Origin of the sequence: Nonomuraea rubra (assembly GCF_014207985.1) — a bacterium.
Taxonomy (GTDB): domain Bacteria; phylum Actinomycetota; class Actinomycetes; order Streptosporangiales; family Streptosporangiaceae; genus Nonomuraea; species Nonomuraea rubra.
Genome location: NZ_JACHMI010000001.1, coordinates 6429127 through 6540964, shown reverse-complemented (window position 1 = coordinate 6540964; position 111838 = coordinate 6429127). Strand labels below are relative to the sequence as shown.

The 111838-nt window shown below is 72.9% G+C and carries 108 protein-coding genes and 2 pseudogenes (2 of these 110 running past the window's edge); 51 read left to right on the top strand and 59 right to left on the bottom strand.

What is annotated here, in order from left to right; all coding sequences use genetic code 11:
- The 3 genes from HD593_RS29820 to HD593_RS29810 form a co-directional block, all read right to left on the bottom strand.
- A protein-coding gene (locus tag HD593_RS29820) for an IS30 family transposase (RefSeq protein ID WP_185105339.1) crosses the window boundary here: on the bottom strand, positions 1 to 886 show its 5' portion. Its footprint begins 515 nt before the window's first position; the window shows 886 of its 1401 coding nt (coding positions 1-886); the start codon lies at positions 884 to 886; its stop codon lies beyond the left edge, outside the window.
- Positions 887 to 1319: 433 nt separating this feature from the next.
- A complete protein-coding gene (locus tag HD593_RS29815) occupies positions 1320 to 1781 on the bottom strand; it encodes a hypothetical protein (RefSeq protein ID WP_185105338.1) in 462 nt (153 codons plus the stop codon).
- A 157-nt stretch (positions 1782 to 1938) separates the two neighbouring features.
- The gene (locus HD593_RS29810) at positions 1939 to 2946 is read right to left on the bottom strand and encodes a helix-turn-helix transcriptional regulator (protein ID WP_185105337.1); all 1008 of its coding nucleotides are present in this window, start codon (positions 2944 to 2946) and stop codon (positions 1939 to 1941) included.
- 62 nt (positions 2947 to 3008) lie between these two features.
- Between HD593_RS29810 and HD593_RS29805 the strand changes: the two genes are divergently transcribed.
- Together HD593_RS29805 and HD593_RS29800 are read left to right on the top strand one after the other, a co-directional pair.
- Positions 3009 to 3995, top strand: a complete 987-nt coding sequence (locus tag HD593_RS29805; RefSeq protein WP_185105336.1) for an MDR family NADP-dependent oxidoreductase — start codon at positions 3009 to 3011, stop codon at positions 3993 to 3995.
- Positions 3992 to 5044 carry a winged helix DNA-binding domain-containing protein gene (locus tag HD593_RS29800; RefSeq protein WP_185105335.1) on the top strand — a complete coding sequence of 351 codons (1053 nt, stop codon included), beginning with the start codon at positions 3992 to 3994 and terminating at the stop codon, positions 5042 to 5044. Before HD593_RS29805 ends, HD593_RS29800 begins: the two co-directional genes overlap by 4 nt.
- A 198-nt stretch (positions 5045 to 5242) precedes the next feature.
- Here HD593_RS29800 and HD593_RS29795 read toward each other — a convergent pair whose 3' ends face one another.
- From HD593_RS29795 to HD593_RS60470, 3 genes are all read right to left on the bottom strand, one after another.
- Positions 5243 to 6244 (bottom strand): hypothetical protein, encoded by a 1002-nt coding sequence (locus HD593_RS29795; protein ID WP_185105334.1) that lies wholly within the window; start codon positions 6242 to 6244, stop codon positions 5243 to 5245.
- A gap of 302 nt (positions 6245 to 6546) precedes the next feature.
- Entirely contained in the window at positions 6547 to 7215 is a 669-nt protein-coding gene (locus HD593_RS29790) for a GNAT family N-acetyltransferase (RefSeq protein ID WP_185105333.1), read from the bottom strand.
- 11 nt (positions 7216 to 7226) lie between these two features.
- Positions 7227 to 8756 (bottom strand): NsdA family TPR-like regulatory protein, encoded by a 1530-nt coding sequence (locus HD593_RS60470; protein ID WP_221525044.1) that lies wholly within the window; start codon positions 8754 to 8756, stop codon positions 7227 to 7229.
- Between HD593_RS60470 and HD593_RS64540 the strand changes: the two are divergent.
- A pseudogene (locus tag HD593_RS64540) lies at positions 8637 to 9362 on the top strand (ISAzo13 family transposase); the annotation flags it as partial. The gene HD593_RS60470 and the pseudogene HD593_RS64540 sit on opposite strands and share 120 nt — an antisense overlap.
- Before the next feature lie 195 nt (positions 9363 to 9557).
- On the opposite strand, the gene HD593_RS29775 reads toward HD593_RS64540, so the two are convergent.
- A complete protein-coding gene (locus tag HD593_RS29775) occupies positions 9558 to 9980 on the bottom strand; it encodes a hypothetical protein (protein ID WP_185105332.1) in 423 nt (140 codons plus the stop codon).
- 358 nt (positions 9981 to 10338) lie between these two features.
- On the opposite strand from HD593_RS29775, the gene aztB reads away from it, so the two are divergent.
- From aztB to aztD, 4 genes are all read left to right on the top strand, one after another.
- Complete coding sequence (gene aztB, locus HD593_RS29770) at positions 10339 to 11181, top strand: zinc ABC transporter permease AztB (RefSeq protein WP_185105331.1); 843 nt, start codon at positions 10339 to 10341, stop codon at positions 11179 to 11181.
- A 140-nt stretch (positions 11182 to 11321) separates the two neighbouring features.
- Entirely contained in the window at positions 11322 to 12461 is a 1140-nt protein-coding gene (locus tag HD593_RS29765; protein ID WP_185105330.1) for a WD40 repeat domain-containing protein, read from the top strand.
- Positions 12458 to 13372 (top strand): zinc ABC transporter substrate-binding protein AztC, encoded by a 915-nt coding sequence (aztC, locus tag HD593_RS29760; RefSeq protein ID WP_185105329.1) that lies wholly within the window; start codon positions 12458 to 12460, stop codon positions 13370 to 13372. Before HD593_RS29765 ends, aztC begins: the two co-directional genes overlap by 4 nt.
- Positions 13373 to 13402: 30 nt before the next feature.
- On the top strand, positions 13403 to 14581 hold the full coding sequence (aztD, locus tag HD593_RS29755; protein WP_185105328.1) for a zinc metallochaperone AztD: 1179 nt from the start codon (positions 13403 to 13405) through the stop codon (positions 14579 to 14581).
- Between the two features lie 15 nt (positions 14582 to 14596).
- Here the strand turns inward: aztD and HD593_RS29750 are convergent, their stop codons facing one another.
- Positions 14597 to 17164 carry an AfsR/SARP family transcriptional regulator gene (locus tag HD593_RS29750; protein ID WP_185105327.1) on the bottom strand — a complete coding sequence of 856 codons (2568 nt, stop codon included), beginning with the start codon at positions 17162 to 17164 and terminating at the stop codon, positions 14597 to 14599.
- Positions 17165 to 17662: 498 nt separating this feature from the next.
- Here HD593_RS29750 and HD593_RS29745 point away from each other — a divergent pair, with 498 nt between their 5' ends.
- From HD593_RS29745 to HD593_RS29730, 4 genes are all read left to right on the top strand, one after another.
- Entirely contained in the window at positions 17663 to 19789 is a 2127-nt protein-coding gene (locus HD593_RS29745; RefSeq protein WP_185105326.1) for a prolyl oligopeptidase family serine peptidase, read from the top strand.
- Between the two features lie 109 nt (positions 19790 to 19898).
- On the top strand, positions 19899 to 21056 hold the full coding sequence (locus HD593_RS29740) for a HesA/MoeB/ThiF family protein (protein WP_185105325.1): 1158 nt from the start codon (positions 19899 to 19901) through the stop codon (positions 21054 to 21056).
- 181 nt (positions 21057 to 21237) lie between these two features.
- On the top strand, positions 21238 to 22512 hold the full coding sequence (locus tag HD593_RS29735) for an MFS transporter (protein ID WP_185105324.1): 1275 nt from the start codon (positions 21238 to 21240) through the stop codon (positions 22510 to 22512).
- Positions 22509 to 23597: a nitric oxide synthase oxygenase gene (locus HD593_RS29730; RefSeq protein WP_185105323.1), complete on the top strand. Its 1089-nt coding sequence runs from the start codon at positions 22509 to 22511 to the stop codon at positions 23595 to 23597. Before HD593_RS29735 ends, HD593_RS29730 begins: the two co-directional genes overlap by 4 nt.
- A gap of 20 nt (positions 23598 to 23617) precedes the next feature.
- Here HD593_RS29730 and HD593_RS29725 read toward each other — a convergent pair whose 3' ends face one another.
- Positions 23618 to 24913 carry an FAD-binding oxidoreductase gene (locus tag HD593_RS29725; protein ID WP_185105322.1) on the bottom strand — a complete coding sequence of 432 codons (1296 nt, stop codon included), beginning with the start codon at positions 24911 to 24913 and terminating at the stop codon, positions 23618 to 23620.
- A 282-nt stretch (positions 24914 to 25195) separates the two neighbouring features.
- Between HD593_RS29725 and HD593_RS29720 the strand changes: the two genes are divergently transcribed.
- On the top strand, positions 25196 to 26236 hold the full coding sequence (locus HD593_RS29720) for an ABC transporter substrate-binding protein (protein WP_185105321.1): 1041 nt from the start codon (positions 25196 to 25198) through the stop codon (positions 26234 to 26236).
- Here the strand turns inward: HD593_RS29720 and HD593_RS29715 are convergent.
- Genes HD593_RS29715 through HD593_RS29695 form a run of 5 tightly spaced genes read right to left on the bottom strand, consistent with a single transcriptional unit; the run spans position 26226 to position 29757 of the window.
- The gene (locus tag HD593_RS29715) at positions 26226 to 26723 is read right to left on the bottom strand and encodes a metallophosphoesterase family protein (protein ID WP_221525041.1); all 498 of its coding nucleotides are present in this window, start codon (positions 26721 to 26723) and stop codon (positions 26226 to 26228) included. The genes HD593_RS29720 and HD593_RS29715 overlap by 11 nt on opposite strands.
- 5 nt (positions 26724 to 26728) lie before the next feature.
- Positions 26729 to 27157 (bottom strand): methyltransferase domain-containing protein, encoded by a 429-nt coding sequence (locus HD593_RS29710; RefSeq protein ID WP_185105320.1) that lies wholly within the window; start codon positions 27155 to 27157, stop codon positions 26729 to 26731.
- A gap of 24 nt (positions 27158 to 27181) precedes the next feature.
- Positions 27182 to 27895 carry an SRPBCC family protein gene (locus HD593_RS29705; protein WP_185105319.1) on the bottom strand — a complete coding sequence of 238 codons (714 nt, stop codon included), beginning with the start codon at positions 27893 to 27895 and terminating at the stop codon, positions 27182 to 27184.
- 1 nt (position 27896) lies between these two features.
- Positions 27897 to 28490, bottom strand: a complete 594-nt coding sequence (locus HD593_RS29700; RefSeq protein WP_185105318.1) for an ArsR/SmtB family transcription factor — start codon at positions 28488 to 28490, stop codon at positions 27897 to 27899.
- A 31-nt stretch (positions 28491 to 28521) separates the two neighbouring features.
- Entirely contained in the window at positions 28522 to 29757 is a 1236-nt protein-coding gene (locus HD593_RS29695) for an RNA polymerase sigma factor (RefSeq protein ID WP_185105317.1), read from the bottom strand.
- A 143-nt stretch (positions 29758 to 29900) separates the two neighbouring features.
- Here HD593_RS29695 and HD593_RS29690 point away from each other — a divergent pair, with 143 nt between their 5' ends.
- A complete protein-coding gene (locus tag HD593_RS29690) occupies positions 29901 to 30719 on the top strand; it encodes a nucleotidyltransferase domain-containing protein (protein WP_312903800.1) in 819 nt (272 codons plus the stop codon).
- Between the two features lie 60 nt (positions 30720 to 30779).
- On the top strand, positions 30780 to 31613 hold the full coding sequence (locus HD593_RS29685; protein WP_185105316.1) for an ABC transporter ATP-binding protein: 834 nt from the start codon (positions 30780 to 30782) through the stop codon (positions 31611 to 31613).
- Between the two features lie 18 nt (positions 31614 to 31631).
- On the opposite strand, the gene HD593_RS29680 is transcribed toward HD593_RS29685, so the two are convergent.
- Genes HD593_RS29680 through HD593_RS29665 form a run of 4 tightly spaced genes read right to left on the bottom strand, consistent with a single transcriptional unit; the run spans position 31632 to position 35594 of the window.
- Positions 31632 to 32552, bottom strand: coding sequence for a nitroreductase family protein (locus HD593_RS29680; protein ID WP_185105315.1), 921 nt, complete (start codon positions 32550 to 32552; stop codon positions 31632 to 31634).
- Complete coding sequence (locus HD593_RS29675; protein WP_185105314.1) at positions 32549 to 33616, bottom strand: hypothetical protein; 1068 nt, start codon at positions 33614 to 33616, stop codon at positions 32549 to 32551. Before HD593_RS29675 ends, HD593_RS29680 begins: the two co-directional genes overlap by 4 nt.
- Complete coding sequence (locus HD593_RS29670; protein ID WP_185105313.1) at positions 33613 to 34059, bottom strand: DUF4188 domain-containing protein; 447 nt, start codon at positions 34057 to 34059, stop codon at positions 33613 to 33615. The genes HD593_RS29675 and HD593_RS29670 overlap by 4 nt, the downstream gene beginning before the upstream one ends.
- On the bottom strand, positions 34056 to 35594 hold the full coding sequence (locus HD593_RS29665) for a phenylacetate--CoA ligase family protein (RefSeq protein ID WP_185105312.1): 1539 nt from the start codon (positions 35592 to 35594) through the stop codon (positions 34056 to 34058). The genes HD593_RS29670 and HD593_RS29665 overlap by 4 nt, the downstream gene beginning before the upstream one ends.
- 134 nt (positions 35595 to 35728) lie before the next feature.
- Here HD593_RS29665 and HD593_RS29660 point away from each other — a divergent pair, with 134 nt between their 5' ends.
- Genes HD593_RS29660 through HD593_RS29650 form a run of 3 tightly spaced genes read left to right on the top strand, consistent with a single transcriptional unit; the run spans position 35729 to position 37686 of the window.
- Positions 35729 to 36847 carry a winged helix DNA-binding domain-containing protein gene (locus HD593_RS29660; RefSeq protein ID WP_312903798.1) on the top strand — a complete coding sequence of 373 codons (1119 nt, stop codon included), beginning with the start codon at positions 35729 to 35731 and terminating at the stop codon, positions 36845 to 36847.
- A gap of 44 nt (positions 36848 to 36891) precedes the next feature.
- Positions 36892 to 37293: a helix-turn-helix domain-containing protein gene (locus tag HD593_RS29655; RefSeq protein ID WP_185105310.1), complete on the top strand. Its 402-nt coding sequence runs from the start codon at positions 36892 to 36894 to the stop codon at positions 37291 to 37293.
- 48 nt (positions 37294 to 37341) lie between these two features.
- Positions 37342 to 37686 carry a DUF4180 domain-containing protein gene (locus HD593_RS29650; RefSeq protein ID WP_185105309.1) on the top strand — a complete coding sequence of 115 codons (345 nt, stop codon included), beginning with the start codon at positions 37342 to 37344 and terminating at the stop codon, positions 37684 to 37686.
- A gap of 70 nt (positions 37687 to 37756) precedes the next feature.
- On the opposite strand, the gene HD593_RS29645 is transcribed toward HD593_RS29650, so the two are convergent.
- The 4 genes from HD593_RS29645 to HD593_RS29630 form a co-directional block, all read right to left on the bottom strand.
- On the bottom strand, positions 37757 to 38527 hold the full coding sequence (locus tag HD593_RS29645) for a TetR/AcrR family transcriptional regulator (protein ID WP_185105308.1): 771 nt from the start codon (positions 38525 to 38527) through the stop codon (positions 37757 to 37759).
- Between the two features lie 192 nt (positions 38528 to 38719).
- Positions 38720 to 39040, bottom strand: a complete 321-nt coding sequence (locus HD593_RS29640) for a hypothetical protein (protein WP_185105307.1) — start codon at positions 39038 to 39040, stop codon at positions 38720 to 38722.
- Between the two features lie 119 nt (positions 39041 to 39159).
- Entirely contained in the window at positions 39160 to 39663 is a 504-nt protein-coding gene (locus tag HD593_RS29635) for an alpha/beta fold hydrolase domain-containing protein (RefSeq protein WP_185105306.1), read from the bottom strand.
- Between the two features lie 101 nt (positions 39664 to 39764).
- Positions 39765 to 40619: an alpha/beta fold hydrolase gene (locus HD593_RS29630; RefSeq protein ID WP_312903796.1), complete on the bottom strand. Its 855-nt coding sequence runs from the start codon at positions 40617 to 40619 to the stop codon at positions 39765 to 39767.
- Positions 40620 to 40747: 128 nt separating this feature from the next.
- On the opposite strand from HD593_RS29630, the gene HD593_RS29625 reads away from it, so the two are divergent.
- Entirely contained in the window at positions 40748 to 41182 is a 435-nt protein-coding gene (locus tag HD593_RS29625; protein ID WP_185105305.1) for a hypothetical protein, read from the top strand.
- A gap of 288 nt (positions 41183 to 41470) precedes the next feature.
- On the opposite strand, the gene HD593_RS29620 is transcribed toward HD593_RS29625, so the two are convergent.
- A complete protein-coding gene (locus tag HD593_RS29620) occupies positions 41471 to 42469 on the bottom strand; it encodes a DsbA family protein (protein WP_185105304.1) in 999 nt (332 codons plus the stop codon).
- Positions 42470 to 42543: 74 nt separating this feature from the next.
- On the opposite strand from HD593_RS29620, the gene HD593_RS29615 reads away from it, so the two are divergent.
- From HD593_RS29615 to HD593_RS29590, 6 genes are all read left to right on the top strand, one after another.
- On the top strand, positions 42544 to 43113 hold the full coding sequence (locus tag HD593_RS29615; protein ID WP_185105303.1) for a TetR/AcrR family transcriptional regulator: 570 nt from the start codon (positions 42544 to 42546) through the stop codon (positions 43111 to 43113).
- A 30-nt stretch (positions 43114 to 43143) separates the two neighbouring features.
- Complete coding sequence (locus HD593_RS29610; protein ID WP_185105302.1) at positions 43144 to 43728, top strand: Chromate resistance protein ChrB; 585 nt, start codon at positions 43144 to 43146, stop codon at positions 43726 to 43728.
- Positions 43725 to 44153: a YkvA family protein gene (locus HD593_RS29605; protein ID WP_185105301.1), complete on the top strand. Its 429-nt coding sequence runs from the start codon at positions 43725 to 43727 to the stop codon at positions 44151 to 44153. Before HD593_RS29610 ends, HD593_RS29605 begins: the two co-directional genes overlap by 4 nt.
- A 410-nt stretch (positions 44154 to 44563) precedes the next feature.
- The gene (locus tag HD593_RS29600; RefSeq protein ID WP_185105300.1) at positions 44564 to 45541 is read left to right on the top strand and encodes a small ribosomal subunit Rsm22 family protein; all 978 of its coding nucleotides are present in this window, start codon (positions 44564 to 44566) and stop codon (positions 45539 to 45541) included.
- 114 nt (positions 45542 to 45655) lie between these two features.
- Complete coding sequence (locus tag HD593_RS29595; protein WP_185105299.1) at positions 45656 to 46471, top strand: tRNA(His) guanylyltransferase Thg1 family protein; 816 nt, start codon at positions 45656 to 45658, stop codon at positions 46469 to 46471.
- Between the two features lie 89 nt (positions 46472 to 46560).
- A complete protein-coding gene (locus tag HD593_RS29590; protein WP_185105298.1) occupies positions 46561 to 48384 on the top strand; it encodes an ABC transporter ATP-binding protein in 1824 nt (607 codons plus the stop codon).
- A 22-nt stretch (positions 48385 to 48406) separates the two neighbouring features.
- Here the strand turns inward: HD593_RS29590 and HD593_RS29585 are convergent, their stop codons facing one another.
- A complete protein-coding gene (locus HD593_RS29585; RefSeq protein ID WP_185105297.1) occupies positions 48407 to 48985 on the bottom strand; it encodes a TOPRIM nucleotidyl transferase/hydrolase domain-containing protein in 579 nt (192 codons plus the stop codon).
- A 56-nt stretch (positions 48986 to 49041) separates the two neighbouring features.
- Here HD593_RS29585 and HD593_RS65210 point away from each other — a divergent pair.
- A pseudogene (locus tag HD593_RS65210) lies at positions 49042 to 49200 on the top strand (hypothetical protein); the annotation flags it as partial.
- A gap of 47 nt (positions 49201 to 49247) precedes the next feature.
- On the opposite strand, the gene HD593_RS60455 reads toward HD593_RS65210, so the two are convergent.
- The 5 genes from HD593_RS60455 to HD593_RS29565 form a co-directional block, all read right to left on the bottom strand.
- The gene (locus tag HD593_RS60455) at positions 49248 to 49460 is read right to left on the bottom strand and encodes a hypothetical protein (protein WP_221525039.1); all 213 of its coding nucleotides are present in this window, start codon (positions 49458 to 49460) and stop codon (positions 49248 to 49250) included.
- A gap of 138 nt (positions 49461 to 49598) precedes the next feature.
- Positions 49599 to 50603: a phosphotransferase family protein gene (locus HD593_RS60450; protein WP_221525038.1), complete on the bottom strand. Its 1005-nt coding sequence runs from the start codon at positions 50601 to 50603 to the stop codon at positions 49599 to 49601.
- A 57-nt stretch (positions 50604 to 50660) separates the two neighbouring features.
- A complete protein-coding gene (asnB, locus tag HD593_RS29575; protein WP_185105296.1) occupies positions 50661 to 52499 on the bottom strand; it encodes an asparagine synthase (glutamine-hydrolyzing) in 1839 nt (612 codons plus the stop codon).
- Positions 52500 to 52572: 73 nt separating this feature from the next.
- Positions 52573 to 53211, bottom strand: coding sequence for a hypothetical protein (locus tag HD593_RS29570; protein WP_185105295.1), 639 nt, complete (start codon positions 53209 to 53211; stop codon positions 52573 to 52575).
- The gene (locus HD593_RS29565) at positions 53208 to 53903 is read right to left on the bottom strand and encodes an ABC transporter ATP-binding protein (RefSeq protein WP_185105294.1); all 696 of its coding nucleotides are present in this window, start codon (positions 53901 to 53903) and stop codon (positions 53208 to 53210) included. The genes HD593_RS29570 and HD593_RS29565 overlap by 4 nt, the downstream gene beginning before the upstream one ends.
- A gap of 154 nt (positions 53904 to 54057) precedes the next feature.
- On the opposite strand from HD593_RS29565, the gene HD593_RS29560 reads away from it, so the two are divergent.
- From HD593_RS29560 to HD593_RS29550, 3 genes are all read left to right on the top strand, one after another.
- On the top strand, positions 54058 to 54903 hold the full coding sequence (locus tag HD593_RS29560) for an AraC family transcriptional regulator (RefSeq protein WP_185105293.1): 846 nt from the start codon (positions 54058 to 54060) through the stop codon (positions 54901 to 54903).
- 102 nt (positions 54904 to 55005) lie between these two features.
- The gene (locus tag HD593_RS29555) at positions 55006 to 55974 is read left to right on the top strand and encodes an ATP-binding cassette domain-containing protein (protein WP_185105292.1); all 969 of its coding nucleotides are present in this window, start codon (positions 55006 to 55008) and stop codon (positions 55972 to 55974) included.
- The gene (locus HD593_RS29550; RefSeq protein ID WP_185105291.1) at positions 55971 to 56816 is read left to right on the top strand and encodes an ABC transporter permease; all 846 of its coding nucleotides are present in this window, start codon (positions 55971 to 55973) and stop codon (positions 56814 to 56816) included. Before HD593_RS29555 ends, HD593_RS29550 begins: the two co-directional genes overlap by 4 nt.
- Before the next feature lie 9 nt (positions 56817 to 56825).
- Here the strand turns inward: HD593_RS29550 and ilvA are convergent, their stop codons facing one another.
- Together ilvA and HD593_RS29540 are read right to left on the bottom strand one after the other, a co-directional pair.
- On the bottom strand, positions 56826 to 58076 hold the full coding sequence (gene ilvA / locus HD593_RS29545) for a threonine ammonia-lyase IlvA (RefSeq protein ID WP_185105290.1): 1251 nt from the start codon (positions 58074 to 58076) through the stop codon (positions 56826 to 56828).
- Positions 58077 to 58240: 164 nt separating this feature from the next.
- Positions 58241 to 59434, bottom strand: a complete 1194-nt coding sequence (locus HD593_RS29540) for an acetate/propionate family kinase (RefSeq protein ID WP_185105289.1) — start codon at positions 59432 to 59434, stop codon at positions 58241 to 58243.
- Positions 59435 to 59505: 71 nt separating this feature from the next.
- Here HD593_RS29540 and pta point away from each other — a divergent pair, with 71 nt between their 5' ends.
- Positions 59506 to 61560 (top strand): phosphate acetyltransferase, encoded by a 2055-nt coding sequence (gene pta / locus HD593_RS29535; protein ID WP_185105288.1) that lies wholly within the window; start codon positions 59506 to 59508, stop codon positions 61558 to 61560.
- 229 nt (positions 61561 to 61789) lie between these two features.
- On the opposite strand, the gene HD593_RS29530 is transcribed toward pta, so the two are convergent.
- Positions 61790 to 62431, bottom strand: a complete 642-nt coding sequence (locus tag HD593_RS29530; protein ID WP_185105287.1) for a response regulator transcription factor — start codon at positions 62429 to 62431, stop codon at positions 61790 to 61792.
- A gap of 162 nt (positions 62432 to 62593) precedes the next feature.
- Positions 62594 to 63136 (bottom strand): SRPBCC domain-containing protein, encoded by a 543-nt coding sequence (locus HD593_RS29525; RefSeq protein ID WP_185105286.1) that lies wholly within the window; start codon positions 63134 to 63136, stop codon positions 62594 to 62596.
- 157 nt (positions 63137 to 63293) lie between these two features.
- Here HD593_RS29525 and HD593_RS29520 point away from each other — a divergent pair, with 157 nt between their 5' ends.
- Both HD593_RS29520 and HD593_RS29515 read left to right on the top strand, forming a co-directional pair.
- Positions 63294 to 63575, top strand: coding sequence for a metal-sensitive transcriptional regulator (locus HD593_RS29520; protein ID WP_185112206.1), 282 nt, complete (start codon positions 63294 to 63296; stop codon positions 63573 to 63575).
- A gap of 25 nt (positions 63576 to 63600) precedes the next feature.
- Entirely contained in the window at positions 63601 to 63810 is a 210-nt protein-coding gene (locus tag HD593_RS29515; RefSeq protein WP_185105285.1) for a heavy-metal-associated domain-containing protein, read from the top strand.
- A gap of 151 nt (positions 63811 to 63961) precedes the next feature.
- On the opposite strand, the gene HD593_RS29510 is transcribed toward HD593_RS29515, so the two are convergent.
- Both HD593_RS29510 and HD593_RS29505 read right to left on the bottom strand, forming a co-directional pair.
- The gene (locus HD593_RS29510; RefSeq protein ID WP_312903793.1) at positions 63962 to 65104 is read right to left on the bottom strand and encodes an aromatic ring-hydroxylating oxygenase subunit alpha; all 1143 of its coding nucleotides are present in this window, start codon (positions 65102 to 65104) and stop codon (positions 63962 to 63964) included.
- A 91-nt stretch (positions 65105 to 65195) separates the two neighbouring features.
- The gene (locus tag HD593_RS29505) at positions 65196 to 65615 is read right to left on the bottom strand and encodes a CoA-binding protein (RefSeq protein WP_185105283.1); all 420 of its coding nucleotides are present in this window, start codon (positions 65613 to 65615) and stop codon (positions 65196 to 65198) included.
- A 145-nt stretch (positions 65616 to 65760) separates the two neighbouring features.
- Between HD593_RS29505 and HD593_RS29500 the strand changes: the two genes are divergently transcribed.
- Complete coding sequence (locus HD593_RS29500; RefSeq protein ID WP_185105282.1) at positions 65761 to 65997, top strand: hypothetical protein; 237 nt, start codon at positions 65761 to 65763, stop codon at positions 65995 to 65997.
- Between the two features lie 138 nt (positions 65998 to 66135).
- Here HD593_RS29500 and HD593_RS29495 read toward each other — a convergent pair whose 3' ends face one another.
- Both HD593_RS29495 and HD593_RS29490 read right to left on the bottom strand, forming a co-directional pair.
- Positions 66136 to 67098, bottom strand: coding sequence for an AraC-like ligand-binding domain-containing protein (locus tag HD593_RS29495; RefSeq protein WP_185105281.1), 963 nt, complete (start codon positions 67096 to 67098; stop codon positions 66136 to 66138).
- A gap of 23 nt (positions 67099 to 67121) precedes the next feature.
- The gene (locus HD593_RS29490; protein ID WP_185105280.1) at positions 67122 to 68117 is read right to left on the bottom strand and encodes a methyltransferase; all 996 of its coding nucleotides are present in this window, start codon (positions 68115 to 68117) and stop codon (positions 67122 to 67124) included.
- 174 nt (positions 68118 to 68291) lie between these two features.
- Here HD593_RS29490 and HD593_RS29485 point away from each other — a divergent pair, with 174 nt between their 5' ends.
- Entirely contained in the window at positions 68292 to 69896 is a 1605-nt protein-coding gene (locus HD593_RS29485) for a GMC family oxidoreductase (RefSeq protein ID WP_185105279.1), read from the top strand.
- Here the strand turns inward: HD593_RS29485 and HD593_RS29480 are convergent.
- Positions 69877 to 70719 (bottom strand): alpha/beta fold hydrolase, encoded by an 843-nt coding sequence (locus tag HD593_RS29480; protein ID WP_185105278.1) that lies wholly within the window; start codon positions 70717 to 70719, stop codon positions 69877 to 69879. The genes HD593_RS29485 and HD593_RS29480 overlap by 20 nt on opposite strands.
- A gap of 77 nt (positions 70720 to 70796) precedes the next feature.
- Here HD593_RS29480 and HD593_RS29475 point away from each other — a divergent pair, with 77 nt between their 5' ends.
- Entirely contained in the window at positions 70797 to 71639 is an 843-nt protein-coding gene (locus HD593_RS29475; protein ID WP_185105277.1) for a helix-turn-helix domain-containing protein, read from the top strand.
- A 7-nt stretch (positions 71640 to 71646) separates the two neighbouring features.
- Here HD593_RS29475 and ilvD read toward each other — a convergent pair whose 3' ends face one another.
- Positions 71647 to 73494 (bottom strand): dihydroxy-acid dehydratase, encoded by a 1848-nt coding sequence (gene ilvD, locus HD593_RS29470; protein WP_185105276.1) that lies wholly within the window; start codon positions 73492 to 73494, stop codon positions 71647 to 71649.
- Positions 73495 to 73577: 83 nt separating this feature from the next.
- On the opposite strand from ilvD, the gene HD593_RS29465 reads away from it, so the two are divergent.
- Positions 73578 to 74369: a helix-turn-helix transcriptional regulator gene (locus HD593_RS29465; protein WP_185105275.1), complete on the top strand. Its 792-nt coding sequence runs from the start codon at positions 73578 to 73580 to the stop codon at positions 74367 to 74369.
- Here the strand turns inward: HD593_RS29465 and HD593_RS29460 are convergent.
- The 4 genes from HD593_RS29460 to sigJ all read right to left on the bottom strand — a co-directional run bounded on the left by HD593_RS29460 (position 74366) and on the right by sigJ (position 79917).
- A complete protein-coding gene (locus HD593_RS29460; protein ID WP_185105274.1) occupies positions 74366 to 76216 on the bottom strand; it encodes a glycoside hydrolase family 15 protein in 1851 nt (616 codons plus the stop codon). The two genes, HD593_RS29465 and HD593_RS29460, sit on opposite strands and share 4 nt — an antisense overlap.
- Positions 76217 to 76282: 66 nt before the next feature.
- A complete protein-coding gene (locus tag HD593_RS29455) occupies positions 76283 to 78469 on the bottom strand; it encodes a SpoIIE family protein phosphatase (RefSeq protein ID WP_185105273.1) in 2187 nt (728 codons plus the stop codon).
- A gap of 247 nt (positions 78470 to 78716) precedes the next feature.
- Entirely contained in the window at positions 78717 to 78950 is a 234-nt protein-coding gene (locus HD593_RS29450; RefSeq protein WP_185105272.1) for a hypothetical protein, read from the bottom strand.
- Between the two features lie 79 nt (positions 78951 to 79029).
- Positions 79030 to 79917 (bottom strand): RNA polymerase sigma factor SigJ, encoded by an 888-nt coding sequence (sigJ, locus tag HD593_RS29445; protein ID WP_312903791.1) that lies wholly within the window; start codon positions 79915 to 79917, stop codon positions 79030 to 79032.
- 144 nt (positions 79918 to 80061) lie between these two features.
- On the opposite strand from sigJ, the gene HD593_RS29440 reads away from it, so the two are divergent.
- The 3 genes from HD593_RS29440 to rph are packed head-to-tail and all read left to right on the top strand — an operon-like array spanning position 80062 to position 85310.
- Positions 80062 to 81216, top strand: coding sequence for a serine hydrolase domain-containing protein (locus HD593_RS29440; protein WP_185105270.1), 1155 nt, complete (start codon positions 80062 to 80064; stop codon positions 81214 to 81216).
- Positions 81213 to 82640, top strand: a complete 1428-nt coding sequence (locus tag HD593_RS29435) for an MFS transporter (RefSeq protein WP_185105269.1) — start codon at positions 81213 to 81215, stop codon at positions 82638 to 82640. Before HD593_RS29440 ends, HD593_RS29435 begins: the two co-directional genes overlap by 4 nt.
- Positions 82641 to 82700: 60 nt before the next feature.
- A complete protein-coding gene (gene rph / locus HD593_RS29430) occupies positions 82701 to 85310 on the top strand; it encodes a rifamycin-inactivating phosphotransferase (protein WP_312903789.1) in 2610 nt (869 codons plus the stop codon).
- Positions 85311 to 85320: 10 nt separating this feature from the next.
- On the opposite strand, the gene HD593_RS29425 is transcribed toward rph, so the two are convergent.
- Genes HD593_RS29425 through HD593_RS29415 form a run of 3 tightly spaced genes read right to left on the bottom strand, consistent with a single transcriptional unit; the run spans position 85321 to position 87371 of the window.
- Positions 85321 to 86397 carry a sigma-70 family RNA polymerase sigma factor gene (locus tag HD593_RS29425; protein WP_281402740.1) on the bottom strand — a complete coding sequence of 359 codons (1077 nt, stop codon included), beginning with the start codon at positions 86395 to 86397 and terminating at the stop codon, positions 85321 to 85323.
- A gap of 36 nt (positions 86398 to 86433) precedes the next feature.
- A complete protein-coding gene (locus HD593_RS29420; RefSeq protein WP_185105266.1) occupies positions 86434 to 86748 on the bottom strand; it encodes a DMT family transporter in 315 nt (104 codons plus the stop codon).
- Complete coding sequence (locus tag HD593_RS29415; RefSeq protein ID WP_185105265.1) at positions 86745 to 87371, bottom strand: FMN-dependent NADH-azoreductase; 627 nt, start codon at positions 87369 to 87371, stop codon at positions 86745 to 86747. The genes HD593_RS29420 and HD593_RS29415 overlap by 4 nt, the downstream gene beginning before the upstream one ends.
- 74 nt (positions 87372 to 87445) lie before the next feature.
- On the opposite strand from HD593_RS29415, the gene HD593_RS29410 reads away from it, so the two are divergent.
- The 3 genes from HD593_RS29410 to HD593_RS29400 all read left to right on the top strand — a co-directional run bounded on the left by HD593_RS29410 (position 87446) and on the right by HD593_RS29400 (position 89763).
- A complete protein-coding gene (locus HD593_RS29410; protein WP_185105264.1) occupies positions 87446 to 87997 on the top strand; it encodes a TetR/AcrR family transcriptional regulator in 552 nt (183 codons plus the stop codon).
- A gap of 67 nt (positions 87998 to 88064) precedes the next feature.
- Positions 88065 to 89252, top strand: coding sequence for an acyltransferase family protein (locus HD593_RS29405; protein ID WP_185105263.1), 1188 nt, complete (start codon positions 88065 to 88067; stop codon positions 89250 to 89252).
- 214 nt (positions 89253 to 89466) lie between these two features.
- A complete protein-coding gene (locus tag HD593_RS29400) occupies positions 89467 to 89763 on the top strand; it encodes a hypothetical protein (protein WP_185105262.1) in 297 nt (98 codons plus the stop codon).
- Positions 89764 to 89787: 24 nt separating this feature from the next.
- On the opposite strand, the gene HD593_RS29395 is transcribed toward HD593_RS29400, so the two are convergent.
- Together HD593_RS29395 and HD593_RS29390 are read right to left on the bottom strand one after the other, a co-directional pair.
- The gene (locus HD593_RS29395; protein WP_185105261.1) at positions 89788 to 90171 is read right to left on the bottom strand and encodes an STAS domain-containing protein; all 384 of its coding nucleotides are present in this window, start codon (positions 90169 to 90171) and stop codon (positions 89788 to 89790) included.
- A gap of 189 nt (positions 90172 to 90360) precedes the next feature.
- Complete coding sequence (locus tag HD593_RS29390) at positions 90361 to 91278, bottom strand: NmrA family NAD(P)-binding protein (protein ID WP_185105260.1); 918 nt, start codon at positions 91276 to 91278, stop codon at positions 90361 to 90363.
- Positions 91279 to 91364: 86 nt separating this feature from the next.
- Between HD593_RS29390 and HD593_RS29385 the strand changes: the two genes are divergently transcribed.
- The 9 genes from HD593_RS29385 (at position 91365) to HD593_RS64535 (ending at position 102625) form a co-directional block, all read left to right on the top strand.
- Positions 91365 to 92117: a TetR/AcrR family transcriptional regulator gene (locus HD593_RS29385; protein WP_185105259.1), complete on the top strand. Its 753-nt coding sequence runs from the start codon at positions 91365 to 91367 to the stop codon at positions 92115 to 92117.
- Positions 92118 to 92641: 524 nt separating this feature from the next.
- Positions 92642 to 94414: a thiamine pyrophosphate-binding protein gene (locus HD593_RS29380; RefSeq protein WP_185105258.1), complete on the top strand. Its 1773-nt coding sequence runs from the start codon at positions 92642 to 92644 to the stop codon at positions 94412 to 94414.
- 2 nt (positions 94415 to 94416) lie between these two features.
- On the top strand, positions 94417 to 95865 hold the full coding sequence (locus tag HD593_RS29375) for an NAD-dependent succinate-semialdehyde dehydrogenase (RefSeq protein WP_221525037.1): 1449 nt from the start codon (positions 94417 to 94419) through the stop codon (positions 95863 to 95865).
- Positions 95865 to 97553 (top strand): dihydroxy-acid dehydratase, encoded by a 1689-nt coding sequence (locus HD593_RS29370; RefSeq protein WP_185105257.1) that lies wholly within the window; start codon positions 95865 to 95867, stop codon positions 97551 to 97553. The genes HD593_RS29375 and HD593_RS29370 overlap by 1 nt, the downstream gene beginning before the upstream one ends.
- A 55-nt stretch (positions 97554 to 97608) precedes the next feature.
- Positions 97609 to 98448 (top strand): IclR family transcriptional regulator, encoded by an 840-nt coding sequence (locus HD593_RS29365; protein ID WP_185105256.1) that lies wholly within the window; start codon positions 97609 to 97611, stop codon positions 98446 to 98448.
- Positions 98445 to 99764: an ABC transporter substrate-binding protein gene (locus HD593_RS29360; protein WP_185105255.1), complete on the top strand. Its 1320-nt coding sequence runs from the start codon at positions 98445 to 98447 to the stop codon at positions 99762 to 99764. The genes HD593_RS29365 and HD593_RS29360 overlap by 4 nt, the downstream gene beginning before the upstream one ends.
- A gap of 35 nt (positions 99765 to 99799) precedes the next feature.
- Entirely contained in the window at positions 99800 to 100675 is an 876-nt protein-coding gene (locus HD593_RS29355) for a carbohydrate ABC transporter permease (RefSeq protein WP_185105254.1), read from the top strand.
- Positions 100668 to 101543, top strand: coding sequence for a carbohydrate ABC transporter permease (locus tag HD593_RS29350; RefSeq protein WP_185105253.1), 876 nt, complete (start codon positions 100668 to 100670; stop codon positions 101541 to 101543). The genes HD593_RS29355 and HD593_RS29350 overlap by 8 nt, the downstream gene beginning before the upstream one ends.
- 20 nt (positions 101544 to 101563) lie before the next feature.
- The gene (locus HD593_RS64535; RefSeq protein ID WP_185105252.1) at positions 101564 to 102625 is read left to right on the top strand and encodes a Gfo/Idh/MocA family protein; all 1062 of its coding nucleotides are present in this window, start codon (positions 101564 to 101566) and stop codon (positions 102623 to 102625) included.
- A gap of 10 nt (positions 102626 to 102635) precedes the next feature.
- Here HD593_RS64535 and HD593_RS29340 read toward each other — a convergent pair whose 3' ends face one another.
- From HD593_RS29340 to HD593_RS29330, 3 genes are read right to left on the bottom strand one after another with little or no spacing between them, the layout of a single operon-like run.
- Entirely contained in the window at positions 102636 to 103049 is a 414-nt protein-coding gene (locus tag HD593_RS29340) for a RidA family protein (RefSeq protein ID WP_312903787.1), read from the bottom strand.
- Entirely contained in the window at positions 103046 to 103804 is a 759-nt protein-coding gene (locus tag HD593_RS29335) for an alpha/beta fold hydrolase (RefSeq protein ID WP_185105251.1), read from the bottom strand. Before HD593_RS29335 ends, HD593_RS29340 begins: the two co-directional genes overlap by 4 nt.
- A complete protein-coding gene (locus HD593_RS29330) occupies positions 103791 to 104576 on the bottom strand; it encodes a class II aldolase/adducin family protein (protein ID WP_185105250.1) in 786 nt (261 codons plus the stop codon). The genes HD593_RS29335 and HD593_RS29330 overlap by 14 nt, the downstream gene beginning before the upstream one ends.
- Before the next feature lie 109 nt (positions 104577 to 104685).
- Here HD593_RS29330 and HD593_RS29325 point away from each other — a divergent pair, with 109 nt between their 5' ends.
- Positions 104686 to 105267, top strand: a complete 582-nt coding sequence (locus tag HD593_RS29325) for a helix-turn-helix domain-containing protein (protein ID WP_185105249.1) — start codon at positions 104686 to 104688, stop codon at positions 105265 to 105267.
- Positions 105268 to 105282: 15 nt separating this feature from the next.
- Here HD593_RS29325 and HD593_RS29320 read toward each other — a convergent pair whose 3' ends face one another.
- The 8 genes from HD593_RS29320 to HD593_RS29285 form a co-directional block, all read right to left on the bottom strand.
- The gene (locus HD593_RS29320) at positions 105283 to 105936 is read right to left on the bottom strand and encodes a hypothetical protein (protein ID WP_185105248.1); all 654 of its coding nucleotides are present in this window, start codon (positions 105934 to 105936) and stop codon (positions 105283 to 105285) included.
- 135 nt (positions 105937 to 106071) lie between these two features.
- Positions 106072 to 107094, bottom strand: a complete 1023-nt coding sequence (locus tag HD593_RS29315; RefSeq protein ID WP_185105247.1) for an LLM class flavin-dependent oxidoreductase — start codon at positions 107092 to 107094, stop codon at positions 106072 to 106074.
- Positions 107095 to 107112: 18 nt separating this feature from the next.
- Positions 107113 to 107829: a polyprenol monophosphomannose synthase gene (locus tag HD593_RS29310; protein WP_185105246.1), complete on the bottom strand. Its 717-nt coding sequence runs from the start codon at positions 107827 to 107829 to the stop codon at positions 107113 to 107115.
- A gap of 9 nt (positions 107830 to 107838) precedes the next feature.
- Positions 107839 to 109320 (bottom strand): ArnT family glycosyltransferase, encoded by a 1482-nt coding sequence (locus HD593_RS29305; RefSeq protein WP_185105245.1) that lies wholly within the window; start codon positions 109318 to 109320, stop codon positions 107839 to 107841.
- A 59-nt stretch (positions 109321 to 109379) separates the two neighbouring features.
- Entirely contained in the window at positions 109380 to 110057 is a 678-nt protein-coding gene (locus HD593_RS29300; RefSeq protein ID WP_185105244.1) for a response regulator, read from the bottom strand.
- Positions 110054 to 111166: a sensor histidine kinase gene (locus HD593_RS29295; protein WP_185105243.1), complete on the bottom strand. Its 1113-nt coding sequence runs from the start codon at positions 111164 to 111166 to the stop codon at positions 110054 to 110056. Before HD593_RS29295 ends, HD593_RS29300 begins: the two co-directional genes overlap by 4 nt.
- A 101-nt stretch (positions 111167 to 111267) precedes the next feature.
- Complete coding sequence (locus HD593_RS29290; protein ID WP_185105242.1) at positions 111268 to 111768, bottom strand: MarR family winged helix-turn-helix transcriptional regulator; 501 nt, start codon at positions 111766 to 111768, stop codon at positions 111268 to 111270.
- A 64-nt stretch (positions 111769 to 111832) separates the two neighbouring features.
- On the bottom strand, positions 111833 to 111838 hold the end of the coding sequence (locus HD593_RS29285; RefSeq protein ID WP_185105241.1) for a glycine betaine ABC transporter substrate-binding protein. It continues 963 nt past the right edge of the window; 6 of the gene's 969 nt are visible here — the last part of the coding sequence; its start codon lies beyond the right edge, outside the window; it ends in the stop codon at positions 111833 to 111835.

Here is a 111838-nt window from a genome sequence, read left to right as displayed (position 1 = left end):
TGAGGTCGCCCTCCCAATGGCCGGGAACCGCGCGGTCCCCGGCCTCGGCGGGCCGCTCGCTGATCAGCACCTCAGAGGTCACGTGGCCGCCGGCCTTCTTCCGGGCGCGGGCCCGCGGCACCCGCAGCGCACGCCCGGTGCGCAGGCACGCGACCAGCTCCCGCTTGAGCGCGCCACGCCCCTGAATGAACAGGGCCTGATAGATCGCCTCGTGTGAGATCCGCATGGTGTCGTCCTCGGGGAAATCGACCTTCAGCCGGTGGGAGATCTGTTCCGGGCTCCACGACGTCGCCCAGCGGCGGTCCTGACGGTGAGGTTTGTTGCGTCCCTTCCAGGGCGCTGTCTGCGGCCCCGCCACCGGCGTGCCGTCCGGCCGGCGAACCTGTCCCGCCAGCCGCTGCTGCACATACTCGCGCAGCTGCTGGTTGTCCGCTAGTTTGGCGGTCTTCGGCCGACGAGCCCGACGTTCGGCGTGCCATTGCGCGACCGTCGCCCGATAATCCACGTCATACGTCCGCGTCGAGGCATTGCGCCGCAGCTCGCGCGAGATCGTCGAGGGTGAGCGCCCCAGGCGCCGCGCGATCTCGCGCACGCCGAGCTTCTGGGCACGGCATAAGGCGATTTCTTCCCGCTCCGCGAACGACAGGTAACGACCCGACACCGTCGGGGCAAGGCACGGTCCCACCCCACCAGCCTGGCGAAACCAGCGCGTCCCCACCGCAGGCGACACGCCGATCCCCACCGCGGCGTCCTCCGAACTCACCCCTCGTGCGATCGCGTGCCAGAACCGCACGCGATCCTGCCTCCAGGCAACAGTCGGCCGTCCCGGCGAGGGGATCTGCCCGCGATACAACCGGACGGCCTGCTGCTTCTTGCCCACGCCCATGCACCAACACCTCCAACGACGAGGTGTTGCGAGCACCGATTGAATCCACCCTCGGTGGTCTCGGTTGTGACCAGGACGCGGCTGCCCTGTAGACGCGCGGTCAGGGCTGCAGAGACGCGATCGGGCCGTTCGGCTACGGGTTGCGGTTCGGCCGCCGAACTTGGCGTGAGGGCTGCGGATAAGGGGATGGCTGCCTCAGCTGCGGGGCTGGTGGACAGGAGTAACGCCGTCAAAAGACCGGTTACCGCGGTTGCCCGGTATCCTGCTGACCCTTTTTGGGCATGCAAAGGCGTCCCTTATGGGGGATTCGCACCCAACCTCCAGGCATAAAGATCAATAAGGCATTTGATCGTAGATCAGTGGCGAATGGGATGGTATCGGCTAAGTTGGTCCGGTTATGTCACAGGAGGGCAACTATGTCCGGGTTGGCGAATCATGAGGTGTCCTGCAGATGCCCAACCCACCGGTCGTACCCTGCTGGGCGCCCTGCGCGAGGCCCGCACCGCTTACAGTTCGGCGCGCTCCGCCTGATTGAACGACGACCTGTGCCTGTGGCGCGAGGACGGCGAGTGGTGCCTGCAAGGCCCGGACGGCGTGATCGAGGTGGACGCGCGTCCCAGGTGACGCCGGCGTCGCGGGCCGCGGCGATCAGGTCGGGCTCGACATCGGCCAGCCAGCCGCGCAGGTCGGCAAGAAGGGTCAAGGCGGCCAGGGCCTCATCGCCGGAAGGCCGGGCGTCGTCGAACCGGCCCGGGTCGGTCAGGTTGTGAACGTTGGTGATCTTCCCGGCGTCGTGCGTGGCGTGCCCCGAGGGCACGAAGCGCGTGTTCGGGCTCTCCTCGATCAGGAAGCGGCGGGCGTCGTATGGGTTGGTCAGGTCGTAGGCGGGCCGCACGTCACGTCCCCTTCAGGCCCTCCGCTCCCGAACATGCCCCCAGCCGCCAGGTAGCGGAGTGAGACATCACGATTGCGATTCTTGATCGTCTCGGAGCGGTGACTGTGGCTGGGGTGTCGCTAAATCTTGTAATTCCGCCACTCCGCGAGGGGCTAGATCAACCTACGCCGGGGCCGGGGGCACGTCCGGGAGTGCAGGACCGGCGGGGATCCGCCGATCTGGCAACGGCGTTGAGAAAGCGGGTGCCCCAATCTCGCAGGTGCTCGACGAAGTCCGCCGGTTCGAGCACCTCGAATTCGGCTCCGACGTTGCCGAGCGCCTGCGTGGGCCAGTCAAGGCTGGTGGAGGTCATAGTGAGCCGGCAGCGATCGCGGTCGATCGCCTCGATCTCGCCCCATTGACCGACCTTCCCGCGCACGTGTTCCGCGGGTGCGTGGACCAGCGCGACCACGGTGCGGGTGGTGGGGACCTGGGCCGCGGTGCGGACGAAGGCGGCGACGTCCCCGCCGGGCAACGGCCGCGGCAGGAAGTGGACGCCGGTGTTGCGCGGCTGCGCGAGCCGGTCGAGACGGAAGCTACGCCAGTCGTGCCTGGTCAGGTCGTAGGCCACCAGATACCAGCGACCCCCGAGCGCGACAAGGCGATGGGGTTCCACCTCGCGTTCCGTCGGCGCGCCGCCGCGCGCGGTGTAGTGGAAGCGCAGCCGTTCCCGGTCCCGGCACGACTGGGCGATCATCGTCAGCGTCTCCGCCGGGATGACCGGCCCGGCGGGCGCCGCCGAGACGGTCATCGCGCGCAGGGCGTTCACTCTGGCCCGCAGGCGGGGTGGCAGGACCTGCACCACCTTGGTCAGCGCGCGCACGGCAGCCTCGTCCAGCCCGACGATCCCGCTCTGCGCCGCGTCTCCCATGCCGACTGCGAGCGCGACGCCTTCCTCGTCATCCAGCAGGAGCGGCGGCAGGACCGCCCCCGGCTCCAGTTGGTAGCCGCCGTCGGTGCCCCGTGAGGCACGTACCGGATAGCCCAGCTCACGCAGTCGATCGACATCGCGGCGCAGCGTGCGATCCGATACGCCGAGGCGATCCGCCAGATCCGCGCCCGGCCAGTGGCGGTGCGTCTGGAGCAACGACAGCAGAGTGAGCGTGCGGGAACTCGTGTTGGCCATATCACTATGATCCCCCAGCTTCCGGTCAAAAACTGACCGGAAGTCTCGTTAGCGTGGTCACCATGAAGAACAACGAGATCCAGTTGACCGCCCAGATCGCCGCCGTCCCCGGTCCCGAGCACTTCACCGTCGTCCAGGCCGATGTCGAGGGCGAGGTCGTGGTCCGCACCGACTACCTGGGGTTGGCCGCCACCTACCTCGAGCTCATGCGCGCCGACTGCCACCTGCCGATCCCGGCCTGGCAGCCCGGCCAGCGGGTGGGCGTCATGGCGATCGGCACCGTGTTGAGCTCAACCAGCCCCGACCTGCGGGAGGGCGACCTGGTCCAGTCGATGAGCGGCTGGAGCACGCACTCGGCGGGACCGGCGGCCTCCTACGTCAAGCTGGACAAGGACGCCTACCCCGACCCGAGCTACTACCTGGGCCAGGGCCCGACCGCCTACTACGGCATGGCGGACGTGGCCAAGGTCGGCCAGGGCGACGTCGTGTTCGTCTCCGGCGCGGCCGGCGGCGTCGGCTCGCTGGCCGGGCAGATCGCCCGCAACCTAGGCGCCAAGAAGGTGATCGGCAGTGCGGGCAGCCAGGCCAAGACCGACTACCTCGTGAACGAACTCGGCTTCGACGCCGCCTTCGACTACCACCACGACCCGATCGCCGCGCTCAAGGAGCTCGCCCCGGAGGGCATCACCGTCTTCTTCGACACCGTGGGCGGCGCCCTGTACGACGCCGCACTCGAAGTCGCCGCGCCAGGTGCCAGGTTCGCGCTGTGCGGGTCGTTGTCCACTCAGCTGGGCGACGCCGCCGACCGCTTCCCCGAGCCCGACCGCGAGGCTGCCCAGGCCAGAGGGGTCGAACTGCTGCCGTTCTCCTGCCATCACACCCCCGACCAGATCGCCGCCTGGCACCAGCACTTCAGCACCGCGCTCGGCCAGGGCCGCTTCGTCTACCCGCGCACCGTGGTCGAGACCGGCATCGACGGCGTGCCCGGCGCGTTCCTGGCCATGCTGCGGGGCGAGTACCGAGGCAACGTCTCGGTACGGCTGGCATGACCGCCCTGTCCCGCCGGGTACTCAACCGGGCACTGCTCCAGCGGCAGTTCCTGCTGGAGCGGGCCGACCTGACGGCCCTGGAGATGATCGGCCACCTGGTCGCCATGCAGGCGCAGGAGCCGAACTGGCCCTACGTCGGCCTGTGGACCCGGATCCGCACCTTCGCGCACGCCGACCTCACCACCCTGCTCGCGCAGGGGCAGGTGGTACGCTCCGGCTTCCTGCGCAGCACGATGCACCTTGCCGCAGCCGACGACTTCCGCCGACTGCGGCCGGTGCTGCAGCCCGTCCTGAATCGCACCGCCGGCTCGGCGTACTTCCGGCGCAACAACGCCGGGCTCGACCCCGAAACGCTGGTGGCCCAGGGAGACGCCCTGCTGCGGACCGGGCCGCTGCCCAGAAAGGATCTCGCCAGGCACCTGGCGAGCCTGCACCCGGACCGCGACGGCCGGATCCTGGCCGGAGAGATCGAACTACGTACCCCGCTCATCCACGATCCGGCCACCGCGTCGTGGGGCGGCTGGGGTACCCGCTCATCGGTCACCGTCAGCGCCGCCCCGATCGACGCCTCTCACCCCGCCGCCCTCCGCGACCTGATTCGCCGCTATCTGGCCGCCTTCGGCCCCGCCACCGTGGCGGACGTCCAGGCGTGGTGCGGGTTGACCCGGCTGGACCAGATCATCTCGGAGATGGGAGCCGGTCTGCGCCATTACACCGGTCCCGACGGCCAACGCCTGCTCGACCTGCCCGACGCCCCGCTCCCCGACCCCGATACCCCCGCCCCGGTGCGGCTACTGCCCGCCTACGACAACGCCCTCCTGGGCCACGCCGACCGCAGCCGCATCATCGCCGACGCCGACCGCAAGCACGTCACCCCCGGCCAGGCCAGAGTGCTGCCCACCGTGCTCATCGACGGCTACGTCCACGGCACCTGGTCTTTCACCGCAGGCAAGGTACGGCTCACCCCGTTCCGGCCGCTGTCGCCAGCCCAACAGGAGGCAGTCGACCACGAGATCAGTCGGCTGCTGCCGTTCGTGACGCACCGCTGAGCATCACGATCAACCTCCAGAACGCCGCCGGACAGACTGCGGCCACGGCCGTGCCGGACCCGCCGACATCCGCGGGTCGTACAGCGCGATCAAGCCCTACCTGGCGGCTGGGGACATGTTCGGGAGTGGAGGGCCGGGATCTCCCAGAGTTCACGCGAACTGAAGGTCCTTCAAGCTGAACCCAAGAATGTTCAGGGGCTATGGGTGGTTCTGACCCTTGGGTTCGTCGGAACTAGGTGGGTCTTGTTCTTCGGCCAGGGTGATCAATAGCTTCCGGGCGCTGTCGGCGTAGCGGATCGCGGTCTTGGGGTCGAGGCCGAAGACCGTCGCGAGGTGCAGGGGGTCTGCGCCGGTGACGAGGGCTTCGTCGAGTTGGCGGTGGACGCGTAGCCGTTCCAGGGTTGCGGCCTGGCCGCGGAAGGACTCGGTCATCCAGACCTTGCTGACCGGGCCGGTCTCCATGGCGGATTGCTTGTTGATCAGCAAGTGCTGGTTGGCGGTGCTGGGCCAGCGGTGATTCCGGTAGCCGAGCCATTGCAGGATGATCTGCCGGGTGAGTTCGTCCAGCGGGCGGGTGCGGCCGGCGATGGTGAGTCCGCGGTTGCCTAGGTCGACGTCGTCGAGTTGAAATTCGCGGATCGCCTTTGGGCGGGCGGCGTGGATGGCGGCCAGGGCGATGATGAGCCGGTCGAGGAGGGTGCGGACGCTCTGGGCGGACTTGCGGCAGGTCGAGAGCTCTTCTCGCCAGCCAGCGAACAACCGGCTGACCTGATCGGCGGTGGGCGGAATCCGCAGCCTGGGCTGCTGGCCGCCACGGGGGCGGTTCATCTCGTCGATCGGGCACTCGACGACCCGTCCGGTGGCCTGGTGGATCTCCACCTTGTGCCGTAGTTCGAGGAACAGGAAATAGGTCTTGAGCGCCTGCGCCAGGGCCAGGCGGGTGCCCTTGGCCGTGGCCCGCAGTACCTTGCCGAAGTACGTATCGGCATCGGCCGGGTCCATGTCCCACAGCGGCCGTCCGAACCAGGCCCGCACCTGCTCCAGATGCATCACATCCGAGCTGATCGTCCCATCCGACAGGCCCGCCGCGGCGCGGGCGAGTACGAACCCGGCCAGCACGTCGGTCTCCAACGCGTCCAGATCGTCCGGAGTCGCTGGGGCTCGCGCCACGCGAAGATCACGCACCACCGCCAGCGCCAACTGGCCTCCTCGTCTTCGCCATCCCTGCAAGACGAACGACGAGGACGATAGACCTTCAGGATTCCTGAAATCACATCAATCTCGAAAGAACCAGGGATCTCAGGAAGTAAGCCCAGGTCCTGCGGCTACGGCCACGCTCAACCCCTCAACGAACACAGGGGTTATTTCACAGGAGGAGAGCACGACGCGGGCCGACCTGGACAGGCAGCTCACAGAGGCCCGCGCCGAGCTAGAGCAGCTGCGAGCCGAGGCAAGCCGCAGGAGCGGCAAGCGACCAGGCGCGTAGAACACGACCTGGGGAGTCACGAGTCGCGTGCTTCAGCCCGTAGCCCGAACAGCGCCAAGCACTCACTCGCGCCGTCGACCGTGATGCCGGGCATCCGGTGGTTCGCCCACGCGACCGCGTCGAGCAGCATGCGATGCTCGACGACCCTTCTCCCGTCCTCGGCGTAGGCGCGGCGCCCATTGGCGGCGTAGCCGAGCTTGCGCGACACCCGCTCGGAGGCCGTGTTGCCGTCCACGTAGGAGGTATGCGCCTCCACCGCGCCCAGGTGCGCGAAGGCCAGTTCCAGGACGGCAGCGCGGGCCTCGGTCCCGTACCCGTGGCCCTGGCGGGTCCGGGTGATCCACGAGCCGGTCTCGACCGTGCGGACAGCCGCGAAGTCGGCCGCCCACATGTTCTGCAAACCGACCGCGAGGCCGTCGACGCGGATGGCGAGCTGGAGGTTCCAGCTTTCCGGCCGCCAGTGGGCCAGGACCCGCCAGTGCCGCTGCAGCAGATGCCGCTCCCGCTGCGGTGACGGCTCGTACAGGTAGGCCTGCTGGTAGCGGGGCTGGCCGGCGGGTTGGAGGTCGCCGGAGGCTTCGGCCAGGTTGAGCAGGTCCGGCGTGTCGGGGATAGCCAGCACAAGGCGCCGGGTGGTGATACGGAGCGCGAGCAGCGGCCACAGGCTGGCCAAGCCGTCACTCATGCGGCGGCTCCCTACGCGAGGCCGTTGGGTTCGTCGCTCGTCTGGCTGATTCCCGTGAGTGCCGGCAGTTCGGCGATCCGGTCGTGCAGGGCGCGGGCTTCAACGCCGGGATCGCCTGCCGCGGTGAGCTCGCGATCGAGGGTGCGCAACCGTACTCGGGCCGTTTCCCGCAGGGACTGCGCCGGGATGGTGTCGAGCACCGCGCCCGCCAGGGCGGCGGCGTCGGCCCAGCGGCGCCGGGCGGCTTCGCCGCGCGCTTCAAGCAGGACAGCCGCCGCCCATCCGGGCCGGCCATGCGGGATGTGGTCCTGCGAAGCGCGGGCGTGCGCGAGGGCCTGGGCGTGGTCGCCGACGAGCAGGGCCGCCTCCCCGAGATGCAGCAGCAGTTCGGCGGTGTCGAACCCGAACCGGCCCGGCATGTCCCCGTGCGGGTCGGCGGCCATTTCGTCCTGCGCACGGCCCGCCAGGGCGGCGGCATCCGAGCGGCGGGACGGGCCGAGCGCGGCGGTCGCGCGGAGCTGGCCCCACGCGATGATCTGGGCGCGGCGCAACGGCGTGGTGGCGTACTCGAACGCTTCGCCGGCCAGGTCCAGCGCGGCCTGGAAACGGTCTTGGGTGTAAGCAGTCATGGCGTGCGCGCCGAGTGTCCAGCAGATCAGGTGATGATCATCAACCGTCGCGCCCAGGCGTGCTGCGGTGGCGAAGTGAATTTGCGCGGCCGCGTAGTCGGCCACGTGGAAGGCCGTGTTGCCGACGAGCGCGGACAGCCAGCCGGCCAGGCGGCGCAGCTCGGCACGGTCAGCGTCGGACTGCGGCCGACGCAGCATCTGGGTGACCAGCGTGCGGGTGCGGTGCACTTCGGCGGCGAGCATCGCGGGAGGGAAGGAAGAGTAGCGCAACGCGTAGTAGTGCACCGCAGCGTCGAACGCGTCGCGGGTGGCCGGGCCGCCCGCTGGCCCATCGGTTTCCATCGCGAGCTGGACGGATTCGCGCACGGCGGTCAGGGCGGCGGACTGGTCATCGGTCATCGCGTGCCTCCAATGCGAGGCACGGTACCCCGATCCGGCGCCGGGTTGCGGGTGCATCACCGAAGTCCGCTTCTTCGGCAGTCCCAGCTTGTCCGCTGTTGTCCCGTACAGGGTGCACAGCAGTGCCGCGTACTCGGGCCCGACCGCGATGGTGCCGTGTTCCCACCGGCACAGCATGGCGGAGTTGAGCGCGGGCGGCGCCAGGTCCTGCTCCACGTACAGGGCGGCGATGCCGTCGATCGCCTGCCGGGTTCGGAAGGCGGTCCGGAGAAACGGACCGGTCGCAAGACCGGCACCGCGCTCCGGGCCGACCTTACAAATGGTGAGGATCCGTAAGACAATTACTGCTAGTTTCAATGCAACTTCGGTGAGTCGCGTGCTAAATGGCCTTCCATGGCGATATCTGAGACGGACCTGGCGCTCCTGGATGTAAAGTTCGCAGCCGTGCTGCCGCATCTGGACGAGCGGCAGCGCCGCTTGTATCTGGCGGCTGAGGCTGATGCGCTCGGGCATGGCGGGATCGTGGTGGTGGCCAGGCTGGCAGGGGTGTCGGAGTCGACCATCACGCGGGGACGCCTCGAACTCGCGAGTGGCGCACCGGTTCTGGCCGGGTGCGCCGTCCCGGTGGCGGACGCAAGCCGGCTGCTGAGCGTGGCCCGGGCTTGGTGCCAGCGCTTGAGGCGTTGATCGAGCCGCGGGAGATCGGCGATCCGGTTTCTCCGCTGCGCTGGACCACGGCCTCGTTGCGGGACCTGGCCCGTAACCGCGGCAGGGCACCCGATCAGTGCTCCGGCAGTGGGCGATCTGCTGCGTGCGGCGGGGTTCAGTCTCCAGGGCATGGCCAAGCGGCGTGCCGGCAGCCAGGTCCCCGACCGTGACGCCCAGTTCCAGCACATCAACACCACGGTCGAACAGTTCCTCGCCGACGGTTCGCCGGTGGTGAGCGTGGACGCCAAGAAGAAGGAACCGATCGGTGACTTCGCCCGAGCTGGCCGCACCTGCCGGCCCAAGAAGCGGCCGATCACGGCCCCCGATCACGACTTCACCTTCGCTGATACCCCGGTCGCGATCCCGTATGGCGTCTATGACCTGGGCCAAGACGTCGGCTGGGTGAATGTGGCAGCGAGGCAAGCCCGGCGGTCGCGGCAACCCCTAACCGATCCAGAGTGGGACACGCCGGGGCATGCCAGCCAGCTTGAGGCCTCAACCGAGATCACGGTCGAGAGGCATGCCGCAACGCGCTGAAGGGCAGTCCGTTGTCTTGGAGAGCTCCCGATCAGGGTGGTTGCGGTGGGAGCGGTGCACAGCTTCCGGTCAGCTGGAGCTTGCCCGGTGACGTCCTCCTGCTGGGTTGTGGTCCGGGAGCACCGCTCGTTGGAGACGTGCTTCGCGATGCCGGCGCAGGCTGCTCACGCCCAGGCGAGCGCGCATATTGGCGAGGAGCATGCGACCCTTGGCCGCCCGTTCGAAGACGGACTCTCGGCGTATGTTGAGGATCTTCGCCAGTTCTCCGAACGAGTAGCCGTGCGGCTTTTCCTGGTTGATCGCGACGGCGATGTTCATGGCGTCTCCCAGGTGCTTGCGCAAGGGCTCTACATGGACCAGGCCAACCGGGTCGTCGGAGAGGCGCTTGGCGAGTGCGTCCACCATGCGGTGCAGCATGGCGACGTACTCCTCGGTTTCCACGACGCGTCGGTGGCGCTTGCCGGAAGTGGAGGGCTCCATCTCGTTGGTCACTTCCTTCTGTGTGCGGTTCGGGACCTGCAGATGAACCAGGATGTTGGGGCTGGTTGGGGCGGTCGGAGAAACCGGCCTATGCAGCGGGGATCGGTCGGACGGGGGAGACCGGAGGGAGACCGGACGACGTGAACATCCCCGGCTTAGCGCGTGCATGGGGACACCATTCGGCATGGTTCGGCGTCGACGTGCTCTGGCCCGTTCGGCTGACGACGGTGGGTGAGGTCCGAGCGGGACCGGATCGATGGCCTGCTCAGGGCAGGTTTGGTGGCCGTGACCTTCCTGGGTGCGGCTGTGGCGTTGCCCATCATGCGGCTCGATTGGAAACGACAACGGTTTTCATTATAGTGTCCTGGATATGGATTGGTTGTTTGATCCCTTTCAGGTGTCGTTTGTCCGGCAAGCGCTATGGGCGGGCGTCCTCGTGTCGATGCTCTGCGCGGTCGCCGGGACGTGGGTGGTGCTGCGCGGCATGGCCTTCCTGGGCGACGCGATGTCGCACGGGATGCTCCTCGGAGTGGCGCTCGCCTCGATGGCCGGGGTGAACGTCCTGATCGGGGCGCTGCTCAGTGCGGGCGGCATGGCGTACGGGGTGAGCGTGCTGAGCCGGTCCGCCCGGTTGTCGCAGGACACCAGCATCGGGCTGCTCTTCGCTGGGATGTTGTCCCTGGGCGTGATCGTGGTCTCGCACTCGCGGTCCTTCGCGGTGGACCTGACCGCGTTCCTGTTCGGGGACGTGCTCGCGGTCACCGGGCAGGACCTGGCGGGGCTGGGGGCGGCGCTGGCGGTCACGGCCGCGGTGGCGGTGCTCGGGCACCGGCTGTTCGTCGCGCTCGCCTTCGATCCGCGCAAGGCCCACACGCTGGGCATGCGGCCCCGGGCGGCGCACGTCCTGCTGCTCGGGCTGGTCACGGTGGCGATCGTGGCGTCGTTCCACATCGTCGGGACGTTGCTGGTGTTCGGGCTGCTGATCGGGCCGCCGGCCGCCGCCGCGCTGTGGGCCCGACGGATCCCGACGATCATGCTCGGGGCGGCGCTGATCGGGATCGTCTCGACCGTGGCGGGGCTGGTCGTGTCCTGGCACGCGGCCACGGCGGCCGGGGCCACCATCGCGGCCGTGGCCGTGGGGCTGTTCTTCGTGGCGGCGCTGGGTGACGTCCTGCGGCGCCGGCCCGCGCGGGCGGTGGGGGCGGCGAGTTGAACAGGGCGATCGTCGCGATTCTCGCGGCAGGCGTTCTGCTCGCGGGCTGCGCTTCGGAAGGAGGCGCACCGACCTCGGGCAGTACGGAACCGGGCGCGTCGGAACAGGTGCCGCACGGGTATGTCGAAGGCGCGGAGGAGATGGCCGAGCCGCAGCTCCGGCTCGTCCTGTCCGACGGGGAGACGGGCAAGGCGCACGTGCTCGACCTGCTCACCGCCCAGACCGCCGAGGTCACGGCCGCAGCAGCAGGCGAGAGCACGGCTACCGCCGCAGCAGCAGGCGAGAGCACGCCGCCGGCCGGCGTGGCGGAAAGCCCGGCGGCGCCGGGTTCGAGTGGCACGGCCGAGAGCGTGCGGGAGATCACGAGTGACGGCCGTTACGCCTACCTCACCACGGGCTCGGGCACGCTGCGGGTGATCGACAGCGGCGGCTGGACCGTCGATCACGGTGACCACGTGCACTACTACCGGGCCGCCACCCGCGACCTCGGCACGATCGCCGGCAGCCCGCCGTACGACGTGACAGGCGATGCGGCGATCACCGCCGTGCGGTCGGGTGACGGCACGGTGAGGCTGTTCGACCGCGCCCGCATGGACCAGGGCGAGCTCGCCGAGACGGGCCGGCTGGCGGCCGACGCCGTCGTGCCGTACGGGGAGCGGCTGCTGGTCGCGCACGACGGTGCCGTACAGGCCAGGACCAGGACCGGCGAGCCCGGCACCACCGTCGGGAGCTGCGCGGACGCCGCGGGAACGGCGGTCACGCGGCGCGGCGCGGTGTTCGGCTGTGCCGACGGCGCGCTCCTGGTCACCGGGAAGGACGGCGAGTTCGAGGGCGTGAAGATCCGCTACCCGCGCGGGACAAGGGAGGGTGAGCGTGCGCGGACGTTCCTGCACCGTCCCGGCAGCTCGACGCTGGCCGCCGAGGCGGGCGAGCGCGGGATCTGGGTGCTGGACGTGACCGCCAGGACGTGGCGGCTGCTGAAGACCGGCCCGGCCGTGGCGGTGAACGCCACCGGCGACGGCACGCCGGTCCTGGCCGTCACCGGGGACGGCGTCCTGCACGCGTACGACCCGGTCACCGGCAAGGAGACCGCGAAGGCCAGGCTGCTGGCCGGCCCGCCGGCCGGGGCGGTGCGCATCCAGGTGGACACCGCCCGCGCCTACGTCAACGACCCGGCGGGCAAGGCCGTCCACGAGATCGACTACAACGACGACCTCCGGCGCGCCAGGACGCTCCGGCCGGGCCTCGCGCCCGCGTACATGACGGAGACCGGACGGTGAGCGCGCTGTTCAGGATCCTGGCGGCGCTCGTGCTCGCGACGGCGGCGGCGGGCTGCTCGGACGCCGGCGGGTCCGTCCCGAGCGTCGTGGTCACCACCGACATCCTCGGCGACGTCACCCGGGCCGTGGCCGGCGGCGAGGCCCAGGTGACCGTGCTGATGAAACCGGACTCCGACCCGCACTCGTTCGGCGTCTCCGCCCAGGAGGCCGCGCGGATCGAGGCCGCCGACCTGATCGTCTACAACGGGCTCGGCCTGGAGGAGGGCGTGCTGCGCAACGTCGAGGCCGCCCGGCGGGCCGGGGTGCCCGCGCTGGCCGTGGCGGAGCGGGCCGAGCCGATCACGTTCACCGCCGACGAGACGGCGGGGCAGCCCGACCCGCACTTCTGGACGGACCCGGCGCGCATGGCCAGGGCCGTGGACCTCATCGCCGAGCAGGTCGTGGCGCACGTGGACGGCGTGGACGCCGCCGCCGTCAGGGCCGCCGCGGCGGCGTACCGGGGGCAGGTCGAGCAGCTGGACACCTGGGTCGGGCAGCAGGTCGCCACCATCCCGGACCAGGCCCGCCGCCTGGTGACCAACCACCACGTCCTCGGCTACTTCGCCCGGCGCTACGGCTTCGAGGTGGTCGGCGCGGTGATCCCCAGCGGCACCACGCTGGCCTCACCGAGCGCCTCGGACCTGAAGTCGCTCAGGGACACGATCCGGCGCACCGGCGTCAAGGCGATCTTCGCCGACTCCTCGCAGCCCGACCGGCTCGCCCAGGTGCTCGCCTCCGAGGCGGGCGTGGACGTCCAGGTCGTCCCCCTGTTCTCGGAGTCGCTGAGCCGCAGGACGCCGGGCGCGGCCACGTACCTCGAAATGGTCCGCAGCAACACGAAAGCCATCGTCGACGGCCTCAACGGCCGCTGACACCCCTCCAACAGAAAGGCGCACCCACCCATGACCCGGACCGCCGCCCCGGCGGCGCTGCTCGCCGGAGCCCTCCTGCTCACCGCCTGCGGGACCGCGCAGGAACCCGCGACGAAGGCCGCCGCCGCCACCCAGCCGCCGGCCTCGGCCGCCGGGCCGGCCGTGACCGACCCCGTCGTGCTGACGTACGACGGCGGCCTGTACGTCCTCGACGGTCGGAGCCTGGAGCTGGTCAAGGACATCCCCCTCGCCGGATACAACCGCGTCAACCCCGCCGGGGACGCCAGGCACGTGCTCGTCTCCACCTCGACCGGCTTCCGGGTGCTCGACGCCGCCTCGGCGACGCTGAAGGACGACGAGTTCAAGGGCGCCAAGCCGGGACACGTGGTACGGCACGCCGGCACGACCGTCCTGTTCGCCGACGGCACCGGCGAGGTCACCCTGTTCGACCCGGCAGAGCTGTCCGCCGGCCTGCCCAAGGGCGAGGTGTACAAGTCCGCGACCGCCCACCACGGCGTCGCGATCGCGCTGGAGAACGGCGAGCTGGTCGTCACCCTCGGCACCGAGGAGAAGCGCACCGGCATCGCCGTCCTGGACGCGCAGCGCAAGGAGATCACCCGCAGCGAGGACTGCCCCGGCGTGCACGGCGAGGCCACCGCCCAGGACGAGGCCGTCGTGCTCGGCTGCGAGGACGGCGTCCTGCTGTACAAGGACGGCAGGATCAGCAAGATCGACAGCCCCGACGAGTACGGCAGGATCGGCAACCAGTCCGGCTCCGACCTGTCCCCGATCGTCCTCGGCGACTACAAGAAGGACCCGGACGCCGAGCTGGAACGGCCCACCCAGGTCTCCCTCATCGACACCACGACCGGCACGCTGAAACTGGTGGACCTCGGCACGAGCTACACCTTCCGGTCACTGGCGCGCGGCCCGGGAGGCGAGGCCCTCGTCCTCGGCACCGACGGCGCCGTCCACGTCATCGACCCGGCGGCGGGCAAGGTCGTCAGGACCATCAAGGTGCTCGGCGAGTGGAAGGAGCCCCTGGAGTGGCAGCGCCCCAGGCCGAACCTCTTCGTCCGTGACCAGGTCGTCTACGTCAGCGACCCGGAGGGCAAGCGGCTGCACGCGGTGGACTTCGCCTCCGGCGAGGTCACCAGGAGCACCTCCCTGCCGCAGCCGCCGAACGAGCTCAGCGGCGTCGTGAGCTGAGGACCGGCCGCGGGCTCAGCGGGAGGTGGGGGCGACCTTCACGCGCCAGGTCCCGCGGTGGCCGAGGAAGGAGGCCAGGGACCAGGACAGGTGCCTGGCATGCGCGGGGAAGCCGGCCTCCGCCGCCCGCCGGGCCGCCGCGAGCAGCACCAGGTGCTCGGCGGTGAACCACGTCCTGGCCTCGCTCCTGCCGGCCGGCGCCTCCGGTGTCACCAGCGGCAGGGCGGGGGCGAGGCCGGCGTCCGGGCTCTGGCCCGGCCTCAGGACGCGGCCGGCCTGGTGGGCGCTGTGCAGGTAGTGGTCGAGCAGGCGGTGCAGGGTCGTCCTTCGCTCGTCGCGGGTGTCCTGCGTGTCGCTCAGCTCGCACGCGTACGCGCGGAGCAGGCCGTGGAAGGCGAACCGGCCGGGGACGCGCTCGCTCAGCATGTTCGTCCTGGCCAGCTCGGCCACCAGCGGCCGGACGTCCTGCAGGGGCAGCCCGGCCAGGCTGGCGGCGGCGGCCGGGCTGAAGTCCGGGCCCGGGTGCAGCCCCAGCAGCCGGAACAGGCGGGCGGCCGGCGGGGTGAGCCGGCCGTAGGACCAGGAGAACGCCGCCCGCACGTTCGTGGCCTGCTCGCCGCCGTCGAACGGGTCCAGGCGCGCCCGCGCGCCGCGCAGCTCCGCGGCCAGGGCGGCGAACGGCAGGCTCGGGTTGGTGACGGCGCGGGCGATGGTGATGGACAGGGCGAGCGGCAGGCGGCCGCAGTACGCGACGATCTCGTCCACGGCCGCGGCCTCGCCGGCTAATCGGTGCTCGTCCCCGTTCGCGGGGTCGTCCAGTGTCGCGGCCGGGCACCGGGCGGCGGGCTGGAGCAGGCCGCTCTGGAACGTTCCGGGCAGGCGGGAACCCGAGCGGCGGGTGAGCAGCAGGCGCGCCTCCTCCTTCGGGAGCAGGTCCACCACGAACGCGTGCGCGCCCTCGGCCGCCACCAGGCCGGTGAGCTGATCCCGGCTGGTCACCACGACGAGACAGCCGGGCGCGCCGGGCAGCAAGGGGCGGACCTGCTCGGCGTCCCTGGCGTTGTCGAGCACGATCAGCATCCGGCGGCCCGCGAGCAGGCTGCGGAAGAGCGCGGCGCGGGCGTGCAGGCCGCTGGGGAGCTGGTCCGGTTTGATCGCGAACGTGTCCAGGAAACCCTGGATCGCCTCCGTCGGCTCCATCGGGGTCCCCGTGGGGTCGAAGCCTCGCAGGTTCACGTAGAGCTGGCCGTCGGGGAACCGGTGCCGGATCCGGTGCGCCCAGTGGATCGCCAGGGCCGTCTTGCCCACGCCCGCCATGCCGGTGAGGACCACGGCCCGGCTCCGGCCCGGGTCGCCGGTCAGTAGCGCGTCGAGCCGCTCCAGCTCCGCCTTCCGGCCGACGAACTGGGGCACCCCGTGGGGGAGTTGCGCGGGCGTCGGCCAGTGGCGCGGGGTGCGCGCCGCCGCCCGCCGCCCCTGTCCGGACGAGGCCGGACCGCCCGCCCGGCCCCGCGTGCCCGAGCCATGCGAGGCCGCCGTGCCGGTCCCCGCGGTGCGGCCTCGCGCTGAGCCGTCTGTCGTCGAGCCGCGCGTGCTGGCGCGGGACGGGGTCATGTCATGCGGGGCCTTGTCGTGCGGTGGCGAGTCGTGCGGTGGCGAGTCGTGCGGTGGCGAGCCGTGCGGTGGCGCGGCGTTCTGCGGCGCGGGGTGCGGTGGCGGGTCGTGCGGGGGAGTGGCGTTCGGTGCTGGGGGCGGGACGGTGGGGAGAGAGGCCGGCGGAGGGCGGTGGGAGGGGAGGGGGATGAGGTCGGGGTCGGCGGCGAGGATGCGCTGGTGGAGGGTCTGCAGCAGGGCCGTCGGCTCGACGCCCAGCTCCTCGCGCAGCCGCCGCCGGGCGTCCCGGAAGGCGGCCAGCGCCTCCGCCTGGCGACCGGACCGGTACAGGGCCAGCATGAGGAGGCCGTGCAGCCGCTCGCGCAGCGGATGGTGCGCCACCAGCCAGCGCAGCTCGGCGACGAGGTCGGCCTGCCCGCCCAGCGCCAGGTCCACCTCCATGCACTCCTCGATCGCGCCGATCCGCCGCTCGGCGACCTGATCCCGCATCATGTCGAGGAACGGGCTGCACAGGCCGTCGCAGACCGGCCCCCGCCACAGCCGCAGCGCCGCGTGGTACGCCCCGGAGGCGCCCGTCAGGTCACCGGCGGCGTGCGCCTCCCTGGCGCGCCTGACCTCCTGCTCGAACACCTCCAGGTCCAGCCCTCCCGGGGGCACGCGCAGCACGTACCCGGCCTCCGTCCAGGCCAGCGCGCCGGAAGGCCCGCGCCCGCGCCGCCCCGGCTCCAGGCCCGCCCGCAGGCTGGACATGTGCTTCTGCAGCAGGTTCACGGCGTACGCGGGCACGTTCCCGCCCCACAGCTCGTCGATGAGCCTGTCGCGGCTCACCGGGCGGTTGGCGTGCAGCAGCAGGACCGCCAGCAGGGTCCGCCGCCGGCCGGAACCCAGGGCCAGGCCGGTCCGCGCACGCCACGCGCGCAGCGGCCCCAGTACCTCGAATCGGACATCCTCTCCATGCCCTTCGGACATCCCGCCTCCTCAGAAGTAACACGAGTGTTGCTGTCCGCGAGGTGTGGCCGGACCGCCCCGGTCTTGATCCGCCGGGGACGCCCCCTCATTCGTCGTCCGGCCGGGTGGGGATGACGCGCACAGGTCCGAGTTCATGACAAATCCGGAAATATCCGTGTGCGGGATCCGTTCCAGGGGTCCCACCAGTACCCCGTCCAGCGGTTCCCCGGTTACCGTCCAGCGGTTCCGCCAGTGCCCCGTCCAACGATGCGCCCAGGGCACCGTCCAGCGCCAGGTCCACAACGCTCTCCAGGGCGACGGCCAGTGCCCTGTCCAGCGGCGGGTCCAGCGGCGGGTCCAGCGGCGGGTCCAGCGGCGGGTCCAGCGGCGGGTCCAGCGGCGGGTCCAGCGCCCCGTCCAGACCCCGGGACGAAGCTTCGGTGGCAGCGGAACGGACCCAGCCAGCACGACGACGGAGGGAGCCGGACAGTGTCCGAGGTCACGAGTTCTCCGGGAGTCATGGACACGCACCTCGCGCCGGCACCGGTGGCACGGCGGGACGACGTACGGGAACTGCTCGGCGGGCGCGAGGTGGCCGACCCGTACCGATGGCTGGAGGACCCGGACTCGCCGGAGACCCGCGACTGGCTGGCGGCGCAGGCCCGCCTGTTCGCCAGGGCGCGGGACGGCTGGCCGGTCGGCGGATGGTTCCGCGAGCTGCGGCACCTGACCTCGTTCGAGCGGCTGTCGGTGCCGCAGTTCCGCGCCGGGCGGGCCTTCTACACCTGCCTGCGGCCCGGGGCGGAGCACCACGCGCTCATGGTCCGCGACTCGCACGGCGACCGCGCCCTGTTCGAGCCGGACGCCGCCGATCCGGAGCGGCGCACGGTGCTGGGCTACTGGTCCGCCTCCACCGACGGCCGCTTGATGGCCTACCAGACGGCCGTGGGCGGATCCGAACGGTTCACGCTGCGCGTGCTCGACGTGGAGACCGGGGGGGACGTGGACGAGCCCATCGCCGGCTGCCGCTACTCGTCGGTCGCCTGGCTGCCTGGGCGGGACGCGTTCTACTACACGCGGCACGACGAGCGCTCCGGCCCGCGGGTCTGCCTGCACCGGGTGGGGGAGCCCGCCGCAGCCGACGCGGTGGTGTCCGGCGCGGGCTCCGACCGTACGGCCGAGCTGGACGCGCTGGTGGGGGCGGACGGGCGGCTGCTGGTCGTCCAGGTGGCCTCCGGGCTGTCGGCGACCAACGAGGTGTGGGTGGCCGACCTGCGCGACGGCTCGATCGAGCGGCCCGCCCTGCGCCGGCTGCCGCTGCCCGAGGACGGCTGGACCTCCGCCTGGCCGGCCCCCGGCGGCCGCCTGTACCTGCTGACCGACGCCGGCGCCCCCCGCGGCCGCCTCCTCGTCACCGACCTGCCACAAAACGACCTGCAGTCACAAAACGACCTGCCACACGACCTGCCGCCGCACGACGACCCGTCGGAGGCCGCGGCCGGCCCGCGCACGCTGATCCCCGAGGACCCGGAAGCGGTGCTGGACGGGTTCGCGGTGCTCGACGGCCTGCTGCTGGCCCACTGGACGGTCGCCGGCCACGGCGCCGTGACCCGCCACGACCCGGCCACCGGCCGCCTCCTGGGCCAGGTCGAGCTGCCCGGCCCCGGCCTCGTCACCGACCTGGTCCCCGGCGTGCCCGGCGGCGAGGCCTGGTACGAGTACTCCGACCGCGTCACCCCGGAGACCGTCTACCGCTACGAGGCCGGCACCGGCTCCAGCACGCCGTGGCGCCGCCACCCGGCCCCGGTCACGCCGCCGGTGCGGGCGTCCGAGACGGTCTGCGTCTCCCCGGACGGCACCCCCGTACGGATCCTCCTGCTCGCCCCGTCCTGGCACCGGGCGGGACCGCTGCCCACGATCCTGGAGGGCTACGGCGCCTTCGGGGAGCCGCGCATCGCCGACTACTACGCGGCGGCCCTGGCCTGGGCAGGGCGGGGCGGCCTGTTCGCGGTCGCCTGCGTGCGCGGCGGCGGCGAGGGCGGCGAGGCGTGGCACCACGCGGGACGCCGCGAGCACAAGCAGCGCGGCATCGACGACTTCATCGCCGCGGCCGGCCACCTGGTCGAGACCGGGCACACCACCCACGACCGCCTGGGCGCGTTCGGCGCCAGCGCGGGCGGCCTGCTCGCGGGCGCCGCGATGACGCAGCGCCCCGAGCTGTTCGCCGCCGTCGCCTGCACGGCGCCGCTCCTCGACATGGCCCGCTACGAGCTGACCGGGCTCGGCGAGCACTGGCGGGAGGAGTTCGGCAGCCGGGAGGACCCGGAGGAGCTCGGCTGGCTGCTCGGCTACTCGCCCTACCACCGGGTGGTGCCCGGCATCCCGTACCCGGCCGTCCTGCTGTCGGCGTTCGGCGAGGACACCCGCGTCGACCCGCTGCACGCGCGGAAGATGGCCGCCGCGCTGCAGTTCGCCTCCGGCTCGTCCCGCCCGGTGCTGCTGCGCCACGAGGCGGGCGCGGGGCACGGCGAGCGGGGACGCACCGGCCGGTTGTCCTACTTCGCAGACGTGCTCGCGTTCTTCGCCCACGAGCTGGGCCTCGCGAGCATCACCCCGACGGAACCGAGAGGAGGTGAACTTCCATGATCAAGAAGTCGACCAAGCGGTACAGCGTCGCCGGTGGTGCCCAGAAGGGCTGATTCCGTTGAAGGTGGGGCGCCCTCAGGGGCGCCCCACCCCCCTTGGAAGGATTGCCATGACACATCCCGTGCTCAAGACGAGCATCCCCTATTTCATCGCCGACGGGTCGGTGCACTTCAGGCTGGGCGGCGAGCTGACCTCGCTGGAGGATGCCGACGGCCGGGTCAGCAGGCTGCTGTCCCTGCTGGACGGCACGCGCACCGTGGAGGAGGTGCACCGCGACCTGCACGCCGTGCACCCCGACGTGACGGCGGACGACGTCCGCGACGCGATCGGCGAGCTCGACGCGCTCCGGCTGATCCAGAGCGCGGACGACGCCGGCGCGGACTTCGACCGCCCGGCCCGCGAGCGCTGGTCGAACAACCTCGGCTTCTTCGAGACCTACGCCTCCATGAGCGCCTCCAAGTACGAGTTCCAGCGCCGCATCCGCGACGCCCGCGTCGCCGTGCTCGGTGTCGGCGGCATCGGCAGCCATGCGCTGATCGACCTGGTCGCCATCGGTTTCGAGGACATCAGGATCGTCGACTTCGACCGGATCGAGCTGTCGAACTTCAACCGGCAGATCCTCTACGGCGAGCCGTACGTGGGCCGGGTGAAGGTCGAGGTGGCCGCCGAGCGGGCGCGCGCGCTCAACAGCGCCGTGCGGATCGACCCGGTGCAGCGCAAGCTGATGTCCGGCGACGACGTGTACGAGGTCGTCCGCGACCGCGACATCGTGATCTCCGTGGTGGACCGCCCCAAGGTGCACATCGCCCATTGGCTGAACGAGGGCTGCGTACGGGCCGGCACGGCACTCATCATGGGCGGCGTGGACACCCAGCGCGCCCTGCACTACACGATCGTGCCCGGGGTGTCCGGCTGTGTCGAGTGCTGGTACGACCAGGTCCGCAGCAACGACCCCACCTCGCTGGCCGTCATGGACGTGCTGGACGAGATCGACAGGGAGGGCGGGACGTTCGGCGAGGACACCGCCGCGTTCAACGGCCTGGTGCTGTTCGGCGCGGGGTTCCTGGTCGCCGAGATGGTGCGCATCGCCAGCCGGGTCTGCCCGCCGCTGTCGGTGGGCCGGATGCTGGAGATGACCTTCCACGACCCCCGCCTGCGCGAGGCCGAGACGTGGAAGCGCGACCCGCGCTGCGCGACGTGCGGCGACGCCCGGCCGAAGCCGAGCCTGGAGTGGCTCGCCGGCGACCTCGGGCCTCTACCACTCTGACTGCACCACTCCGACTGCACCACTCCGACTGCACCACTCCGGCTCCGCCACCAGGTGGGGCGTTCCCGCGGCGCCCCACCCTCTCGCCGGGACGGGCCCGCGCGGTTACCGTCCCTGTGGAACCCCTGTCTGTCCGTTGGGAGGACCCTGCCATGGCACACAGCGTTCCTGACCCGGGCCGATGCGGGTAGCGTCGCGTACGCCCTCCGGCCCGGGAGGCGTCCGGCTGCGGAGCGCGTTCCTCGTCTCGACGGTGGGCGACTGGATCTACCGGTTCGCCGCTCCCACGCTGATCCTGCAGATCACCGGCTCCGCGCTGTCGGCGGCGCTGGCGTACGTGCTGGAGTTCATCCCGTACATCGTGGTCGGGCTGGTCGCGGGCGTGATAGCCGACCGGTGGGACCGCCGCAGGATCCTCATCGCATGCGACTGCCTGTCCTTCGCGATCGCGCTGGTGATCGTGTTCGTGGCCGCGGCCGACCGGCCCTCGGTGGCGCTGCTCTACCTGTGCGCCTTCCTGCTGGCCGCCGTGCGGCCCTTCTACTTCCCCGCCTTCCAGGGTTTCATCGTCGACACCGTGCCGCAGGAGCGGCTGTCCAGGATCAACGCCTGGACGCAGACCGTCGACAGCTCGCTCGCCTTCGTCGGGCCCGTCGTCGGCACCGCGTTCATCGCGGCCCTCGGCGTGCCGCTGGCGACGCTGGTCAACGCGCTGACGTTCGCGATCTCGGCGCTGCTCATCTTCCAGATCGCCCACGTGCACAAGCAGGTGGCGCCCGCGGGCGGCGTGCGCGCCGAGCTGTCCGGCGTGGCCAGGGACTTCGTGCGGGGCCTGCGCATCCTCCGCTCGATCAGGCCGATCTGGTGGGGCACGCTGCTGATGGCCGCCGCGAACTTCGCCGGGTTCGTCGTCGAAGGCAACCTCGTCTACCTCATCCTGGAGGTCGAACGCCTGCCCGCCGTGGCCTTGGGCGTGGTGTTCGGGGCGCAGGGGCTCGGCGCGGTGCTCGGCGCGCTGGCGGCGCCCCGGCTCATCGACCGCCACCCGACGGGCAGGCTGCTCGTCGCCGGGATGGCGCTGTCCGCGCTGGCCATGGCCCTGCCCGTGGCGCTGCCCGCCGTCTGGGTGATCGCGGCCGCCTGGGCCGTGGAGGGGGTGGCCACGTCGGTCATCGTGGTCTCCTGGTTCACCGCCCGCCAGACCGTCGTGCCCGCCGACGCCATCGGGCGTGTCACCTCGGTGAGCAGGGCGGCGGCGTACGCGACCATCCCGGCCGGCGCGCTGGCCGGCGGGGCGGTGGTCGGCGGGGCCCTGGCCGCCTGGGGCGGGCCCGGGCGGATGTTGTTCCTGTGCGCGGCCCTGGTGCAGGCGGCGGTCGCCGTCGGCACCGCCCTGTCACCACTGCGGGACATTCACCAGGCCGCGCCCGCGGCCACCACCTCGGGGGATTCATGAGCGTCAGCATCGCGCCGGCCGCCACTGTCAGCCAGGAGGCGGAGTCGTTCCTGCGCCTGTGCGCCGAGGGGCTGGGCTGGGACCGGGAGCGGCACGAGCGCCGCCGCGCGGCCGTCCTGGACGAGCTGGCCCGGACGGGCACCTACCGGCACACGCCCGCCGAGCTGGTGCTCGGTGCGAAACTCGCCTGGCGCAACCACACCCGGTGCATCGGCAAGCTGTACTGGAAGACGCTGGTGGTGCGCGACTGCCGCAGGCTGCACCACCCGGACACGATCGCCGCCGCCCTCACCACCCACCTGGTACGCGCGCACAACGGCGGCGCCATCCGGCCCATCATCACCGTGTTCCCGCCCGACACGCCCGCCGTCCCCGGCCCGCGGATCGTCAGCCCCCAGCTCGTCCGCTACGCCGGCCACGAGCACCCGGACGGCACCCGCCGCGGCGACCCCGCCAACACCGGGCTCACCCGGCTGGCCCGCGAGCTGGGCTGGCGCGGCGAGGGCGGCGACTTCGACCGCCTGCCGGTGCTGATCCGCGACTCGCGCGGCCGCCTGACCCGGCACGACCTGCCCCGCGACGCCTGCCCGGACGTGCCCATCACCCACCCCGTCCACCCGTGGTTCGCCGAGCTGGGACTGCGCTGGTACTCCTGCCCCACGGTGTCGGACATGCGGCTCGAGATCGGCGGCGTCACCTATCCCGCGGCCCCGTTCACCGGCTGGTACGTCGGCACCGAGGTCGGCACCAGGAACTTCGCCGACCGCGACCGCTACGACCTGCTCCCGGAGATCGCGCGGCGGCTGGGGCTCGACACGGGCGACGACCGCACGCTGTGGAAGGACCGGGCGCTGACGGAGCTGAACGTCGCGGTGCTCACCTCGTACGAGCGGGCCGGGGTGCGGATGCTCGACCACCACACGATCGCCGGCCACTTCCACCGGTACGTGCAGGCGCGGCGCCGGGCGGGGGAGGAGGTGCACGCCGACTGGAGCTGGATCATCCCGCCCACGGCGGCCTCGACCACGCCGGTCTTCCACGACTCCTACGACCCGGCCGTCGTGTCGCCCAACTTCTACCGTTAGCATCCCGGGCCGCCGGGACATCAGATGGTGACGTGGCCGACGCGGAAGAAGCCGTCGGGGTCGTAGGCGCGCTTGACCTCGCGCAGCCGCGCGTAGTCCGCCTCCGTGTACGCCGCCGCCGTCCGCGACGGGTCCGCCAGGAAGTTCAGGAACGTCCCGCCGTTCGCGTACGGCCGCAGCTCCTCCGCCAGCCCCGGCACCACGGTGTCCACGATCACCGAGAGCCTGGTGGCGCGGTGGCTCACCGGCCCCGCGTCCGGGCCCGGCCGGCGGATCGCGCCGCCCCAGTGCCTGATCTCGATCGTCTGCGCCTGCTCCGAGGCGCGCACCAGCGCGTCCACGACCTCGCCGGGCACGGTGTCGAACATGTCCATGTGCCGGTTCGGCGTGCCGCCCATGGCCGCGGCGCCGTACGTGGTGGTCCGCGTCTCGTCCAGCAGCGCCGGCCCGGCCGCCCGGAACAGCGGCGCGAGCAGTTCCCCGGCCTCCTCGGCCGTCCCGGCGTGCAGGACCTTCAGCAGCACCACGTGCCTGCCGCGCACCGCGGCGGGCACCTGCTCGTCATCGGGCATGCGCTTGAGCACGACCGCGGTGCTGATCTCGTCAGGGGCGTCGTCGATCCAGGTCCGGTACGCCTCCAGCGTCCGCGCCGCCGCCTCGATCGGGAAGTACACGAACCCGGCGAACACCTCCGGGACCGGGTAGAGCCGGAACTCCAGCGAGGTCACCACGCCGAACCCGCCACCGCCGCCGCGCAGCGCCCAGAACAGCTCGGGGTGGCTGTCGGGGCTCGCGGTCACGTGCCGGCCGTCCGCCAGCAGCACCTCGGCCCGCAGCACGCTGTCGGCCGCGAATCCGTGCTTGCGGGCCAGCCAGCCGAGCCCGCCGCCGAGCGTGTAGCCGGTGACGCCGACGGACGGCGCCGAGCCCGACAGCGGCGCCAGGCCGAACGGCGCGGCGGCGGCGATCACCTCGCTCCAGCGCGCCCCCGGCCCGACGCGGGCGATCCGGCGCTCGGGATCCACCAGCACCGACGCCATCGAGGTGGTCTTGACGAGGATGCCACCGTCGCACGGGGCGTGCGTGCCGTGCCCGGTGGCCTGGACCGCGAACGGGACCCCGTGGGCGCGGGCCGCCATCAGCGCGACCCGGACGTCGGCGACGCTCTGCGCCTCGGCGATCAGCGCCGGGCGGGAGTCCACGGCCGGGTTCAGCGAGCGGCGGGCCTCGTCGTAGCCGGCCTCGCCCGGCAGGTACACGGTCCCGGTGAAGCCGGGGAGGCGGATCTCGTCCTGGATGCTGTACGGCTGGCTCATCTCTCTGGCCCTTCTCTGCTCTGCTCTGCTCTGCTCTTCGTGATCTGAGATCAGAGTGCTGGAGGGCGCTTACGGTCGCGTTCCCGTCGCCTTACCGCCGCCCTTAAGGTCTCCAGGATCTTGCCGCCGGGCCGCCCGCACATCGGCCGGCCGTCGCCGCCCCGGCTACGCCGCCGGTCGTACGGGGCGAGGGTCGTACTCCACCAAGGGGACTTTTCGGTTAGGTAAGGCTAATCTAATATGCCGACCATAAGCGTAAAGTTTGTCCCACGAGGAGAATCCATGGCCACTGTCCCGCGACGTGCCCTCGCGGCACTCGGCGCCGCCGCCCTGCTCGGCGTCAATGCCTGTGGCGGGACCGCCTCCCCGCCCGCCGCTCAGCCGTCGCAGACGTCCTCGCAGGCGGCCTCGCAGGGCCCGTGGACCTGGACCGACGACCGCGGCAAGAACGTCTCCCTGCCGCAGCGCCCCCAGCGCGTCGTGGCCCAGTCGGCGGCCGCCGCCGCGCTGTGGGACTTCGGCGTGCGGCCGGTCGGCGTGTTCGGCCCGCACAAGCTGAAGGACGGCGGGCGCGACCCGGAGGTGGGCGAGGTGGACATCACCAAGGTGGAGTCCATCGGGAACGTGTGGGGCGAGTTCAACGTCGAGAAGTACGCCTCGCTCCAGCCGGAGCTGCTGGTGGCGGGCATGTACCAGAAGGACGTGCTCTGGTACGTCCCCGAGCAGTCCGTCGCGGCCGTCGACCAGATCGCCCCGACCGTCGGCGTGCAGCTCAGCGGCACGCCCCTGGTGCAGATCATCGAGAAGTACGGCCGGCTCGCCGCCGCCCTCGGCGCCGACCCGAACGCGGCGCCCGTGGCCGAGGCCAAGAAGCGGTTCGAGGACGCCAGTGCCGCGCTGAAGCAGCTCGCCGCCGGCAGGCCGGAACTCAGCGTCATGATCGTCACGGGCACGCCCGAGTCGCTGTACGTGGCGTACCTGCCGGACCACCCCGACCTCAAGTACTGGGGCGAGGACCTCGGACTCAAGATCGTCTACCCCGAGAGGCCGACGGAGAGCGAGGGCGGCTTCTGGGAGGTGCTGAGCTGGGAGAACGCCGACAAGTACCAGGCCGACGTGATCCTCGTGGACGCCCGCTCCCAGTCCATGAAGATCGAGGAGATGGCCAAGAAGCCCACCTGGGCCAAGCTGCCCGCCGTCCAGGCCGGCCAGCTCTACCCCTGGCACGCGGCCGAGCGCTACAGCTACCTCGGCTACGCCAAGGTCATGGAGGAGCTCAAGACCAACCTGGACAAGGCGCGCGACGACGTCGTCAAGGAGTGACGGGCACGATCTCCGCCCTGGTCAGAGCGCCGTCTTCGATCGTGAGCAGCCCCAGCGTGCCGTGCGGCTGGCGGCGGCGGTCGGTGGGGGAGCCCGGGTTGAAGATCCGCAGGCCGCCGCCCGACTCGTCGAGCGGGATGTGCGAGTGACCGAAGACCACCAGGTCCGCGTGCGGGAACCGGCGCCGCATGCGGGCCAGCCGCCCCTTGGCCGGGCCGCTGTCGTGGATCATGCCGATCCGCAGCCCGTCGAGGGTCAGCTCCAGCGTCTCCGGGGCCACCACGTCGGGGCCGTCGTTGTTGCCCTTCACGACGTGGACCGGCGCGTACGCGGCCAGCTCGGCCAGCACCGAGGGCACGCAGACGTCCCCGGCGTGCAGGATGACGTCCGCGCCGCGCAGGTGCTCGGCCACCCGGGGCGGGCACGCGCGCCAGCGCCTGGGCGCGTGCGTGTCGGAGATCGCGACGACCTTCACCCCATCCTCCATGCCCCTCACCTCGGGATCGGCACCTCCCGCAGCGGATCGCCCCCGTCGATGAACAGCCTGGCTCCCGGCCTGGTCGCCAGGGCGAGGCGCCGGAGCAGGAGCCGCCCGGCCTCGGGATGCCGGCCGTCGAGCGCGCCGACGCGGACGGCGAACACCAGGTCGTACGGCTCCTCGCCGGGCAGCAGGACGAAGTCCTCGCCCGCGACCTGCCGGACGCTCATGCGGCCGGCCGCGATCTCACCGGCCGCCGCCGCCCGCGCCTGCTCGATCGCGGCGGCGGACCTGTCGATGGCCAGGACGTGCCCGGTGCCGAGCCGGGCCGCCACCGCCCGGGCGGCGGCCCCCGGACCGCATCCGATCTCCAGGACGCGGAGGTGCGGCTCCAGGGGGAGGGCGTCCACGATCGCGGCGAGGCGCGGCGACAGGCGGGGCATGCCCAGCAGGATAGACCGCGCCGATCACCCGGCGTGCAGCTCCTCCAGCCACGCCCGCCACCGCGGCCCCTGATCCTCCCCGCCCTCGAACAGCAGATGCGAGGCGATCATGGACCCGCCGAACCCCTGCAGGAACCGGTACATGCCATCACCCGTGCGGAGGCCGAGCGTCTGGGAGTTGCGGTAGTACACGACCCCCTCGACCCCTCCCGCCCGGACCCGATCGCCGGCCTCCGGCATCCCGCCGAGCGCGGCGTACAACCGCTTCCACGCGTCCGCCCAGTCCGTGACCGGCGGGCCGAACTCCGTGAGCGGCGTCGCCACCCGCCCGGCGAAGTGGCCGAGGTACTCCGCCAGCGTCGCGAAGTACATCTCCAGGCCCCTGGACATGGCCTCGAACTCGTCCTGCCAGTCGTCGCCCGGCAGGAACCCGCTGGTCACCATCCGGACGACCGTGCTGCTCCGCTCCCGCCCCTCGATCATGAACTCGTAGGCCACGAACCTGCCGTCGCCGGCCTTGTCGCTGGAGTGGGCGAAGCGCTGGAGCGGCTCGGCGGCCGTGACGGCGGACGGCGGCAGCTCGAACCCGCCGAACGCCGTCCGCACGACCCCCTCGGCCACCTCGGTGCGGCCCATGAACCACGAGTCGATGCCCGGCCCCGTCGAGATGGCCTCCCAGACCTGCTCCGGGGTGGCCTCGACCGTGGCCTCCAGCGGCAGCTCGAAGTCGCGGCCCACCTCAGCCCTCCCTCTTGGCGTTCACGGAGGGGTGGACCGCCACGACCAGCCGGTGATCGCGCCCACCCTCGGCGGATTCGTCATGATATTTGCTGACCAGGGAGGTCACGCACTGGGCCAGCTCCTCGGCGAAGGCCGCCCGGTCCGCCGCCGACGCGAAGCGCACCTCGCCGTCGATGGCGAACGTCGCCACCCGCTTCTGCGCCTTCGCCGCCCCGGTGATCAGGGTGCCGACGTCCCGTACGAGCTGCGCCGCCAGCGCCAGCAACCAGCGAGCCGACAGCCGGTCGGGCGACCTGGCGGGGTCGGGCTGCACGGCGGACAGCGCGGTGGGGGAGATCACGAACGAGGCCGCCGCGGCCTGCATCACGCGCTCGGTGACGTTGCCCTTCCTGCGCTCCTCGACCAGCTCCACCAACCCGTGCCGCTCCAGCGTGCGCAGGTGGTAGTTCACCTTCTGCCTGGCCAGGCCCACCTTGGCCGCCAGCGAGGTCGCCGAGCCCGGCTCCACCAGCTCGGCCAGCAGCCTCGACCGCATGGGGTCGAGCGACGCCTCGGCGGCCGCGGCGTCCTCGATCACCGCCACTTCGTCCATGGCTGAACGATGGCACCGACAAAAATCATTGTCAAGACAGGCGGGCCGCCCGGTCCTCCAGGTAGCGCTGCTCGGGCAGGCTCGTGGTCAGCCTCGCCGCCTCCCGGTACGCGGCCACGGCCCCCTCCGCGTCGCCGTCCATCTCCAGCAGGTGAGCCCGCACGGCCGCCAGCCGGTGGTGCCCGGCCATCCGGTCGTCTGCGGCCAGCTCGCCGAGCAGGCCGAGCCCGGCGCGCGGCCCCTTCACCATGGCCGTGGCCACCGCCTGGTTGAGCCTGACCACCGGGTTGTCCTCGATGCCCGCCAGCACGCCGTACAGGGCCAGGATCTGCGGCCAGTCCGTCTCCCCGGCGGTGGCCGCCTCGTCGTGCACGGCCGCGATGGCCGCCTGAACCTGGTACGGCCCGAGCGCCGTCGTGGACAGGGCCTTGGTGACCAGCTCCACGCCCTCCGCGATCAGCCGCCGGTCCCACAGGCTCCTGTCCTGCTCGGCCAGCGGGATCAGCCGGCCGTCCGCGTCCGTACGCGCGGGGCGGCGGGCCTCGGTCAGCAGCATGAGCGCCAGCAGCCCCATGATCTCCCCGTCGCCGGGCAGCAGCCGCAGCACCGCCCTGGTCAGCCGGATCGCCTCACCCGTCAGCTCCGCCCTGTGCAGCTCGGGCCCCGAGGTGGTGGTGTAACCCTCGTTGAAGATCAGGTACAGCACGTGCAGCACCACCCGCAGCCGGTCGTCCCGCTCGTCCTCCGGCGGCATCCTGAACTCCGCCCCGGTGGCCTTGATCCGCTGCTTGGCCCGGCTGATGCGCTGCCCCATCGTTGCCTCGGGCACCAGGAACGCGCCGGCGATCTGCGCCGTCGTCAGCCCGCCCACGGCCCGCAGCGTCAGCGCGAGCTGCGAGGCCTCCGACAACGCCGGATGGCAGCACAGGAACAGCAGCGTCAGCGTGTCGTCCCGGTCCCCCGCCCGCTCCTCGCCCGGCGCCGGAGCCACGAACTCGTCGGCCGCCACGCTGACCGCCACGCTCTCCTCGCGGCGCCGGCGGGCGTGCTCGCTGCGTACCTGGTCGATGACCCGGCGCGCGGCCACGGTCACCAGCCAGCCGCGCGGGTTGTCAGGCACCCCGTCCCTCGGCCACTGCACGGACGCGTCGAGCAGCGCCTCCTGCACGGCGTCCTCGCACAGGTCGAACTGCTCGTAGCGCCGTACGAGCGTGCCGAGCACCTGCGGCGCCAGCTCCCGCAGCAACCCCTCGACGGCGACCGCCATCAGCCCGCCACCCCGTCGGTGTAGACCACCAGCATGTACGTCACCTCCCACATCCTAGAGGGCTCCACCATCCGGACATCAGGGAAATACCAGCTCAGCGGGCCGCCCCGGCGACAGACACCGGGACACCCTAGGCTCGTGCCGTGCGAAACCCTGATCTGCATGCCATCGCCGACCGGCTCATCGCCGTGCCCGGCGTGGTGGCCGTCGCTCTCGGCGGCAGCCGCGCCCGCGGCACGCACCGGCCCGACAGCGACATCGACCTCGGCCTCTACTACCGCGGCCGGCTCGACGTGGCCGCCCTGCGGGTGCTCGCCCGGGAGGTGACGGGCGAGGACACCGACGTGACCGAGCCCGGCGGCTGGGGCCCGTGGGTGGACGGCGGCGGCTGGCTCACCGTGGACGGCCTGCGGGTCGACTGGATCTACCGCGACCTCGACCGCGTGCACCGGATCTGGCGCGACTGCCGGGACGGCCGCTACGAGATCGGCGTCCAGGCCGGGCACCCGCTGGGCTTCTACTCCCACGCCTACGCCGGGGAGGTGGCGCTCTGCCAGGTGCTCGCCGACCCGGCCGGCGAGCTCGCCGCGCTGCGGGAGGAGGCCGCGCAGTACCCGCCCGCCCTGCGGAAGGCGCTGATCGCGGGGCTGTGGGAGTGCGACTTCGCGTTGACGACGGCCCGGTACGGCGCCGCCGGGCGGGATCCGGTGTACGCGGCGGGGGCGCTGTTCCGCGCGATCGGCGTGGCCTGCCAGGCGCTGCACGCGGCCGACGGGGCCTGGCTGATCAACGAGAAGGGCATGGTCGCCGCCGCCGGTCGGCTGCCGTCGGCGCCGGACGGGTTCGCGGAGCGGGCGCAGGCGCTGCTCGCGAGCGTCGGGAGCACTCCGGAGGAGATCACCCGCACCATCGACGCGGCGGCCGAGTTGATCGCCGGCGTCCGCTCCGCGTGCGGCGCCTGAAGCCTGCGGGAAGGTGGTGGGTAAACATCAGATGTCTGAGGACCTGATAAATTGGGCCGCATGACCGTGGTCTCGCGTCCAGCCGACAGCGGCCCCGTGTTGCGGGCCGACGCCGTGGAGCTCGTCCGCGACGGACGCCACCTCCTGCGCGACATCTCGCTCACCGTGAACCCCGGCGAGCACTGGGCACTGCTGGGCGCGAACGGCGCCGGCAAGAGCACCCTGCTCGGCCTGCTGGGCGCCGTGACCCATCCCAGCCGCGGCGTGGTCCAGGTGCTGGGGCGCACCATGGGCCGGGTGGACGTGCGGGAGCTGCGCTCGTACCTGGGGCACGTCAACCCGCGCCACACCCCTGACGGGCCGCTGCGGGTCCGGGACGTGGTGCTGACCGGGCTGACCGGCACCGCCGCGTCCGTGCCCCGCTGGACGCCCACCCGGCAGGAGAGCGAGCGGGCCGACCAGCTGATCGCCATGCTCGGCATGAGCCACCGGGCGCAGGACACCTGGGCCACCCTGTCCCAGGGCGAGCGTGGCCGCGCGCTCATCGCCAGGGGGCTCATGCCGCAGCCCCGGCTGCTGCTGCTCGACGAGCCGGCGACCGGCCTCGACCTGGCCGCCCGCGAGCAGCTGCTGGCCGGCGTCGACGCGCTGCGCGCCCAGCACCCCTCGCTGGCCACCGTGCTGGTCACGCACCACCTGGAGGAGCTGCCCGCCACCACCACGCACGCCATGCTGCTGCGCGACGGCCGCTGCCTGGCCGGCGGGCCGGTCGCGGGCGTGCTGACCAGCGAGCTGGTCAGCGCCTGCTTCGACCATCCGGTACGCCTGGTCCGCAGCGACGACGGCCGCTGGGCGGCCCGCGCCGAGCCCGTCTCCATGAGCGTGCCCGTGTGAGCAGCCAGGGCCCCGCTGTCAGGCCATGAGGAGCCGGGCGGACGGAGTGGCGGGCGTGCGGGGCCGTCCCACCCGCGCGACGTGCAGCAACGTGCGGGGATCCGCCACGCCGAGGCGCCGCGCCAGCTCCCGCCGGGTCGCCTCGCAGTCGATGAGCTGGCTCAGCGGGTGCGTCGTGTACCCGAGCCCCGACAGCGTCAGCCAGTGCCGCATCAGCAGCCGCCCCGCCTCGACCTCGGCGTCCACCGGTCCGACGAGCACGAGCACGTCCCCGTCGTAGTCCAGCAGTCCCCGCGACGCCCCGGCCAGCACCCGGGGCAGCCCGAGCCGCCGCAGCGCCGGGTAGAGGGCGAGCGAGGCCCGCAGCCCGAGCGCCTCCATCTTGGTCAGCGCGAGCGCGCGGTCGCTGAGGCCGTCGAGGAAGTAGCGGCGGTGCCGCCGGGTCAGCCGCAGCCAGGCCCGCAGCTCCCGCGTCACCTCCCGGTCGCCGAACTGGTGCAGGTCCGCGGCGTGCAGCAGGTCCGCCAGGTCGCGGCAGGGCAGCCGGCGCGTCCCCTCCAGCGCGCCGGCCACCTCGTCCGGGAGCCGCCCCGCGTGGTACTCGCCGCGGTTGGCGCCCCGGGCGCGCACGTCCGCCGTCGTGAACGGCGTCCCGTACGGCTTCTCGGCCCCGTACAGGAAGCCCACCCGCAGCGGCCCGGGATCGGGCCGGTAGGCGACGGACAGGCCCGCGTCCGCGCACACGATCAGGCAGCACTCGACGAACGCCCCCAGGCTCAGCCGCAGGTCACGCCCCGTGGGGTCGCTGATGGGCAGCGCCCTGGCCGGGTCCCAGCCGACGGCCGCCTGGCCGTCGGCGTAGGTGAGCGTCCACGGCTGCGTGTTGTGCGCGCTGGGCGCCCGCCAGAAGTCGGGCTCCAGCGCCCGGAGCTGTCTCACGCGAGCTCCTTGTCGTAGAAGGTGTAGCCGTGCAGCGGACGCCCGCCCATCGCGGCGAACTGGGCGGCCGAGCCGGGGTTGTCGCGCTCCACGTACGTGCTGCGCAGCGTGTGGTAGCCGCCCCGGCGCAGCCCGTCGTGCAGCTCCCGCGACAGCAGCCGCATGTAGCCGTGCCCCTGCTCGTCCGGGATCGTGCCCTTGATGATGAGCACGGCCTCGCGGCGGTAGCGGGAGCGGGTGGCGAGCAGCCGGAGCTGGTGGAGGAGGTGCAGGTTGCCGCGGATCTCCGCGACGAGGCTGGAGATGTCGGGCAGGCACAGCACGAACGCGATCGGCCGCCCCGCCTTCGTCAGGTACAGCAGCAGCGCCTCGTCCAGCAGGTACGCCAGCCCGTCCGTCTGCTCGGCGAGCTGCTCGGCGGAGATCTCGGTGTAGTAGCCGAGCTGCGCGAAGCTGGTGTTCAGCATCTCCCGCAGGATGGGGAGCTGCTCGCGCACCCGCCGCCGGTCCCCGCGGTGCACCCGCAGCTCCTCGGCGCGGATCCGGGCGTCGTCGAAGGCGAACACCGGCTCCTCCGGCACCGGGCAGATCCAGGTGTCGGACTCGAAGCGCCGGCTGAACCCGTACGCCTCGTAGGCGGCCGGATAGTACGGCCGGTTCCAGGCGCTGTCGATGAACCCGCGCTCCCCGAACCCGGACGTGATCACCCCGCCCGCCTGGTTGGGCAGCAGCGACACGGGCCCGAACGCCGCCTTCCTGCCCGCCGCGAGCCCGGCCGCGCAGATCGCCTCGAACAGCTCCTCGGCCGCCTCCTCGGCGAACTCCGTCAGCCCGAACAGCTGGGTCTCCCGCCCCAGTTTGGCGTCCAGCGCGGCGTCGGTGTGCAGCGTCGTGCGCGCGACGACCCGGCCGCCGCGCCGCAGCAGGAACAGCCGCACGCCCCGCCGGTGCCACCCGCGGACCGTGGCGTGCAGCGGCGGCACGAACCGTTCCTCGCCCGCGTACAGGTCGTCGGTGAAGGTGAGGAAGTCGCGCAGGTCGCGGCGGGACTCGACGGGGATCATGCCCTTCTCACCGCCGGGCCGTCGCCGGTCTCGGTGGACAGCGGCGTGAACGTCTCGATGTGCGCCATCTCCCCGCCCTCGGCCCGCCAGATCCCGTTGCTGTACCCCTCGGGCTCGGCGTTGTAGAGCCGGATGTAGCCGCCGGTGGCGTTCTTCGTGCCGTCCGTCACCCACTGCATGAGCTTGCGGTGGTGGCGGCTGCGGGCGAAGCGCAGCAGCGCGTCGCGGTCCTCGAAGAAGGCCAGGGTGCCCAGCGTGTACGGGAACTCCCAGTAGATCTTGTGCCAGCGGTAGCCGCGCATACGCTTCATGTCGCGCACCATCCGGAACCACGTCAGCGTGAGCGTCAGGATCGACAGCGGCCCCCGGTAACGGGTCGCCCCGACGAACATCGCCGCCGCCTGCCCCTGGGGCGGCGTCCTGCTGAAATCGGTGGTCCTCATGCGTCCTTCACCAGATAGACATTCTTCATCTTCGTCAGCCGCGCGAACGGCCCCTCGCCCAGCCCGAACACCTTGATCCGCAGATCGGCGGCCGTCGGGTCCTCCTTCAGCGACTCGGCGAAGTCGCGGGAGACCGCGCTCAGGTGCGCCACGACCCCCTTGCGGCAGATCTCCGCCAGCACCCCATGATCGACCTCGCCGCGCACCTCCAGGTTGATCACCGGGCGGTACTCCAGGCCGGGCAGCTCCTCCAGCGACAGGCAGAACCGGTTGATCGCGGCGGCGTACGGGTTGCCCTGGTAGAGGCCGTACTCGACGTCCTGCGGGTAGAGGTTGGCCCCCATGTACGAGATCGTCGAGTCCTTGCGGCCGAACAGGAACAGCAGCGGCAGGTTCATCCGCTCGTCGGTCCACATGGCCGCGTAGTCGTCCTCGCCCAGCGCCCGCCGGACCTCGGCGAGCGGGTGCAGCCTGGCCTCGTCGCCGACGTTGTAGCGCAGCTTGGGCTGCAGGCAGCTCTTGGTGTTGATCGTGCACAGCAGCTCGCCGTCGGCGTTCACCTCCAGGAACGTCTCCAGCGGGTTGTAGTGGAAGATCATCGGCAGCCGCTGCTCGCCGGGGCCGAGCAGGGCGTCGCGCAGCCGCTGGTCGGTGGCCAGGCGCTTGCGCAGCCGTACGCTGAAGCCGCTCTCCGCGCCCATGCCGATCGTCAGGTCACTGGCGCCGTAGCCGGAGCGCACCTCCTCGAAGCGCTCCTCCAGGTAGTCGCGCAGCGCCTCCGTCATGCCCTCGCCGCCGACCATGCCGCGGATGCGGTAGTCCTCCCACGGGAAGCCCGCCTCGTCGAGGCGGTCGCGCAGGTGCTTGAGGAACGGCGGGTACGCCGCCACCACGTAGTCGTAGCCGGGGCCGAAGTGCTCCAGCGTGTCGGCGATCTTCTCCAGGTCGGGGCCGGTGTTCTTGACCATCGCGATGCGCGCCATGGCGGCCCCGGTGGTGGTGCCGGTGGCCCAGGCGCCCATCGAGTACGCGTTGATCACGAACAGCCGCCTGCCGGGGAAGACCAGCCCGATGTACCCGGCGGCGTTGCGGTAGATGCCCTGCAGCTCGCGCGGCCCGCGTACCCAGTTGTACGGCTTGCCGCTGGACCCCGACGACTCGTCCACGATCACGCCGGGCCGGTGCAGCCTGCCCTCCTGGCAGCGGCTGGCCTCGTCGTACGCGCCGGCGTAGTTCTGCTTGGTCGTCTCCGGGAAGTCGGCCAGCAGGCGGGCCCGCCCGGCGTCGCGCGTGTTCAGGAAGTGGCGGTAGGCGGGCACGTCCACGGCCGCGAACTGGCAGGCCACCCTGGCGTGGCGGGCCGCGACCCAGTCGAGCGCGGGGTGGTAGCCGCGGGCGACCATGCGCCAGATCGCGGGGTTCAGGGTGCCCAGCCGGTACGCGCCGGTCAGGGTCCAGGAGTAGGCCTGGAGCCGGGCCCTGCGCCAGCGCTGACGGGGGGTGAGCGGCCCGAGGGCGGGACTGAGGCGGATCATGACCCGTGAGACTAATGGGATCGACTGGAAGATCACTTGTCGTCCACTTTCAACGCTTTCGCCCTTGCGGAAGGAACCTTTCCGCATTGCCTCGTACTGTGGGTGCCGTCGGACGGAAGAGAGGGCACATTCCCGTGATCGAACTGTCGTGGCCGCAGGTCAGCGCGAGACGGCTGGAGCGCGCCGGGCTCGTCAGCGCCGCACCTGGCGGCCCTGAGGAGACGGTGGCCGCCATGTGCGGCGCGCACGCCCAGGTCATGGCCGCCGCCGAGCTGTCCGTCGGGCTGCGGCTCGACGGCGTCACCCGCGTCCACGTGCGCGAGGCGCTGTGGAAGGAGCGAAGCCTGGTCAAGACGCACGGCCCGCGCGGCACCGTTCACCTGCTGCCCGCCCGCGACCTGCCCAGATGGGTCGCCGCCCTGTCCACGCTGCCCGCCACGCCCGCCCCGGCGTCCATCCGGATGACGGACGAGCAGAGCGACCAGGTGGTGGCGGCCATCCGCGACGCGCTCCAGGGCGCCGAGCTGACGATGGACGAGCTGAGCGAGGCGGTCGTCGCGGCCACCGGGCCGTGGGCGGGCGACCTGGTCATGCCCGCGTTCCAGACCTACTGGCCGCGCTGGCGGCAGGTCATGCACCTGGCGGCGCACCGGGGCGCGTTCGTCTTCGGCGCCGGACGCGGCCGCAAGGTCACCTACACCGCCGCGCCGGAGGCCCCGCCGGCGACGGACGGGCCCGCCTGGCTGGCCGGGGCCTACCTGCGGGCGTACGGGCCCGCCACGCCCGCGGAGTTCGCCCAGTGGGCCGGCGGCTCCGTGGGGTGGGCGAAGGCGGCGTTCGCGGGGGTGGAGCTGGAGGAGGTGCGGCTGGAGGGACGGCCGGCCTGGGTGCTCGCGGGCGACACCGCCGTGCCCGGCGAGCCGCCCCGCGGCGTGCGGCTGCTGCCGTACTTCGACGCGTACGTGGTCGCGGGCCGGCCCCGCGAGCTGCTGTACGCCGGGGCCGCGGCCCGGCGGGCGCTGAACGGCGGCCAGGCGGGCAACTTCCCCGTGCTGCTCGTGGACGGGAACGTGGCCGGCGTCTGGCACCAGCGGCGCTCGGGCAGCCGGATCGACGTCACGGTCGAGCCGCTGCGCGACCTCACGCCGGGCCAGCTGGGGGAGCTCCAGGAGCAGGTGCTGCGGATGGGCGAGGTGATGGAGGGCCGCCCGCGCCTCACGATCGGCCCCGTCACCGTCGGGGCGCACGCCTGATCCTTCCCTATCACTCCCTTAAGTCTGGCAAGATAGGGAGCGATATGGAGCAATACACCGTGGAGCAGGTGGCGGACCTCCTGGGCCTGCACGTCAAGACCGTCCGTAACTACGTACGGGACGGGCGGCTGCCCGCCGTGCGCATCGGCAGGCAGTACCGCATCGCCAGGGAGGACCTCGCGGCGTTCACCGGCCTGCCCGCCGTCGCGGCCGCCAGGCCGCGTCACGCCGAGGTGTCCGCGATCGTGCAGATCGACGGCCTCGGCAGGCGCGACCTGGACCGCGTCAGCACCATGGTCATGGGCTCCCTGTCGGGCCGGCCGAACGGCGTGCGCGTGCAGTTCGTCTACGACGAGGAGCGCGAGCACCTCAAGATCGTCGTCCTGGGCGGGCTGGAGGAGAGCGCGCAGGTGCTGCGCATCATCGACGCCCTGGTACGGGACTGAACGGCCGCCCCCGCTTTCGACACGTCATCGACATCCTGGAGATCAACCATGCCCGACGGCTACCACTACGCGGACGGCGCGCCCCTGAACGGGACCGCCGACGTGCTCGACCTCATCGCGGAGACCTGGGGACGCGAGGTCACCTGGGTGGCCGTGCCCATCGAGCGGCTGCCCGCGGACTTCTTCACGCTGAGCAGCGGCGTGGCGGGCGAGATCACGCAGAAGTTCGCCAACTACCGGCTGGGGCTGGCCATCGTGGGTGACGCCGGCGGGCACGCCGCCGCCAGCAACGCGGTGCGCGCCTGGATCGCCGAGGCGAACCGGGGGGAGCACCTCTGGTTCGTCCGCGACGAGGCCGAACTGGCGGCCCGCCTGTCAGGCCGCGTCCCTTAGCGGGCGGGCCGGACGGACGCGCGCCCTTCTTGTGACGGCCGGCGGGTGGCCGTGCCTTCGTCACGGCGGGTCAGCCGGGTGGCTGTGCCTTCGCCACGGTCGCTTCGATGCCGTCGAGCAGCACGTTCAGGCCGATCGCGAACGTGTCGCCCGCGCCGGGCTCGCCGCCGTCCTCGGACTCCACCCACGCCACCATCGGGTACTGGTCGGTGAAGCCCGGCGCCACCTCCTCCAGCAGGTGCGAGCGGGTTCGCCACCACTCCTCGTCCGACACCCCGGTCGCCGAGGGCGCCAGCCGCGACTCGGTGACCGTCCTGGCCGCACCCCGTACGAAGTCGAACAGCAGCGACACCACCCCGCGCGTGTCACGCGGCCCCAGCCCCGTGGCGCGCAGGATCGACACCACGCTCTCCAGCGTCGCGAACTCGTTCGGCCCCAGCACCGGCCGGGCCTGCGACACCTGCAGCACCCAGGGATGGCGCAGGTAGAAGGCCAGCGTGTGCTCCGCCCACGAGGCCACGGCCGGGCGCCAGCCCGCGCGCGCGTCGTACGCGGTGGGCAGTTCGGCCAGCACGCGGTCGTACATCAGGTCGACCAGCTCGCCCTTGTTCGGCACGTACGTGTACAGCGCCATGCCCGTGCGGCCCAGCCGTTCGCCGACCTTGCGCATGGACAGCGCCGCCATGCCCTCGCTGTCGGCCACCTCGATCGCGGCCTCGATGATCACGTCCACGCTCAGCCCCGGCTTGGGGCCCGGCCGCACCTCGTCCGGCTCCCCGCCGCTGCGCCACAACAGCGCCATCGACCGCCGCGCATCACCCTGACCTGCGAAGACGACCAACGCGGAACTCCCGGGGCGGACAATTCCTTACGCCATAAGGATATCAGCCGTGCCGATCATGCGATGGGCCGAGTCGTCCAGAGAGTACTCGATGGAACCGGGGAGGGCCGGCTGAGGAGCCCGAACGGCGGCTGTCCCGGCCCCGCGCAGGGCGGGTACCGGGACAGCCGTACGCCGAAAGCTCAGCTCTCGTCAGTCGCCAGCGAGGTCGTCGGCGTCGTCGCCGCCGTCGTCGCCGCCGTCGTCATCGCCCGCCCAGTGTTCCCGGTAGTCCTTGGACTCGAACTTCTTGCAGACGTCGGCGTCGCGGGTGCCGGCGAAGACGCCGTGCTTGGTGACGTGCTGGTAGGTCGAGTCGTCGTTCATGCCCAGGCCGCAGTGCTGCGGGTGCTTGACCCAGTCCTCGGCCCAGGCGTAGTCCTTGCCGTCGTCGGCGACCGCGGAGCCGGCCGCGCCGAACAGTACGGCCGCGGCGAGCAGCGCCCCGCCGGTGGCGGTGAGGCTCTTTCTCATGATCTCCCCCTGTAATCACGGAGTGCCATCGGCCATCACTATACGTAGCGATCTTGAAGCTTCCAGCAGCGCCACACCGGGTTTTCGCTCAATAGTCCGCCGAAACCCGAGCCCGGGTGTCACCCCGCCCGGCCGAAGAACCCGATCAGCTCCGGCGCCAGCACCCCCGCCTCGACGTCGTGGAACCCGCCGGGCAGGCTGCGCCGCGCCGCCCCCGGCACCGCCTGCGCCACCTGCCTGGACGCCGTACGCAGGCGGTCCGGACTGGCCAGGCTGTCGACAACGAGGGCCGGCACGGTGACGGCGGCGTACCGTGCAAGATCGGCCGCGTTCGTCACCGCGGCGTCGTACACCAGGGTCGGCGCGATCGCCTCCAGCACCGGCCGGAACGGCGATTCCCGCATCCCGGAGATCATCTCCTGCGGCAGCCCCACCGCCGCCTGGAACGCCTCCACCGCCTCGCCCCGGCGCCCCTCGCACACCAGCTTCCGCAGCCGCTCCAGCAGCTCCGCACCCTCCTCGCCACCGGCCGGCGGCGGCTCGAACAGCGCCAGCCCGGCCACGCCCACACCCCGCAGGCTCGCCTCCAGCGCGAGGAACGCGCCGGAGGAGTGGCCGAACACGTACGCGCTGCCGCCGGCCTGCTCGACCAGCGCGGCAAGATCGCCGACCTCGGCCGTGACCTCCGCCTGGACCCCCGCCTGGACCCCGTGCTGGTGGCTGGTCAGGTGGCGAGGACCTCCCGGAGGAAGGTCGTCAGGGCGTCGGTCACCTCGCGCGGGCGCTCCAGGGGCGGCAGGTGGCCGGTTTCCGGGAGGTCGAGGCGGCGCGCGCCCGGGATGCCCTCCGACAGCAGCGCCGACACCTCCTGGATGCCCGGAACGTCCGAGAGCCCGTTGATCACCAGCGTGGGAGCGGTCACCTCGGGCAGGCGGGTGGCGGCGGGCGGGACGAGGTGCCGCTCGGTGGATCTGGGGCCGGACCAGGAGCGTTCGAACACCAGCCGGCACATCTCCACGGCCGCGTCCCACACCGGCGCCGACAGCGCGTCACGGCTGCGATCGGGCCCGGCGACCTGCCAGAGCGTGTGCGCCTCCGCCATCGCCAGCACGTCGGCGGGGTCCACGTGGTCGGCGGTCCCGGCGCGGTAGCGGGCCAGGCGGTCGGGCGGCACCGAGGAGTGCACCCGTTCGGCGGCCTGCTCCAGCATCGCGGGCGGCCACTGGTGACCGGACAGACCGGAGCAGATCAGGGCCAGCGCGGCGACCCGGCCGGGCGCGGCCAGGGCGGCCTCGACCGCGTACGCGCCGCCCATCGAGCAGCCCACCAGCGCGGCCCGGCCCACGTCCAGGGCGTCCATGAGGGCGAGCAGGTCCTCGTGGTGGCAGACCTCGCCGGCGGCGTCGCCGGAACGGCCGTGGCCGCGCCAGTCGTAGCGGATCACGCGGTAACGCTCGGCCAGGGCGGCGAACTGGTGCTCCCACATGCGCATGTCGGCCACGCCCGCGTGCACCAGCACGACCGTGCCCGCCGGCGCCGGAGGGCCGGCCTCCTCGTATGCGAGGTCGAGATCGTCCACGAGGTGCACGTTAGCGGGGGTGGCGGGGGTGCCGGGCGGATGTTCGCCACGGGCACAGCTCGCGCGGGGGAGGGGGATCCCCCCTGTGGGGGAGCCCGGGCGGAGGGGTGGGCGGAAGAGTCGAGGTCGTGAAATTTGCGTATCTGGGCATCGGGTGGAGCGGGTTGTACGTGGCCTCCAAGGTCGTTTACGCCTTGGAGGGGCGGCTGGGGGTGACCGGCGGGCCCGTGGTGTCGCCGGAGAGCTACCTCGCGTACGGGGCGGGTGAGGTGGCGCTGGCCCAGTGGGGGAATGCGGGGGCCGGAGCGCTGGTCATGGTGGTCCTGCTCGCCGGACGCTTCCGTGTCGGCGGGCGGTGGGCGTACGGGATGCTGCTGGGCGCGCACGGGCTCTGCGCCGCGGTGGCGGCGGCCGGTGGGGCGGGCATGCTCGGCGGCGCGCTGCTCACCGACCGGGGAGGCGCGCTCTTCGGCGGGTACTGCGCCGTGTGGGCCGCCCTGCTGCTCCTTGCCACCCGCGACCTGCGGCAACGTCACCGGCTGGCCGCGCCGCGCCGCGTCTGATCACCGGGAGCGGCGGACGGCGATCCGCAGCGCCTGATCAGCGGCAGCGGCGCCGGCCACCCTGCGCGCATCTGAACGTCGGTGACTGCACTGGCCGGCTGCCCTGCCCTGTGCTGCCTGTGCTGCCTGTGCGCCTGAACGTCGGCGACCGCACTGGCCGTGCGCTGTGTTCGGACGTCGGCGACCCCGCCAGGCATGACTGTCGGGCGCGACGGCAGGCGATCGATCGCCTGCCGTCGCGGCCGCACCGTCCCCCTGAGGCGCGGCGGGCGTGGGAGGTGGTGAGGGTCAGCCGGTCGCGTAGTCCGGGGTCATGACGGCGGCCAGGGTGAGGTGGGAGGCGGCCTCCTCGTGCCGGCCCTGGCGCTGGAGGGTACGGCCCAGCAGGTGACGAGCGTAGGAGTCGTCCGGCGACTCGGACACCAGGGACTCCAGTGCCGTGCGCGCCCGGTTGAGCTGGGCCGAGGCGAAGTACGCCCGCGCCGCCAGCAGCCGCACGCCCCGGTCGCCGCCGTGCTCCTCCATCAGGGGCCGCAGCAACGTCAGCGCCCCGAGCGGGTCGCGCTGGTCGAGCAGCGACTCCGCGTACCGCAGCCGCTCCACCTCGGCGGGCAGGTGCCGGGGCGTGTGCCGGGCGGCGTCCTCCAGGAACTCCCGCAGCGCCTCCGGCGGCTGCGCGCCCTCCAGCGCGAGCCCGTTCGCCACGATCGTGGGCGACGTGCGCACGCCCTTGGCCTTGCCGACGAGCAGCAGCTCGCGCACCAGCTCGGCCCCCGGGAGGGTCTCCAGGGAGGGCTCGCCGGTGTAGCCGGCCTCCTCGGCCAGCCCCGCCTCGGTGGCGATGGCGGTCAGTACGGCGAGGTCGCTGATGTCCTGGACGTCCACGAAGTGCGCCCGCAGCACCCGCTCCACCACGCGGTCCTGCAGCTCGGCCCCGCCCCGCTCGTACGCGAGCGCGATCAGCCGATGCGCCTCCAGCGTGCCGGCCCGCCACCCGGAGCCCCACTGCTCGCCGAGCCCCTCGGCGGCGGCCACCTCGGCCACCCGCGCCCGGTTCTCCATGGGCGACAGCCCGGGCGCGCACGCGCGCAGCGCCTCGTCGGCCATCGGGTCCCGCAGCAGGTCCGCCATGGGGACGGCGCGCGCCGGCGCCGACGGATCGATCTGGTACGGCCGCCAGACCACCTCGACCGGCTCCCCCTCCCAGGAGGCCAGCGCCTTCTCCAGCCGGCGCTTCCCGATGTGAGCCCATCCGCAGACGACATCCGCCCAAATCTCCACTCTCATGCCGCCAATGTATGCGACAAATGTTGAATAGTCAACACATGTCGCTTAAGCGATGGATGTCGTATAGTGGAGGTGTGAACCCGCATGATCCGCGCGCCCAGCGCACCCGCGCCCGCCTCAAGGCGGCCGTCCTGGAGCTGGCCCTGCAGCAGGAGCTCGCCAGCATCACGATGTCCGCGCTGGCCAAGCGCGCCGAGGTGAACCGGGCGACGGTCTACCTGCACTACGCCGACGTCGACGCGCTGGTCACCGACGCCATGGAGGACGCGGTCGCGGCCGTCGCCAGGGCCGCCGCCCTGTGCCCGCTCGACGACCCCCGCGACCGGGCGCCCGGCCCGCTGGTGGAGCTGTTCGAGCACGTGGCCGTCAACGCGGGGCTCTACCGCCGCATGCTCGGGCCCCACGGCAGTGCCCGCTTCGGCGCCCGGATGCGCGAACGGCTGACGGCCGAGCTCGCCCAGCGCTTCGCCGATGGCAGCCGTCCCCTGGGATGGGACGACGTGCCGGTGGACATGCACGCCGCCTACCTTTCCGGCGCTCTCGTCGGGGTGATCGCGCACTGGGTCGCGGAGGGCGGACCCGCCGAGGAGGCGGCGCTGGCGTTCTGGCGGCTCTTCCGTACGGGCTGCCAGGCCGCTGGGTGACGCCGACTGTTACGGATGTAACATCGCTATGTGACGGGCGATACGGAAGGTCCGGGCTGGTTGCTGGTCAGCGTGTCCACCGCCGGCGCCGCGCCGACCCTGCGCGTGCAGGTGTGGCGCAAGCTCCGCTCGCTGGGCGCGCTGTACCTGCAGCAGTCGGTGTGCCTGCTGCCCGAACGCGAGCAGACCGTGCGGCAGTTGCGCCGGCTGCTGGACCGGGTGCACCAGCAGGGCGGCAACGGCCGGATGCTGCGGCTGACCCTCACGGACGCGGGCGAGGAGCGGCAGATCGTCGGCGAGTTCAACGCCGCCCGCGACGCCGAGTACGCCGAGGTGCTGGAGCGGCTGCCCGCCTTCCGGCAGGAACTGGCGGCCGAGCGGGCCCGGGGCCGGGCGACCTACGCCGAGGTCGAGGAGTCCGAAGCCGACCTGGAACGCTTCCGCTCCTGGATGGCCAAGATCGCGGCACGGGACTACTTCGGCGCTCCGGCCGGGGCCGCGGCACGGGCCGCCGTCGAGGACGCGGCCGCCGACCTGGCCGCCTTCGAGCAGGCCGCGCTCGCGGCCGAAAGCCCTGCCGAGGAGCTCGGCGAGCAGGAAGGAACCCGGCGATGACCGGGGTCCGGGGCTGGGACCTGCTGATCGGGCTCGTCGTCGCGCTGCTGGTCGCGTGGCTGGTGCTGATCGCGACGCTGGCGATCGTCCGGCCCCGCGGCGGGTTGCTGCGCGAGGCGCTGCGGCTGCTGCCCGACGTGCTGCGCCTGGTGCGCCGCCTGGCCGCCGATCCCGAGCTGCCGCGCGGGGTACGCGTGCGGCTCGCGCTGCTGGTGGCCTATCTGGCCCTCCCGATCGATCTGGTGCCCGATTTCATCCCGGTCCTGGGCTACGCCGACGACGCCATCATCGTGGTCGCCGTGCTCCGCTCGGTGGTGCACCGCGCCGGGCTCCAGGCGGTGCGCCGGCACTGGCCCGGCACCGACGACGGCTTCGCCGTCCTGGTACGGCTGGCCGGGCTCGGAAAGCCGCCGGCCGTCTCCTGATCGCGCGCACCGTGCGGCATGGCCGATAATGTCCACGGTTGTCTTCGCGCGATTGATGGGGGTTCGTATGCGCCTCGCCAAGGTTTGTGCCGCTGCTTCGAGGCGAGAGTGCCCCACGCTCTAGCCGGTCGGCCGGTCACCACCGGGATCATGCCGCCGAGTTGGCGCCGCCGGGCGCGCGTGACGGCAGGCTCAGGCCGCCGGAATTCGTGCCGCTGGGCGCGCGTGACGGCGGGCTGAGGCCGGCGGGTTCGTACCGGCGGGCGAAGGCTCCTCGCCTGCAGCGGTCGCTCGCGTAACCGGCCGTTTCCCTCCCCACGAGGAGCCCTTCCGCATGCCTTCATGCCCGCGCGTCCGGCGCGAACCTCTCCCGACCATGTCCGACCCCCGCGCTTCAGGTGAACCCAGCCATGCTCCCCGATGACCTCAGAACCGCCCTCGACCAGGCCGTGGCCCGCTTCTCCCCGCAGGAGCTGTCGGACGCGGTGACCCGGCTCACCGAGCGCTACCGCGTCGCCGGCGTCTCCACCGGCGGCAACCACCTGCGCTCGCCCGCCGACATCGCCGCCTACGCGGCCTACCGCATGCCCGCCACGTACGCCGCCGCATCCACCGCCATGCACCAGGCGGCGACGCTGACCCCCGGCTTCGAGCCCCGCAGCCACCTCGACGCCGGTGGCGGCACCGGCGCGGCGATCTGGGCCGCGGCCGGCATCTGGCCGTCCATCGAACGCATCACCGTCGTCGAGCACGACGCGGACATCATCGACCTGGGCCGCCGCCTGGCCCGCGGCGGCCCCGAGCCGCTGCGCGGCACGACCTGGCGCCGGGCGTCCATCGGTGCGGGGCTCGACCGGCCCGCCGCCGACCTGGTCACCATGTCGTACGCCCTGGGCGAGCTCCCCGAGCCCGACCGCGCGGGCGTCGTCAAGTGGCTCGCCGAGCAGGCCGCCATGGTGATCATCATCGAACCGGGCACCCCGGCCGGCCACGCCACCGTCGCCGCGGCCCGCGACGTCCTCGCCGCCCAGGGCCGCACGATCGTCGCCCCGTGCCCGCACGACGGTGCCTGCCCGATCCAGCCGGGGCGCGACTGGTGCCACTTCTCGGTGCGCCTGCCCCGGACGTCCCTGCACCGCCGGATCAAGGCCGGCACGCTCAGCTTCGAGGACGAGAAGTTCTCGTACGTGGCCGCCGCCACCGGCAGCTGGCCGCGCCCCGCCGCCCGCGTCCTGCGCCACCCGCAGAAACGCAAGGGCGTGGTCTCCCTGCGCCTGTGCACGGACGGCGACGGCCTCCGCGACGTGATCGTCTCCAAGCGGCAGGGAGACCTCTACCGCCAGGCCCGCGACGTGGACTGGGGCGATGCCTGGCCACCCGCAGGCTGAAGGCGGAGGGAGGCTACCGGCCCGCCGGAAGAAATCGAGCGGAACCGGGCGGGCCGGTCCGCCATGCTGGTGTGGGCCCGACCCGAGCACCCACCACCACGGCCAGGAGGCATCGTGAGCGACAAGACCGGCCTGGGCGACCGCATGAAGGGCTACGAGGCGGTCACGCGCACGCTGCTGCCGCGCCGCACGTACGCCGTGGTGCGCGTCGACGGCCGGGCGTTCCACCGCTACCTCAGGCACGCCGCCCGGCCCTTCGACGACGCGGTGATGCGCGCCATGGACGCCGTGGCGGAGGCCCTGTGCGCGGAAATGTCCGGGAGCGTCTTCGCCTTCACCCAGTCGGACGAGTGCAGCGTCCTGCTGACGGACTTCGACTCGGCCGGGACACAGCCGTGGTTCGGCGGCGTCGTCCAGAAGGTCGTCTCCGTCGCCGCCTCGACGGCGACGGTGGCCTTCAACCGCTCGTACGGCGTGCCCTCCGAGCCGGCCGAGGCCGGAGGGCACGCGACGTTCGACGCCCGCGTCTTCACCATCCCCGACGTGGTCGAGGTCGCGAACTACTACCTGTGGAGACAGCGGGACTGCGTCCGCAACTCCATCACCATGGCGGCGCAGACGAAGTTCTCCCACCAGGAGTTACGCGGCAAGTCCACCGGCGACATGCAGGAGATGTTGTGGTCCCAGTACGGCGTCAACTGGAACGACTACCCCGGCGGAGCCAAGCGCGGCCGGGTGTGCGTCCGCCACACCGAGGAACGCGACGTCACCTGGACGGAGCAGCGGACCGGCCGGCCGACGACGGCACGGGCCGTGCGGTCGCGCTGGACGTCCGAGGCGGCGCCGCACTTCACCGCGCAGCCGGACGGGTGGCTGGCGGCCGTCATCCCGGCCATGCCCTCCCTCGCGCCTCCGGCGGAGCTCTCGTGAGCACGCCGCCAGGGATGGCAGCGGTTCGTCCCCACACCGCCAGCTGAGGGGCCGACCCAGCGCGGGCGGGCGGGCGAGCGTGTGGTTGCATGATCCACGCCGTCACGCCGCCGATCGTGACGGCAGGAAAGGACACCCTCGCAGTGAAACCCCCCTCCCACGTCTCCGCTCTGATCGACGGCGCCCACCCGGCCCGGTCCGTCGCCCGGCTGCTCGCCCGCCGGCCCGGCCGCATGTCGCTGGCGTTGCTGGCGTTCGCGTTCAAGGAGATCCCGCTCTGGTTCCTCCCGGTCATCACCGCCGCGATCATCGACGTCGTCGCCGATCGCGGGTCCCTGGCCGCCGTCCTGTGGTGGTTCGCGCTCGCGGGCGTCCTGCTGCTGCAGAACTATCCGAACCACATCCTGTACACGCGCAGCTTCATGACGGTCGTCCGCGACATCGGCGCCGACCTGCGCAACGCGCTGGCCGCGCGGCTGCAGAGCCTGTCGATCGGCTACCACACCCGCGTGAGCTCGTCGATCGTGCAGAACAAGGTGGTGCGCGACGTCGAGAACGTGGAGCTCATGCTCCAGCAGGTGACCCATCCGCTGCTGTCGGCCACCATGGTGCTCATCGGCGCGATCTCCATGACCGCGATCGCCGTGCCGCAGTTCCTGCCCGTCTACGCGCTCACCGTCCCGATCGCGCTCGTGCTGCGCACCGCGCTCGGCCGGCGGTCACGGCGCCGCAACGAGGCGCTGCGGCGCGAGATGGAGGGGCTCGCCGCCCGGGTCGGCGAGATGGCGTCCCTGATCCCCGTCACCCGCGCGCATGGGCTGGAGGAGACCGCGGTCACGCGCGTCGCCTACGGCGCCGACGGCGTCCGCAGGGCCGGCCTGCACCTGGACATGCTCAACGGGCACGTCGCCTCCCTGTCCTGGGTGACGATGCAGCTCCTGGGGGTCGGCTGCCTGGTGCTGGCCGCGATGTTCTCCCTGACCGGCCTGCTGCCGATCACCGCGGGCGAGGTGGTGCTGCTGTCGAGCTACTTCGCGCTGCTCACGCAGGGGCTCACCCAGTTGCTGCTGCTGATCCCGGTCGGCGCGCGCGGCGTGGAGTCGATCCGGTCGATCGCCGAGGTCATCCAGGAGCCGGACCTCGAGCAGAACGAGGGCAAGCGGGTCGTCGCCGCCGTGGACGGCGCGATCCGGCTGGAACGCGCGTCGCACCGCTACCCGGGAGCGGACGAGGACGCCCTGCACGGCATCGACCTCGACATCCCCTCGGGCACGACCGTCGCGTTCGTCGGCTCGTCGGGCTCGGGCAAGTCGACGCTGCTCAACCTGGTGCTCGGCTTCGTACGGCCGACCGGTGGCCGCATCCTGCTCGACGGCGCCGACATCCAGGAGCTCGACCTGCGTACCGTCCGCCGCTTCGTCTCGGTCGTGCCGCAGGAGTCCGTGCTGTTCGAGGGCACCATCAGGGAGAACATCGCCTACGGGCTGCCGGAGGTGCCCGGCGAGCGGATCGCCCAGGCGCTGCGCGACGCGAACGCGTGGTCGTTCGTGCAGGACCAGCCGGACGGCTGGGACACTGTCGTGGGGGAGCGGGGCGCGCGCCTGTCCGGCGGGCAGCGGCAGCGGCTCGCGATCGCCCGCGCGCTCGTCCGCGATCCGCGGATCCTGCTGCTGGACGAGGCGACCTCCGCGCTGGATTCGGAGTCGGAGGAACTGGTCAAGGATGCGCTCGCCCGCCTCATGCGGGGACGGACCACGCTCGTCGTCGCGCACCGCCTGTCCACCGTACGGCAGGCCGACCGGATCGTCGTGCTCGACCGCGGCCGCGTCGTCGAGCAGGGCACCCACGACGAGCTCCTGGCGGCCGGCGGCCGGTACGCCCAGCTCCACCTCACCCAGGCCGGCCGCGCCTGACCCGCCGGGCCGGAGGCGGGCGTCACCCCGCCGGGCTGCTCACCAGGTGGTCCAGCAGCAGGTCCAGCGGCCGGGGCACCCGATCGAGGTCGAGTGCCTCGACGAGCAGGCCCGAGTAACGGATCTTCCGCCCGCTCCCCGCCCCCATGAACCGGCGCAGCTGGTCGTGCGGGTCCCTGCCGCGCCACGCGGGCTGCATCTGCAGCGTACGGAAGGAGCCGAGGTCGCCCTCGGAGTCGACGACGCGCTCGACCGCGTCGGTGCCGAGGGCGCGGATCAGCTCGTCCTCCAGGTCGGCGACGCACACGAAGAACCCGAGCGTCTCCAGATCGGCCCGGCTCGGAGCGGAGCCGAGTCCGGCGCGCTCGATGGCCCTGCGGTAGTCGCCCTCCTCCCTGGCGTCGCACAGGCCGGCCAGCCGGAGCCGGCGGCCGGCGGGCCCGAGCCTGCCGACGAAGGCCCCGATGTTGGTGGCGCCGCCCATCGCCACGAGGGAGATGCCCTCGGCGCCCAGGTCCAGGCCCCGGCGCCCGGCCAGCGTCTCGATGGCCGACTTGTCGCTGGCTCCCTCGACCAGGACCACGGTTCGCGTGTCGATCACCAGTCCAGCCTCGCACACCAGGCCGGGCGAGCGTTCGTGTGCCCCCTACTCTATGACTGAATATCCGATCTAGTCATAGGGTCATACATGGCTGTGGCATTCACCGCGGAGGCCGGGAGCGCATCACCGCGTCCCCGCTCCGCGCCGCGGAAGAGCTCTTCGCCACGCAGGGGCTGAAGAAGACCTCGCTGGACGAGCTGGTCGCGGCCTCCGGCATCGCCAAGGGCAGCTTCTACGCCTTCTTCGAGTCCAAGGAGGAGCTCTACAAGGAGGTGATGATCCGCAAGGCGCCCATGCTCGGTGAACGGCTCGCCGCCGCGCTGGACCGGCCGCCCAGCGCCGAGGCCCTCACGCACCTCATGCGCGAGCTGATCGAGGTGCTCACCACCGACCCGTTCCACCGGCGGCTGCTCACCAGGCCCGACGAGCTGGAGGCGGTGGCGCGCAGGGTCGGCGGCGAGCTCGCCCGGGTCACCCCGTACCTGCTGAAACCGCTGCTCGACCGCTGTGTTCGGCGCGACCCTGGTCACGGTGGGCCAGCTCTGGCGCATCGACCGGCTCGGCCGGCTCTACCTGGCGCACCAGGCCACGTCCGGCGAATGACCTCGGCGTTTCACGTCAGATCGGACCAAGGGGGCGGGGGCGCCGAGGCGAAGAAGCGGAGCAGGCCCAGGAGCCGGCCGGCCGGAGGGGCGGTCCAGTGGCGTTCGCCCGGGCGCGGCACCGGAGCGGCCAGGCGGCCGAGAGCCCAGGCGAGGTGGAACCAGAGCACCCGCGCCTCCCACCCCGGCGCGCCCGCCGGGATCCCCTCCCGGTAGCCGTCGAGCATGGCGGGGACGCAGTCGAGCGGCATCTTGGCGAAGTCGGCGGCGGGGTCGGCCCAGGCGGCATCGCCCCAGTCCACGATCCCGGCCAGCCGGGCCGTCTCCGGGCGGACGAGCAGGTTCTGCGGCGCGACGTCACCGTGGATCAGGACCAGCGGCGGGCTCTCCGGCAGGTGCGCCGACAGCCGCTCCAACCAGCCCCCGAGCCACCGGCCAGCCTCCGCGTCGATCCAGCCCTCCTCGACCAGCCGCCCGGTGAGCGCCCCCGGATCCACGCCCCCATCGTCCACCGGAACGGCGGCGAGGCTCGGCGAAGCGGCGTCCAGGCCCGGTTGGTCTGCAGCGAGAGCCGGTGGGGCGGGCGGGATCGGCGGGGTGGCGGCGAGAGCCGGTGGGGCGGGCGGGGACAGCCGGTGCAGTCTGCCCAGCTCCCGACCCACCTGCCGGAGCAGCGGCGCCATCCCGGGCGCGCGCGGGCCGAGCCGGGCGAGATCCACCCCACGCGTCCGGGTGAGCACCATGTACGGCACCCCCACCTCCGACCCGGCACCGTCGAAGGCGACGACCTCCGCGGTACGCACGCCGGCCCGCACCGCGACCGGGATGACCGCCGCCTCCTTGACCAGGTCCGGCAGGAACCGCTCGTCCCGCGGGATCCGCAGGACCAGCTCCTCCCCGAGCAGGAAGACCCGGTTGGCCACCCCCTCGGGCAGGGGCCGCACCTCCCCGGCGGCGACACCGTGCCGCCGGGCGATGGCGGCCAGGATCCCGTCACTCGTCTCGTACGAAGCCATGATCGAGATGCTGGCACGGACGCCCGCCCGCCGTCGCACCCTTTTCCGCGACCACGCTCAGATGGCGAGCTCGATCCTGTACCGCCGCAACCACCGGTCGAGCTGCACGAACCGCTCCAGCGCCGCCCGGCTCGCCGGGGACGGCGGCCCGGCGACGATCGCGCGGGCCTTGTCCCAGTCGACCAGCGCGGCGGCGGGCGAGTCCGCCATCTGGAGCAGCCCGGACGCCCGCTCGCGCAGCGCCCGGTCGTAGCCGGGGTCCTGGGTGGCCGGGTACGGGCTCTTGACCCGCTGCAGGATGCTGTCGGGCAGCAGATCCGCCGAGGCGGCCCTGAGCAGGCTCTTCTCCCGCCCGTCGAACGTCTTCATCGCCCAGGGCACGTTGAAGACGTACTCCACCAGCCGGTGGTCGCAGAACGGCACCCGCACCTCCAGCCCCACGGCCATGCTCATCCGGTCCTTGCGGTCCAGCAGGATCTGCACGAACCGGGTCAGGTGCAGGTAGCTGATCTCCCGCATGCGCCGCTCGTGCCCGCTCTCGCCCGGCAGCCGCGGCACCTCGGACAGGGCCTGCCGGTACCGTTCCGCCCGGTAGCCGGGCAGGTCGACGAGCCGCGCCAGGTCGTCCTTCAGCAGCCGCTCCGCGCCGACGTGCGAGGTGCCCGCCGGCGTGGCCAGCCAGGGGAACGTGTCGGCCCCGACCGCCGCCGGGTCGTGGAACCACTGGTAGCCGCCGAACACCTCGTCCGCGGACTCGCCCGACAACGCCACCGTGGAGTGCCCGCGGATGGCCTTGAACAGCAGGTAGAGCGAGCTGTCCATGTCACCGATGCCCATCGGCAGGTCGCGGGCCCGCAGCACGGCCGCGCGCACCTCCGGGTCCATCAGCTCGGCCGAGTCCAGCACGATGTCGGTGTGGTCGGAGCCGGCGTGGCGGGCGAGCTGGTGCACGTACGGGGCGTCCGGGGTGGAGCGGGTGAGATCCGGCTTGAAGTTCTCGGTATAACCGGCGAAGTCCACCGAGAACGAGCGCACGGTGCCGAGGCCCTGCTCGCGCAGCAGCTTGGCGGCCAGGGCGGTGACCATGCTGGAGTCCAGGCCGCCCGACAGCAGGGCGCACAGGGGCACGTCGCTGATGAGCTGGCGGGCGACGATGTCGTCGAGCAGGCCGCGTACGGTCTTGACGGTCGAGCCCACGTCGTCCTGGTGCTCGTGGGAGCTCAGCTCCCAGTAGCGGCGTTTGACGAGGCCCTGCCTGCTCACGGTGACGAGCTGGCCGGGGCGCACCTCGTACATGCCGGACAGGACGCCGTGCTCCGGGGTCTTGACGAACGCCAGCAGCTCGCGCAGCCCGTCGGCGTCGAGCACGCGCCGGGCGAGCGGGTTGGCCAGGATCGCCTTCGGCTCGGAGCCGAACAGCACGCCGTGAGGGGTCGGGTAGTAGTACAGCGGCTTGATGCCCATGCGGTCGCGGACGAGGAGCAGGCTCTCCGAGCGGGCGTCCCAGATGCCGAAGGCGAACATGCCGTTGAGGTGGCCGGCCAGGTCCTCGCCCCATTCGAGGTAGGCGCGCAGCACGACCTCGGTGTCGCTGCGGGTGCGGAAGCGGTGGCCGCGGCCGGACAGCTCCTCGCGCAGCTCCTCGAAGTTGTAGACCTCGCCGCTGTAGGTGAGGACGGCCTGCTCGCGCCCCTCGTCCTCGGCGATCATCGGCTGGCGGCCGCCTTCGAGGTCGATGATGGCGAGCCTGCGGTGCCCGATGGCGGCGTGCCGGTCCGTCCAGAGCCCCTCGTCGTCGGGGCCGCGGCAGGCCATGGTGTCGGTCATGTCCTGCGCGGTCCCGCGTTCCTGCCGCAGGTCGCGCTCGAAGTCCACCCATCCGGCTATTCCGCACATGTCGGTTCCCCCGTTCCGAGACCCGTAGTCGTGCCCGCTGCCGGGTAGATCGATCTCCAACGGGGGTGAACATTCAGGCGCGCCTCCGGATCGCCAGCAACGCGACGCCGGCCAGGAGCAGCGTGAGGACGAGATGGGCGGCCGTCTCGACCCACTGCGCCGGCCAGTAGGCCAGGTCGAGCCGGTCCCGCAGCGCCCGCCCCGCGAGCTGGCCGAGGCCGGCCAGCAGGAGGGACAGCGGCATGGCGATGCGGGTGTGCCTGGTCACGGCCCCGAGCGCGATCCCGAGCATCAGGGCGAACAGCACTCTGGCGAACGGCACCGGGCCGTGGCTCTCGTAGTACGGCCAGGCCATCGGATCGCCCCCCGCGGGTGGCAGCACCCAGGCCGGCAGCGCGGCCGTCACCGCCGCCGCGGCCGAGGCCCCGGCGATCGGGACGGCCACCACCGCGGCCAGCCAGCGCCCGCGCGTGAGGCTCTGCGTCCAGGCGAGCTTGTACGTGCCGGTCTCGAACTCGCGGGAGATCAGCGGCGCGCCCCACACCAGGCAGACCGCCCCCGGCAGCAGCCCGGCCAGTTGCCGGGTGAGCCCGGACAGGCCCGGCTCCGCCCGCTCCACGACGCAGGCCAGGGCGTACATCAGCACGACCGCGGCGATCGCGGCGGCCTGCGCGCGCTGCCCCCGCCAGGCCACCCAGAGCGGCCCCTTCACCGGGGGAGTCCGGGGTTGCGCAGGTGGTCGAGCACGAGGTCCTCCATGGTGGTGGCCGGCCGGGAGGCCAGCAGGTCGGTGAAGGCGCCGCACAAGCGGACCCGGCCGGCGCCGAGCAGGATCAGGTGATCGCACACCCCGGCCAGGTCGGCGAGGATGTGCGACGACAGCAGGACGGTGGCGTCCAGGCCGCGCACCACGTCCATCACCTGGAGGCGCGCCAGCGGATCCAGCTCGGCCAGCGGCTCGTCCAGCACCAGCAGGTCGGCCCGCTTGCCGGCGGCCAGGGCGAGCGCCACCAGGGTGCGCTGCCCGCCGGACAGGCGATCCGCCCGCTCCCTGACGGGGATGTCGTACGCGTGCAGGAACGAGGTGGCGGCGTGCCGGTCCCACCGGGGGTTGGTCGCGGCGCCGAACCGCAGCAGGTCGGCCACACTCCACCGCCGGTACAGCGGCTTGTCCTGCGCCACGAACGCCACCCTGGACAGCTCCAGCGGCCGGCCGAGCACGCGGATGCCGCCGGTGGTGGGCGCCAGCAGCCCGGTCACCAGGTTCAGCAGTGTGGTCTTGCCCGCACCGTTCGGCCCGACCAGCGCGCACCGCGCCCCGGCGGGCAGCTCGAACGTGGCCTCGCGCAGCGCCCAGCGCGTGCGGTACCGCTTGCCCAGCCTGTCGGCTTCCAGAGCTTTCATATCCGCATCAGTCCCTTCCGTCACCTTGCACAGTCGGGAGGGAGGCCGCTCGGGTTCACGGGCTGGGCTCAGTCGGGCAGGAGGCCGGTCAGGTGCACGGGCTGGGCTCAGCTGGGTGGGAGGCCGATCTGGTGCACGGGCTATGCTCGCGGGCATGGGAGCGGACGACCCCGGGCAGGAGCCGCGCCACCACGGCGGCTGGGAGGTGGCGGCCGCCACGGCGGCGCACGCCGTCCCCGGCGTCAGGATGGCCGGCTTCCGCGATCGCTCCGGCGGGACGTTCGAGGAGCGCGTCCCTCCCGGTCCGGCGATCGCGATCGTGATCGACTGCACCCCGGGCAGCCTCGAACCGTTCAGCAGCGGCGCCATCGAGGGCGGCCTCGTCGCCGGCATCGCCCCGACCGCCGTCAGGGTGGCGGGGAGCGCCATCGACTGCGTCGAGCTCCAGGTGGATCCGACGGCCGCGCAGGCCCTGCTCGGCGTGGCGCCGCGCGAGCTCAACGGCGCGCCGCTGGACCTGGCCGCGATCTGGGGGCGCGACGCCGTCCGGCTGCGTTCGCGGCTGATCGAGACGCGGTCCTGGGACGACCGGTTCGCGCTGGTCCGCGACGCCCTCACCCGGCGCCGCCGTTCCCCGGCGCGCGTCGATCCCGAGGTGGCCGACGCGTGGCGGCGGATCACGGCGAGCCGCGGGCGAGTGCTGATCGGCGACCTGCCCGGCCTGTACGGCTGGAGCCGCACGCGGTTCTGGAGCCGGTTCACCTCGCAGATCGGTGTCTCGCCGAAGCGGGCGGCCACGATCGTCCGGTTCGACCTGGCGCTTCGCCGGCTCGGCACCTCTGCGGGGGTCGCCGAGGTCGCCGCGGAGCTCGGCTATGCCGACCAGTCGCACCTGCATCGCGAGGTGCTCCGGTTCGCCGGCCGCACCCCGGGCTCGATCGCCGCCGACCCGCTGTGGACGGTCGACAGCGTCGCCTGGACGCGGGCGCACGCCGCCTGAACATTCGTTCAAGACCGCGGCCGTGATGCCGGGGCACGCTGCCCGCATGACATCACCGATCGAGAGGCCGGCGTCCCGGCCGCGCGGGCAAGGCGCCGCGGCATGAAGGCGATCGAGACCCGCGGCCTGGTCAAGGTCTTCGGCGCCAACCGGGCGGTCGACGGCGTCGACCTGGCCGTGCCCGCCGGTTGCGTCTCCTCCGTGCTCGGCCCGAACGGGGCGGGCAAGACCACCCTGATCCGGATGATCGCCACCCTGATCCGCCCCGACGGCGGCACCGCCCGCGTGCTGGGCCACGACGTCACCACCGAGGCGGCCCAGGTCAGAGCCCGCGTGGCGCTCACCGGCCAGTTCGCCTCCCTCGACGAGGACCTGACCGGGCTGGAGAACCTCACCCTGCTCGCCCGCCTGCGCGGGCACCGCGGCCGAGCGGCCAGGAGGCGCGCCACCGACCTGCTGGAGGCCTTCGACCTGGGCCCGGCCGCCAGGCGGGAGGTGAAGACGTACTCCGGCGGCATGCGGCGCAGGCTGGACATCGCCGGCTCGCTCGTCGTCCGCCCCGCCCTGCTGATGCTCGACGAGCCGACGACCGGCCTGGACCCGCGCACCCGCGGCCAGGTGTGGCAGAGCGTGCGGGCGCTCGTCGGCGCCGGCACCACCGTCCTGCTCACCACGCAGTACCTGGAGGAGGCCGACCAGCTCGCCGACCGCATCGCCGTCGTCGATCACGGCCGCGTCATCGCCGAGGGCACGAGCGGCCGGCTGAAGTCCCTGGTCGGCGCCGGGGCGCTGCGGGTGCGGGTGAGCGACAGCGCCGACCGGCCGGAGGTCGCCCGCCTCCTGGGGGCGATGCTCGGCGCGGACCCCGTACTGGAGCCGGATCCCGCCGCGCTCTCCCTGCGGGTGGACGAACCGGCCGCGGTCGCGAGCGCGCTGGCGGCCGTTACCGGACGCGGGCTCGCCCTCGGCGAGTACGCGCTGGCCCAGCCGAGCCTCGACGAGGTGTTCCTGGCGCTCACCGGCAAACCGGCCGACGGCACCGCGCCCGGCCACGCGGAGGCCTCGACGTGACCATCGACCAGACGACCGGACGCCCGGCGGATCTCGACACCCGGCTGATCTCCGCCGTCGCCGGCGCGCCACCGCCGGACACGGGCGCGAGCCCGCTCGGCGCGACGCTGGCCTTCGCCTGGCGGGTCCTGCTGAAGATCAGGCACGTGCCGGAACAGCTGCTCGACGCCACCCTGTTCCCGATCATGTTCACGCTGATGTTCACGTACGTGTTCGGCGGCGCGATGATCGGCTCGCCGGAGGCGTACCTGCGCTACGCCCTGCCCGGGATCCTCGCCCAGACGATCGTCTTCATGACGATGTACACGGCCGTGACCCTCAACACCGACCTCGGGCAGGGCGTCTTCGACCGCTTCCGCTCGCAGCCGATCTGGCGGCCGGCGCCGCTGGTCGGCGCGCTGCTGGGCGACACGCTGCGTTACAGCATCGCCTCCGCGTTCGTGATCGGCATCGCGACGCTGATCGGCTACCGCGCGCCCGGCGGGCTCGGGGGCCTCGCCGGGGCCGTGGCGCTGCTGCTGGTCTTCTGCTTCGCGCTGAGCTGGCTCTGGCTGATCGTCGGCCTCACCGTGCGCACCCCCGCCGCCGTCATGGGGGCGTCCACCATGATCCTCTTCCCGCTGACGTTCGTCAGCTCGGCGTTCGCGCCGCCGGGGACCATGCCGGGCTGGGTACGCGAGTTCGTGACAGTCAACCCGGTGACGCTCCTGGTCGAGGCGGCACGCGGCCTGCTCGACGGCGCCCCGGACACCGGGGACGTCGCGCTCGTCCTCGGCATCTCGGGCGCGATGACGGCCGTGCTCGCCCCGATCGCGCTGCGGCTCTACAGCCGCAGGTCGTGACGGGGCCGTTCAGAGGATGAACGTGAACAGCGGCGAGCCCGGCGGGATGCGCTCGACCGTGAGCGGGCTCGCCTTCATCCTGAACAGCAGATCGTCGAGGTCGCCCGCCCGCTCCAGCTCGATGCCGACGAGCGCCGGGCCGGTCTCGCGGTTGTTCTTCTTGATGTACTCGAAGGCGATGATGTCCTGGCCCTCGCCCAGCACCTCGTCCAGGAAGTGGCGCAGCGCGCCGGGGCGCTGCGGGAAGGTCACCAGGAAGTAGTGCCGCAGCCCGATGTGCACGAGGGAGCGCTCCAGCACCTCGTTGTACCGGCTGACGTCGTTGTTCCCGCCCGACACCACGCACACCACCGGCCCCGCGGGGGCGTACGGCAGCACCTCGCGGGCCGCCGCGCCCGCGAGGGCTCCGGCGGGCTCGGCGATGATGCCGTCGGTCTGGTACAGATCCAGCATCTCCGTGCAGATCGCACCCTCATCGACCGCCACGACCTCGTCGACCAGCTCCTTGACCAGGGGGAACGTGGCCTCGCCGACCCGGCCGACGGCGGCGCCGTCGACGAACGTGTCGAGCTCGGGCAGCGCGAGCGGGCCGCCGTGGTCGAGCGCGGCACGCATGCTGGCCGCCCCGGCCGGCTCGGCGCCGACGATGCGGGTGGCGGGGGAGTGCTCGCGCAGCCAGACGGCCAGGCCGCTGATCAGCCCGCCACCGCCGACCGGGACGACCACGGTGCCCGGCAGCTCCCCGGACTGCTCCAGGATCTCCAGGCCCACCGTGCCCTGCCCGGCCATCGTCCTGACGTCGTCGAACGGGTGCACGTAGACCGCGCCGGTGCGCTCGCTGTCGTCGTGCGCGGCGCCGCTCGCCTCGTCGTAGGTGCCGCCGCCGACCACGATCTCCACCCGGTCGCCGCCGAGCGCCGCGATGCGCTCCCGCTTCTGCCGGGGCGTGGTGGACGGGACGTACACGCGGCCGCTGATCCCCAGGCGCGCGCAGGCGAACGCGACGCCCTGCCCGTGGTTGCCCGCGCTCGCGCAGACCACGCCGCGCCGCCGTTCGTCCTGCGTGAGCGAGGCGATCAGGTTGAACGCGCCGCGCACCTTGTAGGAGCGGCAGACCTGCGCGTCCTCGCGCTTGAGCAGCACCTGGCCGCCGAGCAGGCCGGACAGCCGCTCGTTCGGCTCCAGCGGGGTACGGCGGACCACCGGCCGCAACCGCTCGGCCGCCTGGTCGATCATCGTGGCGGTGAGGCGGACGCTCATGCACACTCCTGGCAGGGCGGATCAAAGGACGGGCGCAGGGCGACTCACGAGGGCGACCGAACCATGATCACCGGGAACGGTGCCCGCCTCGTGAGCAGCACACCGGCCACAACGACCCCACCAAGCCATGCTATGCCCGCCGCGCCCCTACCCGAGCCAGCCCCCTACCCGGCGGCAGGCGAGTCCAGCCTGGCCAGGGTCTGGGCGGCGATCTCCCACTCCTCGTCGGTCGGGATGACCAGGACGGGCACCTCGGCTCCCGGCGCGGACACCGCGCGCTCCCCGCCCGAGGCCGCCGAGTTGAGCGCGGCGTCCACGGCGATGCCGAGCCGCTCCAGCCCGGCCAGCGACTCGGCGCGGGTGGCGGCGTCGTGCTCGCCCACCCCGCCGGTGAACACGATCGCGTCCAGCCGGCCGAGCAGCGCGTGGTAGGCGCCGACGTACTTGCGGATCCGCCTGGTGTAGATCCGCAGGGCCAGCCGGGCCGCTTCGTCGTCGCCGGAGCGGGCGCGTACCTCGCGCATGTCGCTGGATCCGGCGAGCGCGAGCAGCCCGCCCCGGTGGCTGAGCTCCTGCTCCACCCGCTCGGCGTCCAGGCCGCCCGTACGGGCCAGGTAGCCGGCGAGCGCGGGGTCCACGTCGCCCGAACGGGTGCCCATGACCAGCCCCTCCAGCGGCGTCATGCCCATGGAGGTGTCGACGCTGCGCCCGCCGGAGATCGCGGTCGCGCTGGCGCCGTTGCCCAGGTGCAGCACGATCAGGTCGAGCTCCCCGGCGTCCCGGCCGAGGAACGCGGCGGCGCGGCGGGAGACGTACGCGCAGGACGTGCCGTGGAAGCCGAAACGCCGCACACCCAGCTCACGCCACTCGCCCGGCACCGCGTACGTGTACGCCTCCGGCGGCAGCGTGCGATGGAACGCGGTGTCGAACACGGCGACCTGCGGCACGTCGGGGAACACCTTGCGGGCGAGCCGGATTCCGGTGAGATTGACCGGGTTGTGCAAGGGGGCGAGCGGCGCCAGCTCCTCGATCGCGGCGATCACCGAGTCGTCGATGAGCACGGCCTCGGCGAACCGGTCGCCGCCGTGCACCACCCGATGCCCCACCGCGGCGGGGGCCAGTTCGGGCCCGGCCGCCGCGAACGCCTCCATCATCGCCGCCAGCCCCTCGCCGTGGTCGGGGAAGGCGCGGTCACGGACGTACGGCGGCCCGTCCCCGCTGCGGTGCGTCAGCCGTCCCCGCTCCTGCCCGATGCGTTCGACGAGGCCCCTGGCCGAGCGCGCGCGGGTGTGCGGGTCCACGAGTTCGTACTTGATCGAGGAGGAGCCCGTGTTCAGGACGAGAATGGGGTCGGCCATGCCCCCGAGCCTAGGCCCTGCCCGCCCTCCCGCTGATGAGAGGACCGCCGGAGGCGAGAACAATGAGGGACATGACACGTGCTGTGTACGTCGCCGCGGGTGAGGCGGGAAGCAACAAGGGGACCGTCGCGCTGGGCCTGGTCGCGCTGCTGTCCCGGCAGGTGGGGACCGTGGGGGTGTTCCGGCCGGTGGTGCGGGCGGGCCGCGAGGACGCCCTGATCAACACCATCCGCGGCAGGTTCCAGCTCGCCCTGCCCTACGAGGCGTACGCGGGCGTCACCTACGACGACGTGCACGCCGACGCCGACCGCGCCGCGGGGGACGTCGTGGCCCGCTACCGCGCGCTCGCCCGGCGGTGCGACGCGGTGGTGGTGGTCGGCACCGACTACACCGACGTAGGGGCGCCGACGGAGTTCGGGTTCAACGCCCGGCTGGCCGCCGACCTGGGCACGCCCGTCGTCAACGTGGTGAGCGGCAGGGGCAGGACGGCGGCGCAGGTCGCCGCGGCGGTCGAGCTGTCGGCCAGGGAGCTGGCCCACCACCACGCCCGCGAGCTCGCCGTCGTGGTCACCCGGGCGGCCGAGCCGCTCACGATCGGGCATCCGGCACCGGTGTTCGTGCTGCCGGAGACCCCCTCGCTGCGCGCGCCGACGGTGGCCGACCTGGCGGACGCCTGCGACGGCCGGTTCTTCCTGGGTGAGCGCGACGGGCTCGGGCGGGAGGCCAGCGCCCTGATGGTGGGCGCGATGTCGCTGCCCGGCATCCTGGACCGGCTCACCGAGGGCGCGGCGGTGATCATCCCGTCCGACCGGGCCGCCGCGCTACTGCCCGGCCTGATCGCGGCGCACACCTCACCCGGCTTCCCCGCCCTGTCGGCGGTGATCCTCACCGGCGGCACGGAGCTGCCCGACCCGGTGGAACGGCTGCTGCGCGGCATGGCGATCCCGCTGCCGGTGATCGCCACCGACCACGACACGTTCGACACCGCGACCCGCCTGTCGGCGGTGGAGGGCCGATTCACGCCCGAGGCGGGCGGGAAGACCGACACGGCGGTGCGGCTGTTCGCCGAGCACGTGGACGGCGCCCTGCTTCTGGAGCGGCTCGACATCGCCAAGACCGACGTCGTCACGCCCCTCATGTTCGAGTACGAGCTGCTGGACCGGGCCCGCGCCCGGCGCAGGCACATCGTGCTGCCCGAGGGCGAGGAGCCGCGCATCCTGCGCGCCGCCGACGTCCTGCTGCGCCGCGGCGTGGCCGAGCTCACCCTGCTCGGCGACGAGGAACGCGTCCGCGTCCGGGCCGCCCAGCTCGGCCTCGACCTGGACGCCGCCCGGGTGCTCAGCCCGTTCGACCCGGAGCTGCGCGAGCGCTTCGCCCGCGAGTACGCCGCCGCCCGCGCGCACAAGGGCATGAACGTCGAGCTGGCCCGCGACACCGTCACCGACGTCTCCTACTTCGGCACGCTCATGGTGCACACCGGGATGGCCGACGGCATGGTGTCGGGCGCGGCGCACACCACCGCGCACACGATCAGGCCCGCGTTCGAGATCCTGCGCCTGGGCCTGGTGTCCAGCGTGTTCTTCATGTGCCTGGCCGACCGGGTGCTGGTCTACGGCGACTGCGCGGTCAACCCCGACCCGACCGCCGGGCAGCTCGCCGACATCGCGATCGCCTCCGCCGGCACCGCCGCGCTGTTCGGCGTCGAGCCGCGGATCGCCATGTTGTCGTACTCGACGGGCGCCTCGGGCACCGGCGCCGAGGTCGACAAGGTCCGTGCCGCCACCGAGCTGGTCCGCGAGCGCCGCCCGGACCTGCAGGTGGAGGGCCCGATCCAGTACGACGCCGCGATCGACCCCACCGTGGCCCGCGCCAAGATGCCCGGCAGCCCGGTGGCCGGCCGCGCCACCGTCTTCGTGGTGCCCGACCTCAACACCGGCAACAACCTCTACAAGGGCGTCCAGCGCAGCGCAGGAGCCGTCGCGGTCGGACCGGTGCTGCAAGGGCTGCGCAAACCGGTCAACGACCTGTCCCGCGGCGCCACCGTGGCCGACATCGTCACCACCGTCGCCGTCACCGCCGCCCAGGTGTCCGACGACCACCAGGGGGAGCCCTTTCCCCGATCGTGACGCCATCCGTCACCGGGAGCGGGTATGGGGTCGAGCACGGGACGCTCGGCTCACCCTCGCCTACGTGGCCAGGGCCCGGCGGTGGACGTTCGAAGGCGGCTGGTGGCACGGCCGGTCCGTCCTGACCCCGCCGCTCGGCGACGTCGTCCGGCGCCGGGCCTGACGATCAGCGCCGAGGATCGGTGTCGGCCCTGACGGTCAGCGTCCGCGGCCGGTGTGGGCTTGATGGTCAGCGTCCGCGGTCGGCGCGCAGTCGTGCGGCCAGGGCGGCGGCCTGGGTGCGGCGTTGCATGTCGAGCTTGGACAGCAGGTTGGACACGTAGTTCTTGACCGTTTTCTCGGCCAGGAACATGCGCTCGCCTATCTGCCGGTTGGTCAGCCCCTCGCCGATGAGGTCGAGGATCTGCCGCTCCTGGTCGGTGAGCGCGGCGAGGGGGTCCTTCCTGGCGGCCTGGTCGCGCAGCCGCTGCAGCATGGCGGCGGTGGTCTGCGGGTCGAGCAGCGACTGGCCGGAGGCGACCGTGCGCACGGCGCCGACCAGATCGGAGCCGTGGATCTGCTTGAGCACGTACCCGGCGGCGCCGGCCATCACCGCGTCGAACAGCGCGTCGTCGTCGGCGAACGAGGTCAGCATCAGGCACGCCAGGCCCGGCACCCGCGAGCGCACCTCGCGGCACACGTCCACGCCGTTGCCGTCGGGCAGCCGCACGTCCAGCACCGCCACGTCGGGCATGAGCGCCGGGATGCGGGCGACCGCGGATTCCGCTGTGCCCGCCTCGCCGATCACCTCGATGTCGTCCTCCGAGTCCAGCAGGGCGGCGACACCACGGCGGACGACCTCGTGATCGTCGAGGAGGAACACACGAATCATGCGTTCGACGCTACCGAAGCGGCGGCGGTGCGCGAAAGGACGAAGGTCCCGAACCCGTACCGGCGAAGGTCCTCCGCGACCGGGCCGTCCGGCGCTGGACTGCCCTGCGCTGGACTGCCCTGCGCTGGACTGCGGGGCTGGGTCGCCGCCCGCCCGGGACGCTCAGGCGTCCCGCTCGGAATCCTCAGGCGTGTCGCCGCTCTCCCCGCGCAGTGCCGCGGCGAAGCGGCGGCCCGGCGCCGGGTCGACCCCGAAGCGCTCGGCGTAGCGCTCGTGGGCCTCCTCCCACTGCCCGTGCGCGTCCATCTCGGACACGGGCTCGCCGGCCAGGTGAGGCTCCAGCCGCGAGAGGTAGGCCTCCCAACCGGCGGCCGTCTGCGCGGACAGGCCGCGATCGTCGATGACGTGCGTGAACACCAGGCGGCAGCCGTCCCCAGCGGGGGTCAGCTCGAAGCTGTAGGACTGGCCGGCGAAGGTCCAGGCCAGCCGGTGCGGCGGGTCGACCTCGGTCACCTCGCCGGTCCCGCCGGCTGTCTCGATGATCTCCCCCACCGCGGGGGTCCACTCGGCGGCCGCGGGGAACCAGCGTTCGAGCTCCGCCGGAACGCTGACGGCCCGCCACACGCGCTCGACCGGGTACGGAAGCGTGCGCTCGAAGCGCAGCGCAGGGCGGCCGTCGATCGTTTCCAGGCTTCCGTCCGTCACGGATTCTCCTCAGGGCTGCATGGGCGCCTACGTGCTCATATTGCCAGATGGAAAAGTATCAGCCCACGCAAACCGCCGCGATCACCGTCCGGGATTGCCCGGAAATACTATAGGGGGGTATGGTGCCGTATGGGCGGCCGGCCTGGAGAGGGTGGACATGGCCGGATGCAGCGAAAACAAGCAGGACCATGCGGTGCGCCTGCGCCGCATCGAGGGGCAGTTCCGCGGCCTGCAGCGGATGGTCGACGAGGACAAGTACTGCATCGACATCCTGACCCAGGTGTCGGCGGCGACCAGCGCGCTGAAGTCGTTCTGCCTGTCGCTGCTCGAGGAGCACCTGGCCCACTGCGTCGCCGAGGCCGCGCAGAAGGGCGGGCCGGAGGCGGAGGCCAAGGTCAAGGAGGCCTCCGACGCCATCGCCCGACTTGTTCGTTCCTGACACACGGATTGAAGGAGACCCCGATATGAGCACCGCCACCTACACCGTCAAGGGTATGACCTGCGGCCACTGCGTGAGTTCGGTCAAGGAGGAGGTCGGCGAGGTCGCCGGCGTCACCAACGTCGAGGTGGAGCTGGCGACCGGCCTGCTGACCGTGGACACCGACGGCCCCGTCGACGCGGCGAAGATCGTGGCCGCCGTCGAAGAGGCCGGTTACGAAGTGGCGAACCCGTGAACGCCGCGGTCAAGCTCGGCTCGTACGCGGCTGGGGCCCCGGACCGCCGCGGCGCCGGTGCTGGATGAGCCGGAGGACGAACTCAGGCCGCTGCGGCAGCGGCTGGTCACCTCGGTGGTGCTGGCCGTGCCGGTGATCGCGATGGCTCCCCTCAGGCGGGGCGCAGCTCGCGCCGGTAGGCGTCCAGGACCAGGCCGTGGAAGTGGTGGACCGCGTGCTCGGACAGCCCGGACCCGCCGGGATCGTGAACGATCTTTCCCTGGGTGAAGGCGGGGGTGCGCATGCCGCGCTGGACGCTCTCCACCAGGGCGATGTCCTCCACCTGGAGCACCTCGTCGATGTAGCGGATGCTGTCCAGCTCCGCCTCGTCCGGCTCGGCGGTCTCCAGGTAGAAGTCCCAGGTCTCCCGCGTACGTTCCGGCCCGTCGGGGATGATCTGCAGCACCATGAAGTTGCCGCGGCCGGGGTAGCGCAGCAGGCAGGTGTTGGGCCACACCCACCACACCGCGTGCTCGGTGACGGTCGCGCCCGACACGTCGTAGGCGGAATTGTCCGCCCGGCCCGCCTCCGCCATGTGGCTGGAGTAGACCCCGTACGTGGTGACCCGGTAGGTGCTCATGTCCACCAGGGACACGAAGTCCTTGTGCGCCACGTGGCAGTGGTAGCACTCCAGGAAGTTGTCCACGACGTTCTTCCAGTTGGAGGCGATGTCGTAGGTGAGCCGGCGGGCGAGGGTCAGCTTGGCGACGTCCGGCGCCCGCGCCAGGATCTCCGCCTCCAGGTCGCCGGCCTGCTCCCGCAGCGGGGCCGCCGCGGGATCGAGGTTGACGTAGACCATGCCGCCGAACTCGGTGACCTGGATCCGGTCCAGGCACACCGCGGACGCGTCGAAGGCCGGCATGCCGCCGGTGTTGCGCGCCCGCCGCAACCGGCCGGTCAGGTCGAAGGTCCAGGCGTGGTACGGGCACACGATGCTGCGCCGCACGCCGGAGCCGGACAGCAGCTCGTGCGCCCGGTGCTTGCACACGTTGTAGAACGCCCGCAACACGCCGGCCTCGTCGCGGACGGCCGCGATCGGCATGCCCGCCACCGTGCCCGTCACGTAGCCGCCCGGCTCCCGCAGCTGCTCCACGTGGCACAGCCACTGCCAGGTACGAGCGAAGATCGCCCGCTGGTCGACAGCGGACCACCGCGGGTCCGTGTACGCGTCGGCGTGCAGGGACATCGAGAGGGCGGGATCGGGGTGGTAGCCGGCCGAGATGTGCTCGAAGGTGAGGGGCGAAGCGGGGGTCACCGTACCTCCCATGCGGGCGCCGAAGGCATGCTGATCGCATTATGCCCGCCGCTGTCCCGGGCCATGGGTGCACCGGTGATCCGCGCGGCGCTCAGGCGCCGCGGCGCAAGGCCCACTCCACCCCGGGGCAGCGGTCCATGACGACGTCCAGGCCGGCGTCCAGCGCGCGCAGGGCGGCCGCCTCGTCGATCACGCCCAGGGGCAGCCAGACCGCGCCGGCGCCGATCGCGATGGCCTCGTCGATCACCTGCCCGGCGTGCTCGGAGCGGCGGTACACGGCCACGACGTCCACCTTGTCCGGCACCTCGGCCAGCGAGGCGTAACCCGGCTCGCCCAGCACGGTCTCGGCGGCGGGGTGGACGGGGATGACCCGCCGCCCGCGCGACTTGAGCAGGCCCGCCTGGTCGTAGGCCGTACGTGCGGGGTTGCCGGACAGGCCGACGAACGCCCACGTGCGCGCCTCGGTGAGAAGACGGCGGATGACGGTCTCGTCCGCGAAACGATTCCCCATGTCCCCGCTAACGCCGGGGGCCCGGCGCGCATTTCCTCCCGGGAAAGGCCGTGGCGGGCATACCTCGTGCCTGCTGGGCAGGAGGACGGAGGCGGCCCGGCCGGGCCGGTAGGGGGAGCTGACCGTCGAAGGGCCAGGAGGACACATGGATCCGTCAAGCCAGGAGACCGGCAAGGTCACCGGCACCCAGGACAAGGACTACAACCTGATCTGGTTCGTCGAGCAGTGCCTGAGCAACGTGCTGCGGCTGGAGAACTACATCGCCGACGCCGAGCGCGCCGGTGACAGTGAGCTGGCGAGCTTCTTCCGCCGCGCCCAGGGCGAGAGCCGGAAGGGCGCGGAGCAGGGTAAGGAGCTTCTGAGCAAGCGCCTGCTCAAGTAGCTGCGCGGATCACCCGCGAAGGCGGCCACCCGAGAAGGGCGGCCGCCTTCGCGATGCGCCCGCCCCCTCGTGGGAGACCGCGCCGCTCGGCCCGGCGCGTCACGAAGTCCGTGTGTCGCCCGGCCTGGGTGCGTCGGCTCAGCCCGCAACGCCGAGGTCGCGGAACCGGCCGGGCGGCATGCCGTACGCGGCGTGGAAGGCGCGGCTGAAGTGCGCCGGGCTGGTGAACCCCCAGCGGGCCGCGATCGCGCTCACCGGCCGGCCGCGCAGCGCCGGATCGAGCAGGTCGCGCCGGCACCGCTCCAGCCGCCGCCGGCGGATGCAGCCGGCCACGCCGCCGTCCTCGCCGCCGCCGTCGCTCTGGAACAGCTTGTACAGCTGCCGCAGCGAGATGTGGTGGGCCTCGGCGATCGTGGCGGGCGACAGCAGGGGATCGTCGAGCCGCCGCTCGATGTGGCTGTGCACCCTGGCCAGCAGCGCCGCCTGCCGCGTGTCCGCGGGCACGCCCGCCTGGTGCCCCGCGCGGGCGGACAGCGCCACGCAGAGCAGGTCGAGGATGGCGGTGCCGAGGCGCGCGCTCTCGGCGGGATGGCAGCCGTCGAGGGTGGCGGGCAGCTGGCGGGCCAGCGTGGAGATCAGCGCCGTGGTGCCCTGGTCGCCGGGCATGACCAGGCCGGTGAGCGCGCGCAGGTCCTCGAGCGGCAGGAGCCGGCGGGGGAAGCTCAGCGCGACGCTCGCGGCGGCGGTGTCGTTGATCCATCGGCACGGCCGCGACAGGTCGACGAGGACGAAGTCGCCCGGCCGTAGCAGGGCCTGGCGGCCCTCCTGCTCGACCACGAGATGGCCGCGCACGAGCACGTCGATCTTGCACAGGCCGGCGTCCGAGTGGCGGATGAGGCGCGGGGTGAGCAGCGCCTGGCCGCGCGTGGTGGTCAGGTCGAAGATCTGCGCGGAGCCCGCCTCGGTGACGGCGACCCGGCTGCGGAAGTCGCCCTCGGGCAGGCGCAGCTCCAGCGGGGCCAGCAGGTCGTGCACGACGTGCTGCCAGTAGTCCCGCCGCGAGACCACCGGCTCGTTCCCGGTCTGGAACACCACGCTCATGACGACCCGTCCACCCTACCTCCTCACGCGGCGGCGGCGTCCAGCAGGCTGAACGTGCCCTCGCTGCGGATCTCCCGCGTCAGGCGCAGCCCGGCCCGCTCCAGCAGCCGCTGGTGCTCGCCGAGGGTGCGCTGGCGGCCGCCCCGGTTCATCACCAGCATCTCCAGGTCGATGAGCGTGGCCGGGTGCGGCTCGTTGCGGGTCGCGGGCAGCACGGCCTCGACCAGCAGGACGTGCCCGCCGTCGGTCATCGCCGCCCGGCACCCGGACAGGATGGCGACGGCCCGTTCGTCGTCCCAGTCGTGCACGATGTTGGCCAGCAGGTAGGCGTCGCCGGCGGGCACCCGCTGGAAGAAGTCGCCGGCGACGAGCTCGCACCGGCCGGCCACGCCCGCCTCGCGCAGCGGCCGCCCCGCGGTGGCGATCACGTGCGGCAGGTCGAACAGCACCCCGCGCCCCGACGGATGACCGGACAGGGCGAGCGCGAGCAGCGCGCCGTGCCCGCCCCCCACGTCCACGATCGCCCCGAAGGGGGTGAAGTCGTAGGCCAGGACCGCGGGGGCCAGGAGCAGGTTCGAGGCGGCGGTCATGCCCGCGTTCAGCACCTCGCCGTCGCCGGGATGGTCGCCGAAGTGCTCGAACCCGCCGTAGAGCCGGGCGAAGGCGGACTCTCCGGTGCGTACGCTGTGCTCCAGATCGGTCCAGGCCCGCCGGTGGAACGGCGCGCCCAGCATCACGGCGAACCCGCCCAGGGCGCCGGCCGTGAGCAGCTCGCCCAGCTCGGTCAGCGCGAAGACCCGATCCTCGCCTTCCTCGACCACGCCCACGCCGGACAGCGCGCGCAGCAGCCGGTACAGCGCGCCGGCGTCCGCGCCGACCGCGACGGCGAGCTCCGTCACCGGCCGGGGGCCGCGGGCCAGCTCGTCGGGCACGGACAGGGCGGCGGCGGTGCTGACGGCCTGGGCGACCCACGCACCGGTGACGAGCCCGGCGGCCCGGGCGATGAGCTCTGGACGCATCTGCCTGCTCCCTCATCTCGGTGTCCGTCCCCATTGTCACGACGGCCGCCGGGGCCGTCATTGCCCGTCCGGGTGCGGTGATTGACGCCGCGTGCACGCGCCGGGCGTGAACGGTCAACGTCCGTGCACGGCAGGCCAAGGCGGCGCGGCGCCGCCCCGCGTCACGATGGGGCCATGGCCGAGACCAGCAGCGAATACGACTACGTCATCGTGGGGGCGGGCAGCGCGGGCTGCGTCCTGGCCGCCCGGCTGAGCGAGGACCCGGGCAGCAGGGTGCTGGTGCTGGAGGCCGGCCCGCCCGACCAGGCTCCGGAGATCCGCATGCCGGCCGCCGCGCCGGCGTTGTGGCGCGGCCCGCTGGCGCGCGACGACGTCACCGTCCCCCAGCCGCACGCGGGGCACCGGAGCATCTTCCTGTCCGGCGGCCGGACGCTGGGAGGCGGATCCTCGATCAACGGCATGGTCTACATCCGCGGCAACCGGGCCGACTACGACGCCTGGCGCGACGTGCACGGCTGCGCCGGATGGGGGTACGCGGACCTGCTGCCGTACTTCAGGCGGGCCGAGGACCAGCAGCGCGGCGCCTCCCTCTACCACGGAACCGGCGGGCCGCTGCGGGTGGAGGACCCGCGCTACCGGCACCGGCTCAGCCAGGCGTGGCTGGCCGCCGCGATCGCCGCCGGGCTGCCCGCCAACGACGACTTCAACGCCGCCGTCCAGGACGGCGCCGGCTACTACCAGGCCACCCAGCGCGACGGCCGCCGCTGGTCGGCCGCCGACGGCTACCTGCGGCCGGCGGCCGGGCGGGCGAACCTGACCGTGCGTACGGGCTGCCTGGTCACCGGGATCCTGCTGGAGGCGGGCCGCGCGGCGGGGGTGCGCTACGTGTGCGACGGGACGGCACACGAGGCCCGCACCCGCGGCGAGGTGCTGCTGTGCGCCGGGGCGATCGCCACCCCGCAGCTGCTGATGTTGTCCGGCATCGGCCCCGCCGAGCACCTGCGCGCCCTGGGCATCGAGGTCGCCGTGGACTCGCCCCTGGTCGGATCGGGGCTGCAGGACCACCCGCAGTGCCTGGTGGACTGGCACACCCCGGACGTGCCGAGCCTGGCCGAGGAGGCGACGGAGGAGAGCCTGGCCCGCTGGCGGGCGAGCGGCCAGGGGCCGATGAGCTCCTGCGGGGCCGAGGCGGGCGCGTTCGCCCGCTCCCGCCCGGGCCTGGACGCCCCCGACCTGCAGCTGGGCGCCATCCCCGGCCCGGCGCCCGAGCCGGAGGGCACCACCGGGCGCGGCCTGACGATTCTGGTCGGCGCGATCGGCGTCGCGAGCCGGGGCAGCGTCAGGCTGCGCACCGCGAACCCGGCCGGCATCCCCCTGATCGACCCCGCCTACCTGTCCGCCGAGGCCGACCTCGACGTCCTGGCCGCGGGCGTACGGCTGGCGCGCGAGATCGTGGCCTGCCGGCCGCTGGCGGGCCTGGTGAAGGGCGAGCGGAGGCCGGGCGGGCAGGCGGACGTGCGCGCGTGGATCCGTGACCGGCTCGGCACCATGTTCCACCCCACCAGCAGCTGCGCCATGGGCGGCGACGAGCGGGCGGTCTGCGACGGCGAGCTTCGGGTGCGCGGCGTGGACGGGCTGCGCGTCGCCGACGCCTCGGCCATGCCGGCCGTCCCGCGCGGCAACACCAACGCGCCCACGATCGCGCTCGCCGAACGCGCCGCCGACCTCGTCCGCGGCCGCCCACCGGAGAAGGCGGGGCTCAGCCCTGCCGCGCGGTGAAGGCCAGGAGCAGGGCGGCGGTGCGCGGCGGGTCCTCCAGGATGGGGGAGTGCCCGAGGCCGGGCAGCAGCTCCACCGCCGCCCCGGCGACCTTGCGGTAGTCCGCGGCGGACGAGGACCGCCATCTCCTGTCGTCCTCACCGAAGATCACCAGGAGCGGCTTGCCGAGCGTCGCCAGCCGGTCCGGGATCGGCCGCTGCTTCAGGTACTCGGTGGTGCCCATCATCGTCGCGGTGAGCGTGTGGAACGTCATGAGCCGTACCTCGTCCAGCAGCTCCTGCGGAACCTCGTAGCCGGGCCGGCTGAAACCCGAGCTCGCGAACCCGCGGATCTGCTCGTCGTCCGGCGGCCACCGGTCGGGCGCGATGGCGGCGGACTGCGGCGCGAGGTACGCGTCCAGGCCGGGCCCGGTGTTGACGAGCACGAGCGCGGTCACGAGCCCGGGCCGCAGCTCGGCGAGGGCGGTGGCGACCGCGCCGCCGCTGGAGTGCCCGGCGACGACGGCCTGCCGGACGCCGAGCCGGTCCAGCGCCTCGCCGACGCGGCGGGCCTGGTCGGGGGTCGTGTAGCCGAGGTCGTCCGGCTTGGCCGACCGGCCGTGCCCGAGCAGGTCGATCCTGATGACACGGTGGGAGCCGGTCAGCAGCGGGACCATCGGGTCCCACGAGCGGGCCGAGGAGGCGGATCCGTGGATGAGCAGGAGCGCGGGGGCGTCGCTCGGGCCGTCCAGGTACACGTGCAGGTCGCCGTCGTCCAGGGTGACGGAGAGGGCCGTGCTCCGGGCCGGGTCGATCGTGTGCGGATCGCTGTCAGAAAGGGTCATGGGGCCACTGTCGCCGCCGGTGCGCCCTGAGTGCTTGGACAAATGTTCCCTTCGACCGGCTCGCGTAGCATGGGGCCGTGCATACGTTCGTGCACGGTGAGGCCGAGTGGGGCGTCGCGAGCCCGCGGCGGCCCAGCCGGGTGGCCGGGGTCACCATGGCCGGGTTCCGGGTCCGCGACCTGGACGCGCTCCGGATGGTCCCGCACCCGGCCGTGACGCTGCTGCTGGAGTTCGGCGCCGGTGCGCCCGTCCTCGACGGCGCCGCCGGGCGGCGGCACCTGGGCAGCATCGTCGCCGGGCCCGGGTTCGGGTCGGGCGGCGCGGTCTGGGCGCGGGGCGAGAACGTCGAGTGCGTGCAGGTGCGCCTGTCCCCGGTGATCGCCCGCGCCGTTCTGGGCGTGTCGCCCGCCGAGCTCGACGGCACCGTGGTGATGCTCGACGACCTGTGGGGCCGGGAGGCGTCGCGGATCCGCGAGCGGCTGGCCGGGACCCCCTCCTGGGAGGAGCGGTTCGCACTGACGGACGCGCTGCTGGCCCGCCGGTACGAGGCGCGGGCGCCGGCGGACCCGGAGGTGGCCTGGGCCTGGGAACGGATCGTCGGCGACCACGGCCTGGTCCGGGTCGACGGGCTCGCGGAGGAGGTCGGGTGGAGCCGCAAGCGGCTGTGGTCCCGGTTCCGCTCGCAGCTCGGCCTGCGGCCCAAGCAGGCCGTGAAGCTGGTCCGCTTCGACCACGCCGCGCACCGCCTGGTCGCGGGCGAGGGCGCGGCCCGGGTCGCGGCCGACGCCGGTTACGCCGACCAGTCGCACCTGCATCGGGACGTCATGGCGTACACCGGGGTGACCCCCACCGGCGTGGCCGGCGAGCCGTTCCTGGCGGTCGACCACCTCGCCTGGCCCGGCCGCCAGCCCCGCGCGTGAGCGTGCCTCAGCCTCCCGCGACCGCGCGTACGGCGCCCTTGTCGGCGGACTCGGCCAGCGCCGCGTAGGCGCGCAGGGCGGTGGACAGCGGGCGGTCACGATGCCGCGGCCGGTAGCCGGCGTGCTGTTCCAGGCGGTGGCGGCGCGCGGCGAGCTCCGGCTCGGGCACGTCCAGGCGCAGGACCCGGGCGGGGATGTCGATGGTGATCCTGTCGCCGTCCTCGACGAGCGCCAGCGTGCCGCCGGCCGCCGCCTCGGGCGAGGCGTGGCCGATCGACAGGCCGGAACTGCCGCCGGAGAAGCGGCCGTCGGTGACGATCGCGCACTCCCCGGCCAGGCCCCGGCCCTTGAGGTAGGCGGTCGGGTACAACATCTCCTGCATGCCGGGGCCGCCGCGCGGCCCCTCGTAGCGGATGACGAGCACGTCGCCCGGCGCCAGCCGGCCGGACAGGATCGCCTCGGCGGCCTCCTCCTGCGACTCGGTGACCACCGCCCGGCCGGTGAAGACGCGCAGGCCCTCCGGTACGCCGGCCGACTCCACGACGGCCCCGTCGGGGGCGAGGTTGCCGCGCAGCACGGCGAGGCCCGCGTCGGCCGAGTAGGCGTGGGCGACGTCGCGGACGCAGCCGTTCGCGGCGTCCAGGTCGAGCGACTCCCAGCGAGCCGACTGGGAGAACGCGGCCGGCGAGCGGGCACCGCCGGGCGCGGCGTGGAACAGCTCCACCGCCTCACGGGAGGGGGACGCGCCGCGTACGTCCCAGGCGGCCAGCCACGCGTCGAGCGAGCCGGCGTGCACCGCGTGCACGCCGGGCCGCAACATCCCGGCCCGGTGCAGCTCGCCCAGGATGGCCGGGATGCCGCCGGCCCGGTGCACGTCCTCCATCAGGTACGGCCCGTTGGGCGCGACCTTGCACAGGATCGGCACCGTACGGGAGCGCGCCTCGATGTCGGCCAGCGTGAAGTCCAGCTCGGCCTCGCTGGCGGCGGCGAGCAGGTGCAGCACGGTGTTGGTGGAGCCGCCCATGGCCAGGTCCAGGGCCATGGCGTTGTCGAAGGCGGCGCCGGAGGCGATCGCGCGGGGCAGCACCCCGGGGTCGTCCTCGCCGTAGTGCCGGGCGGCCAGCTCCACCACGGTACGGCCCGCCTGCTCGTACAGGGCGCGGCGGGCGGTGTGGGTGGCCAGCGTGCTGCCGTTGCCCGGCAGGGCCAGGCCGAGCGCCTCCAGCAGGCAGTTCATGGAGTTGGCGGTGAACATGCCGGAGCAGGACCCGCAGGTGGGGCAGGCCGCCTCCTCGATCCTGGCCAGGTCCTCGTCCGGCAGGCCGGGATCGGCGGCGCCGGACATGGCGCTGATCAGGTTCAGCCGGGTACGGACCGTGCCGTCGCTCAGGACCGCCCGGCCCCCCTCCATGGGCCCGCCGGAGACGAACACCGTGGGGATGTTCAGCCGCAGCGCGGCCATCAGCATCCCGGGCGTGATCTTGTCGCAGTTGGAGATGCACACCAGCGCGTCGGCGCAGTGCGCCTGCACCATGTACTCGATGGAGTCGGCGATCAGCTCCCGCGACGGCAGCGAGTACAACATCCCGGCGTGGCCCATGGCGATGCCGTCGTCGACGGCGATGGTGTTGAACTCGCGCGCGATCCCGCCCGCCGCGGTGACGGCCGCGGAGACGATCCGCCCCACCGGCTGCAGGTGCGTGTGACCGGGCACGAACTCGGTGAAGCTGTTGGCCACCGCGACGACCGGCTTGACGCCGATGTCCGCCGCCGGGACGCCGGAGGCGCGCATCAGGGCGCGGGCGCCGGCCATGTTGCGCCCGTGGGTGACCGTACGTGATCTCAGGTGTGGCATGCCGCCATGCTGGCGGCACGCGGGCGTGCGGCGAAGACGCCCGTAGTGCTAGTAGTCCCGCTACCAGCACTACCCTGGTCCGGGTGAGCACGGCGGCCGAACGGCGCAGAGAACTGGGCAGCTTCCTCCGCGCCAGACGCGCGGCCCTGGACCTTGTCACCGTCGGCCTGCCCCCGCCGGGGCCGCGCCGCAGGGGCGGCCTGCGCCGCGAGGAGGTCGCCACCCTCTCCGGGGTCAGCGCGACCTGGTACACCTGGCTGGAGCAGGGCCGCGACATCCAGCCCTCCCGCCAGGTCCTCGACGCCCTGGCCCGCACCCTGCGCCTGACCTCCGCCGAGCACGCCTACCTGCTCTCTCTGGCCGGGTACGCGCCGCTGCCCGCGGCCACCGCGGGCGCTGAGCGGACGGCGCCCGGCCACGTGCGGCGCCTGCTGGACGCGCTGGCCGGCTTCCCCGCCTACGCCATCGCCCCCGACTGGACGATCACCGGCTGGAACAGCGCCTACGCCACCCTGTACCCGAACGTGGCCACGGTGGACCCGGGCGAGCGGAACCTGCTGTGGCTGGTGTTCACCGACCCCTACGTCCGCGAGCTCCTGCCCGACTGGGAGACCACCAGCCGCCGCTTCCTCGCCGAGTTCCGCGCCGAGGCCGGTCCCCGCCTCGGCGACCTGGCCCGCACCCCGGTCGTCCAGCGCCTCCTGGAGACCAGCGAGGTGTTCGGCGCCGCCTGGCAGGACCACCACATCGAAGGCTTCACCTCCCGCGAACGGCTCTTCCACCACCCTGTCGCGGGCGTCCTGCGCTACGAGCACCACCGCCTGGCGCCCGCCGACCACCCCGACCTGCACGTGGTGATCTACACCCCCGCCTAGCCCAGGGCGTGATCGAGGTTGAAGGCGGCGCTGATGAGCGCCAGGTGGGTGAAGGCCTGCGGGAAGTTGCCGAGCTGCTCGCCGGTGTGCCCGATCTGCTCGGCGTACAGGCCGAGGTGGTTGGCGTAGGTGAGCATCTTCTCGAACGCCAGGCGGGCCTCGTCGATGCGGCCCGCCCTGGCCAGCGCCTCGACGTACCAGAACGAGCAGATCGAGAACGTGCCCTCCTGCCCCTCCAGGCCGTCCGGGCTGAGCAAGGGGTCGTAGCGGTAGACCAGGGAGTCGGAGACCAGGGTGCCGCCGAGCGCGTCCAGGGTGGACAGCCACTTGGGGTCGGTCGGCGAGACGAACTTGGCCAGCGGCATCATCAGCACGGCCGCGTCGAGCACCTCGTCGTCGAACTGCTGGACGAACCCCTGCAGCCGCTCCGACCAGCCGTGTTCCATGATGTCGCGGTAGATCGCGTCGCGGTTCCTGCGCCAGCGCGGGATGTCGGCGGGCAGGCCGCGCTGGCTCGCCACGCGCATGGCGCGCTCGATCGCGACCCAGCACATGAGGCGGGAGTAGGTGAAGTTCCTGCGCCCGCCGCGGGTCTCCCAGACGCCCTCGTCGGGCTGGTCCCAGTTGTCGCAGACCCAGTTGACCAGCGTGCACACCTCGTCCCAGCGATGGCTGGAGATGGGCGTGCCCCACTTGTTGTACAGGTACACGGAGTCGATGAGGGCGCCGTAGATGTCGAGCTGGAGCTGGTCGACGGCCGCGTTGCCGATCCGGACGGGCCGCGAGCCGCGGTAGCCCTCCAGGTGGGACAGCTCCTCCTCGGGCAGCTCGCTGCGGCCGTCGATGCCGTACATGATCTGCAGCGGCCCGCCCGGCCCCGTGCCGTCGAGCCGGACGTTCCGCTCCAGGAAGCCCATGAACGCCTCGGCCTCCTCGGTGAAGCCCAGCCGGAGCAGCGCGTAGACGCAGAACGCGGCGTCGCGCACCCAGACGTACCGGTAGTCCCAGTTGCGCCTGCCGCCGATCTGCTCGGGCAGGCTGGTCGTGGGCGCGGCGACGATGCCGCCGGTCGGCGCGTACGTGAGCAGCTTGAGCGTGAGCGCGGAGCGGTGCACGATCTCCCGCCAGCGGCCGCGGTAGCGGGAGGCCGACAGCCACCTGCGCCAGAACGCGACCGTGGCGGTGAACAGCCTCTCCGCCTCCTCCAGCGGGCAGCCGCGGGGCTGGACGCCGGGGACGAGCCGGTCCAGGGCGAACACGGCCAGCTCGCCCTCGCGCAGCACGAAGCGGCCGCGGACGTCGCGGCCGTCGTGCTCGACGGGAACGCTGGAGATGAGCCCCAGGCCGAGCGACGGCGACTCGAAGAACGTCATCGCGCCGTCCTGCGTGACGGTGTGCGGCTGTCGGGCGTAGTCGAAGCGGGGCGCCACCAGCACGCGGAACGGCAGCGTGCCGCGCACGCAGGTGACCCGCCGGATCAGCCGGTGCCGGTCGGCCTCGGAGGTGTCGCCCTCGATGGGCATGAAGTCCTGGATCTCGCCCACGCCGTCGTCCGCGAAGAAGCGCGTGATCAGCACGTTCGTGTCGGGGAAGTAGAACTGCTTGGTCGTGTACGGCACGTCGGCGGCCAGCTCGAACGAGCCACCCCGCTGGGCGTCCAGGAGCGAGCCGAACACCGACGGGGCGTCGAAGTGGGGGCAGCAGTACCAGTCGATGGTGCCGTTGGTGCCCACGAGCGCGACCGTGCGCAGGTCGCCGATCAGCCCGTGCTCGCCGATCGGCAGGTAACGGGGATCGCCGGGCTGGTCCTGTCCGGTGCTCGCCGGGCCGGTGCTGTCTGCCTGCATGTTCTCAACGTAGGCAGCGACGGGCGCCACGTCGCGGGGACGCGCCAGGAGTGCTCGACTGCGGGATCAGGGCTGGGGCTGCTCGTGCTTGAGCAGCAGCAGCGCGATGTCGTCGCAGCGCTGCTCGTCGCCGGGGGCGCAGCTCAGCAGCGTCTCGCTGAGCTGGTGGAGCGGCTGGTCGGCAGCCTGGGTGAGGTGCGCGGCCAGGCCGGCGATGGCGTCGCCCAGGTGCGTGTCCGGCCTCTCGACGAGCCCGTCGGTGTACAGGGCGAGGACGGCGCCCGGCGAGAACGGCACCTGCACCGGGTGGTACTCCGCGTCCGGATCGATGCCGAGCAGCGGACCGGGCGGGACGTCCACGGGTTCGGCGCTCCCGTGGGGGACGCGCAGCAGGGGCGGCAGGTGGCCGGCGTTGGCCGCGGAGAACGCGCGCAGGCGCAGGTCGAGATGGACGATCAGGCAACTGGTGAACAGTTCGGTGTCCAGGTCGAGGAGCAGCCAGTTGGCGTGCCGGAGCACGGCGCCCGGATCGGCGCCGAGGTCGGGGTTGGCGGCGACGGAGGTGTGGATGGCGGTGCGCACCTGCCCCATGAGCGCCGCCGCCGCCATGTTGTGCCCCTGGACGTCTCCGATGACGGCGACGGCGGCCTTGTCGTGCAGGCGGATGAGGTCGTAGAAGTCGCCGCCGATGCCGGCGCCGCGCGTGGCGGGCGTGTATCGGGCGGCCGTCTCCAGGCCCTCGATCTCGGGGAGCCGGCGGGGCAGGAGGTTGGACTGCAGGCTGTGGGCCATCTTGTCCTTCGCCTCGTACAGCAGGGCACGGTCCAGGGCCTGGGCCATCATGCCGGCCAGGGAGGTGAGCGTGGCGCGCTCGGCGCCGGCGAAGTGGCGCGGGTGGTCGAAGGCCAGCACGCACACCCCGATCACCCGGTCGGCGAAGGACAGCGGCAGCAGCGCCCAGGCGGCCATGCCGTCCGCGGGCATCGGGCCCAGGCCCCGGCCGCCGGGGTCCTGCCCGTCGCCGAGGAACGCCGGCCGGCCGGTACGGGCGACGTCACCGACGGGGCCGTCGGACGTCAGGGGCAGGAAGTCCAGGTGGCTCAGCAGCTCCGCGCTGCACCCGTGGGAGCCGATGATCCGCATCCTGCCGCCCTCGGCGACCAGGATCGTCATGGCCTGGACACCGCACATGGGCAGCATGTGAGCGGTGACCACGTCGATGACCTCGTGCGTGGTGAGCGCGCTGGTCAGCGTCGCCGCCATGTGCAGGAGGTTGTGCATGCCGCGCGCGTGCGCCGACGCGGGCAGGCCGTCCGGCTCCAGCCCGGCCTGATCGAGCCCGCCCTGCTCGACGCGGGTGAGCTGCAGGCTGACGCCGGACGGGCCGGGATGCAGCCGGATCTCGACCTGGTCGCCGTGCGGGGGAGTCAGGGTGTAGGAGGTGAGGCGCTGGCCGACCACCGCGGCACGGAAGCGGTCCTTGAAGTACGGGTCGCGCAGCCACCCCACGGCCTCCCACAACACCCGGCCGCAGAGGTCCGGCACGCTCGTGCCGAGCAGTTCGGCGGCCCGCGGGTTGGCGTAGGTGACGCGGCCGTGCAGATCGACCGAGACGCAGCCGTCCCGCAGCCGCTCGGCGAAGCCGGCGGCTGCCGTGGCGGCATCGGGCTCCGGCGGCGCGTCCGCGGGCGGCGCCAGGACGCGCGGCCGTGCGACCACGACCGGCGGCCCGCTGTCCCGCAGCAGCTCGCCCAGCCGCCGCGAGACCTCGTCGATGACCTCCCCGTCGGGAGAGCCGGGCGACGTGCGCGGCGCCGGCCAGATGAGCGCCCAGCAGCCCTTGACCTGCCCGTCGACGGAGATCGGGGAGACCATGATGGCGAAGTGGTACGGCGCCAGCAGCGAGGCGGCGGGGTAGCGGCGGGCCAGTTCCTCCGGATCGGGGACCCAGATCCGCTCTCCCAGGCGTACGGCCGCGGCCACCGGGGTGTCGCTCCAGGCCCGCATCCTGGACCACGGCTCCACGATCGGGCCGGGCAGCCCCAGCTCGGCCTGCATGAGCAGCAGTTGCCCTGTGCCGTCGAGCAGGAACAGCGCGGCGATGTGCGCTCCGGTCGCGCGTGCCGCCGACACGAGCGTCTCGTCCAGCGCGGTGGTGAGGTGCGCGCCGGACATGCTGGGTGGGGGAGAGGTGCCGGGCTCGCTGGTCCCCGTGGAGAGCATCGGGCCCTGCCCCTTCCCTGCGTCGGCCATGCGGTCACGCTATCCGCCAGGTTCGGGTGCCATGTGGGTGTTTGTCCTAATATGGCCGCGTGCGGGGCGGGCAATGGGCGTCCCCAGGCGATGTCATGGCCGGGCCGCCGCGTCGCCTTCACCGGCCGGGCCGTACGGAAAATCCCGGCAAATCTCCGCCCGGACTGGCCGGGCCGGATCGTGCGGGCGGGGGCCGGGCCGCCTTCCGCGCCGGACAGCGGGGCTCTCCCGCTGTCCGGCGGCCGTTTCACCAGGGGATCTGCAGGGCCCAGAGCTGGTTCGACTGGAAGCAGGTGTACCAGGGCCACAGGCCGTTGTTCCGGCCCTGCTGGCCGACGTGGTTGCAGCTTTCTGCGGTGGGGTAGTAGCCGTAGATGCCGGCCGGCGCGGCCGAGGCCGTGGCGGCGACGGGCACCGTGGCGCCGACGACGGCGGCGACGCCCAGGGTGGTGACGACGAGGCGTAGGGCTGCTCTTCTCATGAGTCTCCTCACCTGCGAATACACACCTTACTGTTAGTTAATTTTACTAATAGAAAGCCGTCGTACAAGGCTTGCCGGCTCACGGCTCGAGGCCGGTGAGGTCGAGCCGGGCCAGCCGCTCCGGGTCGGACAGGATGTCGATCGCGGCGATCCTGCCGTCGGTGATGGTGAAGCTCATGACGGAGATGAGCCGGCCGTCGATGGTGTTGACCAGGCCGGCGAGGCCGTTGACGAGCGCCGGGCGGGTGGCGGAGCCGGTGGCCATGCGGTGGAAGGTGTCCAGCTGCCCGGCCACGGCCGCCACGCCCCGGATGACCTTCATGCCGCCGGTGAGCAGCCCGCCGTCGGCACGGAGCACCACGTCGGGGTCGAGCACGGACACCAGCGCGGCGAAGTCGCCGTCACGGGCGGCCGCGAGGAACGCGTCCACGGCCCGGCGCTGGCTGCTCAGATCGGGATCGGGGCTCGGGGCCGCGCCGCGCACGCGCAGGCGTGCCCGGCTGGCGAGCTTCTTGGCCGTGGCCGGGGTACGGTCCACGATGGGCGCGATCTCCTCGAACGGCAGGCCGAACATGTCGTGGAGGACGAACGCCAGCCGCTCGGCCGGGCTCAGGGACTCCAGCACGACCAGCAGCGCCAGCCCCACCGAATCGGCCAGCAGCACCTCCCGCTCCGGGTCGGCGGCGTCCGCCTGGCTGACCACCGGGTCGGGCAGCCGCTCCTCCAGCGACTCCTCGCGCCTGGACTTGCGGCTGCGCAGCATGTCCAGGCACACCCGGCCGACCACGGTGGTCAGCCAGCCGCCGAGATTGCCGATGTCGGCCGCGTCCGAACGCGCCAGCCGCAGCCACGCCTCCTGGACGGCGTCCTCGGCCTCGCTCAGCGAGCCGAGCATCCGGTAGGCGACCGCCTTCAGATGGGGGCGGTGCGCCTGGAACTGGTCGGCCAGAAAGTCATCGTGCGTCACGGTCGCAAACCTCTCCATCGGCAGAACGTCATACCGGTGACGCATCAAACCAGGGAAAGGTGACCGCCCGCGCACCCGGTCACCTTTCTCCGGGATCGTCCGTCATGCCGGCGACCGACACTCACTCACGGAAGGTTGCCGACGATGAGCAGGATGGATGTCCACGGAACGGTCGCGGACGGCTTCGAGCAGGTGCGCGAGGCGTTCGCCGCGGTGCTGGCCGAGCAGGACGGCCAGGCGGGCGCGCAGCTCACCGCCTACGCGCACGGCCGGCGCGTGGTGGACCTGTGGGCCGGGGACGAGGTGGGCGGCGACACGCTGACCGCCGTCTACTCCTCCACCAAGGGGGCCGCGACGCTGGTGACGGCGCTGCTGGTGCAGGAGGGGGTGCTCGCCCTCGACGAGCCGGTGGCCCGGCACTGGCCGGAGTTCGCCGCCGCCGGCAAGGACACGATCACGCTGCGGGACGTGCTGACGCACCGCTCCGGCGTCCTCGGCGTGGACGGCGGGCTGCCGGCGGGCGAGCTGGCCGACGACGCGGTGATCGCGCGCCGCCTGGCCGGGCAGCGGCCGTACTGGCGTCCCGGCACGGCCTACGGCTATGGCGGATTCGTCACGTTCGCGATGGTGAACGAGGTGATCCGGCGGGTGACCGGCCGCTCGCTCCAGCAGGTGTACGACGAGCGCATCCGGGCCCCGTACGGGCTGGACCTCTACCTGGGACTGCCCGAGGCGGAGGAGGAGCGCTTCCTGCCGATCCAGCGGTGGACGGCCACCCCGGAGCAGGAGGCCGCGTTCTGGGCGAACCTGCCGGGCCGGGACAGCATCCTCGGCATCGGGTACGGGCTCAACAGCACGCCACCGCTGGACCAGGTGGCCTTCGCCAACACCCGCGCCGTACGCGCCGGCGGCCAGGCTTCGGCCGGCGGGGTGGGCAGCGCGCGCGGCCTGGCCGGCCTGTACGCCGCCGCCGTCTGGGGCCTCGACGGGCGGGCGCCGTTCCTCAAGCCGGACACCGTCGCCGAGTTCGCCCAGCTCCACTCCGTCGGCGCCGACCTGGTCCGCGGCGACCAGGGCAACTACGCGCTCGGCTTCCAGGCCAAGGGCCTGCGCTACCCGTTCCTGAGCGCGAACGCGTTCGGCCACGACGGCTCGGCCGGCTCGGAGGCGTTCGCCGACCCGCGCGGCGGCCTCGCCTTCGGCTACACGCGGCGCCGCTTCGGCTTCGCCTGGTCCTACCCCGAGCACGACCTGCTCGCCGCCGCCGTCCACCGCGCCGCCTGCGAGGACGTCCGATGACCTCGCACACCCCTCGGGAGAGAAGCGGCCTGGCCCTGCTGGTGATCGCCGCCGCGCAACTGCTGATGGTGATGGACGGCACGATCGTGACCGTGGGCCTGCCCGTCATCGGGGCCGGCCTGGACATCCCCGAGGCGGACCTGGACTGGGTCCTGACCTCCTACGCCCTGGCCTTCGGCGGCCTGTTGCTGGCCGGCGGGCGGGCCGGTGACCTGTTCGGCCGGCGCCGGATGTTCCGCGCCGGGCTGGTCGTCTTCCTGGCCGCGTCCCTGCTGGGCGGCGTGGCCGGCGACGGGACCGTCCTGATCGCCGCCCGCGTGCTGCAGGGCGTCGGCGCCGCGATCGTCGCCCCGGCCGCGCTGTCCCTGCTCGCCGACACCTTCCCCGCCGGGCCCGGACGCAACAGGGCGCTCGGCGTCTACGGCGCCATGGGCGGCCTGGGCTCGGTCACCGGCCTGCTGCTGGGCGGCGCGCTGACGGAGTACCTGGGCTGGCGCTGGATCATGTTCGTCAACGTCCCCATCGCGCTGCTGGTCCTGGCCGGCACCGTCGTCCTGCGGCCCGGGACTCGCGAGCGGGGCGGCCTCGACCTGCCCGGCGCGGTCACCGTGACGCTCGCACTCGGCTCGCTGGTCTACGCGATCAACCGGGCGGGCTCGCACGGCGCCGGCGACGCGCTCACGCTGGCCTTCGGCGCCGCCGCCCTGGCGCTGCTCGGCGCGTTCGTGCTCATCCAGCGCAGTGCCCGCAGCCCGATGTTGCCGCCGGCGGTGATGGCCGACCGCGGCAGGCTCGGCGCCAACCTCGTGATGTTGCTGATGGGAGCCGGGCAGCTGGCGACGTTCTACTTCCTGACCCTCTACATGCAGACGATCAACCAGTACTCGCCCATGATCACCGGGCTGGCGTACCTGCCGTTCGCCGTCGGCATCGGCATCGGCTCGGGACTCGTCGGACCCCGGCTGCAGGCCCGCACCTCCACCCGGATCGTCCTGGTGGCCGGGATGGCGGTGGCCGCCGTGGCGATGGGCTGGTTCAGCCTCCTGGCCCCGGGCCAGAACCCCCTGGTCGTCCTCCTGCCCGCCCAGCTCGCCGGCGGCATCGGCCTGGGGATCGGCTTCGTCGGCGCCACCATCGGCGGCGTGCAGGGCGTCGCGGCGCGTGACTCCGGGATCGCCTCCGGCCTGGTCAACACCAGCCAGCAGATCGGCGGTGCCCTCGGCCTGGCCGTACTGGCGGGCCTGGCCGCCACCGCCACCGCGAGCCGGCCTCCGGGCACGCCCCTCCAGGACGCGCTCACCAGCGGCTACACCACGGGCCTGCTCGGCGCGGGCGGCTTCTACCTGGCCGCGATCCTCACCGCCGTCATCCTGTATCGGACACCCCGCCACTTTCACCATATATCAGATGCCCGCGCCTCATGAGGCGCCGGAACCTGCTTCATAATGGCGCGTTGCGAACCAGCCCCGGCAGACGATGGAGCGGTGAACGTGCACTACGTGATGGGTTTCGAGCAGATCGGGTCGTCGGATGTCGCAGAAGCCGGCGGAAAGGGCGCGCACCTCGGCGAGCTCTCGCGCATCGACGGCATCCGCGTGCCGGACGGCTTCTGCGTGACGACGGCCGCCTTCCAGCGGGTCATGGCCGGGGTGCCGTCGCTCGACGCCCGGCTCGACCTGCTGTCGCGCGTCGAGCCGGGCGACCACGCGGCGATCCGCACCCTCAGCGCCGAGGTCCGCCGTGCCATCGAAGGCGCCGAGATGCCCGGCGAGGTCGCGGAGGCCATCGGCGCGGCGCTCGCCCGGCTCGGGGAGCAGGACTCCTACGCGGTCCGCTCCAGCGCGACGGCGGAGGACCTGCCGGGCGCCTCCTTCGCCGGCCAGCAGGACTCGTACCTGAACATCGCAGGCCCGGCGGAGATCCTCCGGCACGTCCGGCGCTGCTGGGCCTCGCTGTTCACCGAACGGGCGGTGACCTACCGGTGCCGCAACGGCTTCGACCACCGCAAGGTGCGGATGGCCGTGGTCGTGCAGCGGATGGTGTTCCCGGACGCGGCCGGCATTCTCTTCACCGCCGACCCCGTGACCTCGAACCGGAAGGTCGCCACGGTGGAGGCCGCCTGGGGGCTCGGCGAGACGCTCGTGTCCGGCCTGGCGGCCGGGGACGTCTACACGGTGCGCGACGATCAGGTCGTCACCGCGACGGTCGCCACCAAGTCCCGGTCCGCCCAGGCGGCGCCGGGCGGCGGCACCCGGGACGCCCCCGTCGAGCCGCGGCGGCAGACGCAGCCGGTGCTCACGGACGCGCAGGCCGTGCGCCTGGTACGGCTGGGCCGCCGCATCGAGGCGCACTTCGGCCGCCCCCAGGACATCGAATGGTGCCTGGCCGGCGACGACTTCCACATCGTCCAGAGTCGGCCGATCACCACCCTGTTCCCCGTCCCCGCCGCCGGCGACCAGGACGCCCACGTCTACGTCTCCGTCGGCCACCAGCAGATGATGACCGACGCGATGAAGCCACTGGGCCTGTCCGTGTGGCAGCTGACGACGCTGCGGCCGATGCGCGAGGCGGGCGGGCGGCTGTTCGTCGACGTGGCCCCCAACCTGGCGACGGCCGCGGGCCGCGCCTGGCTCATCGGGACCCTGGGCAGGTCCGACCCGCTGATGCGCGACGCGCTGCAGACCGTGGTCGACCGCGGCTTCGTCCCCTCCCTCCCGGACGAGGCCGCCGGCGGCCCGCCCGGCGGCGCCCCGCGCCCCGCGGCCGAGCCCGATCCGGCCGTCGTCACCGAGCTGGTCCGGGAGAACCAGGAGTCCGTCGCCACCCTGCGGCGCGAGATCCAGGCCGTGTCCGGCCCGGCGCTGCTGGACTTCATCCTGGCCGACCTCGCGGAGCTGAGGCGCCTGCTGTCCGATCCGCGCAACATGCAGCTGATCATGGCGTCGATGGAGGCCACCTGGTGGCTCAACGACCACCTCGAGAAGTGGCTGGGCGAGAAGAACGCGGCCGACGCGCTCACGCAGTCCGTCCCGCACAACGTCACGTCGGAGATGGGACGGGCACTCCTCGACGTCGCCGACGCCATCCGGCCGCACCCCGAGGCCGTGACACTCCTGCGGCGCGTCGCGGACGAGGGCCGGCCGGGCGACGGCTTCCTGAACGAGCTCGCCGGCCTGCCCGGCGGCAGGGAGGCGCGCGATGCCGTCCAGGGCTTCCTCGACGCGTACGGCATGCGCTGCGCGGGCGAGATCGACGTCACCAGGACGCGCTGGAGCGAGGATCCCGCCACGCTCGTGCCCACCATCCTCGGCAACCTCGACAACTTCGAGCCGGGCGCGGGCCGGCGACTCTTCGAACAGGGACTCCACGAGGCACGACGGAAGGAACAGGAGCTGCTGGCACGACTGCGCGCCCAGCCCGACGGCGAGCAGCGGGCCCAGGAGACCAAGCGGATGATCGACTGCGTCCGCGCCTTCGCCGGATACCGCGAGTACCCCAAGTACGGCATGGTCAGCCGCTACTTCGTCTACAAGCAGGCGCTGCTGCGGGAAGCCGATCGCCTCGTCGGGGCCGGGGTCCTGCGCGAGCGGGACGACATCTTCTTCCTCCGCTTCGAGGAGCTGCGGGAGGTCGTCCGCACCGGCGAAGCGGACGCCGCGCTCATCCTGGAGAGGCGGGCGGCGTTCCGCTCGTACGAGGCGCTCACCCCGCCCCGCGTCCTCACCTCCGACGGCGAGACCATCACCGGCCGGTACCTGCGTGACGACCTCCCGCCCGGCGCGCTGCCCGGCCTCCCGGTCTCGGCCGGCACCGTCGAAGGCCGGGCCCGGGTGGTCACGGACATGGCGCGCGCCGAGCTGGAGGCGGGCGACATCCTGGTCACCCCCTACACCGACCCCGGCTGGACCCCCTTGTTCGTCACCGCCGCCGGGCTGGTGACGGAGGTGGGCGGCCTCATGACGCACGGGGCGGTGATCGCGCGGGAGTACGGCCTGCCGGCCGTGGTGGGGGTGGAGGGCGCCACCCGGCTGATCCGCGACGGGCAGCGCATCCGCGTTCACGGCACCGACGGGTACGTCCAGCTCCTCGACTGAACAGGACGACTCATGGCCGGGCGGGCCGCCCCACATGGGCCAGCAGCCGGACCAACGGGGGCGCCGCGGGCGGCACGGGGATCGCCTCGGCGAACTGGCCGGCCCGGCGCTGCGCCTCGCCGACGCCGGATTCGGCGTACTGCCACACCGCACGCACCACGTCCTCGTCGGCGGGATGGGGCTGGCCGGCACCGGTGGCGATGTCCCAGCCGTGGATCAGCGACTCGTGCAGGCTGATCGAGGCCAGCACCGCCCCGGGCACGGTGGCGCCCATGAACGCGAACGGCCGTTCCAGCACGCCGGGCGCCGCGAAGGCCGCCACCGACCGCACGGAACGCCGCGGCCGGGTCGCCGCCGAGGTGGTCGGTGTCCGCCTGCCGCTGGGCGTCGAGCTCGGCCGGGTCCACCTGGTCGCCCTCGGCGAAGCGGGCGAGCAGCAGCCGCGGCAGGTGCCCGTGCCGTCGGGCAGGTAGGCCGCCAGCGCGGGCTGGCCGTTCGCGGCGATCTCGACCTGCTCCGGCGGCATCCGCAGGATCACGTCCTCGCGCAGCAGCGCGGCCAGCGTGTCGAGGTCGCGCCGCTGCCAGGACCGCACGAAGCGCCGCAACAACTGCTGCTCGTAGGCGTCCAGCGGACGGCCGGCGGCGGCGCGGGAGCGCAGCGCCGCCCGCCCGCGCTGCAACGAGCTGTTGACGGCCGGGACGCTGACGCCGAGCAGGGCGGCGACCTCGGCGGCGCTCCAGCACAGCACCTCGCGCAGGATGACCACGGCCCGCTGCGTGGCCGGCAGCAGCTGCAGCGCCGCGACGAACGCCAGCGCCACCTCCTCGCGCCGCTCGGCCACCAGCGCGGGGTCGAGCAGCGTGTCGGGGTAGGGCTGCAGGTGGGCGATCTCGGCGTGCACGGCAGGCAGCCGCCCACGCCGTTCGACGGCCCGCAGGCACGCCATCGTCGCGATCCGGTGCAGCCAGTGGTGCAGCGGCGCCCGGCCCTGGAAACCGTCCAGCCCGCGCCAGGCACGCAGCAGCGTCTCCTGGACGGCGTCCTCGGCCTGGTCGAGCGAGCCGAGCATGCGGTAGCAGTGCAGGTGCAGGGCCCGGATCGGCTACTCGAAGACCCCTTCTCAGGAGGTGACCCGGGCCAGCACGATGCCGCCGACGATCAGGGCGAGCGCCGCCATCCTGCCCACCGACACGGGATCGTCGTTGAGCACGATGCCCAGGGTGATTGCGCCGACGGCGCCGATGCCGGTGAAGACGGCGTACGCGGTGCCGACCGGCAGCGTGTTCATGGCCTGGGACAGCAGCCAGACGGCGGCGGCCATCAGGACCAGGCAGATCAGCGTGGGCAGCGGCCGGGTGAAGTTCTGCGTCGGCTTGATGGACTGCGACCACGCCACCTCGACGAGCCCGGCCAGCAGCAGGACCAGCCAGTTCATCGCGCCGCCTCCTTGAGCGCCGCGGCCAGCGACTCCTCGTGCCGTCCACGCAGGTGCGCCAGCGCCGGGTCGAGGCGGGCGTTGACCAGCTCCGCGTGGATGAACGTCACGTCCTCGACCCTGAAGTGCCCCTTGAAGAAGTCGCGCAGGTAGCGCTCCTGATGGTCGTACGGCTCGCGCGGCGTGCCGGGGCCGTACGCGCCGCCGCGCGCGCTCGTCACCACGAACGACCGCCCGGCGAGCGACATCTTGGGGAACGTGATCTGGTCGAGCCAGGCCTTCAGCGCCGAGGGGATCGAGTAGTTGTACATCGGCGTGCCGATGAGGATCACCTCGGCCGCGGCCACCTCGTCGAGCAGCGGCTCCACGACGGCCCACGCCTGGCGCTGGGCCGGGGTGCGGACCGCCTCCCGGTAGCGCGAGAGGTCGGTGATCTCGTGCTCCAGGATGTGGTCGCACAGCTCGGTCCACGCCTCGCCGATGTGCGGCACGGGCTGCGCGGCCAGGTCGCGGTAGACGTAGCCGGCCTGCGGGTGGGCGGCGCGCCAGGTCTCGGCGTACACGCCCGACAGCCTCCGCGAGAACGACGCCCGGCGGGCGCTGGAGTCCAGGTGCAGCAGCATGATCTCTCCCTGATATGTGGACACGCTGTCCACTTCAATATAACCGGACAGCGTGTCCGGATACAATCGGGTGCATGGAGAGAGCCGACGCCGCACGCAACCGCGCCCGGATCCTCGAGGCGGCCGCCCTGCTGTTCGCGCAGCGGCCCCCGCAGGACGTGACGATGGACGACATCGCCAAGCTGGCCGGGGTGGGCCGGGGCACGCTCTACCGCCGCTATCCCGACCGGGCCTCGATCGCCGTCGCGCTGCTCGACGAGCACGAGCGGGACCTGCAAGAACGCCTGCTGCGCGGCGAGCCGCCCCTGGGCCCGGGAGCGCCGCCGGCCGAGCGGCTGGCCGCCTTCTACGCCGCCATGGTCCGCCTGCTGGAGGACCACTCCCACCTGGTGCTCGGCTCGGAGGTGGGCCGCTCCCGCTTCGAGACGGGCGCGTACGGCTTCTGGCGCGCCCACGTGCGCGCGCTCCTGACCGCCGCGGGCAGCCCCCGGCCGGACGCGCTGGTCGACGTCCTGCTCGCCCCGCTGGCACCGGAGGTGTACGGCTACCAGCGCACGGTGCTCGGCCTCACCCCTGAGCAGATCACCGAAGCGCTGACCAGGCTCACGAGAACCCTCGGCTCGTGAACCTCTCGCGAGATCTGGCCGGAAAATGCGGCAGGCAAAGGATCACGAATCCGATACGTTGAGCCATATGTCCCAGGCCCTTCCCCGAGCCGAACGTGTCGCCCCCCAGACCCCGCCCCGGCTCGCCTGGCTGGACGCCCTGCGGGGCCTCGGCGCCCTCGCGGTGGTGGGGGAGCACCTGACGACCTGGGCCATGCCCTGGTTACGGCCCACCTCCTTCAACCTCGGCGTCTACGGCGTGCTGGTGTTCTTCCTGGTCAGCGGGTACATCATCCCGACCTCGCTGGAGCGGCACGGCGACGTGCGGGCGTTCTGGATCGGGCGGTTCTTCCGCCTGTACCCGCTCTACCTCGTAGTGATCGGACTGGTCCTCGCCCTGGCCTGGTGGATCCCGGTGCGGCCGGAGGTGTCCAGGGACCTGTCGTCCGTGGCCGCCCACGCGACGATGCTCCTGGACGCGGTGGGCGCGGCGGGCGTGCTGAACACCATGTGGACGCTGTCGTACGAGATGGTCTTCTACCTGCTGGTCGTCGCGCTGTTCACGGCCGGTGTGCGCGACCGCCGGGGGCTGCTGCCGGTGCTGTTCGCGCTCGTCGCGGCCGGCGCGGCGCTCGTGCTGCCGGGGCCGCCGTTGCCGGGCGGGTGGGCGGCCCTGGTCTCGTGCGGGGTGTTCGTGACGGGGATGGCGTGCGTGGTGGCCGGTCGCGGGCGCACGGTGGCGGCGTACGTGCTGGGTGGGATGGCTCTGGTGCTGGTGTTGTCGAGCAGCCGGGTTCCCTGGTTCGGCGTGGCGATCCTGGCCGTGATGTTCGCCGGGACGGCGGTCCATCGGTGGGAGCGCGGCCAGGGGCCGCTGTGGCCGGTGGCGGTCGCCGTGGGGGTCGTCGCCGCGATGCCCCTGTGGGCGCTGAACGCGGGCTGGTGGTGGGTGCGGCCGGGCGTGTGGGGCCTGACGATCCTGCTCGCCGTCCTCACCTTCGCCGCCGCCATGGCCTGGCGGGCCCGGACCATCCCCGCCGTGCTCACCTGGCTCGGGACGATCAGCTACTCCCTCTATCTCGTACACCTGCCGATCCTTCTGGCCGTCATGCAGGTGGCCGGAGAGATGCGCTGGTCGCCGTTGCCGTTACAGATCGGCGTCAGCGTGGCGTTCCTGGGCCTGCTGGTGCCGGCGAGCTGGCTGAGCCACCGCTTCGTCGAACGGCCGATGCAGCTTCTCGGTCGTCGAGGGATAGCAAAGACTAGGGCGAAATAAAGCCACGTTGCGTGATTTGGGAAGCCTCGTTATACCCGCCGTGTTGTCGCGAATATCGGCCGAAACAGGAGAAAAGGCCGAAAGGTTCGGTATACAACTCTGGAGGACATCATGCAGACGAGGAAATATCTCGGGCTACTGGGGCTGCGGCCTTCGGTGGTTCCGTACCCGGATCCCCGCGCACCTGGCGGGGGCGGCTCGGACACCAGCCGTAGTGCCCGCCGGCGGAGGCGTCGCCGCTGACGACGGCGCGTCCGGCTACGGCAGGCGCGAGCCGGTCGGCGAACGCCTTGATCGGGCGGCGGGCAACGCCCGTCGTGATCAGGGTTTCGCCGGCGGCCACGCCGCGGCGGGGGTGCGCACACCGCCGCGGGCCCGGCCGTGTACGCCGGGACCTGGCCGCGGGCCCGGCCGTGTACGCCGGGACCTGGCCGCGGGCCCGGCCGTACGCCGGGGCCCGGCCGCCGACGCCGCGGATCCGGCCGCGTACAGCCGCGATTACGCCGTGTGAGGCGCCGCGGGCCCCAGGTCCGCGTCAGCTCACGCCGCCGCCGACCGGGAACGGCTGCGCCGCCGCCTGGAGCGCGGCGCGGATCGCCTGCTCCAAGCTTTCGTGCACGTTCAGCCGGCCCTCGATCTCGCTGAGCAGGTGCGCCGGCCCTCGCTGCAACGCCGCCACGTGCAGGCTCGCCCCGTTGCTGTAGGCGACGTCGTGGGCGTGCAGCAGGACGTGCAGAGCCGAGACGCCCAGGTAGGGCACCTCGCTCAGATCGAGCACCACGTGATCGCCCTGATGTCGGCGCGTGCGGCTGATGTAGTCGTCCAGGAGGTGGGCGGTGGTGATGTCCACCTCCCCGGCAACCGCGATCACGGTCACGCCGGGCAGGTACTGAGAACTGAACGTCAGCGGCGACGGCACAGCGGCGGACCTCCATCAGAGCCCAGGGGGACGGGCGCGTGTCCGGATACGCCTACACTACGCCTGGATACAGCCCAGGGCGCTACCCCGCGGCCCGCTCGCGGAGCAAAAATTTCCCGGCCGTCTGGATTTGCGAGGAAAGTCCTCGCGTCTTTTTGGCTTTCAGGCGGCGCACCCCCCTACATAACGTCAGGCCGCGGTGAATTGAGCGCGGATGGCGGCGGCGCCGGAACCGGCGAGCCAGCCGGTGAGCGTGCGCATGCCGGGATGGATGACCCGCAGGGCCTCGATGTCGGCGTGCCAGCGGTGACCGGCCTGCCAGTGCTTCCTGGCTTCGGCGATCTCCCGGCCGAGTCGAGCGGCCTCGGCGTCGGTGAGCTGCTCGTACCGGATCGGCAGGCCCGTGGCGGCCGCGATCGCGGTGGCCGCCTCCACCGGGGTCGGCTCGTCGCCGGCCAGCTCCAGGGTGCGCCCGGCGAACCGGGCCGGGTCCGCGAACGCCAGCGCGGCGAACTCGGCGATGTCCTCCAGCGCGATGACCTGCATGGGCTCGTTCGGAGGGAAGAGGTGCCGGTGCACGCCGTCAGGGGAGATGCCGTCGATGTGGGCGACCCCGGCGCCGAGATAGTTCGTCATGAACCGGACCGGGCGCAGCACGGTGGGCAGCGCCACGTGGTCGTGCAGGTACTCCTCGATCAGCGTCTTGCCCCGCGCCCCTCGCGTCGGGGCCGAGGTGGAGGCGACCGTGCTGAAGACGATCTGCTCGACGCCCGCCTTGGCCGCGGCGTCGATCAGCGCCCTGCCCCGGGCCGCTTCGAGCTCCGGCTGCGGCCCGTCCGGGCCGAAGGCCACCGGCGGAACGCCGAACACGGCGGCGACCCCGTCCAGCGCCGGCGGCAGGCTCGCCGGATCGTCGAAATCGCCGCGTACGAGCCGGGCGCCCGCGGCGGCCAGCCCGGCGGCGGCCGGCGCGGCCGGGTCGCGCACCAGCGCCCGGACGTTCCACCCGCCGGCGAGCAGCCGCCGGGCGGTGGCGCCGCCCTGCCTGCCGGTGGCGCCGGTGACGAGAATCGCAGCGCCGGTGCGTGCGGGGGTAGCGGTGGTCATGGTGGTGTCCTCCGGAGACGTGGGAGATACTGGCCCGGTCCGGAATGCTCCACCCGTTTCGCCGCCGCAGACAAGGATTTCGTGACATGACAGCAGCGCCGGTCGCAGCGCCCGCCGGGCGCGCGGACGCCCGCCGCAACCGGGAGCTCGTGCTGAGCACGGCCATGCGGGTGTTCGCGGAGGAGGGGCCCGGGGCGTCGCTCGGCGTCATCGCGCAGCGGGCCGGGGTCGGCGCAGGCACGGTCTACCGGCACTTCCCGAGCAAGGACATCCTGCTCGAAGCGGTGCTCGCGGAACACCTCGACACCATGGTGGCCGCCGCCGATCGCTGGAGAGCCCGCGCCGCTCCCGGTGACGCGCTGTCCGGCTTCCTGCTCGAAGTGATCGAGCAGTCGGCGGGGCGCCAGCACGTGTGCGACGCGCTCACCGGGGACCGCGGCTGGCCGCGTGCCGTGCTGGCCGCCGCGGTGCGGCGCTTCCACGAGGCCCTGGAACGCCTGCTGCGCGACGCGACGCAGGCAGGCGTGATCCGGGCCGACGTACGGGTGGACGACCTGTCGGCGCTGGCCGTCGGCGGCGCCGCCCTGCGCTCCGCGCACCGGGACCCCGCGCGTGGCGCCCAGCTCGTACGGCTGCTGCTGGACGGGTTGCGCACCCGTCCCGTCACGGAACCCGGACCGTTCCGTGACCCGTCCTCGTCGCCACGTCACGAAACTCCGGCTACGCGCCACTGCGGAGAATGCGGGGCACCGCTCCCGGCCCGTCCCACCGGGCGTCCACCCCGCTACTGCGGCCCCACCTGCCGCCAGCGCGCCCACCGGCGCCGCCTCGCCGGTTAGCGACCGCCGCACGCCGTGCGCTGTGCGTTGCCCGCCGCGCCGTGGGTCCGCCGCGCCGTGGGTCCGCCGCGCCGTGGGTGCGCCGCGCCGTGCGCTGCGCGCGGCGCCTCCGGCCGCGGCGTGTCCTCGGCTCCGTGCGAACTCCCACACCGTCCGGCAGCGCCACCAGTGCTCGGCGTCGGGCCGTTGCCGTCGCGACCGCCGTCGCGACCGCCGTGGCGCCGGGGTGGCGCCTTCGAGCACACGGACGCTCGCCCGGGCGGCGAGGTCGCCGATCTCCCGGAGTGTTGTCACTAAGACAACACATCTGGGCGATTTGAGGGAAATTGCTGCCGAAGTATTGCCGGTCGCGCAACAGCGTTGTACGTTCACCGCTACGTCCACGACATCGAAGGAGTGCGGTGGAGGGGGAATCGAGCACGATGACTGCTGAACGCGTGGCGCGCGCAGCGGCGATCGCACGTGCCGGCAGTTTCGAGGCGGCTCTGGAGAGTGGTGAGCTGCCGCGCAGGCAGGATCTGACGATGGCTGAGGCGGTCGTTCTCGGGCTGGTCAGGCAGGGGGTGACCCGGTTCGTCGCCGTGCTCGGCCATGGCTCGACCGAGCTGGGCGAGGTGCTGCGCGCCTACCAGGACGCGGGCGTCGTACGGACGTTCGCCGTCCGGCACGAGACCGAGGCGTCCCATGCGGCAACAGCGTTGCGGTGGGCCACCGGTGAAAAGGCGGCAGTGGTCACCTCGATCGGGCCGGGCGCGCTGCAGGCGATGGCCGGCTCCCTCGTGGCCGTGAGCGACGGCGTGGGCGTCTGGCACCTCTACGGGGACGAGACCACCGAGGACGAGGGCCCCAACATGCAGCAGATCCCGCGGCCGGAGCAGGGGTTGTTCCTCCGGCTGACGGCGACGATGGGCCCGTCGTACTCGCTGCACACGCCGCGCGCGCTGCCGACGGCGCTGCGCCGCGGACTCAACCAGGTCGATCACCCGTACCGGCCGGGGCCCTTCTACCTGCTGCTGCCGCTGAACACCCAGCCCCAGCTGATCGAGGGCTTCAACCTCGACGAGCTGCCCGTCGGCGCCCCGCCGCAGCTCGGCGCCGCCAACCCCACCGCGTCGTACGCGGAGATCGCCCGCAGGCTGCTCGACGCCCAGCGCGTGGTGATCAAGGTCGGCGGCGGCGCGGACGGCTGCCGCGAGGAGCTGGAGGAGCTGGCCGACCTGGTGGACGGCGTGTTCGTGATGTCGCCGGTCAGCCTCGGCGTCATCCCCTCGGGGCACCCGCGCCAGATGATGGTGGGCGGCTCCAAGGGCTCGCTGAGCGGCAACCACGCCATGGAGCACGCCGACCTGCTGCTCGCCGTCGGCACCCGCTCGGTCTGCCAGGCCGACAGCTCCCGCACCGGCTACCCGAAGGTCCAGCACGTCGTCAACATCAACGCCGACCTCGACGCCGCCACGCACTACGCCCGGACCAGCGCCCTCGTCGGCGACGCCCGGCTGAGCCTGGCCGCCCTGATCGAGGCCGTGAAGGCCCAGGCCAGGGAGACCGCGCCGCAGGAGAGCCCCTGGCTCGCCGAGTGCCGGGCCGCCAGGGCCGCCTGGGAGGACGTCAAGGCGGAGCGCCTGGCCAGGCCCCGGCTGCACGACCCGGTCTGGGGCCGGGAGGTGCTCACCCAGCCGGCCGCCGTGCACACGGTGGCGGAGTGGGCGGCCGCGACACGGGCGGTCACGTTCTTCGACGCCGGCGACGTCCAGGCGTACGGGTTCCAGATGTCCGCCCAGGACGACCCCAAGGCCTCCTTCACCGAGGCGGGCGCCAGCTACATGGGCTTCGCCACGAGCGCCGTGCTGGCAACGGCGTTGTCGGAGGACGACTGGTACGCGGTGGCGGTGACCGGCGACGGCTCGTTCACCATGAACCCGCAGGTGCTCATCGACGGCGTGGCGCACGGCGCGACCGGCTGCGTGGTCGTCCTGGACAACCGGCGGATGGCCGCCATCTCCAGCCTTCAGGCCGCCCAGTACGGCCACGAGCACGCGACCTGGGACCACGTCGAGGTCGACTACGTGGCCTGGGGCGCCTCGGTGAACGGGGTGAACGCCCTGTTCGGCGGCACCACGCCCGAGGAACTGCGGGCGGCGCTGGACAAGGCCCGCGCCCACCCCGGCCTGTCGATCGTGCACGTCCCCGTCTACTACGGGCCCGACCCGGACGGGGGCCTGCCCTCCTACGGCCGCTGGAACGTCGGCAACTGGGTGGAGTCCACCCAGGAACTGCGACACGAGATCGGACTGTGAACATGAGCGATCCCCAGCTCCCGCCCGCCGCCATGTACATCGCGGGCGCCTGGCACACCGCGGACGAGACATTCCCCGTGCACAACCCCGCCGACGGCACGCTCCTCGCCGAGCTGCCCGTCGCCCGCCCCGAGGACCTCGACCTGGCCCTGGCCGCGACGGCGGACGGCTTCGCGACCTGGCGGCGCACGCAGCCCTGGGAGCGCTCGCGCGTGCTGCGCCGCATCGCGGACGGCATCCGCGCGCAGGCCGAGCGCTTCGCCCTGATCATGACGCTCGACCAGGGCAAGCCGCTGGCGCAGTCCATGGGCGAGGTGCTGGCCTCCGCCGACCAGTTCGACTGGTACGCCGACGAGGCCCGCCGCGTCTACGGCAGGACCGTCGAGGGCCGCGACGCCGGCACGCGCATCTTCGTCAGCCGCGAGCCGGTGGGCCCGGTCGCCGCGTTCGCCACCTGGAACTTCCCCGCGCTGCTCGGCGTGCGGAAGATCGCCCCCGCGCTGGCCGCGGGCTGCTCGGTCGTGCTCATGGCCCCGGCGGAGGCGCCGCTGTGCTCCCTGCTCATCGCGGAGATCGCGCACGAGGCCGGGCTGCCCGCCGGGGCGCTGAACGTGGTCAGCGGCGACGGCCCCATGATCTCCCGCCACCTCATCGCCTCCGACGTGATCCGCAAGGTGAGCCTGACCGGCTCGGTGCCGGTCGGCGCGGAGCTGCTGCGCCTGGCCGCCGACGGGATCAAGTCGGTCTCCATGGAGCTGGGCGGGCACGCGCCGGTCCTGGTGTTCGCGGACGCGGACGCCGAGCGGGCGGGGCGGCTGTGCGCGCGCACCAAGTTCCGCAACGCGGGCCAGGTGTGCATCTCCCCGAGCCGGTTCCTGGTTCACGAGGACGTCGCCGAGGCGTTCACCGAGGCGTTCGTCGCGGAGACGCGCGAGATCAGCCTGGGCGACGGGCGCGACCCGGCCACCGACATGGGCCCGCTGACCACCGCCCGGCGCCTGGCCGGCGTGCACGCGCTGGTGGAGGACGCGGTGGCGAACGGGGCGACCGTGCTCGCCGGCGGCGGCCCCGCCGACCTGCCCGGCGGGCACTTCTACCTGCCGACCGTGCTGTCCGGCGTGGACGACGACATGAGGGTGATGGCCGAGGAGCCGTTCGGCCCGGTCGCGCCCATCAGCACGTTCAAGACCTTCGAGGAGGCCGTGACCAGGGCGAACGCCACCCCGTTCGGCCTGGCCGGGTTCGTCTTCACCGAGGACCTGACCACCGCCTTCCGCGCCGCCGAGGAGCTGGAGACCGGCATGGTCGGCGTCAACGAGATGACGATCGCCACCGCGGAGGCGCCGTTCGGCGGCGTCAAGCAGTCCGGCTTCGGCCGGGAGGGCGGCACCGAGGGCGTGCAGGACTACACCATCGCCAAGTACGTCAACCTGCGACTGAGGAGCGCCTGATGGACCAGCCCGACGTCCGGGGCGTCGACCGGGGGCTCACCTCGTACGGCGACGAGGGGTTCAGCCGCTTCCTGCGCAGGGCGTTCCTCGCCTCCGCGGGGTTCGACGAGGTGGACCTCGACCGGCCGGTGGTCGGCATCGCCGACACCAGCGGCGGCTTCACCACCTGTCACCGCGAGATGCCGCAGCTCGTCAAGGCGGTCGAACGCGGCGTGCTGGAGGCCGGCGGCCTGCCCGTGGTCTTCCCCGCGATGTCGCTGCCCGAGATCCTCATGTCGCCCACCTCCATGTTGTTCCGCAACCTGGCCGCGCTGGAGACCGAGGAGCTCGTCCGCGCCCAGCCGATGGACGCGGTGGTGCTGGCCGGAGGCTGCGACAAGACCGTGCCCGCCCAGCTCATGGCCGCGGTCTCCGCGGACATCCCGGCGGTGCAGCTCGTGGCGGGCTCCATGCTCACCGGCACCTGGCGCGGCACCCGGCTCGGGGCCTGCACCGACTGCCGCTCGATGTGGGCCAGGCACCGCGCGGGCGAGCTGGACGGGGACGACATCGCCGACGTGCGCGGCGCGCTCGCCACGACCGGCGGCACCTGCATGGTCATGGGCACCGCCTCGACCATGGCGTGCCTGTCGGAGGCCCTCGGCATGAGCCCGGCGGGCACCGCCACCGCGCCCGCCCCCACCGGCGACCGGCTGCGCGCAGGCGTGCGCTCCGGCCGGGTCGCTGTCGAGGCGGCGCTCGAAGGCCGGCGTCCCTCGTCCATCGTGACCGCGGGCGCGCTGGCCAACGCGGTCACCGTGCTGCTGGCCCTGGGCGGCTCCACCAACGCGGTGATCCACCTGCTGGCGGTGGCCCGGCGCGCGGGCGTGCCGTTCGGCCTGGACGACCTCTCGCGCATCGCCTCCCGGGTGCCGCTGCTCGTGGACTGCAAGCCGTCGGGCGTGGGCTACATGGAGGACCTGCACCGGGCGGGCGGCGTGCCCGTGCTGATGAAGGCGCTGGAGCCGCTGCTCGACCTGGACGTCCCGGTGATCGAGGGCGGCACCCTGCGCGACCGGCTGGCCGGGGTCACCCCGCCGCCCGACTGGCAGACCACCATCCGCACGCTGGACGGCCCGCTCGGCCCCACCGGCGCGCTGGCGGTGCTGCGCGGCAGCCTCGCCCCCGACGGCGCCGTGATCAAGCGCTCGGCCGCCTCGCCCGCGCTGCTGAAGCACGAGGGCCCGGCCGTGGTCTTCGAGTCGCCCGAGGACGTGGCCCGCCGCATCGACGACCCCGACCTGCCCGTCACCCCCGCCTCGGTGCTGGTGCTGCGCAACGCCGGGCCGGTCGGCGGCGGCATGCCGGAGGCCGGCTCGGTGCCGATCCCGGCCAAGCTCGCCAGGAACGGTGTCAGGGACATGGTGCGGGTGTCGGACGCCCGGATGAGCGGCACCGCGTACGGGACGGTGGTCCTGCACGTGTCCCCGGAGGCGGCGGTCGGCGGCCCGCTGGCTCTGGTGCGCGACGGCGACCTGATCCGGCTCGACGCGGCGGCGGGAGAGCTGTCGCTGCTGGTGGAGCCGGAGGAGCTGGCCCGCCGCAGGGAGCAGTGGACGCCTCCGCGCACCCCGGAGCGGGGCTGGCGGCGGCTCTACCACGACCACGTCCTCCAGGCCCACGAAGGAGCGGACTTCGATGTCTGCTGAGCCCTCCGAGACAACGGAATTGACGGACGGACAACGGGGCGGGTTGACTACGCCCATGGCTGACCTCACCCCCGAGCCCGTCCCCGTCTCCCGTGCCGCCGGTGCCCTGCTGACCGGCCTCGACGTCCTCGAAGCGCTCGCCCGACGCCCGGAAGGGCTGGGCGTGACCGCGGTCGCCCGCGAGGTGAACGCGGACAAGGGCAACGTCCACCGGCTGCTGCGCGTGCTGGAGGAGCGAGGCTACGTCGAGCAGGACCCGGCCACCAAGCTCTTCCGCGTCTCGACGCGGATCATCTCGCTCGCCGGCCAGGTGCTGCGCGGGGTGGACCTCGTCGGCACCGCCGGCCCGATCATGCGCGAGCTGTCGGCCGCCACCGGCGAGGCGGTCCACCTCGCCCGCAGGACGCGCGGCGGCGGCGTGTACGTCGCCCAGGAACGGCAGGCCGGAGGCCGCATCACGGTCGAGACCGAGATCGGCGCCCAACCGGTCATCTACGCCTCCTCCACCGGCAAGGCGCTGTACTGCACGGCCACCGAGGAGGAGCTGTCCGCGCTGCTCCCGGAGCCGTTCACCGCGTACACCATGCGTACGCACACGGGGATAGCCGGCCTCATGGCCGACCTGGATCAGGTCTGCCGCCGCGGCTACGCCATCGACGACGAGGAGCTCAACCTCGACGTCCGGTGCGTCGCGGCGCCGATCTTCAACCTGCACGGCGTCCCGCTGGCCTCCATCGGGATTTCCGGGCCCGCCTCGCGGGTCACCCTCGCGAGGATCGGCGAGCTGGGCCACCTGGTCTCAGCCGCCGCGTACCGAATCACCCAGCAGATGGGCGGGCGCGTCCCCGCGAAGTTCGACGCCCACCCACCGACACCCACGGAGATCCACGGATGACGAAGAACAGCGTCGCCGTTCAGCGGCGCGCGGTCAAACTGGCGGTGGCGGCCACGGCCGCCTCGCTCCTCGCCGCCTGCGGCTCCGGCGCGGGACCCACGGGGGCCTCGAGCGCCCCCGCCGCGTCGACCGGCGAGGTCAGCATGGTGCACTACTTCAGCGACGAAGCCGGCAACAAGGCCATGGCCCAGGTGCTGTCCATCTGCGAGAAGCAGGCCGGCGAGAAGATCAAGAACAGCCCGGCCGAGCAGGAGGCGTTCAAGGACGCCATCCTCGTGCAGCTCGCCGGCAGCAACCCGCCCGACCTGTTCTCCTACTGGGCCGGAGCCAAGACGCAGTACCTCGTGGACCAGCAGCGCCTGGCCCCGCTCGACGACGCGTGGGCCAAGGCCGGCCTCGACCAGGCCATTCCCGAGACGCTGACCAAGGCCGCGGCGACGTACAGCGGCAAGAAGTACCTGCTGCCGCTCGACTACCACTACGCCGGCGTGTTCTACAACCCCGAGGTCATGAAGAAGGCCGGCATCACCGAGCTGCCGAAGACCTGGAACGAGCTGCTGGCCTCCGCGGACAAGCTCAAGGCCGCCGGGATCACCCCGTTCGCGCTCGGCTCCAAGAACCGCTGGCCCGCCCAGTTCTGGTTCGACTACCTGCTGCTGCGCACGGCCGGCCCCGACTACCGGGCGCAGCTCATGGCGGGCAAGGCCAAGTACACCGACCCGCAGGTGGCCCAGGCGTTCGACCTGTGGAAGCAGCTCTTCGACAAGGGCTACTTCAACTCCGACCCCAACGGCTACGACTGGCCCGACGCCGCCGACATGGTGGCCCAGGGCAAGGCCGCGATGACCGTGATGGGCACCTGGATCAGCGGCTACTGGGAGGGCAACAACGTCAAGGCCGGCAAGGGCTACGACTTCTTCCCCTTCCCCGAGATCACGCCCGGCGTGCCGCAGGCCGCCGTCGGCCCGGTGGACGGGTTCGCGATCGCGGCGGGGGCGGCGAACAAGGCCGGGGCCGACAAGGTCCTCGCCTGCCTGGCCTCGCCCGAGGCGCAGCAGGCCGTCGCCGTCACCCAGGGCGCCCTGGCCCCGAACCCCAAGGCCGACCTGAGCTCGCAGAACGAGATCATGCACAAGGCCGCCGAGGTCGTCGCCAAGGCGCCCGTCTTCGCCTTCAACTACGACCTGGCGACCACGCCGGAGATGTCCGACGCCGGCCTCAACGCGATCGCCCAGTTCGTCAACAGCCCGGCCGAGGCCGCGTCCGTACTGCAGGAAGCGCAGGCCGCCGCCGACGGCGTGTTCGGCGGCTCCTGACCGACCCGGAAATCCGAGAAAGGAGGCATCCGCGGATGACGATCCGGCGGACATGGTGGGCCTGGGGATTCCTCGCCGCACCGCTCCTCGCGTACGGGATCACCGTCGTGTGGCCGGCGCTGTACTCCTTCGCGCACGGCTTCACCGACTGGCAGGCGGTCGGCGGTGGCGAATTCGTCGGGCTGGAGCAGTTCCGCCGGATGACCGCCGACCCGAGCTTCCTGCGCGCGCTGCGGAACACGCTGATCTGGACGGTGCTCGCGGTGGTGGTGCCCACCATCGCGGGCCTCGCCCTCGCCCTCGCGCTGAACCGCGTCACGCGCTTCGCCAAGCTCATCAAGTCGATCTTCTTCCTGCCCCTGGCGCTGTCGCTCGTGGTGGTCGGCCAGGTCTGGTTCTGGATCTACCGCCCCGAGGACGGCCTGCTCAACCTCGTCCTCGGCGCGGTGGGGCTGGAGTCCTGGGGGCACGCCTGGCTGTCCGACCCCGACACGGCCCTGTGGGCGGTGATGATCGCCTGGGGCTGGCAGCAGGTCGCCCTGGCCATGGTCATCTTCCTGGCCGGCCTCACCTCCGTCTCCCGCGACCTCACCGAGGCGGCGCACATGGACGGCGCCGGCGCCTGGGCGCGGCTGCGCGCGGTCGTGCTGCCCGCCCTGCGCCCGTCGTTCGTCGTGGTCACCTCGCTCAGCCTGATCAACGCGCTGAAGAGCTTCGACATCGTGTACGTCATGACCGGCGGCGGCCCGTTCCGGCAGACCGAGACGCTCGCGGTGCTCGCCTACCGCGTGTCGTTCAAGACCTACGACTTCGGCTACGGCAGCGCGGTGTCCGTCGTGCTGTTCGTCGTCTCGGTCGTGATCATCGGACTGTTCTTCGCCTGGAACTCATGGAAGGACCGGCATGTCTGAGATCGCCCTGACTCGCCCGGCGGAGACCGCCATCGCCGGGGAACGCAGCCGCGCGTCGAAGGCCTCGCTGGTGGCGCTGCTGCTGGCCTTCGCGGTGGTGTTCCTCGTCCCGTGCCTGGGCGTCCTGTACACCTCGCTCAAATCGGACGCCGAGATCGCCGCGAACGGCCTGTGGGCCCCCACCGGCAACCTGACCCTGGACAACTACCTCCAGGCGTTCTCGGTCGGCAGCACCGGCCGTTACCTGCTCAACTCCGTCCTCGTGACGGTGCCGGCGACGGCCGTCTCCGTGGCGCTGGGCACCCTCGCCGGATACGCCATCGCCGTGCTGCGCCCCCGGGCCGGCGAGTTCATCGGGTTCGTCCTGCTCGCCGGGCTGTTCGTGCCGCCGCAGATCCTGCTGATCCCGCTGTTCCAGGGGTTCAACGCGACCGGCATGTACGACACGTTGTGGCCGATGATCATCGTGCACTCCGGCTACGGGATCTCCCTGTGCACCCTGGTCATGCGCAACTTCTTCCGCAGCCTCCCGATCGAGCTGCGGGCGGCGGGCCTGGTGGACGGCGCGAGCGAGCCGCGCATCCTCGCCTCCATCGTGCTGCCCATGACCCGCCCCGCACTGGCGGCCCTCGCCACGCTCCAGTTCACCTTCATCTGGAACGACTTCCTCTACCCGCTCGTCTTCACTCGTTCCGACACCATGCGCACCGTGATGGTGGGCATCCTGCAGCAGCAGGGCCAGTTCTCCGTCGCCTACGGCGTTCAGGCGGCCCTGGCCGTGCTCGCCAGCCTTCCCACAGTCGCGATCTTCATCGCCTTCCAGAAGCACTTCATCGCCGGTCTCACGACCGGGGCGGTCAAGGGCTAGAAAGAGATTCAGGAGTCCCAGTGATCCGCGTTGGCATCATCGGCTGCGGCCGCATCTCCGACCTGCACGCCCAGGCGTACCTGGAGCACCCCGAGGCCGTGATCACGGCCGTCTGCGACCCCGTCGCGGAGAACCGCGACACCCGGGGGGCGGCCTGGGGCGTGGCCGGGCAGGCCCGGCACGCCGACTACCGCGACCTGCTGGCCAGGGACGACGTCGACATGGTGGAGATCCTCGTCCCGCACCACCTGCACGCCCAGGTGGCCCTCGACGCGATGGACGCCGGCAAGCACGTGTCGCTGCAGAAGCCGATGTCGACGAGCCTCGCCGACGCCGACGCGATGATCGCCAGGGCCGCCGAGCGCGACGTCGTCTTCAAGGTGTTCGAGAACTTCGTCTTCTACCCGCCCGTCCAGCGTGCCAAGGAGCTGGTCGAGGCCGGCGAGATCGGCGAGATCCGCGGCATCCGCCTCAAGTCCAACCCCGGCTGGAGCCCCACAGCCTGGGAGGTCCCCGCCGCGGCCAGCGCCTGGCGGATCGACCCCGAGCAGTGCGGCGGCGGCCCGCTCGTCTTCGACGACGGCCACCACAAGTTCGCCATCGCCTGGCACTTCCTCGGCCTCGCCGACCGGGTGCACGCCTTCATCGGCAACTCCTACGACGGCCTGATCGACGCCCCCTCCCTGGTGAGCTGGACCCACCCGGACGGCGCGGTCGGCTCCCTGGAGGTCGTGCACTCCCCGGAGCTCAAGCTGGACACCGTCCACTACGCCCAGGACGACCGGGTCGAGATCACCGGCACCAAGGGCGTCATCTGGGTGACCCGCGGACACGGCCGCATGCTGGACGTCGCCCCGGTCGTCCTGCACCGCGACGGCGTCACCACCGGCTACGACGACATGCCGACCGGCTGGGAGACCAGCTTCGTCCGCTCCGGCCGCCACTTCGTGGACGCCCTGCTCAACGGCACCCCGCCGGCGCTCACCGGCGAGCAGGGACGCGAGGTCCTGGCCTTCGCCCTGGCCGCCCAGGAGTCGGCCAGGACCGGCCGCGCGGCCACGCCCGTGCCGGCCGGGCGCTGACGGCGGCGCGTCACTCCGGCACGACGGCGGTGGCCTCGACCTCGATCAGCCAGCCGGGCAGGCCGAGGGCCTGCACGCCGAGCAGCGTGCTGGAGGCCAGCGGCCAGGGGTCGCCGTAGACGTCCTGAGCGGCGCCGAAGATGACCGGCACCAGCTCAGGACGGTGGCCGACGACGTAGATGTCGTGCCGGACCAGGTCGGCGGGGGAGGCCCCGACCCCTTCCAGCGCCAGCCTGACGTTGAGGAACGCCTGCCTGGCCTGGGCGGCGTGATCGCCGGGCCCGACGAGCTCCCCGGACGCGTCCAGCGCGACCTGCCCCGCCAGGTAAGCGGTACGCCCGGCCGGGGCGATCACCACCTGGGCGTACAGGTTCTGCACGGGCGGGCAGAGCGCGGGCGGGTTGACCCGCCGCAGGGCGCTCACGCGGTCACCCCGGTCCCCGCCGGCGCGGCGGCGAGCAGCAGGGACGCCAGCTCGGCAGGCCGGCTCACCTGCGCGAAGTGGTGGCAGTCGAGCTCGTCGACGGGCAGCCCGCGGGCCCGGAAACCGTCGGCGGCCGCGGCGAACGCCTCGAAGCGCAGGCAGCGGACGAACCGGACCGGCAGCCCGCCGGGGATCGCCGGGCCGGGCAGCGGCTCCTGGTGCGTGCGCACCGGCATCGGCGTGGCGTGGGCGCGCAGCCAGCCGGCGTCGCCGGGGTCGTCCACGCCGAGCGCGGCCGGGTCGAGCGGCGCCGCCATCCCGCCGCCGCCCGCCGACAACTCGGCGAACACCCCGGCCAGCCACGGCACCAGGTCGAAGCAGGACTGTCCCGGCGAGGGCACGAACGCGTCGAGGTAGACCAGCGCGGCCACCCGCTCCGGCACCCGGCCCGCCACCCCGGTGATCACCATGCCGCCGTAGCTGTGCCCGACCAGCGTCACCCGGTCCAGGTCCGCGCGTACCAGCAGGCCGGCCACGTCGTCGATGTGCTCGGACAGCCCGATCGACGCGCCGCGCGGGTCGCCGCCGCGCTCGGCCAGGCCGGGCAGCGTCGGCGCGTGCACCACGTGCCCCGCCGCCTCCAGCAGCGGCGCCAGGCGGGACCAGATCCAGCCGCCGCCCCACGTGCCGTGCACCAGCACGTACGTCCGCCGCCGCCCGTCCGCAGCCCTGGACGCCGGCTCAGTCGAGGACATCGGGCTCCTCCTCGAAGATCAGCGAGGCGAGCAGCCGGAAGTTGTTGCGGGCCATGTTCGCGCTGCCGAACTGCCGGTGCGCCAGCGTGGCCTCCTCCTCGGTCATGATCCGGGGCGTCCCGGCGGCCTCGGCCAGGAGCTGCATCTCGCAGGCGCGGTTCATCGCGACGAACCACCACGCCGCCTCCTCGACGGTGTGGCCGACCGTCAGCAGCCCGTGGTGGCGCAGGATCGCGGCCCGCGCCGGGCCCAGCCGGACGGCGATCCGCTCGCCCTCGTCCCGCTCCAGCACCAGCCCCCGGTACTCGTCGAAGAGCACGTGGTCGTTCCAGAACGCGCACGACTCCTGCACGATCGGGTCCAGCGTCCGCCCGAGCGCGGCCCAGGCGCGGCCGTGGACGGTGTGCGCGTGGGCGACGGCGACCACGTCGGGCCGGGCGTCGTGAATGGAGGAGTGGATCCAGAACGCGGCCTTGTTCGTCCGCCGCGTGCCGTGCGCGATCCGCCCGCGCGCGTCCACGAGCAGCAGGTCGCTCACCTTGATCCTGGAGAAGTGCACGGAGTACGGGTTCACCCAGAAGTGGTCGGTCAGCTCCGGGTCGCGGGCGGTGATGTGCCCGGCGACGCCTTCGTCGTACCCGTACCTGGCGAAGATCCGGAAGGCGGCGGCGAGCTGGCGCTTGCGGTGCAGCCGTTGCTCCTCGACCGGGGCCGAGGCGTAGGTGGGGGTCTCGTCGAGGTCCAGCTCGGGAGGGGGTGTGGAGATCGTCATGGGGTCGCTCCCTTCGGCGTGTGCCCCAGGATGCGGCCGGAATCGCCACGCGGTCAACCTCTGAGGCGAAATCTTTTGCCTGAGAGGCAAGTTCGCTAGGATCGGCCCCGTGACAGTCGAAGACGATCCCGAGACGCGGGTCGCGGTGCGGCTCGGGGAGCTGCGGCGGGAGCGCGGGCTGACGTTGAGCGTGCTGGCCGAGCGCACCGGCATCTCCGCGGCCCACCTGTCGCGGATGGAGAAGGGCGAGCGGCAGCCGTCGATCGGGTCGCTGTTCCAGATCGCGCGGGCGTACGGGCTCTCGCTGGGCGAGCTGGTCGGGGACGAGCGGGCGGCCGGGCACCACGTCGTGCGGGGCGCCGGCGCGCCCGTGCACGACGGACCCGACGGGCCGTACGCGATGATGACCGGCCTCGGGCCGCGCTCGGCGCTGGAGGCGGTGCGGCTGGAGCTCGCGGCCGACCGGCCCCGGCGGGCGGTGACGCACGCGGGCGAGGAGTGGGTGTACGTCGTGCGCGGCGAGGTCGGCGCGCGGATCGGCGGGGAGGAGGTCACGCTGGCGGCCGGGGACGCGCTGCACTTCGACGCGGCGGCCCGGCACGCGCTGTGGTCACGCGGCGGCCCGGCCACCGTCCTGATCGTCTCCGTCGCCCCCGCCCCGGCCCGGCCACCGCACAGCGCAGCCCCCTGACCGCTGAAGGGGCCCTCAGCCCAGGAGGCGATGGCACGCGAGGTTGCGCACCCGGAACTCGTGCCGGTGCGGCGGGAACATCTCATCGCACCTCATGCCGAGCAGCGACCCGCCCCCGACGCGTCCCGAGGACGCCGGCGCCTCCGGGGCCGAGGCGCTCGACCCGCGCTTCGCCCGATGGCCAGGCCGGGGCGGGTGGCGATCGCCCGCGGTACCGGCCGGCCGTTGCGGGCGTACGAGCTCACGGCGATCACGCGCTTCACCGGCGCGCGCCCGATCGCTGAGCGTGCCCGCCTGCCCTGTACCCGCCTGCCCTGTACCTGCCTGCCCCGTGCCCGCCAGCTCCGTGCCCGCCTGCTCCGTGCCCGCCTGCTCCGTGCCGCCCGCCCGGACGCCTCGTCCCGCGCTCCTGTCCTGAGGGAGAGCCGGGGCGGCGGAGGCGGCCGGGGCGTTCGGCTTGTGCCACAGCTGCGAAGCCGCGGGCGGAGCACCGTTGCCTGCGATGTCCTGCTGAGCGCTCTGCGGCGACGCGTTCTGCTGCCCGGCGGGCGTGGTCGAGCCACCCCCGGCCACGGCCACCACGGTGGCGACGACGCCGGCGGCTCCCGCCACCACGATCAGAGCCTTCGCCGACACCCGCCCACGAGCCCGCTTGATCTTCCCCCGCATGCCCTGCCCCCCGAAAACGCCTGATCCCTACGCGTGCGCAGCGTATCGGCGCCTCCCGGCGTCCGGCACCGGACTTTGACCCTCCATAGGCCATTCCTGGACGGCTCGTTCAGCTCCCCGGTGGAGGCGGCCGGGTCAGCGCCAGCCGAGCGCCGGGGCGACGTGCGTCAGGACCGACGAGAGCAGGTGGGCGTTGTAGTCCACGCCGAGCTGGCTGGGCACCGTCAGCAGCAGCGTGTCGGCCGCCGCGATCGCCTCGTCGCCGGCCAGCTCCTTGACGAGCACGTCGGGCTCGGCGGCGTACGTGCGCCCGAAGATGGCCCGGGTGGTGGCGTCGATGAAGCCGATCTGGTCGGAGCTGGTGCGCTCGTGCCCGAAGTACGCGCGGTCCGTCTCGTTCACGATCGGCATGATCGAGCGGCTCACCGACACCCGCGGCTCGCCCTCGTGACCGGCCTCCTTCCACGCCTGCCGGTAGGCCGCGATCTGCTCGGCCTGCTGCACGTGGAACGGCTTGCCGTTCTCGTCGTCCTTGAGCGTGGAGCTCATCAGGTGCATGCCCAGCCCGGCGGCCCACTTCGCGGTGGCGTTCGAGCTGGAGCCCCACCAGATCCGCTGCCGCAGCCCCGGCGAGTGCGGTTCGAGGCGCAGCAGCCCGGGCGGGTTGGGGAACATCGGCCGCGGGTTCGGCTGGGCGAAACCCTCGCCCTCCAGCACCTTGAGGAAGACCTCCGCGTGCCTGCGCGCCATGTCCGCCTCGGTCTCGCCCTCGGCCGGCTCGTGGCCGAAGTAGCGCCAGCCGTCGATGACCTGCTCGGGTGATCCGCGGCTGATGCCCAGCTGCAGCCGCCCGCCCGCGATGAGGTCGGCCGCGCCGGCGTCCTCGGCCATGTAGAGGGGGTTCTCGTAGCGCATGTCGATCACGCCCGTACCGAGCTCGATCCGGCTCGTCCGCGCGCCGGCGGCCGCCAGCAGCGGGAACGGGCTCGCGAGCTGCTGGGCGAAGTGGTGCACGCGGAAGTAGGCGCCGTCGGCACCGAGCTCCTCGGCCGCCACCGCCAGCTCGATCGACTGCAACAGGGTGTCGGACGCGCTGCGTGCCTTCGAGTACGGCGACGACGACCAATGCCCGAAGCTCAGGAAACCGATCTTCTTCATGTGCTTCTTCAACCTTCCTCACGTCAAGGACATTCCACCACCCCGCCGCGGCGACCACGCCCAGACGGTCACCCGCCACAGCGCCTCGAACAGCACGCCGGCGCTCATCTTGCTCGCCCCCTTCGTACGGTCGACGAACGTGATCGGCACCTCCACCACCGTGCACCCGCGACGTACGGCCCGCAGCGTGAGATCCACCTGGAAGCAGTACCCCCGCGACTCCACCCCGCCGGCCAGGAGCTCCTGGAGCGCGGCGGCCCGGTGGACGCGGAACCCGCCCGTGGCGTCGGCGACGCGCAGGCGCAACATCCGCCGCACGTAACGGTTCGCCAGCCGGGAGAGCAGCTCCCGCCTGCGCGGCCAGTTCGCCACGCGGCCGCCGGGCGCCCAGCGCGAGCCGATGACCAGGTCGGCCCGCTGCGCCGCGCGCAACATGGCGGGCAGCCGCTCGGGCGGGTGCGAGCCGTCGGCGTCGATCTGCACCAGCAGGTCGAACCCGCGCTCCAGCCCCCAGCGGAAGCCCGCCAGGTAGGCGGCGCCCAGCCCCTGCTTGCGCTCCCGGTGCAGGACGTGCACGCCGTCGAGCGCGTCCGCGACCAGGCCCGTCCCGTCGGGGCTGTTGTCGTCCACGACGAGGACGCCGGCGGCGGGCACGGCCGCGCGGATCCTGGCGACGAGGCCGGGCAGGTTGTCGCGTTCGTTGTAGGTCGGCGTGATGACCAGGACGGTACTCATGATCGCTCCTCAGCTCGCGTGCCGGAAGCCGGCCCAGGCGCTCGTCCATGGCGTACGCGGTCCCGAGCAGACCGTGATGGGCAGGCCCTGCTCCTCGTTCTCGACCCCGGTGCCGTGGTCGACGGCCCCGGCGGACTCACAGGTGGTGAAGCGCGGCCGGAGCCGCTCGGGCGGCAGCCCCACCGCGACCACCGTCCGCGCCGTTTCGGGCGGCGGCCCCTGGTGCCACAGCTCGTTGTGCCCGCTGTAGACGGGAATGCCCGGCGCGAACCGGTTCAGTGCACCGGCCTCGCCGTAGTTCGAGGTGATCACGACCGTTCCCGGCGGGTGCGCCCGGTACACCCCGGCCACCTGGGCGGCGAACTGCGGCCAGCCCACCGACTCCCTGGGCACCTCGTTGGGCGAGGAGCCGAGCGCCGCCAGTGGGAGCAGCGGCAGCGCGATGGCGATCCCGATGACCGAGCCGCCGAGCAGCCCCCACCACACCGCCCGCGACCGGGCGCGGCGGGCCCGCATCCACGTGGCGGCGGGCACGCAGCCGGCCGCGAAGGCGAGGATCAGGCTGCCCGCGACGTAGTCGGCCCGCCCTCCCGACACCCAGCCGAGCAGGATCGTCACCAGGACCGCGATCGCCAGTGGCCGGGTCTCCCGCCGCCGGCACAGCCACCACCACCCGGCGACGGCGATCACGAACGCCCCCATGCTGAGCAGCGCCACCAGCATGGGCACGAACATGATCCGGTTGATGGGCTCGCTGAGCGTGGCGGCCATGGTGAGCTGGGGCCAGCCGTGGACGGCCTGGTAGATCACGTTCGGCGACGCGAGCAGCGCCGCGAGCGCCGCCCCGGACCAGAACCACCTGCCGGCGAACCAGGCCCGCGGCCCCTTCGCCGCCGGCCCGGCCGGGACGAGCAGGCCGATGGCCAGCCCGGCGAGCAGCAGCAGGATGAGGTGCTTGTTGAACGTGGCGGCCCCCGCCACGGCCCCCGCCGCCGGCCACCACCGCCCGTCGCCGCGCAGCAGGGCACGCAGCACGCACAGGACGCAGGCCGTCCAGAACACGAAGTCGGCCGACTGCGTCAGCAGGGTGTGCCCGGCGAGCAGGGGGAACATCCCGGTGCCGAGCCCGGCGGCGGCGAGAGTCTGCGCGCCGCGCCCGCCGCCCAGCTCCCGCGTGATGGCGACGCCGAGCAGGATCAGCGCCCCCGCGCACAGGGCGGGCACCACCCGCAGCCCGACGACGGTGTCCCCGAACAGCGCCGTGGACAGCCGGGCCAGCAGCGGGGTCAGCGGCGGCTGGTCGAAGTACCCCCAGGCGGGGGTCTGGCCGAGCAGCCGGAAGTAGAGCTCGTCGCGGTGGTAGCCGTACCACGGGCTCAGCAGGAGCAGGACGGTCACGACGGCGGCCGCGACGGGGCCGGTGGCCCGCCAGGCGATCGGCGGGAGCGGGGGAGCGGTGGTGCGCCGGAGGCCGGGCGTCTGGGCAAGCATGGCTTCACGGTCGCCGACCACCCGCCCGCCCGTCGTCTGGCCGGGGGCGGAACCCGGAGTCAGACCCCGGGCATAGGCGGCGGCTCCCCTGGGCGGACCACGCCGTGGTCGAAGGCGAAGACGACCGCCGCGGCCCGGTCGCGGACCGCCAGCTTGGTGAAGATCCGGCCGACGTGGGTCTTGATCGTGCCCTCGCCGACGACGAGCCGGCGGGCGATCTCGGCGTTGGTGAGCCCCCGGCCGATGAGCTTGAGCACGTCGAGCTCGCGGGAGGTGAGCTCGCCGAGCCGGCGGACGGCATCGGGGTCGGTCACCGGATCCGTACGGTAACGCCGCAGGACCCGCCCGCAGACGGCGGGATCCAGCCAGCCGTCGCCCGCCGCCACGGCGCGCACGGCCCGCTGGATGTCCTCGGCCGGGGCGTCCTTGAGGCAGAACCCCGACGCGCCGGCCCGCAGGGCCGCCGCGAGCACGCCGTCCTCGCCGAACGTGGTCAGCACCAGGACGCGGGCTGCCGGATCCGCGGCCAGCAGGGCCCGCGTGGCCTCGACGCCGTCCATGTGCGGCATCCGGATGTCCATGACCACGGCGTCGGGCCTGGCACGCGCGACCTCCGCCAGCGCCTCCCGGCCGTCGGCCGCCTCGCCGACCACGTCGAACCCGTACGGCTGCCGCAGGATCGTGCGCAGCCCCGCCCTGGCCAGCTCCTGGTCGTCGACCAGCACCACCGAGATCATGCCGGCAGCTCCGCCCGCACGACCCACCGGTCGTCCTCGGGGCCGGCGGTGACGTGGCCGCCGACCAGGCGCACCCGGTCGGACATCGCGCGAAGTCCCATGCCGCCATTGTGCCGGGACGGGCGTCCGGGCAGGGCGTTGGAGACCGTGGCCAGCACGGCGCCCTCCTCCGAGACGCGCAGCCGCACCTCGACGGGGCACCGTGGCGCGTGGCGGGTGGCGTTGGCCAGGGCCTCCTGCACGAGCCGGTAGAGCACCATCCCGGCCGCCGGGCCCACCGCGGGCAGCTCGCCCTCGACGTCCGAGTCCAGCTCCAGCCCCGCCGTCCGGTACTCCTCGAAGAGCTCGGGCAGCCGGGGCGCGGTCGGCTGCGGGGCGGCCACGGCGGGATCGGAGCCCTCCTCGGCGAGCACGCGGACCACCTTGCGCAGCTCCGCCATGCTCTGCCTGGCCAGGCGTTCGGCCTCGGCGATGCCCGCCGCCGCCTCCCTGGGGTCGTGTTCGAGCGCCAGCCGTACGCCGCCCAGGTGCAGCACCGTCACGGCGAGGGTGTGCGCGACGATGTCGTGCAGGTCGGCGGCGAGCCGCTGCCGCTCGGCCAGCGCGGCGGCAGCGGTGGCGGCGCTCTCCGCCCGGTGCAGCCGCTCGCCCACCGCGATGCGGTACCGCACGGCCCAGCACCCCCAGAAGACCAGCGTCACGGCGGCCAGCCAGTTCGGCCAGCCGGGGTCCGGCGAGGTGAACGCCGCCGCGCCGACCACGGCGAGCGAGGCGAGCCACATGGCGATGCCCGGCCACAGCCGCAGCGTCAGCGCGACGAGCCCCGTGTAGAGGACCAGAAGGAACCAGCCGATGCTGTTGATCGCGAGCGCCGTGAGCGCGGCGACGGCCGCCGGAGCCAGGAGCCCGGCGACCTCGGCGGGGCGGCGCGGTGCCGTGCGGACGATGACGAGGCAGGCGGCGACGAAGGCGGCCCCACCGGCGAGCGACCAGGCCGTGGCGGCCGGCCACGCGCAGTCGCAGCCGCGCGTGCTCGTCTGCGCCCACGTCAGCCCGACCAGCAGCAGGAGCAGTCCGAGGCCGGCGGGGAACAGCCAGCGGGGAGTCATCACCACATCGTAGGAACGGCCGGTGCCCCGCGCATCCGCCCCCGGGGATACCCGCCCTCTGCCCACGGTCAGAGGGCGCGCGGCCGGAGAGCCGCCCGAGGTTACCGATCCGGCCAGCCGAGGGGGTACCGCATGGTCGCGGGCGGCTCGCCGCCCGCCCTGTTGAACGCGGTCATCGCCGCGATCAGGTTCCGCGCCTCCTCGGGCGTCAGGCGCGAGACGATCGCGGCGATCTCCTCGCCGCGGCGGCTGGTGACGTCGTCCACCAGCCGCCGGCCCTCCGGGGTGAGCCGCATGAGCGTCTCGCGGCGGTTGTGCGGGTTGACCTCGCGGACGATCAGTCCCGCGGTGGCGAGCCGGTCGGCCATCCGCGAGGCCGTGGAGCTGTTGACCGCCAGCGCGTCGGCCATGGTGACGAGCTTGGTCTGGCCGTGCGCCGACAGCACGACCAGCATGCGGAACTGGGGGAGCGTCACCCGGTCCTGTACGGCGGCCAGGGAGCGGGCGGCGATGGCGACGAGCAGCCGCGAGCCCGTGAGGACGGCCGAGATGACGGCCTGGAGATCCTCGGTGTCCACCTGGTCCGGGGAGCGCTCTTTCACCCGACCAGTTGTACACGGTCCGGGCGCCGGGCAGGGGACGGCGCCGGCCGCCCGCCGCGGGCCGTCAGGC

Coding starts and splice junctions, on each gene's coding strand:
- asnB (WP_185105296.1), bottom strand. CDS start 52,499: ATGTGCGGAATAGCCGGATGGGTGGACTTCGAGCGCGACCTGCGGCAG.
- HD593_RS29745 (WP_185105326.1), top strand. CDS start 17,663: ATGGACACGCACCTCGCGCCGGCACCGGTGGCACGGCGGGACGACGTA.
- HD593_RS29800 (WP_185105335.1), top strand. CDS start 3,992: ATGACCGCCCTGTCCCGCCGGGTACTCAACCGGGCACTGCTCCAGCGG.
- HD593_RS29490 (WP_185105280.1), bottom strand. CDS start 68,117: ATGCGTCCAGAGCTCATCGCCCGGGCCGCCGGGCTCGTCACCGGTGCG.
- HD593_RS29600 (WP_185105300.1), top strand. CDS start 44,564: ATGCTCCCCGATGACCTCAGAACCGCCCTCGACCAGGCCGTGGCCCGC.
- HD593_RS29530 (WP_185105287.1), bottom strand. CDS start 62,431: ATGATTCGTGTGTTCCTCCTCGACGATCACGAGGTCGTCCGCCGTGGT.
- HD593_RS60450 (WP_221525038.1), bottom strand. CDS start 50,603: ATGGCTTCGTACGAGACGAGTGACGGGATCCTGGCCGCCATCGCCCGG.
- aztB (WP_185105331.1), top strand. CDS start 10,339: ATGGATTGGTTGTTTGATCCCTTTCAGGTGTCGTTTGTCCGGCAAGCG.
- HD593_RS29480 (WP_185105278.1), bottom strand. CDS start 70,719: ATGACCCTTTCTGACAGCGATCCGCACACGATCGACCCGGCCCGGAGC.
- HD593_RS29505 (WP_185105283.1), bottom strand. CDS start 65,615: ATGGGGAATCGTTTCGCGGACGAGACCGTCATCCGCCGTCTTCTCACC.
- HD593_RS29640 (WP_185105307.1), bottom strand. CDS start 39,040: ATGAGAAAGAGCCTCACCGCCACCGGCGGGGCGCTGCTCGCCGCGGCC.
- HD593_RS29420 (WP_185105266.1), bottom strand. CDS start 86,748: ATGAACTGGCTGGTCCTGCTGCTGGCCGGGCTCGTCGAGGTGGCGTGG.
- HD593_RS29335 (WP_185105251.1), bottom strand. CDS start 103,804: ATGTCCTCGACTGAGCCGGCGTCCAGGGCTGCGGACGGGCGGCGGCGG.
- aztD (WP_185105328.1), top strand. CDS start 13,403: ATGACCCGGACCGCCGCCCCGGCGGCGCTGCTCGCCGGAGCCCTCCTG.
- HD593_RS29675 (WP_185105314.1), bottom strand. CDS start 33,616: ATGATCCCCGTCGAGTCCCGCCGCGACCTGCGCGACTTCCTCACCTTC.
- HD593_RS29305 (WP_185105245.1), bottom strand. CDS start 109,320: ATGCTTGCCCAGACGCCCGGCCTCCGGCGCACCACCGCTCCCCCGCTC.
- HD593_RS29670 (WP_185105313.1), bottom strand. CDS start 34,059: ATGAGGACCACCGATTTCAGCAGGACGCCGCCCCAGGGGCAGGCGGCG.
- pta (WP_185105288.1), top strand. CDS start 59,506: ATGACACGTGCTGTGTACGTCGCCGCGGGTGAGGCGGGAAGCAACAAG.
- HD593_RS29365 (WP_185105256.1), top strand. CDS start 97,609: ATGGCTGACCTCACCCCCGAGCCCGTCCCCGTCTCCCGTGCCGCCGGT.
- HD593_RS29555 (WP_185105292.1), top strand. CDS start 55,006: ATGAAGGCGATCGAGACCCGCGGCCTGGTCAAGGTCTTCGGCGCCAAC.
- HD593_RS29440 (WP_185105270.1), top strand. CDS start 80,062: ATGAGCAGGATGGATGTCCACGGAACGGTCGCGGACGGCTTCGAGCAG.
- HD593_RS29750 (WP_185105327.1), bottom strand. CDS start 17,164: ATGTCCGAAGGGCATGGAGAGGATGTCCGATTCGAGGTACTGGGGCCG.
- HD593_RS29730 (WP_185105323.1), top strand. CDS start 22,509: ATGAGCGTCAGCATCGCGCCGGCCGCCACTGTCAGCCAGGAGGCGGAG.
- ilvA (WP_185105290.1), bottom strand. CDS start 58,076: ATGAGCGTCCGCCTCACCGCCACGATGATCGACCAGGCGGCCGAGCGG.
- HD593_RS29350 (WP_185105253.1), top strand. CDS start 100,668: ATGTCTGAGATCGCCCTGACTCGCCCGGCGGAGACCGCCATCGCCGGG.
- HD593_RS29355 (WP_185105254.1), top strand. CDS start 99,800: ATGACGATCCGGCGGACATGGTGGGCCTGGGGATTCCTCGCCGCACCG.
- HD593_RS29360 (WP_185105255.1), top strand. CDS start 98,445: ATGACGAAGAACAGCGTCGCCGTTCAGCGGCGCGCGGTCAAACTGGCG.
- HD593_RS29540 (WP_185105289.1), bottom strand. CDS start 59,434: ATGGCCGACCCCATTCTCGTCCTGAACACGGGCTCCTCCTCGATCAAG.
- HD593_RS29725 (WP_185105322.1), bottom strand. CDS start 24,913: ATGAGCCAGCCGTACAGCATCCAGGACGAGATCCGCCTCCCCGGCTTC.
- HD593_RS29295 (WP_185105243.1), bottom strand. CDS start 111,166: ATGACTCCCCGCTGGCTGTTCCCCGCCGGCCTCGGACTGCTCCTGCTG.
- HD593_RS29390 (WP_185105260.1), bottom strand. CDS start 91,278: ATGACCACCGCTACCCCCGCACGCACCGGCGCTGCGATTCTCGTCACC.
- HD593_RS29715 (WP_221525041.1), bottom strand. CDS start 26,723: ATGGAGGATGGGGTGAAGGTCGTCGCGATCTCCGACACGCACGCGCCC.
- HD593_RS29370 (WP_185105257.1), top strand. CDS start 95,865: ATGGACCAGCCCGACGTCCGGGGCGTCGACCGGGGGCTCACCTCGTAC.
- HD593_RS29620 (WP_185105304.1), bottom strand. CDS start 42,469: ATGAGAGTGGAGATTTGGGCGGATGTCGTCTGCGGATGGGCTCACATC.
- HD593_RS29735 (WP_185105324.1), top strand. CDS start 21,238: ATGCGGGTAGCGTCGCGTACGCCCTCCGGCCCGGGAGGCGTCCGGCTG.
- HD593_RS29485 (WP_185105279.1), top strand. CDS start 68,292: ATGGCCGAGACCAGCAGCGAATACGACTACGTCATCGTGGGGGCGGGC.
- HD593_RS60470 (WP_221525044.1), bottom strand. CDS start 8,756: ATGCCCGAGCGCATCAGCCTCAGCCGCCAGATACAAGCGGCGCTGCCG.
- HD593_RS29415 (WP_185105265.1), bottom strand. CDS start 87,371: ATGCTGCTGCACCTGGACTCCAGCGCCCGCCGGGCGTCGTTCTCGCGG.
- HD593_RS29405 (WP_185105263.1), top strand. CDS start 88,065: ATGTCCCAGGCCCTTCCCCGAGCCGAACGTGTCGCCCCCCAGACCCCG.
- HD593_RS29590 (WP_185105298.1), top strand. CDS start 46,561: ATGATCCACGCCGTCACGCCGCCGATCGTGACGGCAGGAAAGGACACC.
- HD593_RS29330 (WP_185105250.1), bottom strand. CDS start 104,576: ATGACGATCTCCACACCCCCTCCCGAGCTGGACCTCGACGAGACCCCC.
- HD593_RS29565 (WP_185105294.1), bottom strand. CDS start 53,903: ATGAAAGCTCTGGAAGCCGACAGGCTGGGCAAGCGGTACCGCACGCGC.
- HD593_RS29320 (WP_185105248.1), bottom strand. CDS start 105,936: ATGCGGGGGAAGATCAAGCGGGCTCGTGGGCGGGTGTCGGCGAAGGCT.
- HD593_RS29720 (WP_185105321.1), top strand. CDS start 25,196: ATGGCCACTGTCCCGCGACGTGCCCTCGCGGCACTCGGCGCCGCCGCC.
- HD593_RS29460 (WP_185105274.1), bottom strand. CDS start 76,216: ATGCAGGCAGACAGCACCGGCCCGGCGAGCACCGGACAGGACCAGCCC.
- ilvD (WP_185105276.1), bottom strand. CDS start 73,494: ATGCCACACCTGAGATCACGTACGGTCACCCACGGGCGCAACATGGCC.
- HD593_RS29560 (WP_185105293.1), top strand. CDS start 54,058: ATGGGAGCGGACGACCCCGGGCAGGAGCCGCGCCACCACGGCGGCTGG.
- HD593_RS29700 (WP_185105318.1), bottom strand. CDS start 28,490: ATGGACGAAGTGGCGGTGATCGAGGACGCCGCGGCCGCCGAGGCGTCG.
- HD593_RS29310 (WP_185105246.1), bottom strand. CDS start 107,829: ATGAGTACCGTCCTGGTCATCACGCCGACCTACAACGAACGCGACAAC.
- HD593_RS29500 (WP_185105282.1), top strand. CDS start 65,761: ATGGATCCGTCAAGCCAGGAGACCGGCAAGGTCACCGGCACCCAGGAC.
- HD593_RS29450 (WP_185105272.1), bottom strand. CDS start 78,950: ATGAGAAGAGCAGCCCTACGCCTCGTCGTCACCACCCTGGGCGTCGCC.
- HD593_RS29810 (WP_185105337.1), bottom strand. CDS start 2,946: ATGGCCAACACGAGTTCCCGCACGCTCACTCTGCTGTCGTTGCTCCAG.
- HD593_RS29515 (WP_185105285.1), top strand. CDS start 63,601: ATGAGCACCGCCACCTACACCGTCAAGGGTATGACCTGCGGCCACTGC.
- HD593_RS29665 (WP_185105312.1), bottom strand. CDS start 35,594: ATGATCCGCCTCAGTCCCGCCCTCGGGCCGCTCACCCCCCGTCAGCGC.
- HD593_RS29765 (WP_185105330.1), top strand. CDS start 11,322: ATGGCCGAGCCGCAGCTCCGGCTCGTCCTGTCCGACGGGGAGACGGGC.
- HD593_RS29650 (WP_185105309.1), top strand. CDS start 37,342: ATGCCCGACGGCTACCACTACGCGGACGGCGCGCCCCTGAACGGGACC.
- HD593_RS29300 (WP_185105244.1), bottom strand. CDS start 110,057: ATGATCTCGGTGGTGCTGGTCGACGACCAGGAGCTGGCCAGGGCGGGG.
- HD593_RS29695 (WP_185105317.1), bottom strand. CDS start 29,757: ATGGCGGTCGCCGTCGAGGGGTTGCTGCGGGAGCTGGCGCCGCAGGTG.
- HD593_RS29605 (WP_185105301.1), top strand. CDS start 43,725: ATGACCGGGGTCCGGGGCTGGGACCTGCTGATCGGGCTCGTCGTCGCG.
- HD593_RS29710 (WP_185105320.1), bottom strand. CDS start 27,157: ATGCCCCGCCTGTCGCCGCGCCTCGCCGCGATCGTGGACGCCCTCCCC.
- HD593_RS29315 (WP_185105247.1), bottom strand. CDS start 107,094: ATGAAGAAGATCGGTTTCCTGAGCTTCGGGCATTGGTCGTCGTCGCCG.
- HD593_RS29685 (WP_185105316.1), top strand. CDS start 30,780: ATGACCGTGGTCTCGCGTCCAGCCGACAGCGGCCCCGTGTTGCGGGCC.
- HD593_RS29385 (WP_185105259.1), top strand. CDS start 91,365: ATGACAGCAGCGCCGGTCGCAGCGCCCGCCGGGCGCGCGGACGCCCGC.
- HD593_RS29495 (WP_185105281.1), bottom strand. CDS start 67,098: ATGAGCGTGGTGTTCCAGACCGGGAACGAGCCGGTGGTCTCGCGGCGG.
- HD593_RS29375 (WP_221525037.1), top strand. CDS start 94,417: ATGAGCGATCCCCAGCTCCCGCCCGCCGCCATGTACATCGCGGGCGCC.
- HD593_RS29455 (WP_185105273.1), bottom strand. CDS start 78,469: ATGGCCGACGCAGGGAAGGGGCAGGGCCCGATGCTCTCCACGGGGACC.
- HD593_RS29520 (WP_185112206.1), top strand. CDS start 63,294: ATGGCCGGATGCAGCGAAAACAAGCAGGACCATGCGGTGCGCCTGCGC.
- HD593_RS29805 (WP_185105336.1), top strand. CDS start 3,009: ATGAAGAACAACGAGATCCAGTTGACCGCCCAGATCGCCGCCGTCCCC.
- HD593_RS29740 (WP_185105325.1), top strand. CDS start 19,899: ATGACACATCCCGTGCTCAAGACGAGCATCCCCTATTTCATCGCCGAC.
- HD593_RS29380 (WP_185105258.1), top strand. CDS start 92,642: ATGGCTGAGGCGGTCGTTCTCGGGCTGGTCAGGCAGGGGGTGACCCGG.
- HD593_RS29435 (WP_185105269.1), top strand. CDS start 81,213: ATGACCTCGCACACCCCTCGGGAGAGAAGCGGCCTGGCCCTGCTGGTG.
- HD593_RS29655 (WP_185105310.1), top strand. CDS start 36,892: ATGGAGCAATACACCGTGGAGCAGGTGGCGGACCTCCTGGGCCTGCAC.
- HD593_RS29790 (WP_185105333.1), bottom strand. CDS start 7,215: ATGAGTGACGGCTTGGCCAGCCTGTGGCCGCTGCTCGCGCTCCGTATC.
- HD593_RS29410 (WP_185105264.1), top strand. CDS start 87,446: ATGGAGAGAGCCGACGCCGCACGCAACCGCGCCCGGATCCTCGAGGCG.